The organism is Collinsella sp. An268 (genome assembly GCF_002159765.1).
Lineage (GTDB): Bacteria > Actinomycetota > Coriobacteriia > Coriobacteriales > Coriobacteriaceae > Coprousia.
Map to the genome: position 1 here is coordinate 55,266 of NZ_NFJH01000005.1, position 112,062 is coordinate 167,327.

A 112,062-nucleotide genomic window follows, 5' to 3' on the forward strand; every position below is an offset into this window, starting at 1 on the left:
GAGCGCGTCCGCGACGTTCGTGGTACCGGCCGCGTTGGCGTAGTCGGTGACGTCGATGAAGGTGTTGCCCGCGAGCAGGTTGGCCGCGATGTAGCGCACGAGGTCGGAGGAGGCGTTGACCTCGTAGGGCACGTCGGGCATCGTAGTGGAGGGCTGCTGGCTCGCCTGGACGGCGTCCCAATCGATGCCATCCTCGGCGTCGATGCGCGTGGGGATGCCCGACGGCGAGTTCTCGCGCTGGAGCTCGTCGAGCGCCTGCGTGGCCGCCTGCTTGACCGACTCGATACCGCCCGGCCAGTACGGCGCGAGCACGCCCAGCTCACCGGAGAGCGCGGTGCCCGGCACCGTGTAGGGGATCACGTACATGTCGACGTTGCCCGTGGTGAGGTGCTGCTCGTCCGGGCCGTACGTGAGGTACTCGTTGTCGGTCCGCGCGTTGTCGTAGTCGAGCTGGAGGCGCTGGATGCCCACCGTGCCGTCGGCCATGGAGACGTACTCGAACAGGCGCCACTTCATGTAGCCCACCGGGTCGGTGGCCTGGTCGGGCTCGGTGTCCGATCCCTGGTATATGAGCGCGGTGTAGGTCGCCGAGTCAATCGGCATCTTGCCCAGGAGGTCGTTTATGTTCCGGAAGTCGAAGGGCGACTGCTCGTCGTCGGGGCCGACCGCGATGACCGAGACGGACGCGTCCTTGACGTGCTCGGCGTTGGGGACGTAGTCGGCGACCTCGAGGCCCTGCTGCCCGGCGGCGGCGTCCTGGCGGTTCTCGAGGATCTCGTCCTCGGATTCGCTGACGAGCAGTTCGTCGAAGCGGCTGTTCTGCTGGAAGGTCCCGGCGACGCCGTCGTCCTGCATCATTTGGTTGAACTCGGCGGAATCGGCGTCGTAGTCGGCCGTGTCGATCGAGGTGTCCTGCGTCGAGGCGAGCAGGTCGTAGGTGTAGCGGTCGAGGGAGCTCGTCGACGTCTCGTCGACGGCCGACAGGTAGACCTCGTAGTGGTCGGCCCCCTCGACCGGGTCCCACGAGACCGAGAGCGTGCCGGTCCCGGTCACGCTGATCTGCACGTTATCCGGCTCGGCGAGCGCGTCCTCGTCCTTGTCGACGTCGTTGGCGACCGTGAAGTAGGTGACCTCGGGCTTGTCGAGCTTCTCGCCGTCCGAGCCTATGTAGCGGACCAGGTAGTAGCCGCCGAAGCCGTACCAGCGCCCGAGCGGGACGAACTCGTCGGACTCGGCGTCGTCGAGGTGGAAGATGTCGATCGCGTCGGTGTCGTTGCCGTTCTCGTCGCGCACGCGGGGGTCGGCGGGCGACACGTATAGGGCGTTCTCCCCGTCGTCGCTCTCGAACATCGAGACCGTCGTCGGGAACTCGTGCGAGAACGAGCTGTCGGTGTAGACGCGCACGGCGTCGTAGGGGTTCGTGTTGCCGATCTGGTCGAAGCTGTCGAAGGTCATGTCGATGCCGTCGTCGACCGGGAACTCGAACTCATAGCAGTCGTCGAGGTCGAGCTGGGCCTCCTGCAGGCTGTACTTATCGGGGTCGAGGGCGCTGTAGTACGCCGGCCCGCCCGACGCTCCCGCGCCGCCGCCGGAGCCACCGGAACCGCCCGAGACCATGGGGAGGACGACGAAAATGCCGAGCACGGCGACCAGCACGACCACGACCGCTACCGCCACGGCGATCGGCAACACGCGCCGCTTGGGGCCAGGGGGCGTCGGAGATGCGGGCGCCTTGTCGGAGCTGGGGTCGTCGAGCTTGGCTCCGCACGCCGGGCAAAATCTCGCATCGTCGGAGATGGGCTGGTTGCAGTGAGGGCAGAGCATGTTGCCTCCCTAGGTCGTCTGGCTGTTCCCAGTATATTCCACCGTCGCGAGCTCCCCCGCGTGTCTTGGAAACCTTTACACAGCGCTCCGCATGGGAAGCAGACACCCTACTCGCAGATATGGCGAACGTAATGGCATCGCCACGATATGGGTACCGGGAGAGCCTTACCTCTATACCCGCATCACGATCAGGCACGGATTGCGTCGCGAAGGATACGGGCGCCGAATCGACCCATTAGAGAACAGCGGCAACCTGCGACCAGGGCTTGATCTTCTTAAGCTCAGGCTCTAGCTTACGCCGAGCAGCCTCGATGTCGTATGCCGCCTGAGCGCGAAGCCAGTATCCATCAGAGAGCCCGAAGAAGCGGCACAGCCGAAGATCGGTGTCCGCGGTAACAGAGCGCCGTCCTAGCACGATCTGTCCGATGCGCTGCGCAGGGATGCCCTTCTCCTTCGCTAGGCGATACTGGGGCAGTCCTACCCCGACTTCCAGCGGCTCGTCCTGCTGTCCGACTACTACGAGATGAGCCTCGACGAGCTCGTGAGGGGCGTCGACGTGGGCGACGTGCGCGCCCTCAACGAGTCCGACAAGCAGATCTCGTCGATCTACTCGGACGTCGAGCGGGGCAAGGAGGCGGCGCTCAGGGCTTGGCGGGCGTTCCTCGTCGTCGGCTGCGTCGTCCTGGCGCTCTTTGCCCTGGTGGTGGCCTACGGGGTTCTCGGCGGCGGTCTCTTCGTGAGGTAGGAACCCTCGGCGGGAGGCACGCGGGCGCGATGCCGGGCCGATCGGGGGGTGCGGGCCGCGGCGGCGACCCGCACCCCCATCCTCAGATTGCCCGCCTTCTCCCCATGGGCGACGCACTCGATGCGCATGGCCCCGTAGGCGGCGGCGCAGGCGTAGCGCGCGGGGTCGTAGCCGATGCGGTCGATCTCGGCGACGTCGTGCGCATCCTTCTCGCGCCCGCTCGCGACCTTGGCCGCGCGGACGGACTCGAGCGTGGCGCAGCCGATGACGGTGCCGCCCGGCAGCGCGCGCTCCTCGAAGAGGTCTCCCTCCGCGACGCCGGGGACGACCGCCTCGAGCAGGGCGTCGAAGCCGTCGGTCACCGCGAGCGCGGCGTTGCGCTGGCGCAGATCGCGGCCCTCGAAGTGGAACGGGCAGAAGCTCACGAGCACGCCGTCGACGAGCGCGTGGGCGCCGAAGTCGTTCTGGCTCTCGTTGCATCCCAGGTCGAGTGAGTCGAGCGCGGGGTCGTACAGGCCCTCCGCGGCGAGCCAGGCGCGCACGGCGGGCATGTCGCCCAGGCGCACCGAGACGTCCACGTCGCCGTGGGGCCTCCCGGAGTCGCGCCCGGAGGCGACCCAGGGCACGAGGCCTCCCTGGAGGTATGCCCTCCCGGCGAGGCCGGGGGCGGTCAGCACCCGCAGGGCGCCCGCGCGCCTGCGGGAACGGGACGGGGCTGATCGATGGGAAGGTGTTGGCGTTCTTTGCCATGGCTGTCTTCTCTCTATCCGGTCGCGGGCTGCAGGGACCCGCCCCGGCGACGCCGGGGTCGCGGCCCGCGCTGCTGTCAGGCTCATCGGCTAGAGGGAAGTCGTCATGCGCGCCTCCTCGCGAGGGGACATCTGGAGTGATTCTACCCACGACGAGACCCATGGACGCGCGGAGACGAGAGGCGCCCCGCGGGAGGTTCCCGCGGGGCGCCCAGCGGCACGGTCGCGGAGCTCGCGCGGCGCGTCATCGCGGGCGAGTTCGGCAACGGGGACGCGCGGCGCGCGGCTCTGGTGAGCCGCTACTCGGAGGTGCAGGCTGAGGTGAGCCGCATCCTGGCGGGCGGCTCCGGCGGGGACGCGTCCCAGGTGCCGGCGGCCGACGACGTGGACGACCTCGCGCGTCGGGTGATCGCGGGCGAGTTCGGAAACGGCGCGGCGCGCAAGGCCGCGCTGGGCGACCGCTACGCGGAGGTCCAGGCTCGAGTGAACGAGATGCTGGGCGCCGGGGGCTTCTCGGGAGGCTCGTCTGATGGCGCGGACGTCGACGCCCTGGCGCGCGCCGTCATCCGCGGCGACTACGGCAACGGGGCCGAAAGAAAGCGCCGTCTGGGGTCGCTCTACGGCGCCGTGCAGGCGCGCGTAAACGAGATCCTGTCGTGACGCGCGAGGACGCCCGCTGGGGCGCGGCCACGGCGCTCGCCGTTCTGCTGTGCCTGGGCGCGCTGCCCCTCGTGCCGCTGCTCTGGCTCGCGGGCAGGCTCGATCCGTAGCGTTCCGTCGCTTCACGAAGGTCTACACAAGGAGAGGCCCTCGCCCCTGGGATGGGGCGAGGGCCTCCGTCGCTACCGCCTCCGTCGCTACCGCCTCCGGCGCGGGCCGTCGCTGAGCGTCGGGAAGTCGCGGTGCCTGGGGCCGTCCACGAGCACCTCGTACCACCACTCCCGGCTCCTCGGGCCGTCCGCCGCGAGGTCGTCTATCAGGCGGGTCTGGGCGACCTCGTCGAGCTCCGCGAACTCGTCGCGCATCGCGTTCTCGATGGCGGTGGAGCTCTCGATCATGTCGTGCAGGATATGCTTCTTCTCCTCGAGGGTGAAGCTCTCGGGCGAGATGTCCACGAGCTCCGCCATGAAGTAGGCGTGGTCCTCGGCGTCCTTGAGTGCCTTCCAGTCGGTCATGCTTGCGCTCCTTTTCTCCTCCCCTGGGGCTCCAGGGCCCTCTGTGGCGGTACGAATTCCGGTACGAATAAACCCGAACGGAGCGCTTCCCAGTGTGACGAAGGGTTCTGCCCGACTTGGACAAAACCCTTCGTTGACCTGCTATTTTGTTACTTTTTGCTCAGAAGCATAGCGAACCGTTTTGAGGGGCGAATTACTCCCATTCGATGGTGCCGATGGGCTTGGGCGTCAGATCCATCGCTACGCGGCAGATGCCCGGCACCTCGACGAGAATGCGCTCGGTGATGCGCTTCATAAGGGCCCAATCGAGCTCCGGCACCGTTGCCGTCATCGCGTCGACCGTGTTGACGGCGCGGATGATGGCCGGCCACTCGTAGGCGCGCTTGCCGTCGCGCACGCCGGTGGCGCGCATGTCCGGCACCACCACGAAGTACTGCCAGACCTTGCCGGCAAGACCCGCCTCGGCAAACTCCTCACGCAGGATGGCGTCGGCCTCGCGCAGGGCCTCCAGACGGTCACGCGTGATGGCGCCGAGGCAGCGCACGCCCAGGCCGGGGCCCGGGAACGGCTGGCGCTCGACCATGGACTCGGGGAGCCCCAGCGCGCGGCCAACGACCCGCACCTCGTCCTTAAACAGGAGCTTTACGGGCTCGACGAGCTCGAACGTAAGGTCCTCGGGCAGACCGCCCACATTATGGTGCGCCTTTACGCCGTCGGACTCGAGGATGTCGGGGTAGATGGTGCCCTGAGCCAGGAAGTCCACCTCACCGGCGACCTTGCGGGCCTCCTCCTCAAACACGCGGATGAATTCGGCGCCGATGATCTTGCGCTTGCGCTCCGGCTCGGCCACACCCGCCAGCAGGTCGAGGAAGCGGTCGGTCGCGTCCACGTAGACGAGGTTCGCGTCCATCTGGTTGCGGAACACGTCGATGACCTGCTCGGACTCACCCTTGCGCATGAGGCCGTGGTTCACGTGCACGCAGATGAGCTGACGCCCCACCGCGCGGATGAGCAGCGCCGCCACAACGCTCGAATCCACACCGCCCGAGAGCGCGAGCAGCACGTTCTTGTCACCGATCTGGGCGCGCAGGGCCTCGACCTGCTCGCCGATGAACGCTTGGGCGAGCTCGGGGGTGGTGATGCGGACCATGTCGTCGGGACGCTTGTTGGGATCCATGGGGCCTCCTCGTTGCGGGGGGTTCATACCTGCTGCCAGTATAGACGGCTGGTCGCTGGGGGCGCGACCCCGGCGACCCTTACCGGTAGCGCGCCCTCGGCGAACGTCCCGCTGGCGGGGCGCCCGGTGCATCCCGCCCGGCAGTCGCGGTCGCCGCGGGCGCCCCTATGGCCTACCATGGAAGCACCACCCGGAAAGGATGCCCATGAACGCTCACGACACCGCATGCTCCCCCACCGCCCCCGCGCCCGTCGACGCGGTCCTCGCCCACAACCGCGCGTTTGCCGCTGCCGGCGCCGCGAGCCCGCGCCCCGCCACCGGCAGACCCGCGCGCGGCCTCGCCATCGTCACCTGCATGGACGCGCGCCTGACGCGCCTTCTGCCCGCCGCGCTCGGCCTTGCGGACGGCGACGCCGCCCTCATCCAGGTCGCCGGCGCCACTATCGTCGACCCGTACGGTGAGGCCATGCGCTCGCTGCTCGTCGCGGTGGGCGAGCTCGGCGTCCGACACATCATGGTGATCGGCCATACCGACTGCGGCACCTGCGGCATGCATGCCGACCATCTCGCGCACGCCCTCGTCGAGGCGGGCGTGCCGGCCGAGCAGATCGCTCGCGAGCGAGCCGCCCATCCGGAGCTCGACCGGGTCCTCACCGGTTTTGCCAATCTTGCCGACGAGGTGGCTTCAAGCGTCCGCACCATCCGCACCCATCCGCTCATGCCCGTGGGCGTGCACGTCACCGGCTATACCATCGACATCGAGACAGGCGCGCTCACGCCGGTTGCGGCGTGAGGCTGAGCGAGCTGTAACCTAGGCGCCTGCCGGGGTACCATGGCAGCAGCGCTGTTCCCCACAAGACGAGGCGATTCCGTATGCTCGATGTCAAACGCGCGCTCGCCGCCGCCCGCGCGCCAGAACGCACGCACACCCTCCCCCTCTCCACCCCCTGGGGCGATGCCCTCGCGGCGGCGGGAGATGATGCCGAGGTCCTGCCCGAGCATCCCCGCCCCACGCTCGAGCGCGCCTCCTACACCATGCTCAACGGCTGGTGGGACTATGCATTCGTCCCCACCGGACGGGCGGACGCCTCGCCCCTCGACCTCGCCGGCGCCCTCGCCCTCGTGAGCACGGCGGCGCCGCCGGCGACGTTTGCCGGGCGCATCCGCGTGCCCTTCTCGCCCGAGGCGCCGCTCTCGGGCGTGCGCCGCACCCTCACCCCCGGCGAGCTCCTCTGGTACCGCCGCCGCGTCAGCGCGCCGGCGCGCGGCGCCCACGACCGCATCATCCTGCACGTCGACGCCGTCGACTGGGTGGCGGCAATCCGCGTGAACGGCCGGCTCGCCGCCACGCACGCAGGCGGCTATCTGCCCTTTGAGCTCGACGTGACCCCCTATCTCAACGACGGCACCGGCGCAGATGCCGACGGGACCTTCCTCATCGAGGTCTGCGTCTACGACCCCTCGGACGCCGGCATGCAGCCGCGCGGCAAGCAGCGGCTCCACCCCGGCGGCATCTGGTACACGGCGCAGAGCGGCATCTGGCAGAGCGTCTGGCTCGAGGTGGTGCCCGCCGCGCATCTGACGGCGCTCTCCTGCCGGGGCGCGGCCGACGGCACGCTCGCCGTCGAGGCGCTGGCGCGCGTGGCGGAGCCCCTCGGTGCTGACGCCGCCCTCGCGCTCGACCTCGCCGTGTTTGATGCGGAGGGGACCCGCGTGCTCGACGCGCGCCTCCCCTTTGATGCGCGCCCCGCCACGGCACCGGCGCCCTCGCTCGCCCAACTTGCCGCCGCCATGGGTGCACCCGCCCTCGGCACGGCGCCCGCACGACGCCTGCGCGCCACCCTCGCCCTCGATACACCCCGGCTCTGGTCGCCTGCCGAGCCGTATCTCTACCGCGTGGAGGCTGCGCTTATCGCCGGCGCCGCGCCCTGCACCGCCGACGGGGCCGCTAGCGCGCATGCCGCCGCCGAGCCCGACCGCGTGCGCAGCTACGCCGCCTTCCGCACCGTTCACGTGGAGCGCGACGGCGCGGGCACGCCGCGCTTCTTCCTCAACGGGAAGCCCCTTCTGCTCAAGGGGGTGCTCGACCAGGGCTACTGGCCGGACGGTCTCATGACGGCGCCTGCAGATGCCGCCCTCGTCCACGATATCGAGGCCGCGCGCGCATCCGGCTTCAACCTGCTGCGCAAGCACCTCAAGGTCGAGCGTGCGCGCTGGTATTACCACTGCGACCGCATGGGCATGCTCGTCTGTCAGGACGCCGTGCAGGGCGGCAGCGCCTACAACCTCTGGCACACGAGCCGCAAGCCCACCGTCTTCAGCGCGACGTGGAGGCGCTATCGCGACGATATCCCCCACCACCGCGTGGCCCTCTCGTCAGACGATGCGCGCTACCAGCTCGAATGGACGGCAACGTGCGCCGACATGGTGCGCCATCTCGCCGGGCACCCCTCGATCGTCGCCTGGTCGCTCTTTAACGAGGGCATGGGCCAGTTCGACGCCTGCGCCGCGGCGGAGCTCGTCCACACGATCGACCCCACGCGCCCCCTCGATGCGGCGAGCGGCTGGTACGACCAGCACTGCGGCGACGTTTACTCGCATCACAACTACTTCCGCCCGCTCACCGCGCCGCGCGACCGGGGCCGCCTCAAGGGTTATGCGCGCGAGCGCGGCTTCCGCGCGTTTCTCCTCTCGGAGTTTGGCGGCTGGGCACAGCCCGTGGATGGCCACCGCTTCTCGGACGCGGTCTACGGCTACGGCGACTTTGCGTCCCCCGCCGCCTGGCGCGCCGCCGTCCGCGCATCGCTCGCCGAGGCCGAGGCGCTGGCGCCGCACGGGCTTGCCGGCTATGTCTACACGCAGCTCTCCGACGTGGAGGACGAGGCCAACGGCATCCTCACCTACGACCGCCGCGTCAACAAGCTCGCCACCCCAGACGACGCCGAGGGCGCGGGCGCCTGAGACCGTAGCACGCGCCGTGCGAACAGTGGCCATCGAGGTGCGCCTGCCGGGCGGTACGGAAGGTCGCAGGAACTGCGGTACAAAACGGAGCACATAACGGTGGCGCAAAGCGGTGGTGCAGAACCTGTGGATTCGGCCCCCCGAAGCTTTCCTTCAATATGCCACCCGGGGTATACCAGTTCTGCACCTAGACAGACACTGCCTCCGCGCTCAAATGATTCCCCAGCGCGGCCACGCCTTCCCAGGCGCGAGATGCGAAAGGATTTGGACATCATGCCCTACAACCGAATAGCCCCCACAACCTTGCGCGCTGTTTTAGCCGCAAGCTTGGTATTTTCCGGCCCGGGGGCGACGGCGGCCCTCGCCGCACCCGCAAGCGCCCATGCGGACGAAGAGACGCCGCAGGCAGACGCCGAAACCGAGGTGCGCGACCCCTCCCTCGATACCAGCGACGCCGCGGCTGCCTCGCCCGTGGACGAGGGCTATGCAGCCGCCACCTCCGCAGACGAAGAACCGGCGTCCGCCACCCCGGCGCCAGAAAGCGCGGTGGAGGCCACAGCCGAGCCCTTCACCCCTGCCGAGAGCGCATCCGCCGGCACGGTCACCCTCATCCACAACGGCGGGCAAACGGTATACGGCTCGCTCGTCGAGGCAGCCCGGGCCGCGCAGGACGGTGACGTCATCGAGGTCTCGGGCGCGCTCAGCGTGAGCGAACCCGTGGTGATCGACGCGGGCCGCTCGATCACGCTGCGCGCCACCGCAAGCGCCACCATCACGCGCGCAGGAGCGTTCCCGCAGGAGGGCGGCAAGGCCGCGGGCATGTTCCGCCTCTTGGACGGCGCCGCGCTCACGTTGGAGGCCGCCGACCCCGCCGCCGGCGAGCTCGTTATCGACAACGAGCGGACCGATTCGAACGAGGCCGTCGTCACCCTGCACGGGCAATCGACCTTCACCATGCGCGCGGGCACGGCCATCGAGGGCGCCCAATGCTCTTGGAAGCCCTGGGGCGCCGTCTACGTGCGCGAGGGCACCTTTGTGCTGGACGGCGGCGAGATTCGCAACGGCTTTTCCATGCGCAACGCCGCCGTGGCGGTGGAGCACGGGAGCACCTTCGAGATGCGGGCGGGCACCATCACCGGCAACCGCACGAGCTACTCCGAGTCCATCGTGTGGACCAAGGGCACCGTGCGCATGAGCGGCGGCACCATCGCGGGCAACTCGTCCAACGTGTCGAGCGACGGCGTGGTCCACGTGCTCGAGGGCGGCCGGCTCAGCTTTACGGGCGGCACCATCGGCAACAACAACCCCAATAACACCTTTGGCGTGCGCGTGGACGCCCGCGGCGCGCTCGAGTTGGGCGGGCAGGCGCGCTTCGAGGGCGTCGACCGCGTGAGCCTGGCACAGGGCGCCGCGCTCTCGTTTGCAAGCGCGCCCGGGGCGCACACCACAGACGACCCGATCGAGGTCGTGCTCGCGGACGAATGGCCGGCGGGCGGCGTGGTGGCCACCGCCACCTCGCCCGAGGTGGCGCGCGCCGCACTCGAGCGCCTCGCGGTGCGCCGTGCCGGAGCGCCCGAGCGCACGGCCTCGGTGGGCATCGACGCTACCGACCAGAGCCGCATTACCTTGGCCTCGGCCGACGTAGCGGCGCTCTTCGACCTGCTCGACCACCCCTTCGCCGGCAACCTCGGCCTCGAGCTGCGCAGCGAGCTCACCGGGTCGGACGCCCTCGAGGGTCTGCGCGCAACGGTGGAGGAGCACTTCGCCGGCGTGGACACGCCCGAGAAGCGCGTGAGACTGCAGCAGCTGGATGACATCGAGCGCTATGCGGCCTACCTTACCGCCCACGGCGACGAGCTCGCGGACACGGTGCGCACGCTCTCGCAGCTGGGCGACCCGTGGGCCGAGGCGCAGCGCACCAAGCAGGGCTACCAGTTCGACAACCTCGACGCCACCGGCCTCTACCTCAAGCCCGGCCAGGTGAACGAGATCGTGGTCTACGTCGATGCCGACGACCCGTCGAAGCTCTCGGTCGCCTGGCGCCAGGTGGGCGTGACCGACACAAGTAACTACCCCTCGCTCAACCTCGGCCAGCAAAACGGCCTCGTCAACGGCGCCAACCGCATCACCGTGGACCTTACCGACAAAACCTACGGCTCCATGCTCTACCTGCGTAACGACTCCACCGATAACGCAGCCCAGGTGCGCATCGAGGCGGCCGATGCCGCCGAGGTCGCCCTGGGCGCAACCGGGGGCGACGCCGCGGGCGCCGGCACCTCGGCAGACGGCGCCAACCCCGGCACCTCGGCAGACGGCGCCAGCCCCGCCCTCGGCACGAGCCTGGGCGCGCACCCCTTCTACGAGCACGACCCCGCCCATCCCGAGCGCTTCTGGACCTATGTGCAGGACATCCGCACCTACGCCGCGCGGGCGCAGGCGGGTGAGGCGGCCGACATGACGCTCATCCAGATGGGCGACGAGGGCAGCGCGCAGTTCGCCGTGAGCGCCACCGCTATGGCGAGGGCGTACGCCGGCATCGCGTCTCAGGAGGATGCCGTTGCCTACATCGAGAAATCGAATAAGGCGATCCAGGACCGGCTCGAGTTCTACTGGGCCTTCGACGGCTTCGACCCGGCCGAGGCAAGCGGCCCCAACGCCATCACCACCGCGCGCGTGCACACGGCCTTCACCCGCACGGTCAAGAGCCCCTCGACCATGTACGCCTACGGGCGCTACTTCCACATGCCCGAAAGCTCGGCCGCGTCGTTCCTATCGGGCGAGAGCATGTACGGCTGGGGCATGTCGCACGAATACGGGCACATGCTCGATAACAACGTGATCGCGGTTGCCGAGGAGACGAACAACCTCTACTCCATCGCCGGCTCGCGCCACGGCGGCATCGAGGCATCGCGCGCAGCGGGAACGGCGTTCGACCCCTCGGCGTACTACCACGTGAACGCCATGAACGCCACCAAGCGCCGCGATGCCGAGCTCGCGCAGATGGCCGCCGACCCGAACTATGTGCCCGACTGGATGAACGGCGACGTATGGGGCACCTACATCTGGACGCACGTAACCACATGGTGGAACGGCCTGCACTTCTTTGACGACTGGGATTACGCGGGCTACGATTTCTCCGCGAGCCCCTATACTGCAGAGATCGCCGCTGACGTGGAGACATACGGCGCCTACGGGGCGACCGTGCGCATCCTGCGCAGCGACGCCGATGCCGTAAAGACCATCGAGGACCTGGCGAGCAACGCCACCACGGGCGTCAAATACAACCGCATGGCCGTGGCCTTCACCATGGGGACGGGCTACAACTTTGCCGAATACCTGTACGAGCTCGGCGAGCGCGACCTCGCGCCCGAGGTGCGGGAGTGGTGCGCGCAGTACCCCTCGATGCCGCGCAAGGTGAAGTACTTCTCGCTGAACACCGATGCGCAGATCATCAACGGGGCGAAGACGTACGAGGAGATCGTGGGCGAGAACGGTACGGTGGAACCCGAGCTTACGGTCGAGATCGTGGGCGACGCGCTGCGCGTGATGGCCTCGATGCCGAGCGACGAGCTCGCGCGCGCCACGACGGCGTGGGAGCTCTACCGCGACGGGCAGCTCGTGGGCTTCTCGCGCGACGGGGTGTTCGAGCTCATCGGCGACGCAGGCGACAGCGACCCGGCATCCTTCAGCGTGGTGGCCTACGACGTGCGCCTGAATCCGCATACCGCGCTAACCGGCGGCGATTCCGGCGAGGAACCCGGCGGCGGCGAAGAGGGCGGCGGCTCCGGTGAGACCACCCCGCCCGAGGGCGGCGACGGCTCCGGCGGCGAAGGCGAGGTGACCCCGCCCGAGGGCGGCGATCAAGAGCCGGGCGACGGCTCGGGCGACCCCGATGGGGGAACCGGCGGCACGCAACAGCCGGACGGTCAGGAGCCTAACGCGCCGGATGGCGGCACAGATCCCGCAGACGGCGCCGGAACGTCTGGAACCAACCCGTCGCAGCAGACCGGCGCAGCAACGGGCGGGCGGACGGCACTCGCCGCAACGGGTGACCATACGCTTTGGGCGACGCTCATCACCGCGCTTGGCAGCGGCATCGCCATCGCCGGCGGAGCGCTCGCGACCCGGTTCAAGCGGGAATCGTAATGTAGGCGCACGCGCTACCCAAACCGCACGGCAAGACCGGCGTCTCAGGGAGTCTCCCTGGGGCGCCGGCCTTCTTGATCGCTGCCTGGTCCCGCCTTGCGCGCAAGGGCTACGTCACGCGCGTGCAGTGTGCGGCCGCTCTTTGATGGCAGGGGTCGACGCCAGCCCGGCAAGCACGATGACCGCGCCCACGGCGTAGGCGATCCGCACCGCGTCTACCCGAGCCCCGGCCTCGATCTTCACGAGCTCCGTCCGCTCGGCATCGGACATGGTGATACCGGCTATCTCGTCCTCAAAGGTCCGGTCGCTCCCCAAGTCGATGCTCACCGCGTCGAGCTGGCTTGCCACCTCAGGGGTGATTGACGCATCCGCCGCGGCCTGCGACCGCACCGTGCCGGTGATCCCAAAGAGCAGGACGGCGCCGAGCAGCGCCACGCCAAAGGCCTGGCCCACGTTGCGCATCGTGCTCTGGATGCCGCCGGACTGCGACGCCTCGCGCTCGGGCAGGGCGGCCGCCACCACATTGCTCGCATGGGAGGAAACCGTGCCGGCGCCCACACCGGCCATAAAGGCCCCGAGGAACACGAACGGCGCCGAGGCGCCCTCCGTCGTCACCGACAACGCCATGAGCCCCAAGGCCGCCGCCATGGCAACGTAGCCGAGCTGAATCACGCGGCGGGGGCTGGCATGGGGCAGGAACTTGGGGATGCCGAGTGCGAACGCAAAGGTGGGAAGCCCCGTGACAAGTGAGATGGATCCCACGGCAACCGGCGACCAGCCCGCAACGAGCTGCAGGTAGGGAGCCATAAGGATGGACTGCGCTCCCATAAAGAAGAAGGTGAGGGCGCACGCGATGAGGCCGGCGCGGACCTGCGGGGTCGCCAGAAACACGCTCGGCAGCACCGCGATGCCGCCACGCGCCTCGACGCGCCGCTCGTACACGACGAGAAGGCCGAGAACCACAAGACCGATCGCTGCAAGGGGAAGCGCCGGCGAGATACCGAGAACCGTGAAGGGCGCTCCTGCCAGCGGAGTCACCAAACCCCAAGAGGAGACGCTCGAGACGCCGATGAGCAACAGGAAGAGACCCAGCGCCGCAAGCACCACGCCACCGCTGTCGAACGCGGTGCGCTCATGCGGCTGCTCGATGGCCGGCAAGGTGAAGGACGCAGCGAAGACGAGGGCGAAGTAGCCTGCGAGCGCGAGGAACGTGGCGTGCATGCCCGCGGTCTCCATCACCACGCCGAGGACGAGCGGCAGAAGCGCCGAGAGGCCCGACGCCGCGCCGATGGCGCCGAAGGCGACGGTCCGGTTACCACCTTGGTACATAAGCGGGATGAGACCCAGGACCGCGGGGATCATAAAGCTCGCACCGAGCCCCACGAGCACGCGGCCGCCCCAGATGAAGACCGCCATGCTCGGCGCCGCCGCGAGAACGACCTCGCCTACCGCGCAGAGCAGGATGCCGCCGCGAAAGGTCCGCTTCCACCCGACGATGGTGCCGGCAAGGCCGCCGGCGATCATAAAGGCGCCTCCTACGAGCGGATAGATCATGTTTGCCAGCTGTATCTGCGCCGTCGTGGCGCCGAGCTCGCTCGTGAGGGCGGATGTGGCAAGCGAAAGGGCGCCGTTATCGCCCGTGGCACCCATCTGGGCGAGAATCAGAACGAGAATGGGAAGTACGAGGAACCGCCCCGCATTTGCGGGCCGGGCGGTCCCTGCAGGCTGAGCCGCCTGCACGGAGGTTGAGGTATGCACGTTGTGTCCAATCTGGTGCGCGAAGAAGTACTTGGGAGCCGCCTGCGCCGCAGCGAGCGCGATGCCCACCACGGCGCAAGGGAGCGCTGACGGGCCTATGCCGTCAGCGGAGCCTCGGAGGCGTTGAGCGGCGCGTTCCCGCTAAGGTCGCACGACGCGAGGCGGTAGGCGCGAATGCGCGGATCGTCATAGGTGGCGTGGTAATACGTGAGCGCCTCAGCGGAGAAGCAGCTGGTATAGAGCGTCTTCTCGCAGGAGCCGTCGGCCATGCGCGCCGCACCGTCCGGCACGGCAACCGCGCCGAGGGTGCGGAAGAGCCGCGTCACGTTCTCGCCTTCGGAGTCCTTTGCGGGGTAATGGCTGTTCACAAACGCAGCCTTCACGAACCGCGCCGGTCCGCTGTAATCGCCGGGAATCCCCTGTAGGCCCGCTCCTGACCCAAAGGGCGCGAGCTGGGCGCGGCCCCATAAGGGCGATGCCGGCTCAGCGTCCGTCAGCGTGAGGTAGTTGCGGAGGTTTGTGCGCTGCCAGCCGAAATCCGGCTCGTTGGTGAGCACATCGACGTCGTCCTCCCACACATGCATGCCGTCGCGCATGTACTCGACCACGATGCTGCCCGTGGCGTCGGCGATGATCCAGTGCAGGTTTGCGACGGGGAGATCGGACGAGACGGGCTTGGCGACGATGGTTGTCTTCGCGAGGGCCTGGCGGACCTCGTCGAGCGTACTGAAGTTGCGCGCGACCCAGAAGGGAAACTCGTAAGCGGCGACGTTGATGGCGTCGGGGTCCGTTGAGGCCTCCGGCGCATAGCAGGCGCTCTGCGGAAAATTGAGACCCGCGACCGCGAGGCCGGCGTCGTTGCCGCAATCAAAGTAGAGCGGCGTCTCGTTAAACACAATGGCCATGCCGATGACGGCATGGGCGTGGCCTGCGTCCACGTCACCAGGGCGATCGAAGGCGGCGGGCACCTGCGCCGCAGGAGGCGTCACCACCACGCGCTCACCATAGCCCTGAGTCCAATCGAGATTGCGACCGAAGTACATCGATCCGGTCGTGCTGGTAAAGCGGATGCCCGTGCACATGGGCCCGCCCCCTTCCCTTACCGCGCGGCGAAACCGGCGGAGCAGTTGGTGTAGTACTTCTCTTCTGCCCGAATACGAAGGGATGTTGCCGGGAACATGCTTAGGAATGCCTGAAGGTCGCTTCAGGCCCTTTGATCTGCAGCCATGAGCATGTGCTTGTTACGCGCACATCGTACGAGCCCATGCTAAAACGGTTATACGTAGGATAAAACTGCATATTAGGATACTTGAGGACGGGCTCATGTCATCCCATTCACTCTGCTAGGGCGATCTCCTGCCTCGACATTATGCACCCCACGGGACAGATGCGTAGACGCCGGAGCGCTATCATTGCCAAGACGCCCCCTGCCAGTGTCCCAACACCCTGGCTGCGCGCCCCGGCGACACGCCACCGCATAAGGCAGTACCCTACCGTGAAGAGAGAATCGCCACGAACGCGCCGGACATCCACCCAGCATCCGCATCTGCATTGCTACCGCCATGGCCTGCAACCGGGCGTTTTTGGAGCGCACGCACGGTGACACGCGAGCTCCCCAGAGCACCTGCCCGGCACCTCACCGTGATAAGCTGCACGGACACGCGACGGACGCGCCTTTCGCCCAAGGCGCTGGGTCTTGTGGACGGCGATGCGGTCGCCATCAAGGCGGCGTGAGCGACGATTACCGGCCCCTACAGCGAGATAATGCGATCGCTGCTTGTCGCGATCGGCAAGCTGGACGTAGGGGAGATCCTCGCGGTTGGGCATACCTTGTGCTGAACCTGCGGTATGCATTCCGAGCACCTGCTCGAAGCGCTTGAGCAGACAGGTACGGCACCCGAGCAGATTGCAGCGGCGCGACACGACGAGCGCGTCGTGCATGTGCTTGCCGGCTTCGAACGCCTTGAGGACGAAGTCGCTGCCAGCTTGTGTGCGATCCGGGAACACGCGCTTATGACCGCGCACGTACGCGTCACCGACTGCACCATCGACGTGCGCACAGGCGCGCTCACCACCCGTAAGGTGAAATTACCACTGTCCTGATTTCACACATAGCGCCAGGCCGTGTAATGCTGCGGGTAGTCGTAGACGGTAACGCGCGTGCCCTGCAACGTGCGATACGCCTGAATCAAGCCTTCGCGGAGGCACTCCCAGCCGCTGCGCCCCAGATAGAGGAAGGATTCCCCGTCGTCCAACATATGGATACGCATGCGGGTCGCACAGCATCGAGCTCCAGCTTGTAGAGGAAACTGCTGGGGAAAGGCGTATCGAAGTGATTGAACAGATAGCAGTGCGAGTGGGATGTCGAGCATGCTAGCAGAGCGCATTTCAGCCGGTCGAAGCGTGCAGTCCATGCTGAGACGATGCTCGTGAGCGCTAGGCCGAGCTCGATTCCGGTCGCGCGGCGCGGCGGCTTCGCCGCCGCATAGGCCGGCACACGACCCGTCCCGCGCCCGCCGTCGAGCAGGTAATCGGTAAACTTTTAGGTCGAGCGGGTCGAGCAACTCATTGAGCACGTAGTACGACTCGGCATCAGGTCAAGCGCGCTCGCAGCAGCGAGACCCACCCGCGCCGCGTCCGCCGTCGCCAGCGAGCGCCCGTAGATGACCTCATCCCATATTGCGCTCGCGGCGAAGAAGGAGGACCTAGCTGTGATGGGACCCGTCATCATTGGCGCCTTCGTTTCAGTTTTCTGCCAGCGCGCTCCGTCCGCGCTAACGGTCCTATATCTCGTTTGAGCTTCCCGTACATATTGCTTACTGGCTTCGAGATAGGATCATCCGGAAAAGTTTTCTGCGCACGCCTCACATAAGAGAGAAAGTTCATCTGCGAATATCCCCCGCGGGCGTTGTCCCCTTTCTTGCTAAACGACTTGTATATTGCCGCCTTCTGTTTATTAGAAAGGTGACGTCCCCTTTTCTGGCACTTCCTCACTCTACGGTAGTAACGATTGAAGAACCTTCCAACTGTTCTTTGACGCAGTCTTACATAACGCCCGTCAAAATCAAAGCCGAGGTATGTGATTTTCTTTGCCCCGCTTTTGCACACCTTCTCAAAACAAGGCCCATTAAACTGCTCAACAATACTGTCATGCACATGAAAGAACTTTGTTTTCCCAGCCTGGAGGGATACTCCTGGTACCCCCTTCACATAATCCAGAACCGCTGCGAGCACGTTCCTTTTATCCCAAGGAACGATGACGATGAAATCGTCACAGTATCGGAGGTATAGACCGTTGAGTGTAGAAATCGACCCGGCCATGGAAGTGTCGAAATCAAGCATGTAAACGTTTGATAGAGCGCCGCTTGCAGCAAGTCCCTGCGGAATCCCGACCCCAGCCCCCTCTTTCCAGGGAGCCTTTATACAGCTGTCTTTATTCGCTTTGAACTGCTCTTTTGTCAGCGCATGCGCCTCGTTCCGATTGAAGCTGCGAATACTTCCCTTGCGCCTCTTCTTTGAGCTCGTGTCATATCCACGAATCCCCAGAATCGAGTCAAGCTCCCAAATGGAATAATGAATAATGCTCTTTAAGACTCGATAATGGTCTTTAGGAAGCTTCCCGTCTGAGAAAAGCTTCCGCATCATACCAAGAAGATAATCGTGTTGAATGCTTGGAAAGAAGCTTGAGAAATCCCCTGTCATTACCGCGACGTTCTGAAGCTCGCGGATTTTCGAGAAAGCTTTTGCCGCTCCATCAATGTTGCTTAGATGTTTTTGCGGCCGATATGCTAGAACGCTTCCATCAGCCCCCGACTTTTCCAGCAGCACCTCATATCGATCAGACCATTGCAAAGAGTAATACTGATAAATCCTGTGGTCGAGATGGGCTGCATACGCAACCTCCCTCGCTTTTACCGAAAACTCTTTCCCTAGATAGTCGCTATCCTCAACACGAAAGCTCTCAATCGTGTTTGAAATAAGCGGGTAAAACGCATGGCTCACGACATAATCCGGATCCTCAACAAGACGCTTTACTTGAACATATGTAACAGGACTATCGAAATGCGTATAGCCTTTCTTCCGATGAGCATCGGCGATACGGACGGAATAGTCCATTCTCCTCCCATCTTGGGTCAACCCGCTTGGATCAACAACGGGGCGGCTTCGTCTCCCCAAGCGGGCTTCACCGGCCGACAAACGACCATGTACGTCGGCTCTCGCCAACGACCGCCGCGAACAAAGTGCTCGCCTGTGCCACAATAGAATCGGAGGTCGCAATGCCCGCTCTCGCGTTCAAAGCAACACTCGACCTGAATGCAGGCGAGTGCGCCGGAAATGCCGGAAACGTGATAATTATCTCGTTTGCGGTATTGACGGCAGTACCACACCCCCACGCCTGGTGCATAGGGCGTAGATACTATACCCCATCGAGATTATTCACAAACGGAAAAAGTAGCCACTGAGCCTGTCAACGACGATGACATGACGCTTAAACGCATGTACTTCGAGCTGGATGTGAAAAGACTACGCCCCTAGAGCTACAATCCCAAATGCCGAGACCGAGCTTTTAGGGAGAATGACCCCAACACCCCGGAGGTTAATATTATGGCAAAGCGGTTACGTACTCGTCACCGCTTAGCTGGAGAACGTGATTGAAGATATGAACAAGGTTTACGATTGCGACCGATCAACAAAACTCACGGACGACAATTCCCCTATTAATAACTATCTAGACTACGAATTCTATTGCAACTCATGGTACTACCGTGGAAAGCCTAAGGTGAACGAGCGGGACTATGTGCGCTTGCAGCCCGAACCAAACAACAAGCATGATCCATTCGCTGTCGCCATCTACAAGGGCAGCAGAAAGGTTGGATATGTTCCGAAACACTACTCACGGGAAACTTCCAAGGCGATTAATGATGGAAGGGATATTCGTGTTGAAGTGAGCTGTGGAAGCGACAATTACGCACCGTTTTTCAGGGTATATGATGCAGCGAAGCCAGCTCCCAAAAAGTCCGATATACCAGAACGTAACCCGATTGGATGTTTCTTTTGGCTTCTACTGGCTCTAATTATACTTGGCTCTGCTAAAGCGCTTCTGACATCCGCCGGATGAGTTCATGCTCGCGCGCCCCATCATCATAGTCGCCAACCAATCGAGACAAGGGGCGGCGCATGAGAGGCGTGCATCCATCCATATCGATGGATGCAATCGTCGAGGAGCTCACCGCCGTCCCAAGGGAAATCGAACGCATCGCAGCGGAGCTCATCGCCGCGAGGTCCATGGAGTCGATGTCCCTCCCGAGATGTGGGTGTCGCCGCTTCATCCGCAAAGACGGCGGCTCAGACAGTACCCGACGCTACCGGTACTCGGATATTCGGGTACACGCTTCCCGCCCGCACCGACAACCCTCTCACCAAAGATTATTCGATTGCCGGCATCGTTTCTGCAGAACACCAGTGCCGTTTACATAGAACGGCGGTACAATTTGCGTACGGTACTCATCGCCTTCAGCGAACAGCGCTCTCCCACTCCGAACCATTCCACTTGCCTAGCCCCTAGACACAGTTCAAGCAGCAAGGAACCGTTCGCAAGAAAACATGTGAATCAAGAAGAGTCGATGGTGCGCTATGCAAGCCATGAAGCTGGTACTAGAGCCTCGCCATCTCTCCAGCTATCTACGACACTATCAGCGCATCCGTATGCTTCGCTGCCCGTATGGTCAACAACAATCACCTGCAGCCCCCCATTTAACTCCGCAACTCTATCATGAATAAACCGGTAGATGCGCTCAATTTGCTCACGATCGAGTTTGTCGGTTCCCCCAGAATTAACCTGCGAGGGTTGGTCAAGAAATATGTCCAGCGCCGACGCGGCCATTTTGGCCGTGTCCACGACCATCGTGCCGGTATTATCGACCTGCTGCCGGAGGTTTTTCGCTAGGCCCTTGGCGGTGGTCATCACCATATAACGCGACACGGCAGGATCACCAAGCGCACGTGCGAAGAACGAGTCGCAGACGCCCTTTGGCAGTTGCTTATCCGAGTCATGACACTTGCACTGGATGGCCCACCAGGAGCCGTCTTCACGAGACTTCGCCACAAGATCGATGCCGGTGTCCTGCGTATCGTGGATGGGGCAGCCATCCCACGCGAGCGCCTGTTCCAAGGTCCCCACACATTCGAAGTTGGATGCCCAGTACGGATCGTTTGCAAGGTATCAGACGCAGGCAGCCTCGTACTTGGTACCCTTCTCCTTCTCGGATATCGATGCGTTTACGATAGGATCGAGCGCGTCGTAGACCGTCTGCATCGCAACTTCCTTCGTTCGCAGCCTCTTCTCCCATTTCAATAATATCAGCGCCAAGAAAGCTACCGCCTAGAGCATACCTGCGAATGAACTGGGGGAACCTTCTACAGCGCTTTGCCAAGTGTAGAGCGCTTGCTATAATCTTCTCAAATCCGGAATCAATTCCGGATTTGAGAAGATTTGAGGTTGCCATGTACATTACTCGTGCGCTCGAACCTTTGGTTCGTAGATACTCCGAACACTTCAAAGTCGTCGTCGTAACCGGCCCTCGCCAAGTCGGCAAGACAACTATGCTCAAGCACCTCATGGAAGAAGATGCATCGGAGGGCATCGAGCGCGCTTATGTGACCCTCGACAACACCGCCATCTTGCAAACTGCGAAGGAAGATCCCGCGCTGTTCCTCCAGCGCTACCGCCCGCCCGTTCTCATCGACGAGATTCAGAAGGCACCGGAGCTTCTCCCCTACATCAAGGAAATCGTCGACGCGTCCAACCAGACCGGGACCGTCTGGCTTACCGGTTCCCAGCCATTCCACCTCATGAAGGAGGTCTCCGAATCGCTTGCGGGACGCGTCGGCGTAATAGAAATGCTCGGCCTCTCTGGTGCCGAGGTTTCCGGCGTTCCTTCTGAACCGTTCTCCCCTGGACAGGATTACTTCGTTCGTCGCGTAACCGCATCCAAGTCATATAACGTGATAGAAGCATACGACCGCATCTGTGCTGGCTCGCTTCCGGGCATCCGCTCCCTGCCGGATGACCTGCGCGCAGGGGCATACGAGTCATACCTCGACACATACATCATGCGCGACATCCGCGACCTCTCGCAGATTGGCGACGAGCTGAAGTTTCGCCGCTTCATGACAGCCTGCGCTGCGCTCACCTCGAAACCCGTGGTCTATGCGGAACTCGCGCGCATAGCGGACATCGACGAGAAGACAGCCAAGACGTGGCTGTCCCTGCTCGTGAGCTCGTACATCGTCAAGATTGTCGAACCTTACGCGAACAACTTGCTGAAGCGCCTTTCCAAGCAGCCGGTCATGCATTTTCTTGACACTGGCCTGGCAGCGTATCTCACGGGTTGGACCAGCCCGCAAGCTCTTGAAGCCGGTGCCATGAGCGGGCAGATCTTTGAGACCCATGTTTTTGGGGAGATTTACAAGAGCTTCCTCAACGCTGGGCAACGAGCACCGCTCTACTTCTTCCGTAACAACGACAAGAAGGAAATCGACCTACTGATGGAGCGAGATGGCGCGCTCTTCCCCATCGAGGTGAAGAAAACGGCGTCGCCCTCGCGCAAAGACACGCGCAACCTAAACGCCTTGGACCCAGTCAATGCGTCTGACGTGGCGCCCGAGCTCTCGATGTACAAACGTGAAATTGGAACAGGTACTATCGTCTGCATGGTTCAGGACACGTTCCCCGTGAGCGAACGGGCGTGGGCCTTCCCGGTTTGGGCAGTGTAATTGCGGGCAAAGAAAGCGGCTCCGCATCGTATGCCACTGGTACCATCACTCAACTCCCGTTGACTCAGTTTTACTTGAGTCAACGGGAGTTGAGTGATATGGAACTCATCGGATGCACAGCTCGGCTCCAATTACCGAAAAGATGGTTGCAGAAGAGGATTCCCAAGTCGAGCGAACGGGCCTGCATTGTTATCGGTACGGGCTTTTCTCACGCTCGGGCTTAATGTGCACACCAAACAGCTCAACTCTGTTCATCGAGTTGGATGAGATGTATTAGGGGATCGTTTCCATCTCATCGTCAGCCCTCACTACCACTCATCCCCCGCGCGGCCGCGCTGCTGCTTCAGCTGCGAGCGGCGGCGCTTGTCGGCCAGCCGGCGCTCGCGCGCGGCCTTGGGCACCTTGGTCTTCTTGCGCACGCGGGGAGGTTGGGCGCGCCGCTCGATAATCTGCGCGATCTTCTGCAGGCAGAGACGGCGGTTCTGGAGCTGGCTGCGCGTCTCGCGCGCGGTCACGGTGATGCCCGTGGGCACGTGTTTCATGCGCACCGCAGAATCCGTGGTGTTCACCCCTTGGCCGCCCGGCCCCTTTGCCCGGAACACCTGCACCTCGCAATCACGCGCGAGTTCGTCGGCACTCTGCCGAGCGTAGTTCGCATAGTCTCGCCAGTTCATGCCACACCCCTCACGTTGCATTCGACACGGGAACAATCCTACATGGATACGGGGACAATCCTACCTGCAAATGCAACCGGGCGCATGCGCGCGCTACGGGCCGTAGCACTCCACGATATCGATGGAATCTATGCGGCGACATCGAGCGGATCTGAGACGACGGGGCTCTCCTTGTACATCTTCCAAGGATCAAGATCGATGCAAGTTGCCGCGTCGTGCGAGCCCGAAATGTCCCATGCAACCGCATCATTCAAGACGGTTAGACACCCTCGAAACACATCGACATCAGTTGTCCGAAGCAGCAAGCTCCCAATTCTGCATCAGCTCATCCCCGTGCAGCCTCCAAGCGTAATCCGGAGCCGCCTGCACCCGTTGTACCCAGTGCCCCGCATCGTTGCCAAACTCTCCTACTTCCCCTGCACCATGGTGAGCGAGATCTTGCCGCGCTCGCGGTCGACCTTCTCTACCCACACCTTTACCGTATCACCCACGGCAACCACATCGCTCGGGTGCTTTACGAAGCGTTTGGCCAGTTTGGAGATGTGCACGAGGCCGTCCTGGTGCACGCCCACGTCCACAAACGCGCCGAAGTCGACCACGTTGCGCACGGTACCGGTGAGCTCCATCCCGGGCTGCAGATCCTCGATGGAGAGCGCCGCCTTGCTAAAGACCACCTCGGGCGCGTCGTCGCGCGGGTCGCGGCCGGGCTTCTCTAACTCGGAGACGATGTCGATCAGCGTGAGCACGCCGCAGCCCAGCTCGCCGGCGAGCGAGGCCACGCTGCCCACCCGGCGCGCGATGTCCGGGATGCCGCCGCGCGTGAGCTCCGCGGGCGCCACGCCGGCGCGCTTCAGCACCTCGCGGGCGATGGCGTAGCTCTCGGGGTGCACGCTCGTCGCGTCGAGCGGGTTCGCCCCGCCCGCAATGCGCAGGAATCCCGCGGCGTTTTGGAACGCCTTGGGCCCCAGCTTGGGGACGTCCTTCAGCTGGCGCCGGTCGGTAAAGGCGCCGTGCTCCTCGCGGTAGGCGACGATATTCTTGGCCACCGTCGGCGTGATGCCCGACACATAGCCCAGAAGGCTCGCGCTCGCCGTGTTGACGTCCACGCCCACGCGGTTCACCACGTCCTCCACCACGTGCCCGAGGGTGCGCGCGAGCCCCGTCTGGTCGAGGTCGTGCTGGTACTGGCCCACGCCGATGGACTGCGGCGGAATCTTGACGAGCTCCGCGAGCGGGTCCTGCAAACGGCGTCCCAGACTCATGGCACCGCGCGTGGTGACGTCGAGGTCGGGGTACTCCTCACTCGCGAGCTGGCTCGCGGAGTAGACCGACGCGCCCGCCTCGTTGACGATGGTGTAGCGGAGCTCCGGCGCCTCGGCGGCGATGAAGTCGGAGACGACCTCCTCCGTCTCGCGGCTCGCCGTGCCGTTGCCGATGACGATGGTGTTGATGCGGTAGCGCGCGATCAGGCGCGCCAGCTCCCGGCGCGTGCCCGCCACATCACGGCGCGGGGGCGTGGGGTAGACGACGCCGTGGTCGAGAAGCTTGCCCGTCTCGTCGAGCACGGCGACCTTGCAGCCCGTGCGGTAGCCCGGGTCGAGCGCGATGATGCGCGCGCCGCGCACGGGGCGTGCCGAGAGCAGGCCCTCGAGGTTCTTGGCGAACACCTTGATGGCATCGGTCTGCGCGCGCACGGTGAGCTTCGCCCTGAGCTCGCGCTCGAGCGAGGGCGCCATCAGGCGCTTATAGCCGTCGGCGATGGCGGCGTCGAGCACCGGTGCGAACACGCCCTGGCGGCGCGGCCAACGCGCCCCCAAGCGGGCGATGGCCGCCTCGGTATCCACCTCGACGCGCACCCGGAGCTTCCCCTCGCGCTCGCCGCGGTCGATGGCGAGGACGCGATGGTTGGGAATCTTGCGCGCGGGCTCCTCGTACGCGTAGTACGGCTCGTAGGGCGTCTTCTCGTCCGCATCGGTCGCCACCGAGACGACCTCGCCCATCCCCTCGGTAAACGAGCGCAGGTCGGCCACGTTCTCGGCGTCCTCCGCAACCACCTCGGCCACGATGTCCGATGCGCCGGCGAGCGCCTTCTCGGCCGAGTCGAAGCCCGCCTGCGCCGCCTCGGGCGTGACGAAGCGCGCCGCCTCGTCGAGCGCCGAGCCCTTGGTCTTCACCTGCATGATGATCATGTTCGCCAAGGGCTCGAGCCCCGCCTCGCGGGCCTTCTGCGCGCGCGTCTGGCGCTTCTTGCGGTAGGGCTTGTAGAGGTCCTCGACGCGCTGGAGCTGCGTGGCGGCGCGAATCTCGGCCTCGAGCTCGGGCGTGAGCTTGCCCTGGACGCTAATGAGGGTGATGACATCCTCCTTGCGCTGCTCGAGGTTGCGCAGGTAGGTAAGGCGGTCGTCGAGCGTGCGCAGGGCGACGTCGTCCATACCGCCCGTAGCTTCCTTGCGGTAGCGCGCGATAAAGGGGATGGTGTTCCCTTCGTCGATAAGGCTGACGGCCGCCTCGACCGCAGCGGGTTTGAGCCCAAGCTCCTCAGCGAGCGCAGAGATGATATCCATGTAACTCCCTAGGTCGGGTATGGGAGTGACTAGGATACCCGCCCGTGCGGACACGGGCAAATGGGGCAGATAAACGTGGACCCAAAGCGCCGGCCTCGCATGCGCTCCCGTCCCCACCGAGTAAACTGAAGGCTACGGTTACGCCCGCGCTTATCGAGAGCCACCAGATGGCAATAGCGCAACGGAGGTACCCCATGGACATCGGAACGCTCACCGTGCTGTTCTTTGTCGCAGCCTTCTTTGATGCGGTGACCGTTATGGTCATCAGGCAGGGCAACCAGCAAAGCTCGCCGGTGATCTTCCGAGCGCTCGTGGCCATTTCGATCGGCTTCACGCTTGCCTTCGTGTTCGCAGCGTTCGTCCCGGGCGGGGACGCCCTCGCGGCCGTCGCGATAACGCTGTCGCTCGCCGTGCTGTTTGCGAGCGTCGCCGCCAACGACATCCGGGCGCTCCTCACGTGCACCGTCGCCGTGGAGGCCGTATGGCGCGGCAGCCTCGACCAGCCGACCGGCGAGGCCGTAACGCTCCGCTACCCCGCCTTCTCGTACAGCTACCAGGGGAGGACGTATTGCGTGAGATCGGTCCAGAGCGTCTCCAAACGTCACGCCCGTAGGATGGCCGAGGCCGGAACCTGCACCATCTACCTTAACCCCAACCACCCCGCAACCTTCATCACCCGAAAGACCGTGGGCCTCATCACGCTTACGGAGCTCGCTTTGGCAGTAGCCGCGCTCGCTAACGAAAAGGCGGCGATGGCGAGCCCGCCTCCACAAACTGGGACGGGCGGGCCACCGGAGCCCCTCACGCTCACCGATTCGCTCCCCCGGCGGGTTTCTGCGGCAGGGCTCCTTGGGCTAGGCTATACCCATGACGGCATCCATGTGCCCCGCACGGCAACCGCGCCGCCCGGGCCTCAGAGGGGAGGCTGCCCCATGTCCCTAGCCATCGCATCCGCCGGCCGCCGCCGCGCCGCCCGACCGGGTACCGCGCCGCGGCATCGCCTCGTTGCGCCCCTCGCCCTCAGCATCGCCCTCGTCATGGCGCTCGTGCTCGGCACTACCGGCTGCTCGGACCTCGGTGCCTTTGACGAAGACGCCGTCGCACGCCAAGCGGAAGACTATTACGCAGCAAAGTACGGCGAGCACGCTGCCGTGACCGACGTCTGGGAGGACCGCAGCTATTCGCTCTTCGCCTACTATTCGCTAAAGCGCGCCTTCTGCACCATGGCTGACGGCTCCTGCGTGCTCGTCGATTTTGAGAAGGGCCCGCTCGGCGACACCCGGCAGGAGGCAGAGATCACCGCGGCGTACGAGAAGCGCTTCCGCTCCGCCGTCGTCGAGGGCAAACGGCTGCTGCAAGACGCCGGCTACACCGTCTCCCTCGTCCTGATCAACGGCTACGACCTGACCGAGAAGGGTTTCTTTACCGGCTGCATCTCGCCCTATGACTGGGATAACAGCGAAGGGAGCGGCAATCGATCCGGGTCGTTTTTCTACACGCGCTACACGGGGGACGAGCGCTTTTTTGAGGAGGAGGCCGCCCGCATCACCATCCGAACACCCCAGATCACGTTCGAGATCGCCGGCGCAGACGCCGCGTACGCGAACGGGTTTCCCACCGGCGTGCCCGACGTTCCCGGCTGGACTCATCCCATCGACGCGATGTGCCGCGAGCTCCTCCCCCTCACTGCGGGAAACCCCCAAACAAAGGTGCGCGTCTATCAGGAGGGCTTCTACGAGATCGCCACGGACGATAACGGCGAGAGCGGCCTCCTAGGCGAGCTCTCCCCCTTCGACCACACACGCGACGTGGGCGATTGGCTCATCGTCGACTGGATCGGGCTCGGCCACGGCGTCTACCTGACCCCCGACGAGCATGGGGTGCGCCTGCATCCCGACGACGTAACGCTTGAGGAGACGGCGGCCACCTATACGTTTGACGACCTCGTAGAGAAGAGCAACCTCACCAACAACGACGTGCGCGCCCATGACCCCGCGGTCTTCGAGACCTATGAGCTCGCACCCGCCGAGGGCATGTTTGCCGCGTTGCCGGCAAGCGTGCAGGACAAGGGCTGGTTCAGCATCCGCATCGCGTACGACAATACCGATCCGGAAGCGGGGCTCGCCGACCTCGGCGTCACGCCCGGTGCCCTCACGCCCTCCCTCTACTCGGTGGAGGAAAACCCTGCCGTCGAGGATTTTCCCGACGAGCCCGAGCTCGTCATCGGCTGGATGCGCGAGACGACGCTTGCCAACGGCTATCAGCATCGGAGAGGCACGCTCTATCGCGACGAGCCGATACGCTTGGTGCGCCTCTGAGGTAGCGCCGTCAAGCGGGTCCCCGGCGCCCTCGTCTCACCGTGCGATCCGGACGGCCGCGCATGACGGCGCCGGCAACGCGTCCTGCCTACACGCACTCCGCCACCGCCTTGACGAGCTTCTTCTTGGATCCGCGGGCAACGATGGCGCCGTCGTACTTCACGTACGCCTTGCCCTCGAGCTCCTTGTGCTTTTTGGCACAATGGCCAAAGCAGCCGGTGCGGATATCGCCCTTGGCGACAACGCCCTTGAAATCCTTGGGCGAGACGCCGGAGCATTTCTTGCAGAGCTTGAGGCAGGCACCCATCGTGGTTACTCCCAATAACGGCATGCGGGCGGCGACGCCCGTCGGTAATATGCTACCTAGTTTATACCATATCTTTCCGCTCCGGGTATCGCACGGTGGCGCGTCCTGCAAAACGAGCCGGAAAGCCGCCCGGCGGCGCCGCCTTACGCCCGTGCGACGCGCCGCGGCGTGCGGACGCTCACGAGCCCATGGCGGTTGCAATAGGCAACAATGATGCCCGATTGACCGCACCGGAACCGTGCGGCGGCCTCTTGCTCGGGATAGAGCTTCTTGATCGTTACGCCATCGGTGGTGACATAGGCGATAAAGCTGATGTAGTGGTCCTTGCGCATGGGATGGTCGAGCGTCACGTACCATTCGTCCTCGATGCTCTCGACCACGAGCGCATGGCCCTCATCGGGCTCCTCCGCCTCGGCGGGCGCAAGCGCGACGCCGCAGCACGAGTACGAGCCCTCCCCCAGCGCATACAGCACGTTGCCGCACACCGGGCACACGTAGAAGCGCGACCGCAGCAGGTTGCCCGCGCGATTGGCGTTTTGGCGGACGTCGCCGGTCAGAAGCTCCGCCACCGATACGCCGAGCGCGGCGGCAAGTGGCTCCACCAGCGAGATATCGGGCAGCCCGCGCCCCGATTCCCACTTGGAAACAGCCTTGTCGGTCACGCCCACCGCCTCGGCGAGGGCGCGTTGGGTAAGCTTGCGCCCCTCACGGAGCGTCTTGATGGTATCGGCAGTCAGGTATCCGGCCATGAGGGTCCTCTCTCAAAAGCGCCGTCGCGGGCGCATGTCACAACGGGACCAGTATCTCCCGCGCGACCGTGCAAGACTACCTACGGACCGTAGAGCGCGCGGGACGCGCCCTATGACCAGCCCTTCCACGTATCGGGCGCGTACCCCACCGTCGCCTGGCGCCCATTGCGCACGATGGGCTCGCGCAGGACCTGCTGGTTCTCGAGCAGCATCTCAAAGCGCTGCACCTCGGCGATGTGCATGACGAGCGCGGCGGCATCTTGGTCGCGTGCGTCGGGGTTGATAAGCGCGTCTAGTCCTCCCACCGCGCGTGCCACGCTCTGCAACTCGCCTTTGCTCATGGGCTTCTCGGCGAGGTTGATGAACTGGAACGGAATGCGACGCTCCTTAAAGTAGCGCTGCGCCTTTTTGGTATCGAAGCTCTTCTTGGTACCAAAGATCTGGATGTTCACGGCGTACCTTTCTTGCCCGGCAACCCATCGGCTCCTATAGGATTATGCCATCGTGCCCCCGCGCTACTTGGTATCAAACCGGGCGATTGCGGCAAATGCCTCGGATGCAAAAATGCCTTCGACCGCCGCACGGTATTCCGCAACCTTGCGCACCTTGCGCACCCGACGGTGCACCGCAAGCGGGTTGGCAAAGGCGTGCTGGGCGTAGAACCACCACTCCTTCATGCGAAAGACCGCGTTGCCGCCTATTTCTGCGAGATAGGCGTCGAAGAGATCGTCGTGGAAACGCTCGAGCTCTTCGCGCGAGAGCGCCGCCCCGCCGCGCAGCACACGCGCCAAAGCGGGATTGGCGAGCACGCCGCGGCCGAGCATCACGTGGCGCGTCTGGGGATATGCCGCAAGGAGCGCATCTCTATCGTCCTCCCCAAAGATGTCGCCGTTGTACGCCACCGGAAACGGGGCTGCGGCGAGTGCCTCGGCGTATATGCTCCGCCGAGGGACGCCATCATAGCGGTCTTTTTGGACGCGCGGGTGCACGATGAGTTCCGCCAAGGGGTGGCGGCAATACATTGCGAGGATCTTCTCGAACTCCCCGTCATCCACCACACCGATTCTCGTTTTAACCGATACCGCAAGGGGCGAGCGCGCGCATACATCTTGCAGGAACGCATCGAGCGCCTCCACATCGCGCAGAAGCCCCGCGCCCCTCCCCTTGGCAACGACCGTCCCCGAAGGGCAGCCTGCGTTGAGGTTGACCTCGGTGTAGCCCATCTCGGCCAGCACCTCGGCAGCCCAGACAAACTGGCCCGCGTCCTTGGTCAGAAGCTGCGGCACCACGGTCAGCCCCCGGTTGTTGGCCGGGTCTAGCTCCGCCGCGGCACGTTTGCCAAAGGAGCTGCCTGGATGCGGCGGCGTCAGAAACGGCGTGTAATATCGATCGAGCGCGCCAAAATGCTCCGCGTGCACTCTACGGAACACATGACCCGTAAGCCCCTCCATGGGCGCAAGCGACAACAGCATGCATCGACTCCTTCAATCGCGACGGCGCACACCATCCTACACGTGCGAGCGCAAGAACATACCGCAGCTGGCGCCCTACAGCAACCGAACGCATAACGTACCTGACCGTCTCAAAAAGATGTCTTCACCGCACGGTAAGCTCGTTCGCAAGCCGGGCATCGGGCTCGGGCAGCCACTCAATCTTGTCGCCAAAGATCGCCATATCCTCATCATAGATGTGCATGAAGTCGAGAACCATCCCGAGACGTTTGGGAAACATGCCCTCACAGTAGACGGGAATGACCCCATGAGGAACTATGCTTTCGACTCCATTTGGAAACTCGTTGACATCTGGGTGCCGATACAGGGAGAATCTATAGAGATGTAAAATCTCTTCGGAGTTTTGTAAGGGCGGTGCTGCGCAAGCGGAACCGCCCTAGTTTTCAAACAGACATATGCAGAAGAGTGAGCTCGCATAGAAGGCCCCCATTAGTGCTTCTATCACAACACGGCGGGTGTCAAGCCAATTCATCGGGACCGACTGCATCCCGCTGCACCGTACGGGTCAAGGTACGCATGCGCAGAGCCCCAACACGAGCTACAACTGGGCAAAACTGTGGATAGATGTCCAGCGCGCCAGACGGCAACGGGGAGGCACCACCATGATCTACATGCCACTCACAAACCGCGCCCTACGCATCTCCTACGATGCGCACGCCGGCCAAGTGGACAAGTGCGGCGCACCTTACATCTTCCACCCCTACCACATTGCCGAGCAAATGGAGGACGAGGTAACTGCATGCGTCGCGCTCCTGCACGATGTCGTAGAGGACACCGACGTCACCTTAAGCGACCTAGCTCGGGAGTTCCCCGCAGAGGTGATTGAGGCGCTCCGCCTGCTCACGCACCAGCCGGGCGTACCCTACCTCGACTACGTGCGCTCCCTCGCGACCAATCCCGTCGCACGCGCGGTCAAACGGGCAGACCTTCGGCACAACATGGACGAGACACGCTGCATGGGTGGGACGCAGCCGCCCGCAGACGTACTCGAGCGGCGGCGCGTGACGTACCGCGCCGCACTCGCCATTCTTGAGGAGGCAGAGGCCTCGGAAACCGTTGGCTAGCACTCGCTGCCTACAATCCCCGCCTACAGGCAAGGGGCTCTTCGTCCCAAAAAGCCTGGCAGCGGATGCGGTTCCTTCCTCCTGACTTACGGGCGCGTCACACCCATGGCGCGATAAAGGTCCTCGAAGCCAAGCCCTTTGCGGTCCCGACGGCGATACCACGTCGCGTAGCTATTCCAATCGGGCGCGAGCACATGATTGCAGAGCAGAATCCATAGGGGAATGAACGGGATGAAAAGCAGCCCGGCGATCGAGAGCCACAGGATAACCCTAAGCTCCACATCCATAGAAAGCGGAAGCACCAGCATGATCACAAGGGCCACCACCGCAACCGCCGCATAAGCGATCATGCCACGAAGCTGCAGCTTCTTTGCCTTTTCATAGCCGGAGACAATGCGGTCGAGCAGTTGGCCATGGCCACGGCTGAAGGTGCGGAGCGCGAATGCCATCATCTCATTCCGTTCCGCAACCGAAGCGGCAACTCCAGCCGCAGTCGCCGCCTCTGAGAAGCCATCGGGTGTGCGCAACGGGGCGTCGAACGCCCACTCGTAGAAATCGTGGTCCATGTGCATCGCCTCCAAACATGATGCAACCGGTGTTCACCGGCGCAAATCAAGCGGCTTCAGTGTAGCAAGCGCCCGGCGCGGTCCTCGGGCGAAATCGACGAGGGGCTCGCCTGGACGGTCAACTTCCTCGCGCGGGGGTTCGCCACCATGCGCGGCGAGGCGGAGCCCTCGGACGTCGAGCGCGAGGACGCCCTCACCTTCGACATGTCGCGGAGGCGAGGGGCGAGCCTACCCCCGCCCCGACGGCGCCAGCGCGATCATCATGCGCGCTGGCCCCTCTGCGTCGAGGGTGTGGAACTCCTCTGCTGGATGGCCCACACCTCCCAAGCGCTCCCCCGCCCGCCTCAATCGGGTATACTTCAGTCATTGTGAAAAGCCCTAGGGCTTTTAGCGGCTGCGGGTACCTGTACCTTCAGCCGCATTTTTCTTATATGGCTTCCTTCTTCGAATCCAAGTACGAAAGAAAGATAAAGGTACCGTGCAGGACGTCCCCTCAATCGACGCTCATACGCTCAAGTCGCGCCGCGCAAAAGCGATGGTTCCGAGCGCAAAGAGCACCGCGCCTGAAACGCCAAGCACAGTCGCGCCCGCCAAGGCGCCCATTCCCCCAGACGCAACCCCGAGCGGATCGAATAGAGCAAGCGGCGTGGCGTCGGCAAGCCAAGAGAGCTCGTCCCCAACCCCCGAAAGCATCTGCACCAGCACGAAGAGGGCACACAGGGCGACACCCGCCCACCGCGCCGCCGAGACGTTCGACAGCGCACAGGCGCCTGCCCAGCACACACCGGAGAGAAATAGCCAGAGACAGAAGGTCGCCGCGTTGGCGACAATAAGGTCGGAGGCATCGAGCTCGCCAGGAAACATGGCATGGGCGCAAGCCAGCTCGAACACAGTGAGCACCGCCGCAAGGAGAACGAGGCAGAAGACGAGAACGCCCGTCTGCGAGAGCATGAGTCTCGTACGGCTCACAGGCTGCGCGAGCAGATAGGAGATGCTGCCGCGCTCGATATGACGCACCACAAGCCGACTGGTGAGCACCGCCACGAGAACGAGGGGAAGCGCCACGAGCAAAAAGCCGTACAGGTAGTTGACCATAAACTCAAGAAGCGTCGTCCCCTGGTCCGCCATACCGAAGGCGGCGAAGAGCTCGGGCATAGCGTCGCGCATGAGGGCGAGCGACTCGCCGAGCGCCGGATCGTACATACCGATGATCACACCAGCATAAAGAGCGACCACCGCTGCGATGATGGCGGTCGGGAACAGGCAGGAGCGCAGCTCGCGCTTGAAGAGGGGAAGGGTCATGGGAATCTCCTAGCTTTGCCGCGAGGACTCGAAGCCCTCGTACAGATGGAGGAACAGCTCCTCGATCGTCTGCTCGCGAGACGTGACCGCGGCAACGTCGTAGGAGGAGAGCTCGCGGATGAGGGCGTTCACATCTCGCACGTCGCGGAGCTCCACACCACGGGCATCCCCCTCAGCGGGATCGACCCCGTGGGCGAGCTCCCAGCGCGAGCGTTCCCGCGCGCTCGAGAACTCGACCGAGTAGCCGCGGCCGCGCATCGAGCGCACCTCGTCCATGCTGCAGGCCATGACGACGCGCCCCGCGCGGATGAACGCCACGCGGTCGCACGCCCGCCCGACCTCTTCGAAGATGTGCGAGGAGAGCAGGATGGCAGCGCCGCGCGCCCGCTCCTCGGCAACCACATCGAGAAAGCGCTCCTGCATGAGCGGGTCGAGACCGCTCGTTGGCTCATCGAGGAGAAGCACGTCCGGGCGGGCCATGAAAGCCGCGACGATCGCAACCTTCTGCCGGTTGCCTTTGGACATCCCGCCGATACGTGCGCCGAGGTCCAGTTCGAAGGCGTCGGCAAGCTCCCGCATCCGGGAGCGGTCGTGCAGGCCCCGCATCCCCGCCATGAGGTCGAGGAAGGCCCGCGCGGTCATCTCCTGCATGCAGGCGTTCTCGCCGGGCAGGTAACCCAGACGCGCCTGGACACGCGGCCGCTCCCGGAAACAGTCGTGCCCGAGGATCTCGGCCGTCCCCCTCTGCGACCTGACAAACCCCATGAGGTGGCGCATCGTGACCGTCTTTCCCGCCCCGTTGGGACCCAGAAAACCGAGCACCTCGCCAGCACCGACCTTGAGGCTAACGTCGAAGATGCCGCGACCGCGCCCGTAATCCTTCGTGAGCCCGCGCACACAAATCGCAGGGCCCGCTCCGTTTGCCGTCATAGGTATTCCTCCTTGTACGTGGCCCGTTTGAGCCAGTCGAGCCAGACGAGAAACTCTGAGAGCATTGTCTCCATGTCGAGCTCCCCTCCGCCGCGCAACTGCTCGTGCAGGTAGCCGTCCCCGCACCACACGAGCATGCGCACCACGCGCATGGGATCGACGTCCTCCCGGAATCGCTCCCAACGCACGTGTCCCAAATACGTCTGCACCATCGCGGGCACGGCATCCGTCATGAATGCGTCGAGCACCCCCGAGACGTCCCGATGGCCGAGGTAGAACGCCCGGACGAAAAAATCCATGATGCGCGGGCTCGACCCCACGAGTCCGGCCTTCTGCGTCGCGGCGTAACGCATGATCTCGAAGAAGTCGTCGATCTTATACCAGCGCTCGTCGACCACCGCGTCTGCGACGCGGCGTGTGAGGGCCGTGAGGACGTATAGGTAGAGCTCTCTTTTGTTCCTGAAGTAGAAGAAGAGCTGGCTCTTCGACACACCGGCGCGCCTGGCTATGTCCGCCGTGGACGCGCGGGCGTAATCCTCGTCACCGAACACTTCGGCGGCTGCGTCCACAACGGCTCGCCTGCGGTCCTCGGGGAGGTTCTCGAAGCGCTCGAACCTGTCTGACATGGGGCCTCGCTTTCCCTCGTCTTTCGAGAACAAGGCTACCCCGTTGACCAAAATATGGAAGGGGCTTTGAGCTCGCGAAACGATTCCTCGAGCGTGCTCTGACGCCCAGCATGCGATCCGGAACCCAGCGGGCGGCCCCAGCGAGCCGACCCATCAGAAAGTACAGTGCCCCGCAGGGATTCTGCGGGGCACGCTTTAGCTGATGCCGATACATCCTCAGGGCCAAACGTCTCACCCAGCCCCAGCGCCTTCGCCCGATCGCCCAAAACGCGAGGAGAATCACCGCGCCGCTCGCAACGGCGAACCAGTCCCGGGGAGAGCCGACGCCACCCGTCGCCGCACCGACGGCAAGGGCGCCCACAGCCCAGAGCGAAGACAGGGTGGCAGCCGTCCACGCCGGGCGCGCGAGGAGCCCCAGGGCGAAGGAGCCGACGAGCACGGCGGCAACGACGAGCACTATCGCCAGTTTTTGGAACGACGTGGGGTCGAGAAGAATGTCACCAGCCACGAGCACGCCAATACCGACCGTAAGACCAGCAAAAGCCTGCAGAACGATCTGCGCCCCCCAGAGCGGCGCCGCTCGCTCGCGTCGCCTCCACGGGCTCGCCCGTGGAGGCTCCGAGGAGCTCGGCTGCGCTCCTCGCCTCGTCAGAGCCCTCGGGGCAGCGCGCCGCGAGCATCGCGACCGAAAAGGCCAGCGCCAGCACCGAGAGCAGGAGACGCAGCACCGGCTCCAGGTGATCGCGCCCGCGACCGCCGTCACGGCGAGCGCCGTGTCCACGACCACCTCGACCGCGGCCAACGCCACCGCAATCGTTTTCGTCCTTCGCTCGTTCTTCTCGACCATCTCGCGCATCTCGTCCACGCCCCCTCTCACCAGCTCGTCGATCATGGTACCGAAGAGATTCGCGAGGAGCAGCATGCTCTGGATGTCCGGCAGGGTCCTCCCGACGCGCAAAGACTTGTTGCGGCGTTGAGCGTGTGCACAGAAAAAGCCCTGAACGGAGCGAGTGGTTCCGACCGGTGCGAGGTGATTTCAAGCGAGAGCGAAACGGGTATGCGTCCGAAATCGCGGGCGGCTAGAAAAAACTTATGATGCAGCGCATCTGGACGAAGTCGGCGCCTGCAAGAGCAGGGAACCCCACGCTCTTCCCGTCCACATCAGATTGTTCGGTATGGACGTTATGAACCCGCCGCCCTTGTCCCTCTTCGAGGGGCTATCACAGCAGCGCAATCTCGTACGTTATTCTGTATCCATTCTGCGGACTACCGACAATTACCCCTTCTGTTGGACGGTGCGCAATGTCGCCACGAACAACTTGGACAAGTTTCCCTCAACCGCAGCCACACAGCCTAGAGCGGCACGAAGAAGTTGTAGAAACATCCGCGCGGTTTTCGAGGCAATGCCCCTTGGTGGGAGGGGAGTGCCCGGTAGACACCGAACAGAGCCAGATTTGAGCAAGTCCTCAATACGCTTGACTGCCACACGGCCAAGCGAGAATTCCACCTGCCCACCAAGCTTGAAACGACTGCCACGCGAAGAATCAGTTGAACTTCTCAAATGGCGCCCTCACTATCGAGCACACCGTACCAAGAAGCGCCAGAACTGTCGGATATGGCACGACGGTCGGTCGCGACTGTAGATACGCCCTTGAAGAGCATGTCAACACACGGTGAAATCACGTTCATCATAAGCGGGCGCAACAATAATCTGTTTAGGAAAAGTCCGCTAAACAGATAGAAAAAGAACTCATAATCCCAACTATGCAATTTGGCATTTTGCAACACAAAGCCGTTCGATTTATACGTAAGGAGCAAACGTGAGCGAAACCTGGGAAACATTCCTTCTAAACGAGTTTGACTTCTTTTCTCTCCAGCCATTAGACGTTGTCATCTGCGCAGCCATTGGATTTATGTGTGTGCCTTTAATTCGCTTCTCAGGCCCTCGCGTGCTTGGACTGGATTACCACACGCGTATTGTCCAGTATAAACCTGATGACACGGGAACAACCAACATCATTTATAGGATCATATCGCCCGTCGTCGTCTCGTACATCATGGTAATTGCGCTGTCCTCGTGCAGCCTCGTTCTCGGTCGACACTGGTCGCTGGCAGTTCGATGGATGCCAGTCTTTGTATATTGGATTGCACAAATCCTCATAGTTAGTATCCGTGTTGGTGAGATTTATCCTATCTGGACGGTGCTCATTCAAGCACTCGTATCGCTTATGACTGCAATATATTTTGACTGGGCCGTCATATGCAAACTTCCCGTTTCCGGAATAACTGCTTTCGATCAGTCAAATATTGGCTGGCAGGTACTTACTGGAGTCTTTTTGACGGCAAGTCAATTCATACTTCTCGGAATCGTACGAGGGGTTGGTCGTTATAACAATCGTCTGCAGCGCAAATATTTTCAGCGAGTCTATTCAAATAAACTTGCTGGGGATTCTATTGACCAGCAAACAGAGCGAAAGCTTTATAATTATATTCGAGAGTACGGAGACATGCTTCCAGAGAGGCTTTCTTCAGACCTGCTACTCCGAGCCTTTTTCTTTACGGTTATGCTCATTGAGGATTCAAATCGACCAAATTGGTTTCGAATGGTTGAACGGGCCGGATTTCGCTTTGGCATTATAAAGACCACGGGCATCATGCAGGTTAAGTCTCAGAAGGCCCTCACGGATAAGGAAAGTGTTGCCGCTTCCCTTCCCATTATTGAGAGAATTTGGAATGATTTTTTGGTCGACGCCGCTCGCCAACATTACGATGTATCCCCGACCATCTCTTTCTCTTCTAACTGGTATCGCTATCGATATAAAGAACTGCAGGAGATGGCGATTCAAAAAGGCGGATTGCTGTATGGAAGGTACTGCGGAACTGTTTTAATTGATATACGGGAGATTTTCGACGAGGTGCTTCGCTTTTTCGATTGCGCCGAGCGATTCTTCTCTCCAGAATACGTAGTAGTGAGGTCAACGCTTTTCTCGTCTTTCGCAAGCGTAATGCCCGGACGCGAGTTATGCTTTCAGGCCGATTCCTTGTCCATTGTGCCTGAGGCTGTTCCCACGTCGGAAACTAAAGCGATTGTGAGCGCTCGTGAGAATGTCTCTCTGGAAACAATTAAGAGCTGCTTAACAGTTATTGAAAACTACGGACTTGTCATATCAGTAAGTAACCCGCATAGCATCGCGCGCTGTGTTATTACCGCCCTTGTGGATGAAGCGAGAATCAAAGAGCTTTCGGAAAAGCTTCCACACTGGAAAATTGCTTTTATGGGTGACGCAAAGGAATAAGCTGAAAGGTAAATTGAGTCGCGAGATTCACCGTGCCCCGAGTGTATCATTTTGCAGAGAGCATGAATTGATTCCGCTGGTAGATGAGTAGAAAGCGCGTACCGATCCTCTTTCCTTGGAATAGTCTTTGTCTAGCATTCCATGTTTGAACGGAGACTCACGGCATCGAGCCAGAGAAACAAGGAGAATGACAGGTTTCGATAACGCTGCTCCATCGTGGGAACCTTACTGCGATGAACCTGCAGTCCCCATCAAGACCGTGGGCACCACTCAGTCAACGCCCTCTTTTCGAAACAGGATTTGAGAAGGAGCTTATGATGAGCGAGGGGTTGATCTCGACCGTGCGCAAAATGCCCAATTTGCATCTAGAGTTATGAAGGCGAGGCTGTTAGGGTCCCTTGTATCGCAAGCCGGTTCTTCGCTGCTGGAATCATGGGGCTCAACAACGAATTTGTTCTGACTTGGGGCCATGCGGAATCCATAAGTGTTCTTGCTAGCAATCTACCGCGAGCTCAGGCGCATCCTTTCCGCCGGCGAGGTCGGCGAGGGGCTCGCTTGGACGGTCGACTTCCTGGCACGGGAGTTTTCCGCCATGCGCGGTGAGGCGGAGCCCTCGGGCGTCGAGCGGGAGAACGCCCTCATCTTCGGCATGTCGCGGAGGTGAGAGACGAACCTCATCGGTCAGCCTGCCGCAACCGTACGATAAAATATCGCCCAAGGACAGGAGGGCCCGATGCAGCACCCCATCGAACAAAACGATCCGAAACGGTTCTCCTCGGAGAAGGAGAACCAGTACTTCGACCGCAAGAGCGCCCGGAAGGACGCTAACGACATCTCCAGGCACATCAGCGCCTTTGCGAACGCATCCGGCGGCAAGCTCGTCATCGGCATCGAGGACGACGGCGAGATCACCGGCTTCAGGCGCAGGGGCGCCCACGACATCGAGGACTTCCTCCAGGCCCCCATCACGTGCTGCGACCCCGTCCCCGCCGTCAGGGCCAAGGAGGTCAACGTCACCAACTCGAGCGGGGAGAGCGATCGCATCCTCGTCCTCGACGTCCAGGCCTCAACAGACCGGGTTATCGCGAGAAAGCGCGACGGCGAGGTCTTCCTCAGGCAGAAGGACGAGAGCGTCCGGCTGGACCGCGAACAGGTCCGCGCGCTCGAGTACGACAAGAACCAGAGGCGCTTCGAGGACGAGCTGGCAGACAGGTCCGGCATCGACGACATCGACCGCGAGGTGATGGACCGCTACCGGGAGGAGCTCGGGACCGACGCCCCCTACGAGCAGATACTCAGGAGCAGGGGGATGCTCGTCGACGGGCACCTCACCAACGCGGGGGTTCTCCTGTTTGCAAGGAACCCCGCGCAGTTCATCCCGTGCGCCCGCGTGAGGGTCATGCGCTTCGACGGCAGCAGGATGGAGACCGGGCGGCGCCTGAACATCGTGAAGGACAGGACCTTCGACGGGCCCCTCCCCAAGGTGATCGAGGGTGCCAAGCAGATGATCTCCAGCCAGCTCCGGGAGTTCCAGTTCCTGGGGGACGACGGGAAGTTCAAGATCATCCCCGAGTACCCGGAGTTCGCGTGGTTCGAGGGCCTCGTCAACGCGGTCACGCACAGGAACTACGCCTACTCTGGCGACTACATCCGCGTCATGATGTACGACGACCGCCTTGAGATCCTCAGCCCCGGAAAGCTCCCCAACATCGTCACCCTCGAGAACATGCGCCACACCCGCTGGTCGCGCAACCCCATCATCGCCCGCACCCTCGTCGAGTTCGGCTGGGTGAGGGAGCTCAACGAGGGGGTGCAGAGAATCTACGACGAGATGGCCAGCTTCTTCCTCAACGACCCCGTCTTCTCGGAGCCGAACGACTCCTCGGTGCTGCTCACGCTCGAGAACAGCATAACGTCGCGCGTCCTCAGGCAGAGCGACACCGTCTCCGGCATCGTCGGCGAGGACGCGTACAGGACCCTCACCGAGCCCGAGCTGTCAGCGGTCCAGATCGTGTATGCAAGGAGCAAGGTCACCGTCAAGCAGCTGTCCGAGCACCTCGGAAGGAGCGCCAAGTTCGCCAGGTCGACCCTGAGGGGCCTCGTCGGCAAAGGCATCCTCTCATGGCACGGCTCCGGCCCCAAGGACCCGTCCCAGTACTACTCCTTCCCCCGCCCCCGTTAAGACTGATAAGATGGCCCCGCAGGCCCGGTGAGATTCCCGGGCCTGCGGGGCCGAGCGGGTAAGAGTAAGTCCGAGTAGTTCCGAGTAGGTAAGGGCGACGATTGGCCCATCTTGCGCCGTAATCTGATAAAAGCGCAGATAAACACCTCGACAGTCATTTCGACAAGCCGTTTTACTGGGTTCGAGTAAGTCCGAGTAGTTCCGAGTAAGTCCGAGTAGTTCCGAGTAAGTCCGAGTAGTTCCGAGTAGCCCAGCAGCAACCCGGCTACCCGCTGCATGAAAACAGCAGCTCAGACGCATGACATGCCGCCACATGAAGCGGCTAACTCGGGTAAGAGTAAGTCCGAGTGGTCAGAGCAGGGCCCGACTCCCCCCTTGCTCAGCCGAGTGCTGAGCCCATCGGACAAAACCAAGGCGACAACCCGATGGCGACGAGCCGAAGCCGGCGGATGCCGGTTATTCCTCGTGCGCGCAGCCTGTCGCGGGCCCCGCTTTCCCCGCAAGGGCCGCGATGCTTCCCCGGCTTCTTTCGGGCCCGGCCGCCCCCGCTCAGAGCGGTGCCGGCGAAGCTCGCCCGAAACAACCGGTCGGCGGCGCCTCCCTGCCGGAAAACCAGCGGCTCCGCCTTCGTTTCCCCCCTTGCGGCGCGCGGGATCCCGCGCGCCCTCCGCTCCCGCTCCGGGCGGTCGGCAGCTAACGAGGCATAGCCGGTTACGGAAGGAGCGTGAGGACGGTGAGGGAGAGCCTAGAGGTCGGCCGTGTTCTCCACGAGGCCGAAGCGCCCGCCGAGCGTCACGAGCGCGTCCCCGTCGAGGTACCGCAGGGGCCCGCCGGAGGGAACGCCCCTCGCCTCGTCCACGTCGGTTGACCGAAGCGTTCCAGTCGCACCCCGGGCAGTAGAGCGCAATCTCCCCCGGGCGGCGGGAGTACCGGAACATGCGCGCTCTTTCCTCATACAAGACAACACGATTGAAGAGAACGGCCCCACAGCCTTGGAATCCGTACCGCAATTAAGCAGCTACACCACAAAACCTTGGTGCTTCTTATACTCCATGAGTGCGACATCAAGAACGTCTATTGCCGCCTCAAAATAACCAAATGAGCGCTCTGCCTCTTTTCGCTTGTACTCATCCTCAGGAAAATAGCTTCCGATGCAAAGCCCCTCCGATAATAGCTCTCGAACAATTTCAACACGTCTCATGCACGAATCGTATTTGTTAACGATTTCCAACTTATCCTTGTCCACACTCGTCTCCATCGCTTTTTCCCTTCAGATAACCGAACAATAGCTCCGAGGATCCTCGACTTCGAGAGCATATCGTCACGTGCGGACAAAAAACGATGACACTTCATGGCTCCGTGCATTGAGTTCAAATTGCGTTCCAACCGGGCGCCACGCTCGCGATTATGCACGTTAGCCCTTCCGTCATCAGCTCCCTCAGGGACGTCCACACAGTGCCGGCGAGTTACGCCGAATGCCGTCATGTATCGCGAAGCCTCTTCATGATTTAGCTATTTTCCGGCACTTATTCACAGCAAAAGACCTCCCATCGAATGCGATGGGAGGTCTTTTCTGTCATCCAGTTGAGTTCCGATGTGCCGGCGGCTTGCTCGTTACCGGTGGACGGGATGGTACAGAATGGTACGAGTTTTAATCATACGTACAGTCCAAAAATACGAACGTATGTACGATGATTTACTCCCACTCGATTGTCGCGGGAGGCTTCGACGTGATGTCGTACGCCACGCGGTTCACGCCCGGCACCTCGGCCACGATGCGTCCGCTGATACGCGCGAGCACCTCGTAGGGCAGCTTCGCCCAGTCGGCGGTCATGGCGTCGCTCGACTCCACCGCGCGCAGGATCACGGGGCGCGCATAGGTGCGCTCGTCGCCCATCACGCCCACGCTCTTGATGTCGGGCAGCACCGCGAAGTATTGCCAGCAGCTGTGCTCGGAGTTGCGCTCCCCCGTCGCCTCGAACAGGCGCTGGTTGTACGCATCGAGCTCCTCGCGCACGATGGCGTCGGCGTTCTTCAGAATCTCAAGCTTCTCGGGGCTCACCGCGCCGATGATGCGAATGGCGAGGCCCGGACCCGGGAAGGGCTGGCGGTACACGATGTGCTCGGGCAGCCCCAGCGCCAGACCGAGCTCGCGCACCTCATCCTTAAAGAAATGGTCGAGCGGCTCGATAAGGTCGAAATGCACGCCCTCGGGGAACGGGATCAGGTTGTGATGGCTCTTGATCGTAGCCGTCTTGCCGCCCGTCTTGCGCGCGCCGCTCTCGATGATATCGGGGTAGATGGTGCCCTGTGCGAGGTACGTTACCGGGCGACCATCCTGCTCGAGCTGCTGCGCGACCGCGAAGAACTCGTTCCAGAACTGCGTGCCGATAATGCGGCGCTTCTCCTCAGGCTCCGTCACGCCGTCGAGCAGAGCAGCATAACGGTCCTCGGCGTGCACGTGGATGAAATCGACGTCGAACTGCTTGGTGAAGATCTCCTCCACCTGCTCGGGCTCGCCCTTACGCAAGAGGCCGTGGTTGATGAACACGCAGGTCATCTGACGGCCGATAGCGCGCGCACCCAGCGCTGCGACCACGCTCGAGTCCACGCCGCCGGAGAGCGCGAGGATAACGCGGTCGTCACCCACCTGGGCGCGAATGGTCTCGGTCATGCTCTCGACGAGGTTGTCCATCGTCCACGTGGGCTCGAGCCCGCAGATGTCAAACAGGAAGTTCGAGAGGAGCTGCTGACCGTACTCGGTGTGACGCACCTCGGGATGGAACTGGGTGCTGTAGAGCTTCCGCTCCGGGCACTCCATGGAGGCCACCGGGCACACGCTCGTCTCGCTCGTCACCACAAAGCCCTCGGGCACGCGGCTCACGGCGTCGCGATGGCTCATCCACACCGTCTGCTCGAGCGGCGTGGCGTTGAAGAGCGCGGAGTCCGCCTCGCGCGTGATGGTCGCCGGGCCGTACTCGCCCACCTCGGAGTGACCCACCTCGCCACCGAGCGTGACGGCCATGATCTGGTGCCCGTAGCAGAAGCCGAGAACCGGTAGCCCCAGGTCGAAGATGGCGGGGTCGATGGAGGGAGCATCCTCGGCGTACACGCTTGCGGGACCGCCCGAAAGGATGAGCGCCGAGGGGTTCAGGGCGCGCACCTCGTCGGCGGTGATATCGCACGGTACGATCTCTGAGTACACATGAAGATCGCGCACACGGCGGGCGATGAGCTGGCCGTACTGTGCGCCAAAGTCGAATACGAGCACCTTCTGGTTCGTGGCAGATGCGTTCTGGGGCATGGATCTCCTCTCCCTCGCGCCGGGTGTACCAGCGCGTATTTCGAACTTACCTATCATACACGCTCGCCTTTTTTACACAGCCACGGGCACCCTATCTGCACGTCTTCGCCAACTCGGCGCACCTCTCGAGCTCGGATGTCTGCTCGACATCCGTCAGAGGATCGCCGACGGCTGCGCGCCGGGGAGGACTCCGCGGTGCGCGCCAGACGGATGCATCGCCTACAATACGGTACATCGAACACATCCGCGTCGGTCCCATCTCGACCATCGGCAGAAAGCGACACGCATGAAGAAGATCCTCCTCATCGCAACCGGCGGCACCATCGCCTCAACCGAAGACGGCAACGGGCTCTCACCCGCCCTCTCCGGCGCCGAGCTTGCCGCCTGCGTGCCCGAGATCGAGGGTCTTTGCGAGCTCGACGTCGTCCAGCCGATGAACATCGACAGCACAAACATGCGCCCCGCCGACTGGCTGCGCATCCGCGACGTGGTGATGGACGGCTACGATGCCTACGACGGATTCCTTATCCTCCACGGCACCGACACCATGGCATACACCGCCGCGGCGCTCTCCTATCTGATTCAGGCGAGCCCCAAGCCCATCGTGCTCACCGGCTCGCAACGCCCCATGATGAGCCCGTTTACCGATGCCAAGCTCAACCTCTACCAGAGCCTGCTCTGGGCGGTGGACGATGCCGCCCGCGACGTCGCCATCGTCTTTGGCGGCCTGGTGATCGCCGGCACGCGCGCCCGCAAGCAGCGCACCCTGAGCGCCAATGCGTTCTCGAGCGTCAACTTTCCGCCGCTCGCCTACATCCGCCACGACCGCATCGTGCGGGGCGGGGCGGCCCTCCCGGGTTGGACCATCGACGACCGCGCCCTCGAGGCCATGGTAAGTGCCACCGAGACCGACGCCGGCATGGCGGCGCTCGCCCATGCCTTCCGCACCGCCCGCGATGCGCGCGACAGCGCCCCCACCACGTTTGCGACGCTCGATGAGCGCGTCGGCGTGCTCAAGCTCACCCCCGGCATGAGCCCGCGCGTCTTTGAGGTAATGCGACCCGCTTATGACGCCCTGATTTTGGAGACGTTCGGGCTGGGCGGCATTCCCGAGTACGGCCCCGATACGTCCGCGACGGGCGACACCGCGTGCGACCATACCTGCGTCGAGCCCTCGTTCAGGCAGGCCATTTTTGACTGGGTTGATTCGGGGCGCATCGTCGTCATGACGACGCAGGTGCCCGAAGAGGGGCTCGACCTCGGCGTGTATGAAGTCGGGCGCGCCTACGCCGATCATCCGGGTATCCTGCACGGCGACGACATGACCACCGAGGCGCTCGTCGCCAAGACGATGTGGGCGCTGGGGCAGACGCACGACCCCCGCGAGGTCGCCCGCCTGTTCTATCAGGTCGTAAACCACGATCGCACGGCGGCGCGGTAGCCGCGCCCGCCTGGGGCATCCCCCGGTCGGTTTTCTCCGCACCGGGCACCGGGTACCAGGCGTCCTATGAGCCTACTTGAGCAACTCGACCATCGGAACGTCGAGGCCTCTCGCCACCCGCTCCAGCATCTTGATCGTCACATTGGCGCTTCCGTTCTCGATTTGTGAGAGATAGGGGCGGCTGATACCGACCATCAGGGCAAAGTCGGTCTTGCTCAGACCTTGCCGCTTACGCAGCTCCTGCACGCGCACGCCGATTTTCTGTAACGTCGATTCACTCATGCCATGAGTGTGCAGAACCGAGCGTGCCCAAACGTAAACTATAGTTTCCCTTTTGGCCAAAGAGCACGGAAGCCGCGCGCAGCGGCGCCGGCATCGCGGACGGTCGTGTCAGCATGCCGAGAGCATATGCTCATACGGCAAAAGCCCCCGGCACAGCGCCGGGGGCTCGCAAGCTTTGAGGTTGGAGATGAGGGCGGTCTCAGCCCAGCCAGGGCGCGCTCTGACCGGTGAGCGCCATGGCCATAAGGTAGATATTTGCCACGTTGAAGATGACTGCGGCAACCAACCCGCTCCGCACGTAGCGCCTAAAGGTGAGCTGCGCGATGGCGGGCGATGCGCCGTCAGCCCCCGAGCGGCGGTAGGCGCTCAGAAGCGACGCCGCGCCGAGCGCGAGGCAGATAAGGGGAAGCAGCACCAAATGCCACCGCGTGCCCGTGCGCGCCGTATCGGCGGCCGCATTGAAGCCGATCACGACTGTCTCGGGTATCTGGGGCAACAGCACCACCAGCTCGATAAGGGGGATGAACGAGAGCACCGTGAGCGCGATCGCCATAATCCCGTTGGTTCGTCCGTACTTGAACATCTGCATCCCTTTCGCAGGCGGCGTCCGCATTCCACCGGCGTCGCCTTCCACCTTCGGTGCCGCGTTACACGTTGAAGCGGAAATGCACCACGTCGCCGTCGGCCATCACGTAGTCCTTGCCCTCCATACGGAGCTTGCCCGCTGCACGGGCGCCGGCCTCGCCGCCCAGTTCGATGTAATCATCGTAGCTGATGACTTCGGCCTTGATGAACCCGCGCTCGAAGTCGGAGTGGATGACACCCGCCGCCTGCGGCGCCGTAGCGCCCTGGCGCACCGTCCATGCCTTGACCTCCATTTCGCCCGCCGTGAAGAACGACTGCAGGCCGAGCAGCCTGTAGGCCGCCTGAGCGAGCACCTCCAGGCCGGGGCGCTCGAGACCCAGGCTCTCCAGGTACTCCGCCGCCTCCTCGGGCTCGAGCTCAGAGAGCTCCGCCTCGACCTTGGCGCAAATGGGAATGGGCGCCACGCCGTCGATGGGCTCGAGTTCGCGACCGAGCATGTCCTCGTCAACGTTGGCGACATAGAGGATCGGCTTCATCGTGAGGAGGAAGAGCCCCTTGGCGGCGGCGCGCTCCTCGGGCGTCATCTCGAGCGTGGCGGCGCGGTTGCCTTCATTCAGCCACTCCGTCAGGCGACGGGCGATCTCCAGCTTGGGGGCGAGCTCGCGGTCGCGCTTGGCCTCCTTCTCGAGCTTGGGGAGCTGCTTCTCGAGCGTCTGCAAATCCGCCAAGATGAGCTCGGTCATGATGGTGTCGGCATCTGCCGCCGGGTCGACAAACGCGCCCGTGCGCCCCACCTCGCGCATCACGTTGGGGTCGTTGAAGTAGCGCACGACCTCGCAGATGGCATCCGTCTCGCGGATGTTGGCGAGAAACTGGTTGCCGAGCCCCTCACCCTCGTTAGCGCCCTTGACAAGGCCCGCGATGTCGACGAACTCGACGGTGGCGGGCACGATGCGCCCCGGGTGCACGATGTCGGCGAGCTTTTGCAGGCGATCATCCGGCACGTTGACGATGCCGACGTTAGGGTCGATCGTCGCAAAGGGGTAGTTGGCGGCAAGCCCGCCCTTCTTGGTGAGCGCGGTAAAGAGCGTCGACTTGCCCACATTGGGCAGGCCCACGATACCGATGGAAAGCGACACGGTCTCAGATCCTCTCTGACAGCGGGGCGGCGGTGCAGCGCCCCCTCCATTCCTAGCTATGGTACACGATAGTCGCGCGACGAGTTAGCGGTCGAGCTTCTCCACCTGGTCGAGCATGCGCGTGAGCTTCTGCTTGGCCTCGGCCTTGAGCTTCTCGGCGTCCTTCTTTGCCTGCGCTGCCTCAAGGGCCTTCTTCTCAGCCTCGGGATCGGGCACCACGAGCTCGGCGCCATCGTGCACCGTCAGCGTGAGGGCGTGCTCGGGACAGACCTCGGTGCAGAGGCCGCAGCCCACGCAGTACGCCGTCTCGACGGCAAAGCGCCCCGCGCCCACCAGATCGCACGCGTGCAGAGGGCACACGCGCACGCACTCGCCGCACATCGTGCAGGCAGAAAAGTCGCATTCGGGGACGTGGACCTGGATGTTGTCCGCAAGATTAGGATGCGCCTGCAGGGTCGAGAGCATGAGCTGGCGAGACTGGGTGAGGATGCGCCGGCGTTTCTGCGTGGTGGTACCCGTCGCCTGCGAGAGCGTGCGCTCGAGCGCCGTAATCTTCTTGTTGTGCTCCCTGAGCCGCTGCGTGACGCTCGCGACGGCCGCGGCTGCGGGGTTGAGCTTCGACACGGTGAGGCCGGTCGTGCGCATGATGTTGTCCATGAACTCCTTGCGCTCGTACTCGCGGCGCTTCTCGCACACAAGCGCGCGGCTCTCCACCTCGAGCCCCATGCCGGCGCCGGCCCACTCCTCCGCTGTGGCGATGGCGTCGCCCAGCAGCTCCTCGCCGCGCGCGTTCTTGCACTTGTCGCAGATGCCGAGGGGCAGGTACACGCTCATCTGCGGAAAATCCGTCATGATGGCGAACCAGGTCTCGGGCGTGATGTCGCCCACGCAGGCGATGACGACCTCGTTCTCGCGCGGGACGCGACGGAGCGCGCGCGTGCAGGTCACATACGCTGTGGTATGCGCCGCCGCAGCGGCCGCAACCGCGTCGTACAGCTTTTTGGGCTGCACTTTGGGCGAGAGCATCGCTTCGGTGGGGCACACGGGCACGCAGAGACCGCACTTACGGCACGCATCGGAGATATCGACCTCACCGTCATCGATATCGATGGCGTTGACGGGGCAGACCTCGGCGCACTTGCGGCACGTGCTCTTCTCGGACTTGCATGCGAGGCACGGGATGGCGTTGAAGCGCGGGCGCTCCTTGTAGTCGGCCGGGTTCCACTCCTGCTGCGGCTCACCGACGCCCGCCGTACCCAGAAGCGCGTCGGTCACGCCGCCGAGCGGGTCCCTGAGCACGTCAATGCCCTTGCTGATATCGATGATGTCATCGAAGAGGTCATGCTGCTGCGCCATGAAACCGTCCTCCCTAGCGTCTCATAAGCGGTAACTTCGATATGGTACCGCAAGTGTGTGCGCGCACCCGCGCCGGAGGTACCCTGCGCGCAACGACCACGACGGCCAGACGACCTCATGCCGGCCGCCCGGCCTCTAGCCCCTAACACAGGGAGGCCCCGGACGAAAACCTCGTCCGGGGCCTCCCGTAACGGTTACGCTTTCGCGCAGCCCTTAGTACATACCACCCTGCTGCGCGTTGGCGGTAGCGGCAGCGATGGCATCCTCAAGCTGGGTGTTCTTCGGCACATCGGTGACGGTGGCCTCGGTGATGAGGATGAGCGACGCCACGGAGGCGGCGTTCTGGAGCGTGGTGCGGGTGACCTTGACCGGGTCGAGCACGCCCATCTCGATCATGTCGCCCCACTCGCCGTTGGCGGAGTTGAGACCCTGGCCCGCCGGCAGGCTGGCGACCTTGTCGACCACGACAGCGCCCTCATAGCCGGCGTTCTTGGCGATGGTGGCGACCGGGGCGGTCAGCGCCTTCTTGACGATGTCGATACCGATCTGCTCCTCGGCGTCGGAAATCTCGATGTTGTCGAGCGCGGGCAGCGCGTCCATGAAGGCCACGCCGCCGCCGGCGACGATGCCCTCCTCGACCGCGGCGCGGGTCGCCTGCAGGGCGTCCTCGACGCGGTGCTTGATCTCCTTGAGCTCGGTCTCGGTCGCGGCACCGACCTTGATGACGGCGACGCCACCGGAGAGCTTGGCGAGGCGCTCCTGGAGCTTCTCGCGGTCGAACTCGGAGTCGGTGTGCTCGAGCTCAGCGTGGATCTGAGCAACGCGGGCCTCGATGGCCTCCTTGGAGCCGGCGCCGTCGACGATGGTGGTGTTGTCCTTCGTCACGGTGACGGTCTTGGCGGTGCCGAGCATATCAGCGGTGATGTCGGCGATCTTGATGCCGAGCTCGTCGAGCGCGGCCTGGCCGCCGGTAAGGGCGGCGATGTCCTCGAGCATGCGCTTGCGGCGGTCGCCGTAGCCCGGGGCCTTGACGGCGCAGACGTTGAGAGCGCCGCGGATCTTGTTCAGGACGAGCGTGGGCAGCGCCTCACCGTCGATGTCCTCGGCGATGATGAGCAGGGACTTGCCGGCGCGCGAAACAGCCTCGAGCACGGGCATGATGTCCTGGACGTTGGAGATCTTCTGGTCGGTGATGAGGATGTAGGGATCCTTCAGCACGGCCTCCATGCGGTCGTTATCCGTCACGAAGTACGCGGAGACGTAGCCCTTGTCGAACTGCATGCCCTCGACGGTGTCGATGGTGATGTCGAAGGTCTGGCCGTCCTCGACGGTGATGACGCCGTCCTTGCCCACGACGTCCATGGCGTCGGAGATCTTGGCGCCGACCTCGGGGTCGCCAGCAGAGATGGTGCCGACCGAAGCGATCTGCTCCTTGGTCTCGACCGGCTGCGCCTGCTCCTTCATGGCCTCGACGGCGGCGCGGACGGCCTTGTCGATACCACGGCGGATGGCGAGCGGGTTGGCGCCGGCGGCCACGTTGCGCAGGCCGTCGTTGACGATGACCTGGGCGAGCAGGGTCGCGGTGGTGGTGCCGTCACCCACGGTGTCGTTGGTCTTGGTGGCGACCTCCTTCACCAGCTGGGCGCCCATGTTCTCGATGTTGTCCTCGAGCTCGATCTCCTTGGCGACGGAGACGCCGTCGTTGGTGATGGTCGGGGCGCCGTAGGAGCGCTGCAGCGCAACGTAACGGCCCTTGGGGCCCATGGTGACGGTAACCGCGTCGGCGAGCTTGTTCACGCCCTGGGCGAGCTTGGTGCGCGCCGCGGTGTCAAACGTGATGTTCTTAGCCATCGTATCTGTCCTCCAACTAGAGTATTAGTACCTAATGTGCAGAGCGCGGTCTACTCGACGATCGCGTAGATGTCGTCGACGCGCATGAGGAGGTAATCCTCACCGTCGACCTTGACCTCGTTGCCACCGTACTTGCCGTAGATGACGACGTCGCCCTCATGGACGTCCATGGGCATGCGCTCGCCCTTGTCGTTCAGCTTGCCGGCGCCCACGGCGACGATGGTGCCGCGCTGCGGCTTCTCCTGGGCGTTGCTGGCGATGTAGAGACCCGAAGCGGTCTTCTGCTCGGCGGCATCGGGCTTGACGAGAACGCGATCTCCAAGCGGCTTGAGACTCATGTGAGATTCCTCCTTCGCTGGTGCTGCGGCAGTGCGCCGCGCATCCATGCTTTTACGTACGCAGTGAATAGTACCCACGTTTCAAGACTTATACAACTGAGAAGCAAAAAATCTTATGAATCGGCACTTAGATTTCTTCAGTGCGTTTAGCAGGGCTCTTTGATGGAAAGATGCCTACGCCGCGCTCGCCTGCCGCTCGATGCGGTGCAGGAGCTGGACGCGCATCGTCTCATAGCGGGGGACCAGTCGCTCCTCGCCGAGCGCACGCAGATCGCGCAGCGCCTCCTCGACGCGGCCGTGCGCCGCCTCATAGGCATCCAAGCGCAGGCGCGCGCCGGCGCGATTCACCCGCTTGTCCGCAAGGACCATCTGTTCGCGAAAGAACCGTGCATCTCCTTCAGTCCACTGCGCAGGAGGCGTGAAGCCGAGCTCGAGGCTGCGCACGATATCGCGCGCCGCCGTGGCGACCTTGGTGCCAGGCCGATACTGCGCCGCCATCTCGCGGATGCGGCCGAGCGCCTCATCGCGCCGCGCAACGTCTCCGCATGCGTCGAAGAGGAGCGCCTCGAGGTCGAAGCACCGCAGGCGCTGGGTGTTTTTGCGTCCCCGAAACGTCAGGCCCTGGATGCGCTCGAGCGCCGCGCCGTCGAGCCCATCGAAGTAATCGCAGAAGGCGAGCTCGAGCTCGAGCGCGGCGCGCGTCTGGCGACGGCGCGTGCGCGCAAGACCCATCTCAAGCACCGCACGGTATTTGGCGACGTCCGCATCCTGCCAGAGGATGCCCTGCAGCTGCTCCATCTCTCGCGCCACGCGGCGCAGGAAGAGAAAAACCGTCACGAGGATGCCCGCGAGTCCGGCGACGTACAGCCACATCCATCCGCGCTCGATACCCCAGATCCCCGCCGCACCGAGCACAACCGTTATGAGGATGCCCCGTATCCTGAGGCGGCGCAGGGTCGCCTTATGGCTGTTGAACGTTTCCTCTGCGGTCATACCCTCGAATGGCGAATGCATCGCAACTCCTTGTCGCCGTCGATCTTCCGCCCATCTTAACCCATGGCGCGCCCCTTTGTTGGCACCGTGTTTCCGACGTGTTCAAAACACGTTTCCGCGTCGTTTCCCCCACGTTTCGAAACCAGCGGGTAACATGCCCCGCTCGGCCCCCCGCTACCATGCCGGCCAGACACATCTCGGCGCGCCGTCTGATCGTCTGATGCGCGCAGCTGCACCCATCCGATCACCCCACTAGAGAGGGGACACCATGCCCTACCTCGCATCGAGCGAATCCACGCACGATTCCCGCGGGAAGCGCAGCCTCTACCGCCCCGAATTCGAGCACGACGCCTGCGGCATCGGCGCGCTCGCCAACATCAACGGCGAGAAGTCCCATCAGATACTCGATGACGCGCTCTCGGTCCTCGTCAATCTCGAGCATCGCGGCGGAACGGGCCTCGAGAAGAATACCGGGGACGGTGCGGGCGTGCTCTTTCAGATACCGCACCACTTCTTCCGCAAGGAGGCGCAGAAGTGCGGGCAGATCCTTCCCGCGGTAGGCGACTACGGCACAGCCATGGTGTTCTTTCCCCAAAGCGAGCAGGGCGTCGCGTGCGCCCGCAGCGTATTTGAAGAAGGCTGTGCCGAGGCAGGCGTGCCCGTGCTCTTCTGGCGCGAGGTCCCCGTCGACCCGCACGATATCGGCGAGACGGCGCGCGCCTGCATGCCCACCATCCTACAGGCGTTTCTGGGGCGGCCCGAGGGGGTGTCTCGGGGAGACGCCTTCGAGCGCAAGCTCTACGTGTGCCGCCGCATCATAGAGAAGCGGGCCGAGGGCGCGCACGCGCTCAAGGGGCAGATCTTCTACATCTGCAGCATGTCGAGCCGCACCATCGTCTACAAGGGCATGCTCGTGGCAACCCAGATGCGGCGCTTCTTCTCCGACCTCAACGACGCCGCCGTCAAAACCGCCGTGGCGCTCGTGCACTCGCGCTACTCCACCAACACGACCCCCAGCTGGGAGCGCGCCCACCCCAACCGCCTCATCATCCATAACGGCGAGATCAACACGCTCAAGGGCAACGTCAACTGGATTCGCGCCCGCGAACCGAACCTCTACTCGCCGGTGCTCGGCCCTGACCTCTCCCGCGTGCTTCCCATCATCAACCGCGAGGGATCGGACTCCGCCGTCCTCGACAACGTGCTCGAGTTCCTCGTCATGAACGGCCGCCCCCTCTCACGCGCGGTCACGATGCTTCTGCCCGAGCCGTGGGACAACAACGGGGCCCTGAGCCCGGAGCGCCGTGCATACGACGCCTACCAGTCCATGCTGATGGAGCCCTGGGACGGGCCCGCCGCCATCGCCTTTACCGATGGGCGCACGCTCGGCGCCGCCCTCGACCGCAACGGCCTGCGCCCCGCCCGCTACTACGTGACGCGCGATGACCGCTTCCTGCTCTCGAGCGAGGTGGGCACCATCGACGTCGACCCCGAGGACATTCTCGCCACCGGCTGCCTCGGCCCCGGCGAGATGCTCGAGGTGGACTTCGCCCGCGGGCGCATCATCTATAACGACGAGCTTCGCCGGCGCTACGCCAAGGAGAAGCCCTACCGCGACTGGATCGCCGAGGAGACGCTCGAACTTGCCGACCTTGCCGACGGCAGCCCGCTGCCCCACGAGGACGCCGAAGTGCCCGCCGCGCTCTCCGCAGCGAAACTCGGCCACCATTTTGACGACGTCGAGGAGATCGTGCGCCCCATGGCGACAACGGGCAAGACTCCGCTTGCCTCCATGGGCATCGACGCGCCGCTCGCCTGCCTCTCCACCAAGACGCGCTCGTTTTTCGATTACTTCTACGAGCTCTTCGCCCAGGTCACCAACCCGCCTATCGACGCCCTGCGCGAGAGCTTCGTCACCTCCACCATCCTCTACCTCGGCAACCACGGCAACCTGCTCGAGGACGCGCGCGCGGCGTGCCGTCTCGTCCGGCTGCCCCAACCGCTCCTGACCGAGGACGACCTCTCCCGCATCGCCTCCATCGACAGCGAGAGCTTCCACGTGGCGCGCCTTCGCGCCGTGTTTGAGCGCCAAGCAGGCCCGGGCGCACTCGCGCGGGCGCTGGACGCCCTGACCGGCGCGGCAGAGGAGGCGGTCCGCGCGGGGGCCAACATCATCATCCTCTCCGATCGCGCCGCCGCGCACGAGGTCCCCATCCCCTCGCTTCTCGCGGTGGGAGCGGTGCACCATCATCTGATGCGGGCCGGCATGCGCACCTTTGCCGACATCGTCGTCGAGAGCGGCGATGCCCTCTCGGCACACGACCTCGCCGCGCTTATCGGCTACTCGGCGAGCGGCATCTTGCCGTACGGGGCGCACGCCCAGATCGAGCGGCTCGCCACGCAGGGGGACCTGACCGATGCCGCCGGCCGCGCGCTCACCGCGGCGGAGGCCATCGAGAACTACAACCGCGCCGCGTGCGCGGGCATCGTGGCCATCATGTCCAAGATGGGCATCTCCACCGCGCAAAGCTACCATTCCGCGCAGATATTCGAGGCGGTGGGGCTTGCCGACGAGCTCGTGGAGCGCTACTTCACCGGTACGGTGAGCCGTGTGGGCGGCCTCACCCTCGCCGACCTGCAGTGCGAGCTCGAGCAGCGCTTCGATGCGGCGCAGGCCCTGCTCGAGAGCCCGGCGCCCGAGCAGCTCCCCACCCTCGGACTAACCACGTGGCGGCCCCAGGGCGGAGAGGACCACCTCATCGACCCCGCGGTCATCTACACGCTGCAGCGCGCCTGCCGCGAGGGGAACTTTGAGCTCTTCTGCACCTACAGCGACCTCGTGCACCGTCCCGGTCGCGCCGTGAGGCTGCGTGACCTCATCGATTTCGATGCGAGCGGCCGGACGCCCGTCCCCCTCGAGGAGGTCGAGAGCGCCCGGAGCATCGTCAGGCGCTTCAACACGGGCGCCATGTCGTTTGGCTCGATCAGCCCCGAGGCCCACGAATGCATGGCGATCGCCATGAACCGCCTGCACGGCCGCTCCAACTCGGGTGAGGGCGGCGAGGACCCCCGACGCGAGACGCCGCTCGCCAACGGCGACTCAAAGAACTCCGCCATCAAGCAGGTCGCCTCGGGGCGCTTTGGCGTGACGAGCCGTTACCTCGTCTCCGCAACCGAGATCCAGATCAAGATGGCTCAGGGCGCCAAACCGGGTGAGGGCGGCCACCTCCCCGGCAAGAAGGTGTATCCCTGGGTCGCCGAGGTGCGCCGCTCGACACCGGGCATCGGCCTCATCTCTCCCCCGCCGCACCACGATATCTACTCCATCGAGGACTTGGCCGAGCTCATCTTCGACCTCAAGTGCGCCAACCCGCGGGCGCGCGTCAGTGTGAAGCTCGTCTCCGAGGCGGGCGTGGGCACGATTGCCACCGGCGTCGCCAAGGGCGGGGCGAACAAGATCCTCATCTCGGGACATAACGGCGGCTCTGGCGCCGCGCCGCGCGACTCCATCTGGCATGCGGGGCTCCCCCTCGAGCTCGGTCTGGCCGAGACGCAGCAGACGCTGGTCATGAACGGTCTGCGGTCGCGCGTGGTGCTCGAGGCCGACGGCAAGCTCATGGACGGCACCGACGTCGCCGTCGCCTGCCTGCTGGGCGCCGAGGAGTTCGGCTTCGCCACCATGCCGCTTATCGCACTCGGCTGCCTCATGCAGCGCGACTGCCATCAGGACACCTGCCCGGCGGGCATCGCCACGCAGAACTGCCGCCTGCGCCGGGGCTTTGCCGGCAAGCCCGAGCACGTGGAGCACTTCATGCTCTTTGTGGCCGAGCAGCTGCGCGGCATCATGGCGCAGCTCGGGTTCCGCACCGTCGAGGACATGGTCGGCCACACCGAGTGCCTGCGCCAGGTCAGCGTCCCTAAGAACCGCAAGGCCAACCTCGTGGACCTGTCCTGCGTGCTCGCACCCGCCCGCTGCGCGTTCGGGGCGCACATCCCCGGGGCCGATGGCACCCACTACCTGCCCGAGATGGCCGCCGACGCCGGGCTTGACACCACACTCGACAGCACGCTTCTCATCCCCCTGACGGCAAGCGCGCGCGAGCACCTGCGCCCCGTGCGCTTTGCGGTCGATATCGACAACGTCAACCGCTGCGTGGGCACCATGCTCGGCAGCACCGTGACACGGGCGCATCCCGAGGGGCTCCCCGAGGGATCGGTGACCGTGGATGCCACGGGATCGGCCGGTCAGAGCTTTGGCGCCTTCCTGCCCGCGGGCATCACCCTAAACGTCACGGGGGATGCCAACGACTACGTGGGAAAGGGTCTTTCCGGCGGCATCGTCACGGTGCGCCCGCACGAGGCGGCCACCTATAAGTTTGACGAGAACGTCATCGTGGGCAACGTCGCCTTCTTTGGCGCCACGAGCGGCAAGGGATTTGTGAACGGCCTCGCCGGCCAGCGCTTCGCCGTGCGCAACTCCGGCGCGACGCTGGTGGTCGAGGGCACAGGCGCCCACGGCTGCGAGTACATGACCGGCGGACGCGTGCTGGTGCTCGGCGAGGTGGGCCAGAACTTTGCCGCCGGCATGACGGGCGGCATCGCCTATGTGTACGACGAGCGCGGGACCTTGGCCGAGCGCCTGAACGCCGAGCTCGTGCGCCTGCGCCCGCCCACCGATGCGGAGCTCGACGAGATCCGCTCCCTCATTGAGGAGCATGTCGAGCGAACGGCGAGCCCTCGCGGCATCAAACTCCTGTACCGCTTTGCCGCGGAGGCGAAGCGCTTCCGCGTGGTCGCCCCCGTGGAATACGAGCGCGTGCAGAAGATCGTCACTGCCGCCGAGCGCGCCGGTGCCACGCGCGAGCAAGCGCTCGAAGAGGCCTTTGCCGCCGTCACCGCCTAGACCGTCCGGCAAGCGCGAGGCCCGGCCGCACCGGCTCGTGCCGCCCTCCCCCGAAAGGAACCTACCATGGGAAAACCGGGAGCATTCCTCACCATCGATCGAGTCGCGCACCGCGCGCGCCCCGTCAGCGAACGAACGCAAGACTACCGCGAGCTCTACGTGGAGCCGGACGAGGCCGTGCGCCGCGCCCAGGCGAGCCGCTGCATGATGTGCGGCGTCGCCTTCTGCCAGACGGGCGCGCCCTTTGGGCATGCGCGCCCGAGCGGCTGCCCGCTCCACAACCTCATCCCCGAGTGGAACGACCTCATCTGGCGCGGACGCTGGAGCGACGCCGCCCAGCGTCTGGCGCTCACCAACCCCCTGCCCGAGTTCACCAGCCGCGTGTGTCCGGCGCTCTGCGAGGCAGCCTGCAATCTGGGCAGCGTTAACGACGAGCCCACCACGATCCATGACAACGAGCGCGCCATCTCCGACTGGGAGTGGGCGCACGGCGGGCCGCGTCGCTTCGCGCCACCCGCCGAGGACGCCCCGCGCGTCGCCGTCGTAGGGTCGGGCCCGGCGGGCCTCGCCTGCGCCTGGGAGCTCGCGCGGCGGGGATTCAGGGTGACCGTGGTGGAGCGCGCGGATCGCGCCGGCGGCCTGCTCATGTACGGCATCCCCGCTATGAAGCTCGAGAAGGACGTCGTCGCGCGACGCACGGCGCTGATGGAGGAGCTCGGCATCCGCTTCGTGCTCGGCGTCGATGCCGCCGAGCACGAGGTCGCGCAACAGCTTCTCGCCGACAACGACGCCGTCATCCTCACCGTGGGCGCCAGACGTGCACGCCCCCTCAACGCGCCCGGCGCCGACGGTCCGGGGGTCGTCTTCGCACTGGACTACCTCACCGCCGCCACCCGGGCGGTACTCGAAGGAGATGCCGCTCCCGCCGCCCTCTCCGCCCGCGACCGCAATGTGGTGGTCATTGGCGGCGGCGACACCGGCAACGACTGCATCGCCACCGCGGTGCGGCAGGGCGCGCGCAGCGTACGCCAGCTCGAGCTCACGCCCCGGCCCGCCGACCGGCGCGCGCCCAATAACCCTTGGCCCGAATGGCCCCAGGTGCTTAAGACCGATTACGGTCAAGAGGAGGCCATCGCCCTCAGCGGAGACGAGATACGCGCCTGGTCGGTCGACACCCGCGAGGTCGTGCGCGGCGCCGACGGGTCGGTGCAGGCGCTGCGCGTCGTGGACCTTGATTGGACGACGGGCTCGCCCGAGGCGGTTCCCGGCACCGAGCGCACCATCCCCTGTGACCTCGTGCTCATCGCCTGCGGCTTCACCGGAGCGGAGCCGGATGTCTTCGACGCCTTCAACGTCGCCTTCGCCGAGACGGGCCGACCGCTACCCCTCACGACGGCACCAACGAGTCATCGCTGCGCCCTCACCGATGCGGCATCGCTCTCAAACGACAGCGAGCCAGAAAGGATCGGGACGGCTCCCCTGTTTGTCGCAGGCGACGCCCGCAACGGCTCTACGCTCGTCGTTTCCGCCATCGCCGACGCCCTCGCCTGCGTCGATGAGGTCGTCGAGGCCCTTCGCGGACGCGCTTGACGCTGAGAAAACACCGGTCATTCGGAGGATGACGGCCCGGTGCCGGCGTGCGGGAGCCTGCCGCGCGGGAGCCGTGGCCCCGCCCCGCACAGGAAATCGCGCTAAGGCCCCCTCAGCAGACGGAAAACGGGCCTTAACGCGATTTCTTGACAGGTGGGGCGGCAACGGGGCGTGCTCCGAGTGGTTGTTCCCGTTGGAGGCCCCTTGAGACGTGTCGGATGGCAGAAAACCACTTCCCGGAAGATCCCGGAAACCCGGGGCAAACAATCAGGACCACCCGCAAAGCGGGTGGTCTGCTCTTAGGGTATAACCCTAGGGTCCCAGGCCAGGGGCTCAAGCCCCTGGCCTGAACTTCCGTTCAGGCCCGATAGCCCCTTGACTCGTGGCGGGCCGGCCGAACCGGCGGCGCGCCCACCTACCCTGCGGCCCCCTCGCGAAGGGGTCCCCGTGCTCTTTGACGCTCAGCCCGTCCTGGGCGATGTCGGCGCGCTCCTGCTCCCTTATGCACTTCGCGGCCGTCGCCCCGTTGAGCCCGACGGTGGAGACGCAGCGGCCCTCCGCCCAGAACTTCCTGCTCCCGAACTCGTGCTTGAGGTTCGCGTGCCGGTCGAACATGAGGAGCGAGCTCTTCCCCCTCAGGTACCCCATGAAGCTCGACACGCTGATCTTGGGCGGGATGCCGGCCGGCATGTCACGTGGTCCGGCATCAGGTGCCCCTCTATTATCTCGACCCCCTTCCAGCGGCACAGGTCCCGAAAGATCTGCGCCGGGTCCCTGCGGTACTCGTTGTAGATGGCCTTTCGCCTATACTTTGGCGAGAACACGATGTGGTACCTGCAGAGCCACTTCGTGTGAGCGAGGCTGTTGGCCTTCTGGGCCACGGCAGCCACCTTCCCCTCGGGGCCGGCGACCCGAGCAATCACCATGCTAGAGGGGGGTTTCCTGTTGCGTAGCAAAGGTGGGGTCCACCCGCTGAGCGGGTGGATTTCCATGCCGCGCGAAGGGCGCGCGGCACAGGGTTGAGGACCCTTACAAAAACGGCGTGCGGCCTCATCGCCGCACGCCGTTTCGCTCACACTCACGCAACGTAGGGGAGCCCAGGCACCTTACACGTAGAACAGCATGTCGTCGTAGGTCGGCACCGGCCAGTAGTCGTGCGCGACCACGTCCTCCATGGCGTCCACCGCAGCCCGCAGCGCCTCCATGGCGGGAGCGACCTCGTGGGCGTAGACGTTCGCCTTCTCCTGCCAGCCCTCGGTCTCGAGCGCACGCGCATGGACGTCGCGCAGGGCGAGGATGGCCTCGTTGATGGTGGTGACGCCCTCGAGCAGCTTCTCCAGGAGGTCGCGCTCGAAGTTCAGCGTGCTCACCCCACCTGCACCCATAACCGTATCGATGCCCTTGGCGATCTTGGTCGCGTAGGCGCTGATGCGCGGCAGATAGGTGCGGCGCGCCATGCGCTCCATGGTGCGCGCCTCGATGTTCATGCGCTTGGCGTACTTCTCGAGTTTGACCTCGTAGCGGCTCTCCACCTCGGCCTTATCGAGCACGCCCATCTCCGCAAAGAGAGAGCGCGCCTTCTCGCTCACCAGCGCGGGCAGCGCATCGGCCGTCGTCGGCAGGTTGGCAAGGCCGCGGCGCGCCGCCTCCTCGTGCCACTCCTCCGCATAGCCATTGCCGCCAAAGAGGATGCGCTGATGCTCGGTGAGCGTCGTGCGCACGAAGGCAAGCGCGCGCTCGGCGAAGTCCGATGCGGCGACGCCCTCCATCGCATCGGCAAAGCGCTTGAGCTCATGGGCGACGGCAGCGTCGAGCACCATGTTGGCGTCCGATACGTTGACCGCAGAGCCCGGCATGCGGAACTCGAACTTGTTGCCGGTAAAGGCGAACGGGCTCGTGCGGTTGCGGTCGGAGTTGTCCTGCTGGAGCTTGGGCAGCACATCCGTACCCAGGTCGAGCACGCCGTGCGCGGCATGCACGCTCGCCTTGCCGTCGACGATCTTCTGCACGCACTCGGTAAGCAGGTCGCCCAAGAAGATGGAGATGATGGCGGGCGGCGCCTCGTTGGCACCCAAGCGATGGTCGTTGCCGCACGTGGCGACGCTTGCGCGCAAGAGGTCCTGATACTCGTCCACCGCCGCGATCACCGAGGCGAGAAAGACGAGGAACTGCAGGTTCTCCTCGGGCGTCTCGCCCGGGTCGAGCAGATTGGCATCCTCCGTGGCAATCGACCAGTTGTTGTGCTTGCCCGAGCCGTTGATGCCCTCGAAGGGCTTCTCGTGCTGCAGGCACACGAGCCCGTGCCGGCTCGCGATGATGCGCATCTCCTCCATGGTGATGAGGTTCTCGTCCACGGCGCGATTCGCGTTGGTAAAGACGGGGGCGAGCTCGTGCTGGCAGGGAGCGACCTCGTTGTGCTTGGTCTTGGCGGCGATGCCGAGTGCCCAGAGCTCGTCATCGAGCTCCTTCATGAAGTTGTTGACGGTGGGGCGAATGGCGCCGAAGTAATGCTCCTCGAGCTCCTGGCCCTTGCAGGGTGCCGCGCCAAACAGCGTGCGCCCCGTGATAATAAGGTCCGGGCGGCGCGCGTAGTCCTCCTCTTTGATGAGGAAGTACTCCTGCTCGTTACCGACGGACGGCACCACGCGCTTGGGGTGCTTGCCAAAGAGGGCGAGCACGCGCTTGGCCTCGCGGTCGATTGCCGCCATGGAGCGCAAAAGCGGCGTCTTCTTATCGAGCGCCTCACCGGTATAGGAGCAAAACGCCGTGGGGATGCAGAGCACCTCGTCCTTGATGAAGGCGGGCGACGTGGGATCCCAGGCGGTGTAGCCGCGCGCCTCGAACGTGGCGCGCAGCCCGCCGTTGGGGAAGCTCGACGCATCCGGCTCGCCCTGGACGAGCTCCTTGCCCTTGAACTGGGAGATGGCGGTACCGTCTCCCATGGGCTCCAAGAACGCCTCGTGCTTCTCTGAGGTGATGCAGCTGAGCGGCTGGAACCAGTGCGCGTAATGCGTCGCGCCGCGCTCGATGGCCCAGGCCTTCATGGCGTGGGCGACCGCGTTCGCCAGATCAAGGTCGAGCGGCTTTCCCTCGTTTACGGTCGCATGCAGCTTCTTATATACATCTTTGGGCAAATAGCGCTTCTGCGCCGCATCGCCAAACACCATCGTGCCAAACCGTTCCTCCAACGCAGGCATAGGCGGTTCCTCCTCCCACGGCATTCGCCGTGCCATCGGGACTGCGATGGCGGCCACGTCCTCTGGCCTCCATCCGGACGCGATTTAAGATACGAGGACGGTGTTACAGGGCGGTTGCCCCTTCGTAACCGGCGCGCTTCCAGGTGGTGAACACTTACGGTCGAAACGGTTTCCTGCCGATGGCGACCTCGTTGCCATTCCGTAGCAGGTCTGTTTCCACGAGATGACGCGGCGCCAGGACACCGCCGCGGGTGCGGTGCCGGCGCCTGACGTACTATAGAGCCGATACGCAACCGAGAGGAGACGCCATGGCGGACACGCACGAGACGGCGCGCATCCAAAGCGCGGTACACGACATCGAGCCCCACATTATCGAGCTGCGCCGCCACTTCCACGCGCACCCCGAGCTCAGTCTCGAGGAGGTCGAGACCACGCGGGCCATCGCCGCCGAGCTCGACCGCATGGGCATCCCCTATGAGCGCCCCACCGCGACGGGGCTCATCGCCACGCTCCGCGGGACGGCCCCCGACGCCTACGACGCGTCCGGGGCTCCCCGGCGGCGCCTCCTCATGCGGGCCGACATAGACGCCCTGCCCGTCACCGAGAAGACGGGAGAGCCTTTTGCCAGCCGGAACCCCGGCGTCATGCACGCCTGCGGGCACGACTGCCACACCGCGATGCTTCTGGGCGCCCTCCGCGTGCTCGCGCAGATGACCGACGCGCTCCACGGCGAGATCCGCGCCGTCTTCCAACCCTCGGAGGAAAACGGCCGGGGCGCGGCGTCGATGATCGACGCCGGCGCGGCAGACGGTGTCGACGGCGCCTTTGCCATGCACGTATGGAGCGAGATCGACGCCGGCCTCATCTCGTGCGAGCCAGGCCCGCGCATGGCCAACGTCGATTGGTTCCGCGTCGACGTGCGCGGCACCTCCTGCCACGGCGCCATGCCGCAGCGCGGCGCCGACGCCGTGGTGGTCGCCGCCGAGATAGCCAACGCGCTCCAGACCATCGTGAGCCGCGACGTCTCCCCCTTCGAGCCCGCCGTCGTCACCATCGGGGAGCTCCACGCGGGAACCGCGCGCAACGTCATCGCCGGCGAGGCCTATCTCGCAGGCACGGTGCGCACCTACGGCAAGCGCACGCACGACGCCATGCCCGAGCTCATCAAGCGCATCTGCGTGCACACGGCCGCGGCGCTCGGCGCCGAGGCGGAGCTTACCGAGTACACCGTCGCCCACCCCGCCGTGGTAAACGACGAGCGCGCCGCCGCCCGCTGCCGCCGCGCCGTCAAGCGCGTGCTCGGCCCTGAGGCCGTCGGCAGCTACCGGGGCACGCTCTCCGGCGAGGATTTCTCGCTCTTTCTCGAGCGCGTGCCCGGCGTGCTCGCGTTTGTGGGCGTGCGCAACCCCGCCGTCGGCGCCACGTTTGCCCAGCACTCGTGCTTCTATCGCGTCGACGAGTCGGTGCTCGCCCGAGGCACGGCGCTCGCCTGCCAATATGCCGTGGACTTCCTTACCGCGAGATGACGCCCGCTGACCGAACGATAACGCATGCCGCAAAACCCTTAACAAGCAGCATCCATCGTTGACGAAACGATGGCGCACGCGCGCCTGCCCCTTGACGTCCGTCTCGCACAATCTGGATGGCCGTGTAAACGGATCAACCAGACAAGGAGTGGTATATGGAACAGCACCTCGCTCATGAGGGCGTGTCGCGGCGCGGTCTCCTCAAGCTCGTGATGACGGCGGGCCTGGGGCTTGCGGCAGCGGGCACCGTCGACCCCGTCTTTGCCTACGCGGACGGACAGGGCCTGTCGCGCGACGGCGTGAAGGCGCGCTTCTTCATCGGCAGCGACCTGCATATCAACAACAACACGGGCGCCGAGCCGCGCGATGCGGACAAGAAGCTGCAGTTTGCCTTCGATACGGCTTACGCACTCGACCCCGAGCTCGACGCGTTCTGCCTGGTGGGCGACCTTACCGACAACGGCAACAAAGGCCAGTACACGCGCCTCATGTCGCTCATCAACGACGGCGCGCACAACACAGGCTATGCCAACGGAACGGGCCGCACCCAGATGATCCTCTGCCAGGGCAACCACGAGACGTACGACCCCGGCGTGGCGGCCGCCCCCGAGCGCTTCAAGCTGTACACCGGGCAGGAGGCTACCAGGGTGGTCGACGTCAACGGCGTCACGGTGATTACCATGGGGCCTGCGGAAAACGGCTCCGGCGACGGCGACTACCGCCCGCACTTCGATTGGTTTGCCGAGCAGCTCGCAACGCAGGTGGACAACACCACCGAGCCCTTCCTCGTTCTCACGCATCACCAGATGCGCGGCTCCAGCTACACCTCGCCCGAATGGCACGGCAACTTTGGCCAGGGTGAGGAGAGCGACTTCCAGGAGCTCATGGCCAGGTACCCCAACCTCATCCAGGTCTCGGGCCACAGCCACGCCACGCTTGAGGACGAGCGCTCCATCAGCCAGGACCTCGGCTTTACCGCCATCCAGGACGCCACCATCGGCGCGTATTACGAGAACGAGACGGGTAAGGTCGACCCCGAGAGCGGCAACGGCGCCTCGGTTCCGCCGCAGTCGGCGGAGATCTACACGCCGGGCAGCTTCCGCCCGGAGGCTTCGCAGGCCGTGATCCTCGACTTCATGGAGAACGACACCGTCAAGGCCTACCGCATCTCGCTCGTGCGCGCCAAGGCCGAGACCGAGGGCAAGGGCGTCGTCTACCTGTACGAGCCGTGGATCATCGACCCCACCGACATGCAGGCGTACACCTCCGCCCGCACCTCGACCGCCGCGCCCGTATGGCCCGCCGACGCGGCCGTGACGGTGGACGAGGTCGCCCACACCTCTGCCAAGGTGCACTTCCCCACTGCACAGCCCGGCTCCGACCGGGGCGACGACATGGTGCACGAATACAAACTCGTCGCCACCGCCGATGACGGCTCGAGCGTGACGAAGCGCATCTTTAACGACTACTACCGTCCGGCCACCTACATCCGCAACACGTGGGACGTGCTCATAAACGGCCTTTCCGCCGAGACGACCTACACGCTCTCCGTGTACGCGCAGACCTCCTGGAACAAGGAGGTGGGCTCCGAGGGCGCCGGCACCTGGGCCGACAGCGCGGGCCCCGCAGCGAACTCCACCTCGGTCGCACTCGTTTCCGCGCCCTTTACCACCGCCGCCCAGCCTGCGAGCCCGCGCGCGATCCTCGATATCGACTACCGTACCGGCTCGAACGAGGACACCATGGGTCATACCGCCACCTTTGAGGCCGGCCCCGCCGTCGTCTCGGACGAGGAGCTCGGCTATACGGTGCTGGAGGCAGACGGGCATGCCGGTTGGGGCTACCAGCTTGAGGGCACCGATTACGAGGCTTTTGTGGGCGCCTCGACGCACGAGTGCCTCTTCAAGCTCGTCGACAACCAGACCGACCAGTGCCTCTTCTCAAACCAGCAATCCGCAGGCGCGGGCTTTGAGGTGGAGAACGGCCAGATTGAGTTCTGGTACAACGACCAGGCGCGCCACATCATCGGCGCCCCCGTCGAGACCGGCACGTGGGTGCACGCCATCGCCACCTACGACGGCACCAACGTCACGCTCTACGTCAACGGCGAGCAGGTCGCCCAAGAGAGCGCCGGCACCATGACCGTGCCGAGCCCCAACCGCTATTACGTCTGCTCTGACGTGAGCACGTCCAACACGCCCGAGATCTGCGCCGCAGCGGGCACGCGCGTCGCCTTTGCCCGTCTCTTCCCCTATGCCATGACGGCGGGGCAGGTATCAACCGCCTTCGCCGCGAGCAAGCTCGCCCCGGCACCGGCGAAACTCCTCGACGTCGATTTTGCCGCATGCGAGACCGGCGCCGATGTGGAGGACGCCGCCGGCCACGCCGCTGTGCACCCCGAGCTCGCCGCCACCGCGTCCCTCGTCTTTGACGAGAAGCTCGGCCAGAACGTCTTTGCCTGCGACGGCGTGAGCGCCTTTGGCTTTGCGTTTACCGAGGACGACTACACCTACCTGGGCAACGAGCACGCCCTCGAGTGCGTGTTCATGGCTCACGACCTCGATACCGACCAGTGCTTCATCTCCAATCAGCAGAACTCGGGCGACGGTCTGGAGATCGCTGGGGACGGCGACACCCACGGCAAGATGGCCTTCTGGTTCAATTCCAACGGCTCAGGCACACCCAAGCCCGCCGGCGCCGTGAGCGCCGACGTCTGGCACCACGCCATCGGCGTCTATGCCTGCGGCAAGGTGCGCCTGTATATCGACGGCAAGCTGTGCGAGGAGCTCGAGGCCCAGGGCGGTCTTGAGGTGCCGCCCGCGAACTGCCGCAACTACTATGTGGGCGCAGACGTCTACACCGGCGGCGGGGCGCAGATCTTCACCCAGCCCGGTTCCAAGATCGCCCGTGCGGCCATTCTCGCCAAAGCCCCCTCGCGCGAGGAGATCGCCCAGCTGGCAGCGGGCTTCCCGCTCGACCCCAACGCACCCGAGCCCGTCGACAAGACGGCACTTGCCGAGGCCGTGGACGCGTCGGCCCAGCTTGTCGAGAGCGATTGGACGGCCGCCTCGTGGCAGGCGTTTGCAACCGCGCTCGCTGAGGCCAAGGCGGTGCTCGACGATACGGCATCCTCGCAGGAGGAGGTCGACGCCGCACTGAACGCACTCGAGAGCGCCAAGGCCAACCTCGTAAAGGCCTCCAGCGGCGGCACGGGCACAGGCGACGGAGGCAACACCGGCGCGGGTGACGGCGGCAACACCGGCGGCGGCAACACCGGCAGCGCCAACGGCGGCAACACCGGCACCGGCGGTCAGACCGGCGGCAACGGCGGCAGCGCCAACGGCGGCAACACCGGCTCGAAGAAGCCCTCGTCCAAGCTTCCCTCCACCGGTGACGCCTCGCTTCTGGCCGGCGGTATCGCGAGCCTTTTGGGCGCAACGACCCTCAGCGCCGGCCTGCTCGCCCTACGGCACCGCACCCCGCAGGCAACCGCGGGAGACGACCTCGCCCAAGCCCTGGCTGAGGACGATGACATCGACGCATAGCGTCCGTTTTACATCCGGCCGCGCAGGGCACCAGCGCGCATAGCAGCGGGGCGGCGACGGGATCGAACCCGTCGCCGCCCCGTTTGGCACGCTAAGCGCCCTTGACGATGCGGATGGTGTCCAGCCGGTCGCGCGCCACCTTAGAACGCCGCCTGCACGGAGTCGCCAAACGTCTCCTCGAGGTAGGCCTTGAAGTCCTCGGTCTGGAGCACCTGGACGAGCGCCGCGATGCACTCGTCGTCCTCGAGCTCGGGACGGGTGCAGATGACGTTCGCGTACTCCTCGGCGATGACCGCGGAATCAGCGCTCTCCTGCGCCACGGCATCGGCAAGCGAAAGGCCCGCGTCGATGGCGTAGTTGCCGTTGATGACGGCAAAGTCGACGTCGGCGAGCGTGGAGGGGAGCATGGCCGCCTCCTGCTCGGAGAACTGGATGTTGTGCGGGTTGTCCACGATATCGTTGGGGGTCGCCTCGAGCCCGGCGTCATCGGAGAGCGTGATCACACCCTGCTCCTGCAGAAGCAGCAACGCGCGGCCCTCGTTGGTGGGGTCGTTGGGGATGGAGATGGTGGCGCCGTCGGCAATCGCGGCGAGGTCCGTCGAGCGCCCCGCGAAGACGCCCATCGGCTCGAAGTGGATCTTGCCGGCGTTGACGAGGTCGGTGCCGTTCTCGGCGTTGTAGTTGTTGAGGTAGTTGATGTGCTGGAAGTAGTTGGCATCCAGGTCGCCGGACGTAACGTCCTGGTTGGGCTTGATGTAGTCGGTGTACTCCGTCACCTCGAGCGTGATGCCCTGCTCCTCAAGACGCGGCGCGACGAAGTCGGTCAGGATCTCGGCGTGCGGGCTCGGCGAGGCACCGATCTTGATGGTGCCGTGCTCGTGCGCGGCCTGGCCGCCGCAACCGGCGAGCGTCGAGGCGGCGAGCACCGCCGCGGAGGCGAAGAGGGAGCGGCGGGAAAGCGAGAAGTTCTGCATGATGATTCCTTTCAAGAAAAGCGATGGCTCTACGTTGTGGCAGACCGGACGGTACGACCGGTCGGGGATGCTCAGGAGCGCGCGGAGCGATGGTCCACCTTGCGCGCGAGGATATCGCACGCGCTCTGGATGATCTGGACGAGCACCACCAGGATGATGACGGCGGCGAGCATGACATCGGACTGGTAGCGATAGTACCCGTAGCGGATGGCGATATCGCCCAGACCGCCCGCGCCGACGGCACCGGCGATGGCCGTGTAGCCGAGGACGGAGATGAGGACGACGGCCACGCCGCGGACGATGGAGGGCAGCGCCTCGGGCAACAGCGCCGAGAACACGATGCGCGGTACGGAGGCACCGCAGGCCTCGACGGCCTCCACGCTCTCGCGCGGGACCTCTGCGAGCGACTGCTCGATCATGCGGGCGATGAAGGGCGAAGCCGAGAGCACGAGCGGCGGGATGGTGCCGAGAATACCCGAACCCGTCCCCATGATGAGGCGCGTGAACGGGATGATGAACACCATGAGCACGATGAACGGGAACGAGCGGAGGATGTTGACCACCCAACCGAGCACCGCGTTAAGCACCGGCAGCGGACGCAGCGACCCCGGGGCGGTGAGATAGAGCACCACGCCCAAGGCGAGGCCGATGATATAGGAGATGGCCGTCGGGACGAGCACCATGACGATGGTCGAGCCCGTGCCCTCGAGCAGAAGCTCGCCGTACTCGGCGATAAAGGCACCTACGGTATCAAGCATCCCAATCAACCCTTTCGAGCAGCACCTGCGCCGCATGCGAACGGGGGTTGGCGAAGACATCCGCCACGCTCCCCTGCTCCACCACGCGACCGTGCTCGACAACAGCAACGTTGCGGCAGATCTTCTCGACCACGCCCATGGAGTGGGTGATGACGATGATCGTGACGCCCGTCTGCCGGTTGATGTCGCGCAGGAGCTTTAAGATGGTATTCGTGCTCGCCGGGTCGAGGGCGCTCGTCGCCTCGTCGCAGAGGATGTACTCGGGATCGCACGCGAGCGCGCGGGCGATGGCGACGCGCTGCTGCTGCCCGCCGGAGAGCTGAGACGGATAGGACGATGCCTTGTCTTTGAGACCGACCATGTCGAGCAGCTCGAGAGCGCGCTCACGGTTGGCGGCCGTCACCTTGCCCGTCGCCGCCTTATACGGGAAGCACACGTTGGCGAGCACGGTCTTTTGCGAGAGCAGGCCGAAGTTCTGGAAGATCATGGCCACGCGGCGGCGATACGTGCGCAGCGCCGCCCCGGTAAGACCGGTGACATCCTGCCCATCGACGACGATGCTGCCCGACGTGGGCTGCTCGAGCAGGTTGATGCAGCGCACGAGCGTCGACTTGCCGGCACCGCTCATGCCGATGATGCCCATGATGTCGCCGTCGGCGATGGTCAGCGAGACGTCATCGAGCGCATGGGCCGTACCGGCAGCGCTCTCATACGTCTTGGTCAGGTGTTTGATTTCAATCACGGGGAAACTCCGCTCGATGAGGTGGTCTCAAACAGGCGAACAGCCTCCCGCCGGAGACTGTTTAACGAAGGCGCCCGGTCTTTCCCTGCACGCGGCTATCGCGCGGCATGACAAAGTGCCCGGGCGAGGGCATCTGCATGACCATCATCATCGTGATATGTGCGGAAGTCGTAATCATGGTGTTTAGGGTAACAGTGAGACAAGCCGAGTGCAACCCGCAAATGTTATCGGTTGGTTACGCCGCAGCGCACCGCAGCACCCCTCCCGCGACGCAAAACGGGCGCCCACCGCATCTAGGTGGGCGCCCGTCGCATGCCTTCGGCAGACGTGCCGTCAGAATAGGTTAGGCCGCGTTCTCGCGCGCCGCCTCCGCCTGCTTCTTGCTCGCGTTGTAGGCCTCGAGCGTCACAACGTCCTCGATGCGCAGGTTGATACCCGCCACCTCGAGGCCCGTCATGGCTGCCAAGCGCTCGGTCACGCGCTCCTTCACGTCCTCGAAAATCGCCGGCGCGTAGCAGCCGTACTCGATGATGACGGAGATGTTGACGATAACGCGGTTGTCATCGGTCACCTCGACGGTGACGCCCTTGGTAAGGTCCTTGGCGCCGAGCGTCTCCTGCACAAAGTGAATGAGATTCCCCTTCATGCCGAGTACGTGCGGCACCTCGCGCGTCGCCATGGCGACGATCTTCTCGATCACACCGTTTGAGTAGGTGAGGGAGTCCTCGGTGTCCTCGTACTCCTCATCCTCGGCGTCGTCGGCGGCATCATCTGCGGCAACGTCCTCTGGAGCCGCATCGTCGCCCGCCGGCTCCTCGCCGGCTACATCCGGCGCCGCCTCCGCGAGGACGTCCTTATCCTCTGCCGCGGCCTCGCCCGTCGTCTCAATGCTTGCCTGAAGCTCTTTCTCCTGCGCCATGAGGTACCCCTCTCGCGTTACCGGCCACAGGGCCGCATGAACCTACCTTACCGCCGCACCGCGCGGCGCGCGCTACCTCCCCCGGCCAAACAGGCGCGAAAAGAAGTTGACGATGCCATTATCCCCATCACGAATCTGGCCAATCACCGCACCGACAATCACAAAGACCGCGATGACGATGGTGTCCCACAAACCGATGGTCAGGATGAGGATGGCGAGCACAAGGCCCGCGAAGCCATATGCCACGGTGAAGGGATGCCGCTTGGCGTACACCCAGGCAGCCTCGCCGAACCCCTTCACAAAGCCGACGGCATCGCGAAAATCCTCGGAGGCCACCGCATCGCGCACCGCGTCGCCGGCTGCCTCCCAGCGGGATGCCGCCGCAGCCTCATCGGTATGTTCGTCGCCGGGAGCGTCGGTCTCGATAGAGAGCCGGGGTATGCGCGCCTGGCGCGCGTCATCCTTATCGCTCACGAGAAACCTCCTTGGTCACAACCGTGGTTTTAGCGGGAAGAAAGCGCACGAGCGCCGTCACGCCCGGGGTGCCGAGCGTCTTCTCGCACGCCCGCTCGATAGCGTCCTGCACGCGCTTGGCAAGAGGGGCGAGCTCCTCGTCCGTCAACGCGATGGCCTCAACGGTGAAACGCACCTGATCGTGGTCGCGCCCGAAGATGCGGCCGGTCACCGACTCGACCAGCACGCCCTCGCGCTCCGCCGCCGTCGTCGCCGTCGCCTTGAGGGCGGCGATGCTCACCTCGATATCTGGGTTACCGCCGGGATGGAGACAGACGGGCTCGCGCCGCGCCAAGAAGATGGCGAGCACCGTGATGAGGGCACCGAGGGCGAGGGCGACCAAGCAGACGGCCAGCACGACCTGCACGGCTGCGTTGTCGAGAAGCCGCTCGAAGCGCGCAGTGAACGGCCCGTAGGTGAGCCCCGTCACCAGACCCAGCACCACGATGGCGGCGAGCAGATACAGCAGGGCGCCTATCTTTTTGATGACGCGCACGGGCACACCTCCTCATCTGTTGCAGGTCTTGTGCTCGCCCTGCCGGGCGATACGGTCTGATTATACGCGAGCCGGGCCCGCGGCAGTGCGCCACAGGCCCGGCTCCATGCAGTTTGCCCTATGCGGTGCGCGGGAGCGCCTACTCCTCCTCGAGGGCGGCGATGACCTCGTCGGTCATATCCATCGTGCTGTAGACGTCCTGGACGTCGTCGAGCTCCTCGAGACGGTCAATCAGACGCTGCACCTTCTTGGCGTCGGCGGCGGAAACGGCGGTCGGGGTCGTCGGCACCATGGTGAGCTCGGAGCCCTTGACCTCGACGCCCTGCTCCTCAAGGCCCTTGGAGACGGCCATGAGGTCGCCGGGATTGGTCCAGACGATCCACTCCTCGCCGGCATCCTCGTAATCCTCGCCGCCCGCCTCGGCGACCGCCATCATGAACTCCTCCTCATCGCCGGCAGCGCCGTTGGCCATGAGGTTCTCCTTCTTGTCGTTGGGGTCGACGATCTGCTTGGCGACGACGACCTGGCCCTTGCGCTCGAACTGGAACGCCACGGAGCCGGTGGTGCCGAGGTTGCCGCCCGAGTGGCTGAAGGCGGAGCGCACGTCAGCCGCGGTGCGGTTGCGGTTGTCGGTCAGGCACTCGACGTAGACCGCCACGCCCGCGGGGCCGTAGCCCTCGTAGACGATGTTCTCGTACACGGCCGCGTCGGCACCGGCGCCAAACGCCTTGTCGATGGCAGACTTGATCTTGTCCTTGGGCATCGACTGGGCCTTCGCCTTGGCGACGGCGGCGGCGAGCGACGCGTTGTTATCGGGATTGGGGTCGTTGCCCAGGCGGGCCGCAACGGTGATGTTACGGGAGAGCTTGGAGAAGAGGGCCGAGCGCTTGGCGTCCTGAGCGCCCTTGCGATGCTTGGTGGTTGCCCATTTAGAATGTCCGGACATGCAAGACTCCTTCTATGTATTTGCGGCCACGGGGCGCTGAGGTGCCGAGCTGGCCCATTTGAGCATGAACTTTAGCATGATATACCGTTTGCGCGCACCGGTACAGTCCCGGCGCGCGCTGCCACGCAATATGCAAAGAGATCCGAGGCGGACGTGCGAGGCCGCCCGCCGGCGGCGGGGCCGCGTTGCCACCCGCTTCGCGCGGAGCGCGAGATCGCGCCGTTCACCGAAAAAAATTTGGGTGCCATCTCCCGTTATATACATTAGTGCTTTTTGTCAAAACCGCAGTTATATAGCATCAAACATCATTGTGATTGACACTTGCATGCGGGTTGACCATCGCCTAGGATACCGCGTCATCGCGACCCAACGCATCCGGAGGCGAGGTCGCGGCCGTGTAGTTTCTTTTTTTCTCGCCGTGCGGAGAGACCGCCGGCATGGGGAGAGGAGAGGTTTCATGGGAAGCCGCTTCGGCGCATCGCAGCCCGTGTATCGCGATGCGTCCACCGCGCCAAGGGAGGGCGCGGCAGAGCGGGATAGCAGGCGCGAGGACGCCGACCCGCTCGATTCCATCCGCAAACAGACAATCGACCAGGTACTATCGGAACTCGGTTCAAGCCGTGAAGGCCTCGCGTCCGAAGAGGCCGGCTCGCGCCAGCAAACGGCGGGCAAGAACCTCATCGAGAGCGCGAAGAAGCGATCGCCTCTTTTAGCGTTCCTCTCAAACTTTACGCACCTTATGGCCGTCCTGCTTTGGGTCGCCGGCTCCATCGCCTTTTTGGCCGGCATGCCCGAGCTCGGTGTCGCCGTATGGCTGGTAAACATCATCAACGGCGTCTTCAGCTTCTGGCAGGAGCATCGCGCGAGCCAAGCGACCGAGGCCTTAAAGAAGATGCTCCCCGCCTACGCCACCGTCATCCGCGATGGGCAGGAGCAAAAAATCCTCGCTGAGGATCTTGTCCCCGGCGATGTGATGCTTCTCGCCGAGGGAGACAAGATCTCGGCTGACGCGCGCGTCATTCAGAGCTCTGACCTGCAGGTAAACCAGTCGACGCTAAACGGCGAGTCCACCCCGTCGCGCAAGACGGCCGATGCCGTGCTCGAAGAGGGGCTCTCCGCAGCCGAGATCCCCAACCTCGTCTTCGCCGGTACGAGCGTGTCGGAGGGCAACGGGCGCGCCGTGGTCTTTCGCATCGGCATGGCGACCGAGTTTGGCAAGATCGCCAGCCTGACGCAGAACATGGAGGCCGCCGAGAGCCCGCTCACGCGCGAGCTGAATCGCCTGACCAAACAGGTCACCGTCTTCGCCATGTGCATGGGCATCGCGTTTTTCCTGCTGAGCATGCTGGTGGTGAAAGAGCCGTTTGCGAGCTCGTTCATCTTTGCGCTCGGCATGGTCGTCGCCTTTATTCCTGAGGGGCTCCTGCCCACGGTGACGCTATCGCTCGCTATGGCAGTGCAACGCATGAGTACGAGAAACGCCCTCGTCAAGAAGCTCGACTCCGTCGAGGCGCTCGGCTCCACCAGCGTTATCTGCACCGACAAGACGGGCACGCTCACGCAAAACGAGATGACCGTGAACCACTTGTGGACCGCAACGCGCGAATACGAGATCAGCGGCGTCGGCTACGAGCCGCAAGGCACCATCGAGGCTGAGGGGCGCAGCTGGCGCGCCGTTGACGACGCCGACCTCGAGCTTCTGCTAGAAGGGGGACTTCTCTGCGGTAACGCGCGCCTCGCCGCACCCGAGACCGAGGGCGGCCGCTGGGAGGTCTACGGCGACCCGACGGAGGCGTGCCTCATCGTCTCCGCAGCGAAAGGCGGTATCGACCGCGCCGAGCTCGAAAAACGCATGCCGCGCATCAAGGAGCTCCCCTTTGAGAGCCGGCGCAAGCGCATGACGACGGTGCATGCCCTCGAACACCCCGTCGACGGGGCCCGACGCCTGGCGTTTGTGAAAGGCGCCCCCAATGAGGTCGTCCGGCTTTCCACCAAGGTGCGCCGAAACGGCAAAACCGTCGAGCTCGACGAGGCGACGCGCACGCGCATCATGGCGGCAAACGACACCTATGCGGCCGACGGCCTGCGCGTGCTTGCCGTAGCGTACCGCCCGCTCGATGGCATCGACGCCGATGCCGACATCCCGGCGAGCTTGAGCGACTACGATCCCGACACCATCGAGCGCAACCTCACCTTCGTGGGACTCGAGGTCATGATGGACCCTCCGCGCCCGGAGGTGGCGGCAGCCGTGGCAGAGTGCCGCCGCGCGGGCATCCGCATCGTCATGATTACCGGCGACTACGGCCTCACCGCCGCAAGTATCGCCCGGCGACTCAAGATTGTAGAGGGAGACGACGTCTCGGTCATCTCGGGCTTTGAGCTCGCGCATATGGACGACGAAGAACTCAAGCGCCGTCTTGCCGGGCAGGTGGTATTCGCCCGCATGGCGCCCGAGCAAAAGCTCCGTGTGGTGACGGCCCTTCAGGAAATGGGCGAGATCGTGGCCGTGACCGGCGACGGCGTGAACGACGCGCCGGCACTCAAGAAAGCCGACATCGGCGTCGCCATGGGCATCACGGGCACCGACGTGGCGAAGGAGGCGGCGGACATGATCCTCACCGACGACAACTTCGCCTCCATCGTCGCCGCCATCGAGGAGGGGCGCGCCGTCTACAGCAACATCCGCAAGTTCCTTCTCTACATCCTGAACTCCAATGCACCTGAGGCCGTGCCGTCAGCCGTGTACCTGCTCTCCGGCGGCGCCGTGCCGCTGCCGCTCACCACGATGCAGATTCTTACGATCGACCTCGGCACCGATATGCTGCCCGCCCTCGGCCTCGGCACCGAGCCTCCCGAGGACGCCATCATGGACCAGCCCCCGCGCGATCCCCACGAGCGCCTGCTCAACCGCCATGTGCTGGTAAAGGCATTCCTCTGGTACGGCCTTATGGCATCGATCGCTGCGATGGCGGGCTACCTCGTGGTGAACCTGCTGAACGGCTGGGTGCCCGGCATGCCCCTCTTCGGTGTGGGCGATGACACCGACCCCGTCTACATCCAAGCGACGACCATGACGCTTGCGGGCATCGTCTTCGCACAGATCGGGCAGGTCATGAATTGCCGCACGGAGCGCACGTCCGTCCTCAAGATCGGCCTGTTCTCCAACCGCCGCATCTTGGTCGGCATCGTGTTCGAGGTGGCGCTCATCGTATTCCTCACGATGTTCCCGCCGCTTCAGGCCGTGTTCCACACCGCGCCGCTCGGTTGGCAGGATTACGCGTTCCTCTGCTGCATCCCGCCCGTCGTCTTTGTCATCGAGGAGGCGCGCAAGGCATGGCTTCGCCGGCGCGCCCGCCGTTAAGCCCCGTCTATAGGGAGGAGACCCTTATGAACGTCATCATCGTAGGCATCGGCTTTATGGGCACGGGCCTTGCCCAGCGCCTCATCCATCAGGGATTCGCCGTAACCGCCGTCGACCAAAACCAGGCCTCGCTCGACGCCCTCGGCACCGATTTTCCCGGCAGGCGCGTATGCGGTGTGGGCTTTGACCGCACCGTGCTCGAGCGCGCCGGCATCGAGCGCACGGACGCCGTCGTCTCGTGCATGGGGTCCGACGAAGCCAACATCGTGGTCGCCCATGTTGCCCGCTCGACCTTCCGCGTGCCCCGCGTCATCGCGCGCCTGCACGACCTTTCCAAGGCGGACACCTACCGCCGCCTCAACATCCAGACGATATCCCCCAACGCCTGGGGCATCGCCCGCACCGCCGAGCTTCTCACCTACCACCACCTCGACAACGTGTACGAGGTGGGCTCTGGCGACGTGGTCTTGGTGCGCGCCGACGTACCGGCGCTGCTCGACGGCACCACGGTGCGCGAGCTCACCGCACTCGGCGAGGTGCAGATCGTGAGCGTTTCCCGTGACAACGAGACGTTTATCCCCACGCAGGGCACCGTGCTCTCCGACGGCGACATCGTCTACGCCGCCGTCGCCACGAGCGCCGCGCGCAAGTTCAAGCAGATGTTCGGCATCGCCGCATAAGGAGGACGCATCATGCAGATCATCATCGTGGGCGGCGGCAAGACCGGTTCGCACCTGGCCGCACGCCTTACCGACGACGGCGCCGCCGTCACCGTTATCGAGAACCGCCCCGAGGCAGCGCAGCGCGTGCGCACCGCCTGCCCCGCCGCCACCGTCATCGAAGGCTCCGGCGCCGACCCGCGCGTCCTCGAGCGCGCCGGCGTCCATATGGTGGACGCCGTCGCCGCCGTCACGGGCGAAGACGAGGTCAATCTCGTGGTCTCACTGCTCGCCAAGATGGAATTCTCTGTCCCGCGCGTCGTCGCCCGTGTCAACAGCCCCGCCAACGCCTGGATGTTCACCCCGGCAAACGGCGTGGATGTGGGCGTGAACCAGGCAGAGATCACCGCGCGCTTCATCATGGAGGGCATGAACGCCCGCGATGTCTACACGCTCATGCGCCTCGGGCGTGACGACCACCGCATCGTGCAGGTGACGGTTGCCTCCGGCGCGCGCGTGGCAGGGCGCGCCCTGCGCGACATCGCCTTCCCCGCGGAGACCATCGTGGTGGGTATCGACCACGAGGGCACGCTTGCCGTCCCCAACGGCGACACGGCGCTCGCCCCGGGCGACGAGGCCGTGCTCTTCACCACCGACGGCAGCACCGACGAGCTGCGCCGCCTGTTCTCGTAAGGATGCTCGGAACATACGGCGCGCACGCCCGCCTGCCGCGCGCGCCGTATAGGGGACGGGGCACGGAGGCTGCCGCGCATTCCGCACAAGACAGCCAGCGTGCCCCGTCCCCGTATCTATTCGTATATCCAGCCCCTGTTCCCAAGGGGACCGGTGCCGCAGGTATCGGTACGTCACCCCACGTAATCGCGCTGCTGGCGTTTGAGGCGCAGCGCGACGATCAGCACGGCGACGCCCGCGACCACGAGCGGCAAGCTCAAAAGCTGCCCCATGGTGATGACACCGCCCAACAGGTACCCGAGCTGCGCATCGGGTACGCGCACAAATTCGACCAAGATGCGCGCGGCACCGTACCCTATGAGAAAGATGCCGAGGAACGTCCCCTGCGGCAGCGTCGGCTTCTTGCGGCTCAAGAGATAGAGCACCAAAAAGAGGACCACGCCCTCGAGGGCCGCCTCGTAGAGCTGGCTCGGGTGACGGGGCACCTCGCCCGCCGCTCCGCCAAACACCACGCCCCACGGCAGGTCCGTGGGCTTGCCCCACAGCTCGCCGTTGACAAAGTTGGCGCAGCGTCCCAGTGCGAGCGCGATGGGCGCACCGATGACGGCGAGGTCGGCGATGGTCCAGGCGGAAAGCTTCATCGCACGGCAGGCGATGACGCCGCCCAAGATACCGCCCACCAGCCCCCCGTGGAAGCTCATGCCGCCGTGGTTGGTCATGATGATCTCGAGCGGGTGCGTCCAATAATAGCCGTCGCCGTAGAAGATGACGTAAAAGAGACGCGCACCCACAACGAGGCCGAAGAACACGCCGAAGACGACCATCGACAGGTCATCCGCCGAGATTGACAGCCCCCAACGGCGCTGCGTGCGCCACATGACCACCGCGGTGAGAAACGTCCCCACCACGTAGGCGAGGCCGTACCAGTAAATGGTGATGGGCCCCGCCGAGAACGCGACGGGGTCCAGCATCTGATAGAGATCATTGAGCACGGGAGGACCTTAGAACGGCGCGTACTCGTCGTAGAGGTCGGCCATGCCGTTCGCGCCGCCCGCAAGGTCGTTCACTGCGACGACGCGCGTCACGCCGGGCACGTTCTCCTTGAGCACGCGCTCGATACCCATCGAGAGGGTGAGCTGGCTCATGGGGCAGCCGGCGCAGTGGCCGGTGAGCTCGAGCGAGACCACACCGTCGTCATCCACGCCGTGGTACACCATGTCGCCGCCATCGGCCTGCAGGTTAGGACGAATCTGGTCGAGAACCTTGACCAGGAGTTCTTCGTTAACAGCCACGTAAGGGCTCCTTTCAAACGGAGGGGCGAGGGGCAAAATGCTGCCCCGCGAGTAACTGATGATACTACAAGGTGGTACCCAGGCGGGCGCGCACCATACGCGCGCCCGCACGATATGCAGAGCGCATGGAGGGGACGGCGCTTGAGGTTCGCGTAAGGTAGCGCCCGCACGATAGCGGTGTCGGCGCGGCGCACTTCTTCCTTCCCCGCCCCCGCGCCGATACGGCACCGGCGCCCGCCCAGACCAACTCTTCCCCAAAACGTGCGGCGGGCGCCTTGATCCGCCGTCCCTCGCGCATCTCCGTGCGACGCACCGGCGCCACAGGCAGAACCGGCCTCAGGCTCACCGCGTGTATTTCCACCCGGTATCGCGATGGGACCTCGCGCTCATCGGGCCAGAATGAGGGTAGGCATCCAGAATCCCCACCACGCTTGAGGCAGGCAGCGACCGGCGCGTATCCTCCATAACCTCCGGCTTCCAGGCGAAGGAGTCCGCCCTTGTCTGCCAGATGCTCGCGGCGGCACCTTTATAGGTAAGGCGCAGCACAAACCGACGGGCCACGGTGTAGCGCCGCCACTTCATAACCGAGAGCCCGTTCATAAAGGTCGTGAAATCAAAGGTGCCGCTGCCGTTGAGCGCCCACGCCTCGGGCATGACGCCCTCGTGCGTCTTGACTGGGACTACGGGCGCGGTGGCATGCACATAGAGCGAAGGGGCCTCGTAGGCGCGCGGCTCGTCTTCGAGCACGAGCGAGGCGATCTTGATCGCAACCGTTTCTGTAGGCATAGGGCCCCTTTCGTACGACAACGAAAGGGAGCATAGGAAGCGCGCCTTACCGGGACCTCAAGACGGCAGCGCACGCGCGGACCCGCAAGAAGTGTGCATACGGCGCGCAAGAAATCCTCACGCGAGAAGCCCCGTCGCAACCGAGGCGAACGCGATGATGACGCCGACGATGGACTCGCCGCCGAGCACGCCCGATGCCACGACGACGCCCGCCTCCTCGGCAGCATCCGCATCTGCCCCGCGCGCCGCCGCGACGCGGTCGTACACCCAGCGCATGACGGCACCCACCACGGTGGAGAAGGACATGTAGAACGGCAGGTACACGCCGAGCCCGACCATCATGGCCGGAATGCCCGCAAGATAGAGCGCGCAACCCGCCGCAAGCCCCGCCGCGAAGGCGGGCGCGCTGGGGACCCCGGCGACCATCGTGGCGACGACATTGGCCTGCGCCGCGACGAAGAGCGCGTCGGTGCCGAAGGCATCGGTGCCATATGCCGCCACAAGCGCCACCATGGCGGCGACCGCGACCACCGTGCCCAGAAGCGCACCGATAGCCTGGCCCACCCACAGGACGCGCGGATCGGCACCGATGATCTGGCCGGTCTTGAAGTCACTCATCACATCGCCCGCAAGACCGCACGCCACGGCGATAACGCCCGCCACAAAGAAGAGCTGCACCTGCGTGCTCGCCGAGAACGCGGCGACGAACAGCAGCACGATGAGACCGAAGATCTCCATGGGATCGATGCCCGACTGGCCGACGGACTGCGCGCTCATGGCGGCGGTCACGAACGAAAGGGCCACGATGACGACGCACACCGCCGGTTCCAACCTAAGGACGATACCGAGAACGAGGGCCGCGGCAGCGACCATCAAGGCGAGCAGGCCGCGGGGCGCAGTGGGTGCGGGGGACGCGGGGTCCGCCTCCCCGCAGGTTCCGCACGAGCCGGAGGCGCCGGTGGCGCCTCCGTGCGAGCTCAGGACTGTCCGCAGCGGGGAGACGGACCCCGCGTCCCCCGCACCGTCATGAGCGCGCGCGAAAACATGCCGGCGCGCAAGGGGCAGCACGACGTCCTTCACCACCACGCCTGCACCGGAGCCCATCATGAGCCCCATGCCGAGGCTCGACACGATACCCTGCGCCGTCGGCACGTCGGCAAGCCCCAGCGCAGTGCCGCCCGCCACGATGCCGAGCCAGCCCACCGCCGCACCGATCGCCCACCAGATGATGGAGCGCCTGCCCGCGAGAAAGCCCACCGCCCAGCGCATGGGCGACAACTGGAGCCCCATCGCCACGCCGGGCACGCCGAGCTGTCCCACAAGTGACGGAATGAACCCCAAGACATCGCGTGCCACGCACCAGATGCCCGCAACAGCCATCGACCCAAAGAGCCTCTTGCCCGTCGCTCCCCCATCGCGGCTCGCCAGAAGCGTCTCCGCCGCCGCCGTGCCGATGGGGTACTCGAGATCCGACTCCTCTACAAAGCGACGCCGGATAACCGCCGTGCACACCAGGCCGAGCAGCGTTCCCGCGAGCGCTACGCCGAGCATCTCGCCCACGCTCACCTCATCTGCCGCGCCCAAGATCCACACCCCGGGTATGGTAAAGGCAAGGCCTCCCGCCACCATGGAGCCGGCGGACATGATGACCTGCGTGATATTCGCTTCGTTAAGACTCGTCCGACCGACCGCGCGCAACAGCACGAGGGCCGTGATGGACGTGAAGATCGTCGGCCAGGGGAGCGATCCCATCTTAAGTGCGGTGTAGACCGACGAGGCCGTGATGATGACGCAGCCCACGCAGCCGATGAGAATACCGGCGACCGAGAGCTGCCCGCGCAGAACCCTGCGCACGGGCTGATCTTGCATACGTTGTCCCTTCGTATATCCGCTCCCCCTCAAACGGGGAGTCGGGTTACGGCAGTCTCGTCAGTATACAATGGGTTCGCACCGCCCGAAACCCCTATGTGCCCCGGAGGCCCGATGTCCGAGACGCCATGCCACATCCTCACCGTCGATGTGGGCAACACCACCACCCGCCTAGGGCTCTTCGCCCTCGCCGACAGCGCCGATAAGACACCTCGCCCGCTTCGCACCTGCGACCTCACCACGCCGCCGCGCATCACGACCGACGAGGTGCGCATCCAGCTCATCCAGGCGCGCGCTGTGCTGGGCGACGCCCCGCTCGCCGGCGCGATCCTCTCCTGCGTGGTGCCCGCCCTGACCGACACCTGGCGCCGTGCCCTGACCGATATCGCCCCCGCGCGCCCCCTCGTGGTGGGGCCGGGCCTTAAAAGCGGCATGCGGCTCAGCTACGACAACCCTTCCGAGGTAGGACCCGACCGCATCGCCGACGCCGTCGCCGCGCGCGCCATCTGGGGCGCCCCCGCCATCATCGTCGACCTTGGCACCACCACCAATGTGGAGGTCATCGACCAGACCGGCGCCTTTGCGGGCGGCATCATCGCACCCGGCATCGCACTCGGGGCCCGCGCGCTCGCCGAGGCCGCCGCGCGCCTGCCGCAAATCGAACTCCGGGCACCCCGGCGCCTCATCGGTACGAGCACCCGCTCCGCCATGCAGTCGGGCGTCGTTTTTGGCGAGGTCGCCCGCATCGACGGGTTGCTCGACGGCATCGTCGCCGAGCTCGGCTGCCCGGCGCCCGTCATCCTCACGGGAGGGGACGCCGCGCGCATCGCACCGCTCCTGCGCCACGAGGCCACTGTCGACACCGACCTCACCCTGCGCGGGCTCACCCTCCTCTGGCAGCGCAACCAGCGCGCCTAGGCGCCGTCCGGGCAAGTATCGCGTATACGCAGACGGGGCCCCGCACATGAGGTGCGGGGCCCCGTCGCCTATGCAGCGCGCCGTGTCCTAACAGCGGGCGCTGCCTACACGTAGAACAGGATGTCGTCGTAGGTCGGCACGGGCCAGTAGTCCTCAGCGACAATCTCCTCCATGGCGTCCACGGTCATGCGCAGTGCCTCCATAGCGGGCGCGACCTCGTGCGCGTAGCAGTTGGCCTGCTCCTGCGCATCCACGATGGCCTCGGCCTTGGTGTGCACCGAGACGAGCGCCGCTATGGCCTCGTTGATGTGCGTGATGCCGTCGCAAAGCGCGTTCAGCGTCTTCTGCTCCCACTCCATGGCGGCGTCGGCGCCCGCGGCGCGGATGGTCTCCAGACCCTTGGCAACCTTGGTGGCGTACGCGGTGATGACGGGGCGATACGTGCGGCGCGCCTCGCGTACCATGGTCGTCGCCTCGATGTTCATGAGCTTGTTGTACTTCTCGAGCTTCGCCTCGTAGCGGCTGAACGCCTCGGTCTCGCTGAGCACGCCCATCGACTCCCACAGGGCGACGTTTTTGGGCGCCACCATCGCGGGCAGGGCGTCGGCCGTCGTCCGCAGGTTCGCAAGGCCTCGGCGCGCCGCCTCGGCCTGCCACTCCTCCGAGTAGCCGTCACCCGAGAACAGGATGCGGCGGTGCTCGATAAGGCTCTTCTTGCAGTAGTCGAGCGCGGCGTCAACAAAGGCATCGGAGGGCGTCCCCTCGAGCGCGTCGGCGAAGTGCTTGAGTGCCTCGGCCACCGCCGTGTCGAGCACGAGGTTGCAGTCCGACGGGTTGGCCTCGGAGCCCACCGCGCGGAACTCGAACTTGTTGCCGGTGAAGGCGAAGGGGCTCGTGCGGTTGCGGTCCGTGTTGTCCTGCTGGAGCTTGGGCAGCACGTCGGCACCCAGGTCGAGCACGCCCTGTGTGGCGTGGACGCTCGCCTTGCCGTCCATGATCTTCTGCACGACCTCGGTCAGCTGGTCGCCCAAGAAGATGGAGACGATAGCGGGCGGCGCCTCGTCCGCACCCAAACGGTGATCGTTGCCGCAGGAGGCGACGGACATGCGCAGCAGATCCTGGTATTTGTCGACGGCCTCGATCACCGCCGTCAGAAAGACGACGAACTGCAGGTTCTCGAGCGGGGTGTCACCGGGATCGAGCAGGTTCTCGTCCTCCGTGGCAAGCGACCAGTTGTTGTGCTTGCCCGAGCCGTTGATGCCCTCAAACGGCTTCTCGTGCAGCAGGCAGACCAGGTCGTGGCGGCTCGCGATGAGCTTCATCTTCTCCATGATGAGGAGGTTGTTGTCGATGGCCTGGTTGAGGTCGGAGTACACCGGCGCAAGCTCGTGCTGGCAGGGGGCGACCTCGTTGTGCTTCGTCTTCGAGGGGATGCCGAGCGCCCAGAGCTCGTTGTCGAGGTCCTTCATGTACTTCGAGACCGAGGGGCGGATGGCGCCGAAGTAGTGCTCCTCGAGCTCCTGCCCCTTGCAGGGCGGCGCCCCGAAGAGCGTGCGCCCGCAGATCACGAGGTCGCGGCGGCGGCGATAGGCATCCTTTTTGATGAGGAAGTACTCCTGCTCGTCTCCCACGGAGGGCACGACGCGCTTCGGCGCCTTGCCAAAGAGGGCGAGCACGCGCTTCGCCTCGCGGTCGAGCACCGTCATCGAACGCAGGAGCGGCGTCTTCTTGTCGAGCGCCTCGCCGTTGTACGAGCAGAACGCCGTGGGGATGCACAGCACGTCGTCCTTGATGAAGGCCGGGCTCGTGGGGTCCCAGGCGGTGTAGCCGCGCGCCTCAAAGGTCGCGCGGAGGCCGCCGTTGGGGAAGGAGCTCGCGTCGGGCTCGCCCTTGATGAGCGCCTTGCCCGTAAACTTGGTGATGGCTGTGCCATCGCCCACCGGCTCCAAGAAGCTGTCGTGCTTCTCGCTCGTGATGCCCGACAGCGGCTGGAACCAGTGCGCGTAGTGCGTCGCACCGTGCTCGAGCGCCCACGTCTTCATGGCGTGCGCCACCGCGTTCGCCACGTCGAGGTCGAGCGGCTGGCCCTCCTCGATGGTGGCGAACAAGCGCTTCCATACATCCTTGGGGAGGTATTCCCTCATCACGCTCTCAGAGAAGACCAGCGTTCCGTAGCGCTCGGTCAAATTGGCCATCCCGGCCTCCCTTCGGTGGGTGCGCCCCGCAAGCAGGCGCCCTCGATCATGCAGCTCCCAACAGGGTAGCGCACCTGCGCGGCAGCGGGCAGAGCGTAAGGGAGGTTCATGCGCAAAATGCAATAAATCCGCCCATACGAGCCGCCCCTAGATTCCCAAACGGTTTCAGCGCTTCAGAACCGACGGCGCGTCGGCGCGCATGCGCTACCATGCATACGACCGATGAACGTCACGCAGCACCCTCAACCGAAAGGCACGCCATGCGCATCGACTCTCTTTTCGCCGCTGCCCGCGCGGCGGGGACCATCCCCGTCTCCTTTGAGATGTTTCCCCCCAAAGGCGAACTCACGCTCGAGCGGGCCCGCGCGGCGGCCGAGAAGCTCTGCGCGCTCAAGCCCGATTTTGTAAGCGTCACGTGCTCGGCGGGCGGCTCGGGCAACTCGAGCGCCACCGCCGACATCGCCCAGATGATCTCACGCGACTTTGGCACGAGCTCCGTCGCCCATCTCACCGGTATCGGCCTCACGCACGCGGGCCTCGCTGAGCGCATCGCCGCCTACCGGGCCGCCGGTGTGGAGAACGTGCTCGCGCTCCGCGGCGACCTCCCGCAGACGGGAGATGCGCCCTCGGGCGACTTCTCCTATGCCGCCGACATCATCCCCGCGCTCGTTGATGCCGGGTTCTGCGTGGGCGCCGCCGCCTACCCGGAGGGCCATATCGCTTGCGACAGCCTTGCCGAGAGCGTGCGTCACCTCAAGCTCAAGCAGGATGCCGGCGCCTCCTTTTTGGTCACCCAGCTCTTCTTTGACAACGACCTGTTCTACCGCTTCCGCGAGCTCGCCGACGCGGCGGGCATCACCGTCCCCATCACGTGCGGCATCATGCCCTTTATGAGCAAGCAGCAGGTGACGCGCATGGTCTTCATGTGCGGGGCGTCGCTGCCCTCGCCCGTCATCAAGCTCCTCGCCCGCTTCGAGGACGACCCGGACGGCCTTATGCGCGCGGGCATCGACTATGCCTGCGACCAGCTCGTCGACCTTGCCGAGCACGGCGTGGACGGCCTGCACGTCTACGCCATGAACCGCCCCTCGGTGGCGCGCGCCGCCATGCAGGCCTTAAGGGCGATAGGGCCGCTCTGATGACGGCGCCCTCTTCTACCGCTACCCCTTGGCGCGCGCTGGCGGGGCCCCTGCGCTATCGGCTTGGCCAGACGCTTCGCGTCGACCGTGCCGAGATGCTGCGCTATCTCGGCTACGCCGGCCAGGACATGGACGATGGCCTCGCCGCCCGCATCGAGCGCGTCACCCGCACCGTCGAGGACGAGAGCCAGGCGCGGGGCATCTGCCAGGTGTTCGGTGTCGAGAAGCGCCCGCATGCGCAGACGGGCGCCCCCTCCGTGCACCTCACGGGCACGGTCGTCGAGCTTACGGGCGGCTCCGTTCGCCGCCATCTGGACTGCGCCTGCGCCGCTGCGGTGCTCGCCGTCACCCTTGGGGCGGAAAACGAGCGGCGCCTCGGCACCCTCGCGCGCACCGACCCCCTCGAGGCGGCGCTCTACGACGCCGCCTCGTCCGCCCTCGTCGAAGCCGCGGCGGACGCCATCGACGCAGCGCTGGGGGCGGACGCTGGCGCGCTGGGCCTCACCCGCAACGGCCGCTTCTCCCCCGGCTACGGGGACTGCCCGCTCACCGCGCAGCGCCCCCTCGTCGACGCCCTCGACGCCACGCGCGCGATCGGTCTCACGGTTACCCCCACGGGCCTGCTCGTTCCGCAAAAAAGCATCACGGCGTTTATCGGCCTTTTCGACTGCGGGGGCGCGCCCCGGGACGCCGCGCGCACCTGCGCCCGGTGCGCCCTCATCAAAGATTGCTCCTTCCGCAAGCGCGGCGCGCGCTGCTATCGTAGAGCCGACGTGTAACGGCAGGCAGAAAGGACCCCCTTATGGAACGCACCTTGACCGACGCCCTCGCAGGGGACGCGCATCTCCTGTTTGACGGCGGCATGGGAACGATGCTGCAGGCTGCGGGCCTTGTTGCAGGAGAGGTGCCCGAGCTCTGGTGCCTCACGCACGCCGACGCCGTCACCGCCGTGCATCGCGCGTACGTGGAGGCGGGCAGCGACGTGGTGACCACCAACACCTTCGGCGCGAACCGCTTGAAGCTCGCCGGGGCCGCCGCCGTAGACGATGTCTTTGCCGCCGCCGTCGCCTGCGCACGCGCCGCGGGCGCCCGCTACGTCGCCGCGGACATAGGGCCCACCGGGGCGCTCCTTCGCCCGCTCGGCACGCTCTCGTTCGACGAGGCATACGATCTTTTTGCCGAGGAGGCGCGCGCCGCCGCGCGAGCGGGCGCCGACCTCTTCATCGTCGAGACCATGACCGACCTCGCCGAGGCAAAGGCGGCCTACCTCGCCTGCCGCGAGAACACCGACCTGCCCGTCATCGTGACCATGACGTTTGGGGAGGATGGGCGCACGTTTTTGGGCACGAGCCCCGAGATCGCCGCGGTGACCTTCGATGCCCTCGGCGCCGATGCCGTCGGCATCAACTGCTCGCTCGGCCCCTCCGAGCTGCTCCCGCTTGCGAAGCGCATGCGCGCCGTGACCGCCGAACCGCTCCTCGTTCAGGCGAACGCCGGGCTCCCCCATGTCGAGGGGGACGCCACTGTCTACGATATCGGACCCGAGGCCTATGCGGACGCTGTGCGCGCACTCGTGGACGCAGGGGTGGACCTTGTCGGCGGGTGCTGCGGGACCACCCCCGCCTACATCCGCCTTCTCGACCGCATTATCTCGAACAGGCGGCCGGCGACGCACACGGTCGAGCCCGCGCTCACGGTCACCAGCGCGCAGAACCTCGTCGCACTCCCCCAGGGGGCGGGGCGCATCGCCGTCATCGGGGAGCGCATCAACCCCACCGGCAAGAAACGCTTGCAAGAGGCGCTCGGCGCCGGGGAGATCGACTACGTGGTCTCGCTCGGCATCTCCCAGCAGGAGGAGGGGGCGGACATCCTCGACGTCAACATCGGCCTCCCGGGAATCGATGAGGCCGAGCTTCTGCCCCGTGTCGTCGAGGCGCTCTGCGGCAGCGTGTCGCTCCCCCTCATGCTCGATTCCTCCGATCCCCTCGCGCTCGAGGCTGCCTGCCGGCGCTATCCCGGCATCCCCATCATCAACTCCGTCAACGGAAGCCCCGAGAGCCTCGAGGCGATCCTGCCCATCGCCGCGCGCTACGGCGCCTGCCTCGTCGGCCTCACGCTCGATGAGCACGGCCTCCCCGCAACGGCGGAGGAGCGCCTCGCCATCGCCCGCCGCATCGTAGCGGCAGCCAAGGACGCCGGCATCGCCCCCGAGCGCCTCCTCATCGACTGCCTTGCCCTCACCGTCTCGACCGATCAGACGCAAGCGGGAGAGACGCTTGCCGCCATCGGCCGCGTCAAGCGCGAGCTCGGCACCTACACCACCCTCGGCGTCTCCAACGTGAGCTTCGGCCTGCCCGAGCGCCCGCTGCTCAACGCAACGTTTCTCGCGGCCGCCCTGGGCGCCGGGCTCGATGCCCCCATCCTCAACCCCGGCTCCGCGCGCTACCGCGACACCGTCAACGCCTATCGCGTGCTCAACGCCCAGGACGCAGGCTCCCGGCGCTTCATCGAGCGCTATGCGGACTGGACCGATCCCTATCGCGCCCATACTGCCCCCGCGCCCGCGAGCTCCGGCGAGGGTGCGCCCGCGCGGCGGGACACGGGAGCGCAGGTGCCCGCACCAGATGGATCCGCCCTGCAGCGTCTCGTCATCAGCGGCCGCAAAGGCGAGGTTGCCGCTTGCGTGCGGGAGCTCCTTGCCGCAACCGACCCCCTTGCCGTCATAAACGATGAGCTCATACCCGCCCTCGACGAGGTGGGCGCGCGCTTTGAGGCGGGGACGTACTTCTTGCCCCAGCTCATGGCCTCCGCCGAGGCGGCGGGCGCGGGTTTCGACGTCATCCGGGCCGCCCTGCCCGCCGACGCCGCTGCGAGCAAGGGCGCGCTCTGCCTTGCCACCGTTAAGGGCGACATCCACGATATCGGTAAGAACATCGTACGCATGCTGCTCGAGAACTACGGCTACCGCGTGTACGACCTGGGCCGCGACGTGGCGCCCGAGGACGTGCTCGCCTGCGTGCGCGCCCACGACCTCAAGCTCGTGGGCCTCTCCGCACTCATGACCACCACGGTCAAGAGCATGCAGGAGACCATCGAGCTCATCCATCGCGAGGAGCCCGAGGTGCGGGTCTTCGTCGGGGGAGCCGTGCTCACCGCTGCCTATGCGCGCGCAATCGGCGCGGATTTCTACGCCAAAGATGCCGCCGCCTCGGCCCGCATCGCCGAGCAGGTCCTGGGTTAGGAACGGCCCTCAGCAGCGCATCACCTCCTTTGCCGTGCGTGCTCGGCGCGCATCGATGCGTCGGCGCCCTCGCCCGCAACGATCCGGTCGTACAGAAGCCTCGTCTTGAGCTCGGGCGCGGCGCCCGAGCGCTTAAGACCCTCTTGGTGCCTATGGAAGAGCTCCACGATCTCACGGCGCCTGCCGCCCCGCTCGTACACCCGCATCGCCTGGCGCACCACGTCCTCGCGCATCGGCGCCTGCGAGAGCGCCGCCTCGACCATCCATGAGGCCGTGGGAAGGTCTTCCTCCTCGAGTGCCGCATCGATGCCGCGCAGCATGCAGTCGACGAACTTCGTCTGGTACGCCTCGCGCATCTGCGAGAAAAACGCTGCGCTCCCGGCATCGGGCATGTAGAGCGGGCCGCGGTACAGCTGCTCGATCTTGAGACAGCTGTCGATAATCTGCGGCACCGATATGCCCTTGCGCTTGAGGAGCACCTCGCGCGCAATCATGTCGAACCGCATGACGTCGGTTGTCACGTACTCCATATTGAAGGAGATGCCCTCACCTTGGACCAGCAGGTACTGCGGACCGTCTTTGGTCTGTCCCAGCGCGCGGCGCAGCACCGAGAGCGTCGAATACAGGCTGTTCCGCGCATGGTCGTAATCGGTTTTCGGCCAGAATTCCTTCTGCAACGACGCACGCGAGACGAAGGCGCCCGGAGAGAGCGCGAGACGCGCCGCAAGCGCACTGGTCTTGCGCCGCCGCCACAGAGAGCTTGTCAGCACATGGCCGTTCCGCTCGATTTTGATACCGCCGAACAGCCGGATGCTAATCTGCCCCACGACCACGCGCTCCGTCTCGCCCACTACCTCGAAGAGCCCTTGGGCGGCCTCCGTGCGGATGGGGCTGTTCTGGTAGCGCGGCTGCAGGTCCGGCGGAAGCAGGCGCACGATGGCGCCCGCGCGCTCGCCCAGCGCGTGCAGGGCAAGACGGGCGGCGGGGCGTATGCCCGCATCCATCAGCTCGCGTTTGTGCAGCGATGCCCATGCGGACAGCTCGGCATCGAAGCGCACCGCCGCCAGCGCGAGCGCCGTCGCCCACGCCTCGGACGGCTTGACCGTGCTCCTACCGAGGTCAATCACCTCCGCCTCCTCGCTCAAGGCCACCCGCGAGGTGTTGCAGATATGCGAGATCTTCTCTAACACGATAGCCTGGTTGCGGATGAAGGGCGTGCGCTGATCGGTGAGCTTGATGACCTGCTGCGCACGGAAGTGGGCGTTCACCATCTGCTCCATCCCGAGATACTGCCAACCCTCGAGCACGAGGCAGAGCAACTGCAGGGGCTGGTCGGATGTGCGGATTGCCATCGTGCCCGCATCGGCAAAGGCGCGCTCGTCCACCACGGGCTTCCCCGCATAGACACGCCTGAGCGAAACCACCAGGCGCACGAGCATGAGCACCGGGGCAAGACGGTCGGCGCGCAGCGCATCGAGCGCCTTCTCGAGCCTGGCGTCTCGCTCGTCGAGCTTCTCCGACCTGCCGGCCGCCACCTCCCCGATGAGCTCGGCGCACAGTGCGAACAGGTCGGCCACGGTGAGCGGCAGCTCTCGTCCGGCGTCGTCCTCGCTTGCTCCCCGCGCATCCCGCTCCTTGGTGTGCACCGGCTTTTCCTCCATGAAGGCGCGCAGCGCGACCGTGAAGGACCGGATCTTGCGCGCCGCATCGCTCGCGACGTTCTTGCCTCCCTTGAAGCGCATCGACGGCAAACCGATGCCCGGACAGGAAGCCCAGACGCCGCGAAGTGCGCAGGCGATACTCCAATCAGCCGCGGGTATCTCCTGCTCGACATCGTGCGCCCGCACCGCGAGCTCGGTTGCCAAGGCGCGCGCGGTCTTGAAATCACCCATGGTGAGCGCCGCTGCATAGCGCGCCAGCTGACAGCCGACTGAAGGAAGCTCCCCCGGACTGTGCAGCATCACCTCCTGGGCGATGCGCTCGACATAGGCCCCCTTGCCGGCAAGGGCGCACGCCGTGGGATGCCGCCCGATCTCCCTGAGGGCGTCTTCCGGTGAGAGCAGCTCCTCGGACAGCGCCATCGCCGCAGCCACCCGACCGGAGCGCATGAGCGCGCGCACCGCCTTACCGGGCAGTTCGGCAAACCGCTCGGCAATGAGCCGGTGCAGCGCCCCCTGCGATGCCGGTCGCCCCAAACACGCGAACGACCCTGTCGTCACGTCGATGCCGAACAGCGGGTAATCATGGAGGAAGCGCACGCGAGCCGCCTGCGAGACCTTGACACCGGACGCCTCGACCTCCGGGAGGGCACCGTCCCCCATGAGCAGAAGCATGCCCGCCGCCCGGAGGATATCAACCGGCCCCTCCTCGAGCTCGCGCCACATCGCGCGATACAGGTGCTCGGTATAGCGCTCGAGCGCCGAGGACGCCCCTGTACCTTCCACCACCGCCGACAGCGCCGCAACCAAGACCGGAACGCCCTGCGTCAGACGATAGACGTCCAAGTCTCCCGCTATCGAGAACGTCCTCATCCAGACGGCGTACTCGCGCGGTCGCACCTTGAGCGATTGGGCGCCGATCTTCTCCGCATCGCCGAGCGTCACCATGAGGTCCCGGTTGGCGGGCGTCGCCGTCATCACCACCTCGCAGCCCGCCCCGTGCAGAGCTCGCACGCCGCGCGCGAAGCGATCGAGCTCCTCGCGCGACCAAGCCGGAACGTTGTCGATGGCGACGAGGGGGTCGAGGCTCACCGGGAGCTCCTCGCGGCTCGCCTGCATCTGCGCAAGCACCTCGGCGCATGACAGCCCCGCCGCGTCGATCACGCGGGCCATCCCGCGCGAGGGATCGCTGCGCACTTCTTCGACATACTGAAGCAGCAGAGCCGTCTTACCGAAGCCTTCGGGCGCAACAAGGACCACTATGCCTGCAGACAGGACCTTCTTCGTGAGCTCTCGTAGAAGATCGGTTCGCTGCACCGTGAAGCTCTCGCCCATGGGTAGCCGCGGCGTCTTCGCCGGTGCCACGACCTCGGGGGCGCGTACGGGGGCCTCTTCGTCCTCACCTTGGGCGGGGGCACCATGTTCTTCCGTCGGCTTTTGTGCGAGAAGGGCCTCTCGACTTGTGTCAGCATCATGCGTTTTCATACGCTCCCATCCTTCCTTTTTCACACCGTAACCATGACGGCGGGAACGCTCGATGCGCATTTTTCGACTCAGGGAAATCCGGTCAGGTTTCCGTCAGATTGACTTCAGGTTTTTGTCAGACGCATTGCAACGGGCGTTCGTCATATCGTGCGCGCAATTCCCGACATGGCAGCGATGGGCGTCATTATCTGTGGGGGTGGAACATCTTTTTGGCAGCTATAGTTATCGTTTCGCCGAATATGCCAGTACGTTTACCGAACCTTTGTTGATTATTTACGCGACATCGGTATAAAAAACGCCGCATGTGGCAGAGCCCTCGTAAGACCACGGTCAGAGAAGCGTAAGTGAGCAGACGCTCCGGGCGTATCGCCTACGGGGTGGGGGCAATCTGGTAGACTAGGGCAACGTGGGGGCGTGGCGGAATTGGCATACGCAGGAGACTTAAAATCTTCGGCCGCAAGGATTGTGGGTTCGAGTCCCACCGCCCCTACCATCGTCTCCACGTCATGGGGACGTCAGATCATCTCTCTCCAAAGGGGGGCGTTTGTGATGAAGAAAATCGTGCTTGCCTGCGGCGCGGGCGTAGCGACATCGGCTGTGGTGGCCCAGAAGGTCTCCGCCCTGCTCGATGCCAACGGTATGGAGGGCGCCTACGAAATCGTGCAGTGCGCGCTCAACGAGGCAAAGGACGCGTGCGCCGACGCCGACCTTCTCATCGCCACCACCGTGGCGCCGGAAGGCCTTACCTGCCCGTATGTCAACGGCGTGCCGTTCCTGACCGGCATCGGCCGCCCTGCTGCCGAGCAGGAGGTTCTCGAGGCGCTCGGCTGCTAACGGCTGCTACCGTTGTCGACCCCTCGCGGGATGCAACTTTGTACTTGCATCCCGCGAGGGGCTAGGGTATGATGGTCCCTGCTTTTGGCGCAAGCTGAAAGACGCGGGCGTGGCGGAATTGGCAGACGCGTATGGTTCAGGTCCATATGGGGGCAACCCCGTGAAGGTTCAAGTCCTTTCGCCCGCACCATAAGATTTGGAAAGGCCCCAGGTATGGGGCCTTTTTACATTGCTTCGACCTCAGGGCTATCCGTGTGCGCGGTATAGGTAAAGAGGTATCGACGCGAGTCGATACCTCTTATTTCATCCTATGTGAATCGCTGCGACGAAACCCGACCGCTAAAACAGCTCGTCTACGATGAGCTTGAAGCAGATCTTGCGCACCGGCGCCGGACCGTCCGCGCCGTACAGCAGCGTGGGCTTATGCGGTTCGCCCGCCATAAAGAGAACGAAGGCACCGTGGTCTAGGTCGCCGCTGAGTGCATCTGCGCAATCCACGAGCTCGAAATCATCCGCCTCGTCATAGGCGGCGACCGGCGTCGTCTGCCCCGCTGCGACCTGAAACGCCTCCCTGCCCTCGACATCTACCTGCACGTCCATATAGCGGTAATGCGTCTCAAACGACGCATCCGCCGCGTCGCGCGTGGTAGCCTCCATCACGTTGGCGTACACGCGCTCGCCATCGATGGGGTGAGACCCGACCGGAAGCGTGCGGAAATCGTGGTCGCGGCTCCAATCGATGAGAACATCGAGGCTCCGGTAGAGCCCGCGATACCGCTCAAGATCTTTCCAAGTGCCGTAAATCATCGGGCGCCCCCTTCTTACTGAAACACGCCGAGCAGCGTCAGGTCGCACTGCGCGTAGAGGTTGTTGGCATAGGTGGTCCATGCCTGCTGCGCGGTGCTCGCCGTCTCGTAATACGCCTGATACGCAACGTAGAACGCCGCGGTCGCCTGGGCATAGGTAGCCGTCTGGCCGTCGAAGTCCGCCCCACCGATAGCCGCGTACATCGCCCCGTCGGTGCGCGCCCACGTGCCCGTGGAGCTATCCCACTCGTCCCCGAGCAGGTTGATGATATAGGTGGCGTACTCCGGCGAGCTCGTGCTCTCGTCACCGTTCTCGGGCGCGGTGGGCTGCGCGGGCATCGAGGCCGTATCGGTAGGTGCGATCTGCTCGTACAGCTTAGAGATCAGCACGTTCTCGCGCACGATCTCGCGCGCCTGCTCCTCGCTGATCTGATACTGCTCGGCGATCTCCGCAAAGTCGGACGTGCCGAGGGTCTCCTCGGCATGGCTCGCCAACTCGTCGTCGCTGGCCTCGATACCGCGGGCCTCCGCATCTGCGGTCAGGATACGGTTGCGCACCTCGGTCAGGATCACCTCGGCAGAGGGCACCGTATAGGAGCCGTCGTCGGTCTGGGCGGCATCGAGGCTGTACTGGCTCTCGATGGCCTCGCGCACGCTGATTGTGTGCTCGGCGCCGTTATAGGTGTACCGAGCCAGCGGGGTGTCGAGCTCGGCCTCGGTAACGGTCGCGCCCTCGACGGAGTGCGGCGCCAGACCACCGGACCCCACGACGTAGCCGAGAATCGCCGCCACGATGACCGCGATTACGGCACCGGCGACGAAAAGCGGCATGCGCGAGCGGCGGCGCGGGGCATCCGCACCCTCCTTCGGCTCGTCAGCGGAGGTGGCGCCGTCTGCATCGGGGTCCTCGTCCACAGAGGGTACCGGCGCTTGAGACGCCGCATCCTCCGCAGGCGCTTTGTCTTGCGATGCGTCAGCAGACCCTGCCTCCTCCTCTTGCGAGGCGTTCTCGCCGCTAAAGTGACGGCCGCGCGCGATGCTCTCGGCAGAAGGGCCCTCCACAAGGTCGACGTCGTTTTGAGGCAGGTCATCGGGCACGTCGGAACGCTCGATGATCTGGATGCCCTCGATCTCCTCGCGGTCCTCTTCGTTTCGCTTCTGAATGAAACCCATAGGGTGTTCTCCCTTCGCTTGCTAACCCAGATGCGCGATCACGGCATCGGCGAACGCGGCCGTGCCGACCGCACCCGCGGCCGCACCCGTCTGAGCGCGCCGCACATCAGCCGTCACCTGCGCACCCTCGCTGAGGACCGACACTACCGCCGCGCGCACACGGCCCGCAGCCTCGGTCTCGCCCAAGTGCTCGAGCATCAACGCGGCAGAAAGTATCTCCGCCGTGGGGTTGGCGATATCCTTTCCGGCGATATCGGGCGCCGAGCCGTGCGTCGCCTCGAACACCGCCAGCTCATCGCCGATGTTGGCGCCGGGCGCCATGCCCAACCCGCCCGTGAGGCCGGCGCAGAGGTCGGAGACGATATCGCCGTACAGGTTGGGCAGCACAAGCACATCGAACTGCCGCGGATCCTGCACGAGACCCATGCAGCAAGCGTCGACGATCTTGTCCTCGAAGGCGATGTCGGGATACGCGGCGGCAACCTCGCGCGCGACGCGCAAGAAGAGCCCGTCGGTAGCCTTCATGATGTTCGCCTTATGCACCGCCGTCACCTTGCGGCGCCCGGCACGGCGCGCGTACTCGAAGGCGTAGGTCACGATACGGCGCGAGCCCTCGGCAGAAATCGGTTTGATGGAGATGGCCGACCCGGGGCGAATCGCCCGCTGGCCCGAGCGCTCGACGATGCCCGCGAGCTCATCTACCTCGGGCGCCCCCGCCTCGAACTCGATACCCGCGTAGAGGTCCTCGGTGTTCTCGCGCACGATCACCAAGTCGACGTCACGGTAGCGCGAGCCGTCGCCCGGCAGCGACCGACACGGGCGCACGCAGGCATAGAGGTCGAACGCTTGGCGCAGCGCGACGTTGACGCTGCGAAACCCCGTTCCCACCGGCGTGGTGACCGGGCCCTTGATGGCGACGCCGTACGTCCGCACCGCCTCGAGCGTCTCGGGCGGCAGGGGCGTTGCGGCCCTCTCGATCTGAGCCGCGCCGGCCTCGGCAACATGCCAGGAGATGGAGACACCGGTAGCATCCACCACGCGGCGCATGGCCCGCGTGATCTCGGGACCGATGCCGTCACCGGGGATAAGGACCACGTCGTGACTCATGGGCTACTCCTCTTCGTCCTCTTCCTCGTCGTCCTTGGGCGTCACGCGGGCGCGCTTCTTAGGATCCTTGAGCTTGAAACGCTTGACGAGCATGTCGTAGATCTCGGCCGAGCGCGACTTGATGAAAGCGCCCTTGCCGTTCTGCGCGTCGAACTGCAGACGGCCGGCCAGCTCGTCGGCGACCTCGCCCGCGATCTTGCCCTCGGCAAACACCAGAAGGCATGCGAGCATGTCGCGGTACTCTAGGTCGCCGTGGTAGCACTGGATTGCCTCGTCCAGAATGGGCCAGACCTTCTTGGAGCGGCCGCGCTCCGAGGCCCCCCAGGTCACCAAAAAGTTGAAGGCGGAGAAGCGCAGCGTCGAGGACAGCTCGTCGAAGAGCGCGGCCTCCGCGCCCTCAAAGGCGGCGCCGACCTCCTTGGCATGCGTCGGCACCAAGCAGGTGAGGGCGTCGAGCACCTCCCAACGGGTCTGCGCCTCGGGGCGATAGAGCGCGTCGATGAGGGCATCGATGTGTCCCGCGATGAGCTCGGGCTCCTCTGCCGCCAGGTGCGACACCACGCGGGCGGCGAACTGGCGCTTGCGACGGCTTGCGCTCGCCAGGTCCTCCACCAGCGCGCCGAGCGCGTTCGCATCCTTCTCGACGCGCTCGAGCTCGGCGCGCTCCTCGTCGTTCATCTCTTCCATAATGGGCTGAGCCATGCTATCTACCTCTTGTTTCTCGAATGATTGTCTGTACGACGCGCCGTCTTGGGTGCGCGCCCGGCCGAAGGTTGGGCCCTGTCGCCCGAAACCGAGATGAGATCGGGCGCCTTCTCTCCGGTCTTGCGCCGCTTACGCGCCGCACGCGCCGCCGCCCCCGCCGCGCCTCGCTGACGCCGGTTGACGTCAAAGAAACGGTCGAGTAGCTTCCAAGGGCCCACCGACTCGCCAAAACCCATTTTGAGACCGGCGATGGCGCCCATCAGCAGCCCGAGCGGCGTGGCGTACAGGAGCGGGAAGAGCGTGAGCACCGCCGCCAGCACCACGCAGGCGATGATGGCGACGGCGTTGTAGAGCCAGTACGCCCCTGCGGAGAGGGCGCGCTCGCCCCAGTGGTTACCCACGATAAAGCCGAGGTACACACTGAAGACGAACAGCAGCGCGAAGCAGATGACGAAGGCGACGTCCCCCATCCGCTACTCCCCGTCGGCCCCGTGGCAGCAGCCCTCACCATGCTCATGGTGGTGGCCCGCCCCGTGGCAGCACTCATGGTCGTCGCCATGGTCGTGGCCGCACGTGCACTCGTGGCCGTCGCCGTGGTCGTGGCCGCAGCCGCACCCGTCCTCGTGCTCATGCTCCGCCGTGTAGAGCGACCAGTCCAGACCGGCGGCAACCGCCTCGGCCTCCTCCTGGTAGAGCAGGGTGATGGCCTGCGTGCCCAGCTCGGCGCCACCGATGGCGTCGAGCATGTCGTACAGGGTGAAGGCGACGTCGCACCCCGGCAGGGCGATGTCGCGCTCCTCGGCCTCTGCGAGGGCGAGCCCCAGATCCTTCATGAAATGGCGCACCTTGAAACCGGGCTTCCAATCGCCGTCGAGCGCCTTGGGGGCAAGCGAGGCGAGGACGCCCGTGGCACCGGTGCCGGAGAGAATCATCTCGCGCGTCTGGGCGAGGTCGAGCCCCTCCTGCTGCGCGAAGGAGAGGGCGTCCGCCATACCCACCATCGATGCCGCGAGCGACACCTGGTTGGCGAGCTTCGCGCTCTGGCCCTTACCCGCGCCGCCGAAGCAGAAGATCTTGCTCGTAAACGTCTCGAGGAGCGCGCGCACCGGCTCGATATCGCGCTCGGTGGCGCCCGCGATGGCCGTGAGCGTACCTGCGATGGCACCGGCCTCGCCGCCCGTTACGGGGCAGTCGAACGCCGTGCGCTCGCTCACCGCGGCGGCGCCCGCGATATCGCGCGCCAGCGACGGGGAGCTCGTGGTGAGATCGATCAGGATCGCGCCCGGCTTCGAGGAGGCCAGCAGGCCGTCGCCGGCAAGGTAGAGCTCCTCGACGTCCTCGGGGTATCCCACCATGGTAAAGACCACGTCCGCCCCGCGCACGGCGTCGGCGGCGGTCTCCGCCCACACGGCACCGCGCTCCAGCAGCGGCTGCGCCTTGGCGGCCGTGCGGTTGTACACGGTCACGGGATACCCGGCGTCCAAGATGTGCCCGGCGATGGGCGCACCCATGATGCCGGTACCGATGAACGCGACGGACTGCTTCTTATCTGCCATGACTGCTCCTTTGCAGGTTGGAATCGAGCGACTTACTTGCGAACGCGGCGGGCGATGCGGTCGGAGAGCGACACCTTCTCGGCGCGGTTCTTGCCCCAGAAGATGAGGGCGACCATACCCGGGCCCACATGCGCGCCGATGGTCGGTCCCACCGAGCCGCGGATGATGGTGAGGTCGGCGCAGCCCGGCTCCTTGCGGACCGCCGCCTCGACCCAATCGCCGTCTTTCTCGGCGTCTGCCGTCACGATGGTGAGCGGCAGCGCCGGATCGAGCACATAGTTTTCCTGGAACGCCTTGACGAGCGCCTTCAGGGCCTTCTTGCGGCCCCGGTTGACGCCCGTGAGCGAGAGCGAGCCCGCCAGGTCGAACGAGAGCGACGCCTTGACGTCGAGCTTGCTGGAGAGCTGCGCGGCAGCCGGCGGGATGCGCCCGCCCGCCGCGAGCGAATCGAGGCTGTCGAGCGTGAAGTAGCCGTGCACGTAGTGCTTCGCCTCGTTTGCCCAGTCCACAAGCTCGCGGGCAGAAAGACCCGCCGAGCGCTGGCGCACCGCCTCGAGCGCGAGCAGCTCGCCGCAGGCACACGGCAGGCAGTTGTCGACGATGTAGAGCTCGAAATCAGGATAGCTCGCGCGCACCTGCTCGGCAGCCTGGCACGCAAAATCGTAGCTGCCCGAGAGCGCGCTCGTGAAGCACAGGTAGACCGTCGGCGTGCCCTCTTTGGCGCACTCGGTGAAGAACTCGAGGTAGCGCCCGAGCGAGATGGCCGACGTGGACATCTTCACGCCCCCGCGGATCTCGTCGTAGAACTCCTTGGGCGTGATGGACGTCCAGATGTCGTCGGTCTTCTCTTCGCCGTCCACGATGTAGGGGAACCCGAGAATGTCGACGTCAAGCGTCGCGGCGATCTCGGGCGTGAGATCGGCGCACGTGTCGACCACGATGCGATAGCGGTTTGCATGGCCCGAAGAGGAAGGCTCAGCCATCTCCATACCCTTTCCTACATGAAAGGGCGGCCACCCGTACGGATGGCCGCCCATCACTTTACGCGTAACAGGCATCAATTTTACTCGCTTTTACGCCTCAAGCTCCTCAATCTTGGGCTTGATGATGCCATATCCACCGTTTTTGCGGTGATATACCACATTGATGAGACCGGTCGCGGCGTTCTCGAAGACGTAGAAGTCGTGACCGATGAGATCGGTCTGGACGAGGGCCTGCTCTTCGGTCATCGGGGTGATCTCGATGATCTTCTCGCGGACGAGCTGGTCGTCTTGATCGGCGGGGATGAGCAGGTCGGCAAGGTCCTCCACGCGCGCCTCCGGCGCCACCTCGGCCGCCGAGGGCCCCTGCTGCCGGTTGTCGATAACCTTGGTCTTGAACTTACGGAGCTGGCGGGTGACCTTGTCGGCCGCGAGATCGATGGCGGAGTACATATCGACCCCGTGCTCGGCGACGCGGATCACCGAGCCGCGGGCGCGGACCGTGACCTCGACGATCGCGGGCTCGGGGTTGGCGGGGTTCTTCTCGTACCTGAGCACGACATCGGCCGTCATGGGCTCGATATCGAAGACCTTGAGGGCTCCGCCGATCTTCTCATCAACATGTGCGCGCAGGGCATCGGTTACCGTGGTCTTGCGTCCCGATACGGTGATATCCATGAATGCTCCTGTTCTCCTCGGGGATAGGACTGGGTACTCACGTTGTACCCAAACCCGCGCGAGTTGAGCACCGCGCCACATGGATGCCCGTTGGCGAGAACATGCGCCCCGTCCGCCGATGCGGGCTGGACAAGACGAGGGGCTAGCGCAAGAAGACGCGCTAGTCGAGACTGTTCATGCTGTCGGGATCAGACGGAGCGTCGCTCGTCGTCGCGGCATCGGCATCCGAATCGTCATCCGTGCCGGTATCCGCCACCGTAACCCCTGAGACGGCCGTATCGGCAAGGCTCACGGGCAGATGCCCGTACCACGCGGTGTGCACCGCGCCGATAGATCCGTCCGACGTGATGTCGCCGAGAGCCTGGGTGAGCGCATCGGTCAGGTCGCTCGCATCCGCGCTCGTGGCAAGACCGAAGGTCGTCGTGGTGCTGAGCGTTCCCAAAAACGTCACGCCGGGATAGGCGCGGGCAAGATAGGCGCCCGCCGTGGCATCGCAGACCACATAGTCCACCTGGCCCTGGCCCAGCGCCTCGAAGCACGCGTTCACGTTGCTGAACGTCTGCTGGGTAGACGCGATGCCTGCGCGCACGAGCACCTCCTGCGAGGCCGAGCTCTCCTGCACGCCCACGACCGCCTGGGCGAGCACATCAGAGGTGAGCCCGGTGCCGGCGCCCTCGGTACGGCCGAAAACCGCGGTCGCGTTCTCGAGATAGACGCCGGAGACGGTGATGGACGAGGAGCCGTCGCTCGTCTCGGCGCCGAGATACACATCGGCGAGCCCCTCGCCCACCGTCGACTCGGCGGAGGTTCCCTCGATGACATTCAGATCGAGCCCCATGCGCGCAGCGAGCAGGCGGGCTAAATCGACGTCGTAGCCCTCGATGCCGCCGTTTTGCGCGATGGCCTGCGGAGCGTCCGCCGTGTCCACGGCGACGGTAAGCGTGCCCGGCGCGACCAGCAGGCTGTCATCAATGGTCTGCGCGTACGTCTGGGGCGCCTCGGCCTCCGAGAGCGGCGGTACCGTGAGCGAGCAGCCGCTCGCACCGAGCGCAATCACCCCGGCGCAGACCAGCGCCGCCGCCTTTGCCACAACCGTTCTCGTCGTCCCCACCATGGTACCGTCCGTCCTTTACCCGCCGCCCGAGCGACCTCGATCCGCCCTCGCGAAAAGAGCGGCATACTGTCCCAAGCCCCTCAGCTGACCTGGTCTTTGACCCCACACCTGCGCACTGGGGCGTTTGCTCGGGGTGCCGTGGCACCCTTCACGACTAGCCCGCTCGCCCGCGGGGCGGTATTGCCCCAAAAGGTAGAAACGGGCGGTGCGGCTTACCTCTAGGACGCGCCATGATCGCGCCGCGCGCACGCGGACGCTTACGTGGATCCTTTCGACCGCGTCTGTCTTGGACTAGGGCGCCGGGCGCCCGCAACCACAGCCTGAGGGACGATGGGCATTATAGCAGGTCGCGGGCATCACGGCATCTACCATACGCGCGCGGCGGCCAAGGCGTCCACGCGCGCCGCGCCGGATGCGGACAGGGAGCTCGCGGCGGCGGCGATGGTCGCCCCGGTGGTGATGACATCGTCGAGAAGGAGCAGGCGCTCGCCGCCCACGTCGGCAACCACCTCGTAGGCACCCCGGGCGCTCGCTTGCCTCCCCGTGCGGCCGAGGGCGCGTTGGTCGGCGCTGCCACGCTTGACGAGCGCGTCGACGACCGGAAGACCCGTCTCCGCCGCGAAGGCGCGCGCGATATCCTCCATATGATCGAAGCCGCGCCGCCGCCAGGCGCGCGCCGTCACGGGCACGAACGTCACCGCATCCGCGGCGGTGAGGATGCCCCCGTACCGCTCGGACGCCACCTCCTCGGCATGCTCGGCGCAATCGACGAGCATCTGCGCGATCAGCGGGGCGAGGCGCCTCTCGCCCCCATCCTTGTAGGCGCGGATGATGCGCGGCAGCGGGTCGGCGAAAACCGCCATGGCGAGCACGCGGTCGGGCCCGTCGCGCACCCGTGGCGGCACCTCCCCGGCGCGCGGTGCGCCGGCGCACTCGGTGCAGATGAGCGACCCGAACGGTGCCCCGCAGGCAAGGCAGGACGTTTTCGGGTCGATCAGGGCAAGGCGCGCGAGGCACGCGTCGCAGATGAGCACGTCCCTTCGCTCGCAGCCGGCGCACCGGGTGGGCGAGAGCGCCTCGAGCAGCGCGGCCTGCAGGCGCTCGCGCACGGCACCGGCCCGCGCCCCAATCCACCCCCGTGCATCCATATACGCAAAACCCTCCCCCGGTAAGGTCAAGGGAGGGTGGCGATGGTTACACGGTACCCATTAGGGGAGCTCGCTACTCAGCAGAAGGGGACGTGGGCGCGGAGGCGTCTCCTCCCTCGCTCCGAGGCTTGCGCGAACGGCGGCGGCGCCGGCGCTTGGGGGCCGCCTCATCGGGCGCGCCCGCATCGTCGCGCGGAGCCTGCGGACGCGTGCCACCGCCGTCCCCCGGACGACGACGCGTAACCTTGACCTCGCCATCTGCCACCTGATCGGCGACCGAGGGCATCGACGGCTTGACCGAGCGCGAGCGCCCCTCGCCCGCCGCAGCGCCAGACGCTGCGGTGTGGCGGCGACGGCGCGAGCGCTGGGGGGTCGCCGCATCCGCGGGCGCGGGGGCGGCGTCGCGCGCGGCGGCATTGCGGAACGCCTCGTCGCGCTCCTCGGCCGAAAGGTGCCGGCGGCGACGGCGCGCCGTGGTGCCCTTGCCGCCCTCGGAGCGGCTCTCGGGCGCGGTCTCCGTCGCGCGGTCCGCCTCGGGTGCCGCCGAGCGCTTGCGGCGCCGGCGGCGCTCGCCGCTCTCCCCTGCCGTGCGCTCCTCGGCCCCGGCGGCCTGTCCCGCCTTGCCGCGCGTGCGCTTGCGCCCCGGTGTACCTGTCTCGCCCGAACCGTCCTGGCCGCGGCGCTTCGTGCGCGTGGGGCCGGAGGTCACGATGCGGTCCGCCTGAGAGAGGCCGCCTCCCACATCGACGCCGTTCTGACGGTCGAGCTCCAGCAGGGCGAGCGAGATGTCGGCCGACTCGATCTTCTCGAGCACGTCGCGCGTCACGCAGTCGGGGCGGCAGGCGCAATGCTGCTCCTCCGCACGCTTCTTACAGGCATCGGAGCATGTCATGTCGGACAGGCTCACCCGGAAGACCTTCCCGCTCTCCAAACGCAGCACCAGCTGCTCGCGCGGGGTGTCGTACTCCTGGATCTTCGCCTTACCGAGCGGCGTGTCGATCAGCGTCTTCTTTTTGGGCGCGCGGCTCTTGAAGTCCTTGTACGCCTCGAACTCGTAGCGCAAACAGCACATGAGGCGTCCGCACACGCCCGAGATCTTAGAAGAGTTGAGCGGCAGGTCCTGCTCTTTGGCCATACGGATGGACACGGGCTCGAACTGCCCGCCAAAACGCGTGCAGCAGAGCTCCTGCCCGCACTGGGCGTACCCGCCGGCGAGGCGCGTCTCGTCGCGCACCCCAATCTGGCGCATATCCACGCGCACATGGAGACTCGACGCCAAGTCCTTCACCAGCTGGCGGAAGTCCACGCGGTCCTCGGCGGCGAAGTAGAAGACGGCCTTCTCGCCCCCAAAGAGAAACTCGACGCCCACAGGCTTCATGTCGAGCCCGTTCTGCTTGACGAGGCGCCTGAACTCCGTCATCGCGGCATCCCCGCGGTCGGCGAGCTCATCGGCGCGGTCGAGGTCGGCATCCGTGGCGATACGCAGCACCGGCTTCAGCGGCGCGGCAAGATCGGCCTCCTCCACCTCATACGGGTCTTCGGTCACCAACCCCAACTCGGTGCCGCGCTCCGTGGAGCAGACGGCGTAATCGCCCTCCACGATATCGAGCCCCTGCGGGTCGAACCACAGCTCGCGCGCGGCAAAGGGAAACTTAACGGGAACAACTAGCGGCATAGAAGCGCCTTCCTGATAGCAAAGAGCATGACCTCCAGGGTCAGCTGAGGGGTACTGTTGCGGGCGATGGCGCGTTCGGCGCGCGCGACGGCATCGAGGGCGCCCACCGCTCCTGGTGTATCGGTCTTCGCCGCGAGGCGACTGGAGACTTCGGCGACATCGGTATTGGTGATGCCGTCGGCGATGCCCTCGCGCACGACCAGCACGTCGCGCAGAAGCGAACGTGCGCTCGCCAGCACTTCCATGATACCCGAACGCTCCCGCGCGTTAAGCTCGCGCTTCTGGCGGTCCTCAAGCTGCTTCAAGGCTCCACGCGAAAGGTAATCGGCGTTTTGGCTGAGCACGGCCTCCTGCGTCGACTTCACCTCGGCAAGCGGTGCCTTCACCGCCACGATGAGCTCCTTGGCGGCATTCAGGATATCGAGATCGTCAGCATGGGGCAGGGCGTCGAGCGCGCGCACCATGACGCGGCGCGCCTCCTGGCGCTCGGCGCTCTTGAGAAACGCGACGGCGCGCTGGGGGCTCCCCGCCACCGCGACGGCCATCCGGCAGCGCTCGGGCGCCGCCCCCGTGGCGCGGGCGACAGCGGCGGCAGCATCGGCGGGCGACACCAAGCGAAACGGCACGCACTGACAGCGCGAGACGATGGTGGGGAGAATGGTCTCGGATGAGGTTCCCAGCAGGATGAAGGTCACCCCGCGAGGCGGCTCCTCAAGGGTTTTCAACAGCGCGTTTGCGGAATCTGCCCGCAGCTGCTCCGCCCGGTCGATGATATAGACCTTCGCGTGCGCCCGGATAGGGGCCAGGGCCACGTCCTCGATGAGGTCGCGCGTTTGGCCGATGAGGTAGCCCGTCACGCTCTCCGGTGCGAGATAGTGCACGTCCGGATGTGTGCGCCTGGCCACGCGCACGCAGGCCTCGCAGGTGCCGCATCCGTGGCTCTCGCAGATGATGGCCTGCGCCAGCGCCCAGGCCGCATCGAGCTTGCCGGAGCCGGGCGCGCCCAAAAAGAGGTAGGCATGGCTCGTGCGGTCGCTCTCGACAGCACGCGTCAGAAACGCCCGCACACGGGGCTGGGTATCGAGCGCCGCGAGAAGGCTCGCGGTTTCGGGAGCATGAGATGACATGGCGCCCCCTTACGCCTCTGCCAGGGCGAAGCCCGCCCCGCGCAGGCAGGTGCAGACATCGGCAAAGACCACCTCGACGGGGCGCGCCGCGTCGATGAGCTTGACGCGATCGGGCTCCTCGGCAGCGAGGGCGCGAAACCCCGCGGCGACCCGCTCCTGGTACGCAAGCCCTTTGGCCTCCATACGGTCCGGCGAACCGTCGCGCGCCGCCGCGCGCGCCGCCGCATCCACCGGATCGATGTCGAAGACCAGGGTGAGCCGTGGGCGGCAGGCGCCGACCGCGAGCTCGTTGGCACGGCCGACGACCGCACGGTCGAGCCCGCCGCCAAAGGCCTGATAGCACGTCGTCGAGTCGAAGAAGCGGTCGCAGACGACCACCGTCCCCGCCGCGAGGGCGGGGGCGATGCGCTCGTGCACGAGCTGAGCGCGCGCCGCCTCGTAGAGCAGCAGCTCGCAGGTGTCGCTCATCTCGGTATACGCCGGATCGAGCAGAAGGGCGCGAATCTTCTCGGACAGCGCCACGCCGCCCGGCTCGCGCAGGGCAAGCACCGCATAGCCCGCTCGTTTGAGCGCATCGACCATAAGGGCCGCCTGCGTCGTTTTGCCGCAGCCGTCGATGCCCTCTACGGTGATGAAGGGCGGCTCGGGCACGGTGGGCGCCACATCAAGCATGACAAGCGCCCCCTATACCGCGCGATCCATATAGTACTTGACGTTCTCCCGGTACTCCGGCCACTCATCGGGGCGGAAATCCTGCACCCAGTACCCGAGGGCGCGCGCCGTCACCATGGAGGCGACCGTGCCCACAAAGAAGATGGCGAACGCCACGACGAGCAGCAGCGGAATGCAGGACACGAAAAGCGCCACGAGCTGCGCGAAGATATACCAGTCCGAGTGATACGCGGTGCCCATGCCGTAGGCGACCGAAATGCTCGAGCCCAGCACGACGAGCGCGAGCAGCACGTAGAGCACCGCCGAGCACAGCATCACGATGGCGAGCGGCGCCCACGTCGCGGCAAAGACCTGCCCGGTCTTGCCGGGGGCGGCGAAGAGCGACCAAGCGCGCTTGAGATTGATGCCGGAGCGCACGCGGCCGCAGAGCGCGGTGCGCATATTGACGACCGCCATGAACGGAGCGCAGCACACGACGAACGCGATGACGAGCAGCACGTAGATGAGGGGGAGCCCCAGCGCGCCGAACACCGTTGCCGAGAAAAGACCGAGGACGATGAGGCAGACGGACATGATGACCGAGACGCCGTAGATATAGAGTCCGTTGTCGAGCACGCCGGGACGCACGATCTTGTGCGGCAGCGGCAGATGCCGACCGAGCGCCTGCTCGCGCGCCCAGGTGTAGACGTAGCCGTTGAGGACGAGGCTCCCCACCCCGGGAACGAACTGGAAGAGCGCGAGCTTGAGAATGATCCAGAGCTTGCCGGGCGATGCCTTGAAGTCCTCCCAGGCGCGCGCGAGCGGGCTCGGGCGGTACGGATCGGCTATCACGGGGTGCACCTCAGTGCCGGGGGCGCCGGCGGCAGCGGGCTCGGGAGACGGCGCCTCTGGCGCCGCGTCGGCGCTGACAACCGGCCCCTCGGCGCTATCGCCGGAGGCCGGCTCTGCACCCTCGGGAGCAGCAGGTGCCGCCTCTGCCGCGGACGCGTCTTCCGCATCGGGCGTCTTTTCACCGGCGAGCGGCGCGCCGCAGGCAGGGCAGCGGACGTTCTCGGCACTGGCGGGCTCGAATTCGTACCCGCACACAGGACAGGTGGCCATACGCGCCTCCTAAATGAGCGAAACAGGTGACCGCGCCATGCGCGGTATCGTCTCATGGTAAACGAACGCCCGGACACCGTACAGAACGCGAACCGTTACTTCTTCGTACGCGCGCCCGTCGCTTTTCCGGCCGTCGCCTTCTTGGACGACGATTTCTTAGCGGCAGCGCCCTTCTTGGCCGAGGCCCTGCCCGTCGCCGCGCGCCCGCGCCCACGGGCCGGTTTCTGCTCTTTAGCCGGGCAGTCCATGTTGACGCAGATGCGCCAGGGGCCGCGCGCCGTCTCGACCACCACGACGGGCGCGCCGCAATGCTCGCACACCTCGCCGGTCGCCTCGAGCTTGCCGCGGGCGGGCAGCGGGTAGGAGACGCCGCATTCGTCGTAGTTGGTGCAACGGATGAAGCGCTTTCCGCTTCTCTCCGACTTGTGGGCGATGAGGTCGCCGTGCCTGCCGGCGGCCGCACAGGTGGGGCATTCGCCCACCTTGAGGTCGGGCTCGAAGTTGGTGGGGCACTGGGGGTTCACGCAGATCTCGTACGCCTTGCTCCGGAACGGCTGGCACTTGATGCGCGGGGCGCCGCACTCCGGGCACACGGCCGCCTCGCCCTCAAGCGGGCTCACCTTGACGCCGGAGGGCACGGGATAGGTGACGTCGCAATCCGGCCAGCCCATGCAGCCGATGAAGCTGCCGCGGGTCTTGGCAGAGGTCTTCATGACCAGGTCCTTGCCGCACTTGGGACAGGTTCCCACCTTGGCATCGGCCGTCACGGCGTCGGCGATGCGGTCGCCCAGATCGTCCTTATGGTCGATTAAAGCATCGAGCATACCGGCGAGCAGCGTCCGCGAGTGCTCGACCACGTGCTCCTGCGTGTCCTGCCCCTCGGCCACGCGCGTCATGTCCTGATCGAGCTCCGCCGTCATCTCGGGCGTGGTGATGCGCGGCGCGAACTCATGCAGGGCGTCGACGATGGCCATGCCGAGCTGACTCGGCTCGATGGGGTCGTTTTTGAGGTAGCGCACCTGGTAGAGACGCTCGATGATCGAGGCGCGCGTCGATTTGGTGCCAAGCCCGCGCTTCTCCATCTCCTGCACGAGGCGGCCCTGGCTGTAGCGCGCCGGGGGCTCGGTCTGCTTCGCCTCGAGCTTGAGGGCGCGCACGTCAACGACGTCCCCCTCGGCAAGCGCCGGCAGCTGCTCGTCGCGCTTGAGACCGTACGGGTAGGCCTCGCGGAAGCCCTGCTCCACCAGCACGTCGCCCGAAGCGGTGAAGGGCTCGCCCGCCACGTCGATGGCGAGCTTGGTGTTCTCGATGGTCGCGGGACCCATGAGCGTCGCCAAAAAACGGCGCGCGATAAGCTGGTAGAGCTTCTTCTGGCCGCCGTCGAGCGAGGAGGGGTCGCCCTGGCCGGTGGGATGGATGGGCGGATGGTCCGTCGTCTCAACCTTGCCGCGCGTCGGCTTCATCGGCCCGGCGAGGACCTTGGCGGCAACGGGGCGGAGCGCCGGGTTGGTGTCCGCCAGGCCCCGAACCACGCCCGCGAAGTCGAGCGTGCGCGGATAGACCGTGTTGTCCACACGCGGGTAGGAGATGAGGCCCGCCATGTAGAGGCTCTCGGCGATGCGCATGGTGCGCGCCGGGGATATGCCCTCCGCTGCCGCCGCGGCCTGCAGGCTCGTCGTGTTGAAGGGAATGGGCGGCTGCTGCTTGCGAGCGCGCTTGGTCACTTGGGTGACGGTGCCCGTTTGGGCATGCTCGACGTGCGCAAACGCGGTCTCGGCCGCAGTCTTGTCGGTAAAGCGGGCCGTTGCGTGCGCGATCTTGAACTCATCGCCCTCCTTGGCGGCGAGCCCGCGGATCTGCCAGTAGTCCTCGGGCACAAACGCCATGCGCTCGCGCTCGCGCTCGACCACCAGCGCCAGCGTAGGGGTCTGCACGCGGCCGGCAGAGCGCACGTTGCCAAACCCGCCGAAGCGCGCGAGCGTAAGGTAGCGCGTGAGCACCGCGCCCCAGATGAGGTCGATATACTGACGGCTCTCGCCCGCATCGGCCAGATTCTGGTCGAGCGTGACGAGATTCTCGAAGGCGGCCGTCACCTCGCCCTTGATGAGGGCGGAGTAGCGCGCGCGGAAGGCGGGCAGCTCCGGCGCGACCTCGCGCACCATGTCGAGCGCGTCCGAGCCGATGAGCTCGCCCTCGCGGTCGAAGTCCGTCGCGATGATGACGGCATCGGCCTTCTTGGCAAGGTTCTTGAGAACGCGGATAATCTCCTTCTCGGCGGGCTTCTTGAGAACGGGCGCCCACGTGAGGTAGGGCAGGCTCTCCACCTTCCATCCCTTGAGCGAGATGCCGTTGGCGAGATAGGGCTTGCGCTTGGTATCGTAGGGCGGGCGCGCCAGGCCGTCGGGGATGTCCGCGGGCAGCACCTCGCCGTCCTCCGTCACGCTGTACCAGCCCTGCTTCTTGTCGAAGAGCACGTCATCGGGAAAATCGGGCGCGAGGATGTGCCCCGCAAGACCCATGGAGACCCATTCCTCGCCATCCACCTCGAAACGATAGACCTGCGTGTTGTACACCTTGTCGTTTTTCGGTTTGGTGGTGGAGAGCAGCTGCGCGATCTTCTGCGCGGCGATGTTTTTCTCTGCGACGACGAGCTTCACGTGGGGACCCCTTGCCGGCCGGTTGATACATCAAATCAAACACCGCGAAGCGTGCCCCGCGGCGGTGGTTTCTTGCCGGACAGTATAACCAAGTTGCGCGAGCGCGAAAAATCAACACATGTTGCAGCGCGGCGAGCCAGTCTACACCGTGAGGAACACCATCGCGATGATGAGGGCAAAACCGGCGATATCGGTCGGCGCAAAGACCGTCCCCAAAAAGACTGCGCTCGTGATGGTCGCCGACACCGGCTCGACCGTGCCGATGAGGCTTGCACGCATAGAGCCGATGTCTTTCACGCCCTGCATATATAAGAAGTACGCGAGGAACGATCCCACAAAGACAAGCACGGCGAAGGCGCCCCAGCCCATAGCGTCAAATACGGGCACCTGCTCCCATGGGCGGATGATGACCGAGGATGCCAGCCCTGACACAAGCATGCCCATGCCCGTCACGATCGAGGAGCCGTACCGAGCAAGAAGCCCTGTGGGGATGATGGACATGCAGGCGGCGCCCACCGCGGCAATAAGGCCGATGGCGAGCCCGTCGGGAGGGATAACGAGCGTGGAGGGGTTACCCGCCGTCGCAAGCAGATAGGTGCCGGCGAGCGCCAGCACCACGCCCGCGAGCTCGCGCTTGCGGGGACCGCGCCGCGCACGTAGGCAGGCGTAGACCATAATAATGATGAGCTGCAGGCACTGGAGCACCGTCGCGGTGCCGGCGTTCATGGCGCGCACAGCAAGCAGATAGAAATACTGGTTGAGGAAAACACCGCTCGCCGCAAAGACCGCAAGCAAGGCAAGGTCGCGCGGGGTGGTAAGCAGCTGCTTGAGGCGCGCGCGATCGGTCGCGAGGATGAAAACGAGAAAAAGTGCGCCCGAGCAGAGCTGGCGCACGACCATAAGCCACGCGGTATCGACCGCGTAGTTCTCAAAAAGGTAGCTCGCGCACGTTCCCGAGAAGCCCCAGAAGATACCGCCCGCAAGCGTAGCCAGAAAGCCCGCGATAAGTTTGCGGCTTGCCGAGGCGTTAAGACGCTCGCGGATGCCGCGGCGACGGGCACGAGAGGCGGCATCGGTGCCGAAATCTTCCGCTGTAATATCCTCTTGTTCTGCCATGCCTGCCCCCTTTGGTCCGCGACACACCATAGCGTATGATTGCGCAGGTTAAAAGGGGTATCGGACAAAAAGAACGTCAGAGGGCAAAGTCGCTTTGGCAGGCTAAAGCATGTGCTGGAGGGCTGTCGCTCCAACCGCTCGACTACACAACCTCATTTATTCCCTCTCCTCATCATCAGGAACATAATCCAAGATGTCTCCAGGCTTGCAATTGAGCTCGCGACAGAGACCGTTTAGCGTGGAGAAGCGGATTGCTTTGATGTGACGCGCCTTGATACGGGACAGATTGTTCTCCGAAAGGCCGATGCGCTCTGCCAGCTCCTTGGATGAGATTCTGCGATCAACAAGTACGCGGTCGAGGTTGATAACGATCATAGTGTCACCTAGACCGTATCGTCGGATACGGCTTGAAGCATCTGCCCGTATCTGAAGACAAACGCGAGACAGGCAAAAGCGATGCAAGCACCAATCGATCCGAGATCCACGAAACCTTCTGTTGGGCTGAACGAATACCCAAACACCCAACCAGATGCTTTTACGAGGACATCGAGACCATCGGCAGACGCAATGCCCCACACGGCGTATGTAGCGAGGATTACCACAGCTGCCACATCGACTACACGGCAGAGGAGATTCCAGCCTTTCACAGCACGCCTTCCCCTCGAAGCTCGCATTGTAAACGGTCGGGTGCTGTTCAACGCGAAGGACCGGTCCGTCGCTGGATAAGACCGGCCCTTCATTCATCTACCGTTTCCGAACGTGCTTTTGAATGAAGGCAACACATCCAACAAACAGAACGGAAACAGCCGTCAGGGTGAACCAGATAACTACTAGAACCTCAGGCGGGCTAGGCATCTCGTCAAGCCTGCTCGAAAGAAGATCCCAAGGGACAAGCACCAGCCCAATGAAGAATAGGGGCAGAACCGTCAGCTTAATCAACAGCGGTTTTTCCCTCAAACTCAAGCAAATTCGTGATAGAGCCGTTTTGCGCTTCTTTTCATTCCCCAGGCTCTCCATGACCTTCACACCCAACCGATAAGTATTGGCACGTAATCCACTAGTGATACAGATTAAATGGCCCAACTTCTGTCGTGGAGTCAAGCTTACCGTTCTTATAGCATTTGTACACGTTGAAGCACTGATTGGTGTTCCAATTGACGTATTGGTATAAATCCATGGTAAAGTCTGACGCATATCCTGCAAGTGCGCCTAGTCCACCGACTGCCGCCGCCGCAATCCTCGTTGCATCAATCAGCGATAATCCTGCTCCAACAATCGCGAGGACTAAGGCCGCTTCGGATAACCCTGAAAAATCGTAATGTACTGTGGAGAGATAGGTAAATCCAGCTGGGACAGACATTGGGCTAATGTGTGGCTCGGGCTCGCCAATTACTACACCGTTCTGGGTGACCGTCCCGTCGTTGTTCCAGCGGGTGACGATAATCTCGCCACCGGGCATTGTTGCGACGGAGTCCCTGCCGTTACCAAGGAACACAACCGTGCCGACCTCACCGGTTGAGGTATCGCGAACCCGCCAGCCATTCTCGATGGGCTCGACAACGATATTGGACAAGTCTCCGGAAACCCCACCGGCAGGAACACCATCCAGAGCAAACGCCCCATGCGGCGTGACGAGCGCCACAGCCCCCACAGCGCCTAGAGTCAGGAACCCTCGCCTCGTAATCTCAGTAGCATTGCTCTCCCGCTTCATGATTGCACCTCCAACAAAAGACTTGAGCAAGCAATCCGGATTGCAATTCTTACGATAGCGATTCTGCATGGAAAGAAACGCGAACGAATGGTTTGTTACGGTAACGGGTTATTGCCTATCCCCATCGGTTGGGTTTGCCGCGCCGGAGGCACCCGGCGTGACCGACAAACTCGATCCATCGCTCAGTTGTGGACCAGGAGAAAGATAGCGCTCACAGCAGCGCGGCACGGCATAAACCGCGATGCCGATCCAGACGATGCCCGTGATGATGCTCGTCACATCGGGATCGATGGGCGGTATGAGCTCCACCAGAAGCGACACGATGTTGGGGATAAACGCCACCAAGCCCACCAGTCCGCCGTACAGCATAAAGGCGTCCTTCTTGCTCCAATGGTTTTGCTCCACAAAGGTCTCCCCTGCGAAGTTCCGGGCAAAGTAGTCACGCTTGATCGCCTTGTAGGCACCGGCAATAAAGATAGCCGTGACGATCAAAAAGATGAAGAGGAACAGATAGAGGCCGATTATTAGATTGAAGGCCTGCAGTACGTCAAGCTGCCCAAACGGATTGACGCCTAGGGCATCCATCACATTCAGCACGATAAGCGCAACAGAAGCGATGGCGTCCGTCACCAAGGTAAACACCAGATACCGAAGGAACTTGCGCCGCGCCTGCTCACCCATCACCTGCCACGACGTCTTGAGCATGTCGACGATACCGTTCATGGTGCCTCCTCGCTAGCAAGAAACACATACGGGCTATATACCCACAATAGTTCTGCATCGAGGGCAACGGAGGACTGCCCCCCCC

At 65.0% G+C, this 112,062-nt stretch carries 87 protein-coding genes, 2 tRNA genes and 4 pseudogenes (1 of these 93 cut by a window edge); 29 read left to right on the forward strand and 64 right to left on the reverse strand.

Going from position 1 to position 112,062, the window contains the following annotated elements; all coding sequences use genetic code 11:
* Positions 1-1,824: the 5' portion of a transglutaminase domain-containing protein gene (locus tag B5F70_RS05450; protein ID WP_087204554.1), read on the reverse strand. 678 nt of this gene lie to the left of the window's left edge; 1,824 of the gene's 2,502 nt are visible here — the first part of the coding sequence; its start codon is at positions 1,822-1,824; its stop codon lies beyond the left edge, outside the window.
* Positions 1,825-2,059: 235 nt separating this feature from the next.
* Positions 2,060-2,419 carry a HigA family addiction module antitoxin gene (locus B5F70_RS05455; protein ID WP_087204641.1) on the reverse strand — a complete coding sequence of 120 codons (360 nt, stop codon included), beginning with the start codon at positions 2,417-2,419 and terminating at the stop codon, positions 2,060-2,062.
* On the opposite strand from B5F70_RS05455, the gene B5F70_RS10670 reads away from it, so the two are divergent.
* Positions 2,348-2,569: a hypothetical protein gene (locus tag B5F70_RS10670; RefSeq protein ID WP_162607516.1), complete on the forward strand. Its 222-nt coding sequence runs from the start codon at positions 2,348-2,350 to the stop codon at positions 2,567-2,569. The two genes, B5F70_RS05455 and B5F70_RS10670, sit on opposite strands and share 72 nt — an antisense overlap.
* Here the strand turns inward: B5F70_RS10670 and B5F70_RS05460 are convergent.
* Entirely contained in the window at positions 2,533-3,195 is a 663-nt protein-coding gene (locus tag B5F70_RS05460) for a hypothetical protein (protein ID WP_087204555.1), read from the reverse strand. The genes B5F70_RS10670 and B5F70_RS05460 overlap by 37 nt on opposite strands.
* 363 nt (positions 3,196-3,558) lie before the next feature.
* On the opposite strand from B5F70_RS05460, the pseudogene B5F70_RS11000 reads away from it, so the two are divergent.
* Both B5F70_RS11000 and B5F70_RS11005 read left to right on the forward strand, forming a co-directional pair.
* Positions 3,559-3,642 (forward strand): annotated as a pseudogene (locus tag B5F70_RS11000) (hypothetical protein); the annotation flags it as partial.
* A 42-nt stretch (positions 3,643-3,684) separates the two neighbouring features.
* A complete protein-coding gene (locus B5F70_RS11005) occupies positions 3,685-3,978 on the forward strand; it encodes a hypothetical protein (RefSeq protein ID WP_343283724.1) in 294 nt (97 codons plus the stop codon).
* Positions 3,979-4,175: 197 nt separating this feature from the next.
* On the opposite strand, the gene B5F70_RS05470 is transcribed toward B5F70_RS11005, so the two are convergent.
* Both B5F70_RS05470 and guaA (B5F70_RS05475) read right to left on the reverse strand, forming a co-directional pair.
* Positions 4,176-4,493, reverse strand: a complete 318-nt coding sequence (locus tag B5F70_RS05470) for a hypothetical protein (protein ID WP_087204557.1) — start codon at positions 4,491-4,493, stop codon at positions 4,176-4,178.
* Positions 4,494-4,686: 193 nt separating this feature from the next.
* On the reverse strand, positions 4,687-5,670 hold the full coding sequence (guaA, locus tag B5F70_RS05475) for a glutamine-hydrolyzing GMP synthase (RefSeq protein WP_087204558.1): 984 nt from the start codon (positions 5,668-5,670) through the stop codon (positions 4,687-4,689).
* Between the two features lie 205 nt (positions 5,671-5,875).
* Here guaA (B5F70_RS05475) and B5F70_RS05480 point away from each other — a divergent pair, with 205 nt between their 5' ends.
* From B5F70_RS05480 to B5F70_RS05490, 3 genes are all read left to right on the forward strand, one after another.
* The gene (locus B5F70_RS05480) at positions 5,876-6,463 is read left to right on the forward strand and encodes a carbonic anhydrase (RefSeq protein WP_158094942.1); all 588 of its coding nucleotides are present in this window, start codon (positions 5,876-5,878) and stop codon (positions 6,461-6,463) included.
* A gap of 80 nt (positions 6,464-6,543) precedes the next feature.
* Positions 6,544-8,631: a glycoside hydrolase family 2 TIM barrel-domain containing protein gene (locus B5F70_RS05485; RefSeq protein WP_087204560.1), complete on the forward strand. Its 2,088-nt coding sequence runs from the start codon at positions 6,544-6,546 to the stop codon at positions 8,629-8,631.
* Between the two features lie 273 nt (positions 8,632-8,904).
* Complete coding sequence (locus tag B5F70_RS05490) at positions 8,905-12,777, forward strand: M60 family metallopeptidase (RefSeq protein ID WP_087204561.1); 3,873 nt, start codon at positions 8,905-8,907, stop codon at positions 12,775-12,777.
* Between the two features lie 114 nt (positions 12,778-12,891).
* Here B5F70_RS05490 and B5F70_RS05495 read toward each other — a convergent pair whose 3' ends face one another.
* Together B5F70_RS05495 and bsh are read right to left on the reverse strand one after the other, a co-directional pair.
* Positions 12,892-14,535, reverse strand: coding sequence for an MFS transporter (locus B5F70_RS05495; RefSeq protein WP_241145912.1), 1,644 nt, complete (start codon positions 14,533-14,535; stop codon positions 12,892-12,894).
* Between the two features lie 95 nt (positions 14,536-14,630).
* The gene (gene bsh, locus B5F70_RS05500) at positions 14,631-15,617 is read right to left on the reverse strand and encodes a choloylglycine hydrolase (protein ID WP_087204562.1); all 987 of its coding nucleotides are present in this window, start codon (positions 15,615-15,617) and stop codon (positions 14,631-14,633) included.
* Positions 15,618-16,383: 766 nt separating this feature from the next.
* Here bsh and B5F70_RS05505 point away from each other — a divergent pair.
* Positions 16,384-16,638 (forward strand): hypothetical protein, encoded by a 255-nt coding sequence (locus tag B5F70_RS05505; protein WP_087204563.1) that lies wholly within the window; start codon positions 16,384-16,386, stop codon positions 16,636-16,638.
* A 624-nt stretch (positions 16,639-17,262) separates the two neighbouring features.
* Here B5F70_RS05505 and B5F70_RS10505 read toward each other — a convergent pair.
* Positions 17,263-18,651: a reverse transcriptase domain-containing protein gene (locus tag B5F70_RS10505; RefSeq protein WP_143753925.1), complete on the reverse strand. Its 1,389-nt coding sequence runs from the start codon at positions 18,649-18,651 to the stop codon at positions 17,263-17,265.
* Positions 18,652-19,183: 532 nt separating this feature from the next.
* On the opposite strand from B5F70_RS10505, the gene B5F70_RS05515 reads away from it, so the two are divergent.
* Positions 19,184-19,654 carry an HIRAN domain-containing protein gene (locus B5F70_RS05515; protein ID WP_143753926.1) on the forward strand — a complete coding sequence of 157 codons (471 nt, stop codon included), beginning with the start codon at positions 19,184-19,186 and terminating at the stop codon, positions 19,652-19,654.
* A gap of 513 nt (positions 19,655-20,167) precedes the next feature.
* Here B5F70_RS05515 and B5F70_RS10950 read toward each other — a convergent pair.
* Both B5F70_RS10950 and B5F70_RS10955 read right to left on the reverse strand, forming a co-directional pair.
* Positions 20,168-20,419: a DUF3732 domain-containing protein gene (locus tag B5F70_RS10950; protein WP_256363452.1), complete on the reverse strand. Its 252-nt coding sequence runs from the start codon at positions 20,417-20,419 to the stop codon at positions 20,168-20,170.
* Positions 20,411-20,737, reverse strand: a pseudogene (locus B5F70_RS10955) (restriction endonuclease); the annotation flags it as partial. The gene B5F70_RS10950 and the pseudogene B5F70_RS10955, both read right to left, overlap by 9 nt.
* A 302-nt stretch (positions 20,738-21,039) precedes the next feature.
* Here B5F70_RS10955 and B5F70_RS05525 point away from each other — a divergent pair.
* Positions 21,040-22,311, forward strand: a complete 1,272-nt coding sequence (locus tag B5F70_RS05525; protein WP_087204567.1) for an ATP-binding protein — start codon at positions 21,040-21,042, stop codon at positions 22,309-22,311.
* 308 nt (positions 22,312-22,619) lie between these two features.
* Here B5F70_RS05525 and B5F70_RS05530 read toward each other — a convergent pair.
* Both B5F70_RS05530 and B5F70_RS05535 read right to left on the reverse strand, forming a co-directional pair.
* Positions 22,620-22,919 (reverse strand): annotated as a pseudogene (locus B5F70_RS05530) (peptide chain release factor-like protein); the annotation flags it as partial.
* A 473-nt stretch (positions 22,920-23,392) separates the two neighbouring features.
* Complete coding sequence (locus tag B5F70_RS05535) at positions 23,393-25,549, reverse strand: Tex family protein (RefSeq protein WP_087204569.1); 2,157 nt, start codon at positions 25,547-25,549, stop codon at positions 23,393-23,395.
* A gap of 194 nt (positions 25,550-25,743) precedes the next feature.
* Between B5F70_RS05535 and B5F70_RS10840 the strand changes: the two genes are divergently transcribed.
* Complete coding sequence (locus tag B5F70_RS10840) at positions 25,744-27,867, forward strand: hypothetical protein (RefSeq protein ID WP_241145914.1); 2,124 nt, start codon at positions 25,744-25,746, stop codon at positions 27,865-27,867.
* A gap of 88 nt (positions 27,868-27,955) precedes the next feature.
* On the opposite strand, the gene B5F70_RS05545 is transcribed toward B5F70_RS10840, so the two are convergent.
* The 5 genes from B5F70_RS05545 to B5F70_RS10960 all read right to left on the reverse strand — a co-directional run bounded on the left by B5F70_RS05545 (position 27,956) and on the right by B5F70_RS10960 (position 30,654).
* Positions 27,956-28,174, reverse strand: a complete 219-nt coding sequence (locus B5F70_RS05545) for a hypothetical protein (RefSeq protein ID WP_087204570.1) — start codon at positions 28,172-28,174, stop codon at positions 27,956-27,958.
* A 143-nt stretch (positions 28,175-28,317) separates the two neighbouring features.
* Positions 28,318-28,923 carry a helix-turn-helix domain-containing protein gene (locus B5F70_RS05550; RefSeq protein WP_087204571.1) on the reverse strand — a complete coding sequence of 202 codons (606 nt, stop codon included), beginning with the start codon at positions 28,921-28,923 and terminating at the stop codon, positions 28,318-28,320.
* A gap of 110 nt (positions 28,924-29,033) precedes the next feature.
* Entirely contained in the window at positions 29,034-29,375 is a 342-nt protein-coding gene (locus tag B5F70_RS05555) for an ArsC/Spx/MgsR family protein (RefSeq protein WP_087204572.1), read from the reverse strand.
* A 63-nt stretch (positions 29,376-29,438) separates the two neighbouring features.
* Positions 29,439-30,395 carry a tRNA-dihydrouridine synthase family protein gene (locus tag B5F70_RS05560; RefSeq protein ID WP_087204573.1) on the reverse strand — a complete coding sequence of 319 codons (957 nt, stop codon included), beginning with the start codon at positions 30,393-30,395 and terminating at the stop codon, positions 29,439-29,441.
* Between the two features lie 124 nt (positions 30,396-30,519).
* Complete coding sequence (locus B5F70_RS10960) at positions 30,520-30,654, reverse strand: hypothetical protein (RefSeq protein ID WP_256363450.1); 135 nt, start codon at positions 30,652-30,654, stop codon at positions 30,520-30,522.
* A 382-nt stretch (positions 30,655-31,036) separates the two neighbouring features.
* Between B5F70_RS10960 and B5F70_RS05565 the strand changes: the two genes are divergently transcribed.
* Entirely contained in the window at positions 31,037-31,498 is a 462-nt protein-coding gene (locus B5F70_RS05565; RefSeq protein WP_087204574.1) for an HD domain-containing protein, read from the forward strand.
* 86 nt (positions 31,499-31,584) lie between these two features.
* On the opposite strand, the gene B5F70_RS05570 is transcribed toward B5F70_RS05565, so the two are convergent.
* The 4 genes from B5F70_RS05570 to B5F70_RS05585 all read right to left on the reverse strand — a co-directional run bounded on the left by B5F70_RS05570 (position 31,585) and on the right by B5F70_RS05585 (position 34,922).
* Positions 31,585-32,064, reverse strand: a complete 480-nt coding sequence (locus B5F70_RS05570; protein WP_087204575.1) for a hypothetical protein — start codon at positions 32,062-32,064, stop codon at positions 31,585-31,587.
* A gap of 504 nt (positions 32,065-32,568) precedes the next feature.
* On the reverse strand, positions 32,569-33,366 hold the full coding sequence (locus B5F70_RS05575) for an ABC transporter permease subunit (RefSeq protein ID WP_087204576.1): 798 nt from the start codon (positions 33,364-33,366) through the stop codon (positions 32,569-32,571).
* Between the two features lie 9 nt (positions 33,367-33,375).
* Positions 33,376-34,296: an ABC transporter ATP-binding protein gene (locus tag B5F70_RS05580; RefSeq protein WP_087204577.1), complete on the reverse strand. Its 921-nt coding sequence runs from the start codon at positions 34,294-34,296 to the stop codon at positions 33,376-33,378.
* Positions 34,293-34,922: a TetR/AcrR family transcriptional regulator gene (locus B5F70_RS05585; protein WP_206383509.1), complete on the reverse strand. Its 630-nt coding sequence runs from the start codon at positions 34,920-34,922 to the stop codon at positions 34,293-34,295. Before B5F70_RS05585 ends, B5F70_RS05580 begins: the two co-directional genes overlap by 4 nt.
* Positions 34,923-36,742: 1,820 nt before the next feature.
* Between B5F70_RS05585 and B5F70_RS10510 the strand changes: the two genes are divergently transcribed.
* The 3 genes from B5F70_RS10510 (at position 36,743) to B5F70_RS05605 (ending at position 40,400) form a co-directional block, all read left to right on the forward strand.
* Positions 36,743-38,218: a hypothetical protein gene (locus B5F70_RS10510; protein ID WP_143753927.1), complete on the forward strand. Its 1,476-nt coding sequence runs from the start codon at positions 36,743-36,745 to the stop codon at positions 38,216-38,218.
* Positions 38,219-38,702: 484 nt separating this feature from the next.
* Positions 38,703-38,882, forward strand: coding sequence for a hypothetical protein (locus B5F70_RS05600; RefSeq protein ID WP_087204580.1), 180 nt, complete (start codon positions 38,703-38,705; stop codon positions 38,880-38,882).
* A gap of 69 nt (positions 38,883-38,951) precedes the next feature.
* Positions 38,952-40,400 (forward strand): ATP-binding protein, encoded by a 1,449-nt coding sequence (locus tag B5F70_RS05605; protein WP_087204581.1) that lies wholly within the window; start codon positions 38,952-38,954, stop codon positions 40,398-40,400.
* Between the two features lie 1,018 nt (positions 40,401-41,418).
* Here B5F70_RS05605 and B5F70_RS05610 read toward each other — a convergent pair.
* Together B5F70_RS05610 and guaA (B5F70_RS05615) are read right to left on the reverse strand one after the other, a co-directional pair.
* Positions 41,419-41,646 carry a hypothetical protein gene (locus B5F70_RS05610; protein ID WP_143753928.1) on the reverse strand — a complete coding sequence of 76 codons (228 nt, stop codon included), beginning with the start codon at positions 41,644-41,646 and terminating at the stop codon, positions 41,419-41,421.
* Between the two features lie 450 nt (positions 41,647-42,096).
* Entirely contained in the window at positions 42,097-43,704 is a 1,608-nt protein-coding gene (guaA, locus tag B5F70_RS05615) for a glutamine-hydrolyzing GMP synthase (RefSeq protein WP_087204583.1), read from the reverse strand.
* A gap of 286 nt (positions 43,705-43,990) precedes the next feature.
* Between guaA (B5F70_RS05615) and B5F70_RS05620 the strand changes: the two genes are divergently transcribed.
* A complete protein-coding gene (locus tag B5F70_RS05620; RefSeq protein ID WP_087204584.1) occupies positions 43,991-45,145 on the forward strand; it encodes an asparaginase in 1,155 nt (384 codons plus the stop codon).
* A 72-nt stretch (positions 45,146-45,217) separates the two neighbouring features.
* Here the strand turns inward: B5F70_RS05620 and B5F70_RS05625 are convergent, their stop codons facing one another.
* The 7 genes from B5F70_RS05625 to B5F70_RS05655 form a co-directional block, all read right to left on the reverse strand.
* Complete coding sequence (locus B5F70_RS05625; protein WP_087204585.1) at positions 45,218-45,427, reverse strand: helix-turn-helix transcriptional regulator; 210 nt, start codon at positions 45,425-45,427, stop codon at positions 45,218-45,220.
* A gap of 199 nt (positions 45,428-45,626) precedes the next feature.
* Positions 45,627-46,010, reverse strand: coding sequence for a DUF1648 domain-containing protein (locus B5F70_RS05630; RefSeq protein WP_087204586.1), 384 nt, complete (start codon positions 46,008-46,010; stop codon positions 45,627-45,629).
* 64 nt (positions 46,011-46,074) lie between these two features.
* The gene (gene ychF, locus B5F70_RS05635; RefSeq protein WP_087204587.1) at positions 46,075-47,151 is read right to left on the reverse strand and encodes a redox-regulated ATPase YchF; all 1,077 of its coding nucleotides are present in this window, start codon (positions 47,149-47,151) and stop codon (positions 46,075-46,077) included.
* Between the two features lie 84 nt (positions 47,152-47,235).
* Entirely contained in the window at positions 47,236-48,507 is a 1,272-nt protein-coding gene (locus B5F70_RS05640; RefSeq protein ID WP_087204588.1) for a 4Fe-4S binding protein, read from the reverse strand.
* Positions 48,508-48,720: 213 nt separating this feature from the next.
* Positions 48,721-50,358 carry a chaperonin GroEL gene (gene groL / locus B5F70_RS05645; RefSeq protein WP_087204589.1) on the reverse strand — a complete coding sequence of 546 codons (1,638 nt, stop codon included), beginning with the start codon at positions 50,356-50,358 and terminating at the stop codon, positions 48,721-48,723.
* A gap of 50 nt (positions 50,359-50,408) precedes the next feature.
* Positions 50,409-50,696, reverse strand: a complete 288-nt coding sequence (groES, locus tag B5F70_RS05650) for a co-chaperone GroES (RefSeq protein ID WP_087204590.1) — start codon at positions 50,694-50,696, stop codon at positions 50,409-50,411.
* A 174-nt stretch (positions 50,697-50,870) separates the two neighbouring features.
* On the reverse strand, positions 50,871-51,710 hold the full coding sequence (locus B5F70_RS05655; RefSeq protein ID WP_087204591.1) for a hypothetical protein: 840 nt from the start codon (positions 51,708-51,710) through the stop codon (positions 50,871-50,873).
* Positions 51,711-51,957: 247 nt separating this feature from the next.
* Between B5F70_RS05655 and gltB the strand changes: the two genes are divergently transcribed.
* Both gltB and B5F70_RS05665 read left to right on the forward strand, forming a co-directional pair.
* A complete protein-coding gene (gltB, locus tag B5F70_RS05660) occupies positions 51,958-56,592 on the forward strand; it encodes a glutamate synthase large subunit (RefSeq protein WP_087204592.1) in 4,635 nt (1,544 codons plus the stop codon).
* Between the two features lie 66 nt (positions 56,593-56,658).
* On the forward strand, positions 56,659-58,182 hold the full coding sequence (locus tag B5F70_RS05665) for a glutamate synthase subunit beta (RefSeq protein WP_087204593.1): 1,524 nt from the start codon (positions 56,659-56,661) through the stop codon (positions 58,180-58,182).
* Positions 58,183-58,608: 426 nt separating this feature from the next.
* Here the strand turns inward: B5F70_RS05665 and tnpA are convergent.
* Both tnpA and B5F70_RS05675 read right to left on the reverse strand, forming a co-directional pair.
* Positions 58,609-59,063, reverse strand: a pseudogene (tnpA, locus tag B5F70_RS05670) (IS200/IS605 family transposase); the annotation flags it as partial.
* A 225-nt stretch (positions 59,064-59,288) separates the two neighbouring features.
* Positions 59,289-61,379 (reverse strand): glutamine synthetase III, encoded by a 2,091-nt coding sequence (locus tag B5F70_RS05675; protein ID WP_087204594.1) that lies wholly within the window; start codon positions 61,377-61,379, stop codon positions 59,289-59,291.
* 308 nt (positions 61,380-61,687) lie between these two features.
* Here B5F70_RS05675 and B5F70_RS05680 point away from each other — a divergent pair, with 308 nt between their 5' ends.
* Together B5F70_RS05680 and B5F70_RS05685 are read left to right on the forward strand one after the other, a co-directional pair.
* A complete protein-coding gene (locus B5F70_RS05680; protein ID WP_087204595.1) occupies positions 61,688-62,905 on the forward strand; it encodes an amidohydrolase in 1,218 nt (405 codons plus the stop codon).
* A 155-nt stretch (positions 62,906-63,060) separates the two neighbouring features.
* Complete coding sequence (locus B5F70_RS05685) at positions 63,061-66,450, forward strand: LamG-like jellyroll fold domain-containing protein (RefSeq protein WP_087204596.1); 3,390 nt, start codon at positions 63,061-63,063, stop codon at positions 66,448-66,450.
* A gap of 140 nt (positions 66,451-66,590) precedes the next feature.
* On the opposite strand, the gene B5F70_RS05690 is transcribed toward B5F70_RS05685, so the two are convergent.
* From B5F70_RS05690 to B5F70_RS05720, 7 genes are all read right to left on the reverse strand, one after another.
* The gene (locus B5F70_RS05690; protein WP_087204597.1) at positions 66,591-67,424 is read right to left on the reverse strand and encodes a MetQ/NlpA family ABC transporter substrate-binding protein; all 834 of its coding nucleotides are present in this window, start codon (positions 67,422-67,424) and stop codon (positions 66,591-66,593) included.
* Between the two features lie 71 nt (positions 67,425-67,495).
* On the reverse strand, positions 67,496-68,182 hold the full coding sequence (locus tag B5F70_RS05695) for a methionine ABC transporter permease (RefSeq protein ID WP_087204598.1): 687 nt from the start codon (positions 68,180-68,182) through the stop codon (positions 67,496-67,498).
* Positions 68,175-68,924, reverse strand: coding sequence for a methionine ABC transporter ATP-binding protein (locus tag B5F70_RS05700; RefSeq protein ID WP_087204599.1), 750 nt, complete (start codon positions 68,922-68,924; stop codon positions 68,175-68,177). Before B5F70_RS05700 ends, B5F70_RS05695 begins: the two co-directional genes overlap by 8 nt.
* A gap of 343 nt (positions 68,925-69,267) precedes the next feature.
* On the reverse strand, positions 69,268-69,843 hold the full coding sequence (locus B5F70_RS05705; protein WP_087204600.1) for an Asp23/Gls24 family envelope stress response protein: 576 nt from the start codon (positions 69,841-69,843) through the stop codon (positions 69,268-69,270).
* A 72-nt stretch (positions 69,844-69,915) separates the two neighbouring features.
* Entirely contained in the window at positions 69,916-70,317 is a 402-nt protein-coding gene (locus tag B5F70_RS05710) for a DUF2273 domain-containing protein (RefSeq protein WP_241145915.1), read from the reverse strand.
* Positions 70,307-70,852 carry an alkaline shock response membrane anchor protein AmaP gene (gene amaP, locus B5F70_RS05715; protein WP_143753929.1) on the reverse strand — a complete coding sequence of 182 codons (546 nt, stop codon included), beginning with the start codon at positions 70,850-70,852 and terminating at the stop codon, positions 70,307-70,309. Before amaP ends, B5F70_RS05710 begins: the two co-directional genes overlap by 11 nt.
* A gap of 139 nt (positions 70,853-70,991) precedes the next feature.
* Entirely contained in the window at positions 70,992-71,798 is an 807-nt protein-coding gene (locus B5F70_RS05720; RefSeq protein WP_087204602.1) for a YebC/PmpR family DNA-binding transcriptional regulator, read from the reverse strand.
* Between the two features lie 457 nt (positions 71,799-72,255).
* On the opposite strand from B5F70_RS05720, the gene B5F70_RS05725 reads away from it, so the two are divergent.
* The 3 genes from B5F70_RS05725 to B5F70_RS05735 are packed head-to-tail and all read left to right on the forward strand — an operon-like array spanning position 72,256 to position 76,511.
* Positions 72,256-75,159 (forward strand): cation-transporting P-type ATPase, encoded by a 2,904-nt coding sequence (locus B5F70_RS05725; RefSeq protein ID WP_087204603.1) that lies wholly within the window; start codon positions 72,256-72,258, stop codon positions 75,157-75,159.
* A gap of 26 nt (positions 75,160-75,185) precedes the next feature.
* Positions 75,186-75,839, forward strand: coding sequence for a TrkA family potassium uptake protein (locus B5F70_RS05730; protein WP_087204604.1), 654 nt, complete (start codon positions 75,186-75,188; stop codon positions 75,837-75,839).
* Between the two features lie 12 nt (positions 75,840-75,851).
* On the forward strand, positions 75,852-76,511 hold the full coding sequence (locus tag B5F70_RS05735; RefSeq protein ID WP_087204605.1) for a TrkA family potassium uptake protein: 660 nt from the start codon (positions 75,852-75,854) through the stop codon (positions 76,509-76,511).
* A 173-nt stretch (positions 76,512-76,684) separates the two neighbouring features.
* Here the strand turns inward: B5F70_RS05735 and lgt are convergent, their stop codons facing one another.
* The 4 genes from lgt to B5F70_RS05755 all read right to left on the reverse strand — a co-directional run bounded on the left by lgt (position 76,685) and on the right by B5F70_RS05755 (position 80,458).
* Entirely contained in the window at positions 76,685-77,503 is an 819-nt protein-coding gene (gene lgt, locus B5F70_RS05740) for a prolipoprotein diacylglyceryl transferase (RefSeq protein ID WP_087204606.1), read from the reverse strand.
* A gap of 9 nt (positions 77,504-77,512) precedes the next feature.
* A complete protein-coding gene (locus B5F70_RS05745) occupies positions 77,513-77,803 on the reverse strand; it encodes a NifU family protein (protein WP_087204607.1) in 291 nt (96 codons plus the stop codon).
* A 342-nt stretch (positions 77,804-78,145) separates the two neighbouring features.
* On the reverse strand, positions 78,146-78,589 hold the full coding sequence (locus tag B5F70_RS05750; RefSeq protein ID WP_087204608.1) for a hypothetical protein: 444 nt from the start codon (positions 78,587-78,589) through the stop codon (positions 78,146-78,148).
* Between the two features lie 117 nt (positions 78,590-78,706).
* Positions 78,707-80,458, reverse strand: coding sequence for an OPT/YSL family transporter (locus B5F70_RS05755; RefSeq protein ID WP_087204609.1), 1,752 nt, complete (start codon positions 80,456-80,458; stop codon positions 78,707-78,709).
* Between the two features lie 114 nt (positions 80,459-80,572).
* On the opposite strand from B5F70_RS05755, the gene B5F70_RS05760 reads away from it, so the two are divergent.
* Positions 80,573-81,376, forward strand: coding sequence for a type III pantothenate kinase (locus B5F70_RS05760; protein ID WP_087204610.1), 804 nt, complete (start codon positions 80,573-80,575; stop codon positions 81,374-81,376).
* A 104-nt stretch (positions 81,377-81,480) separates the two neighbouring features.
* On the opposite strand, the gene B5F70_RS05765 is transcribed toward B5F70_RS05760, so the two are convergent.
* Positions 81,481-83,571, reverse strand: coding sequence for a glutamine synthetase III (locus B5F70_RS05765; protein ID WP_087204611.1), 2,091 nt, complete (start codon positions 83,569-83,571; stop codon positions 81,481-81,483).
* A gap of 260 nt (positions 83,572-83,831) precedes the next feature.
* On the opposite strand from B5F70_RS05765, the gene B5F70_RS05770 reads away from it, so the two are divergent.
* From B5F70_RS05770 to B5F70_RS05780, 3 genes are read left to right on the forward strand one after another with little or no spacing between them, the layout of a single operon-like run.
* On the forward strand, positions 83,832-84,710 hold the full coding sequence (locus B5F70_RS05770) for a methylenetetrahydrofolate reductase (protein WP_087204612.1): 879 nt from the start codon (positions 83,832-83,834) through the stop codon (positions 84,708-84,710).
* On the forward strand, positions 84,710-85,489 hold the full coding sequence (locus tag B5F70_RS05775) for a hypothetical protein (RefSeq protein ID WP_087204613.1): 780 nt from the start codon (positions 84,710-84,712) through the stop codon (positions 85,487-85,489). The genes B5F70_RS05770 and B5F70_RS05775 overlap by 1 nt, the downstream gene beginning before the upstream one ends.
* 23 nt (positions 85,490-85,512) lie before the next feature.
* Positions 85,513-87,951, forward strand: coding sequence for a homocysteine S-methyltransferase family protein (locus B5F70_RS05780; protein WP_087204614.1), 2,439 nt, complete (start codon positions 85,513-85,515; stop codon positions 87,949-87,951).
* 20 nt (positions 87,952-87,971) lie between these two features.
* Here the strand turns inward: B5F70_RS05780 and B5F70_RS05785 are convergent, their stop codons facing one another.
* On the reverse strand, positions 87,972-91,094 hold the full coding sequence (locus B5F70_RS05785; RefSeq protein WP_158094943.1) for a BTAD domain-containing putative transcriptional regulator: 3,123 nt from the start codon (positions 91,092-91,094) through the stop codon (positions 87,972-87,974).
* Positions 91,095-91,502: 408 nt separating this feature from the next.
* Here B5F70_RS05785 and B5F70_RS05790 point away from each other — a divergent pair.
* From B5F70_RS05790 to B5F70_RS05800, 3 genes are all read left to right on the forward strand, one after another.
* A tRNA-Leu gene (locus B5F70_RS05790) sits at positions 91,503-91,587 on the forward strand.
* A gap of 56 nt (positions 91,588-91,643) precedes the next feature.
* Positions 91,644-91,928 carry a PTS sugar transporter subunit IIB gene (locus B5F70_RS05795; RefSeq protein WP_087204616.1) on the forward strand — a complete coding sequence of 95 codons (285 nt, stop codon included), beginning with the start codon at positions 91,644-91,646 and terminating at the stop codon, positions 91,926-91,928.
* 103 nt (positions 91,929-92,031) lie between these two features.
* Positions 92,032-92,118 (forward strand) — tRNA-Leu (locus tag B5F70_RS05800).
* Between the two features lie 149 nt (positions 92,119-92,267).
* On the opposite strand, the gene B5F70_RS05805 is transcribed toward B5F70_RS05800, so the two are convergent.
* The 19 genes from B5F70_RS05805 to B5F70_RS05900 all read right to left on the reverse strand — a co-directional run bounded on the left by B5F70_RS05805 (position 92,268) and on the right by B5F70_RS05900 (position 111,977).
* Positions 92,268-92,735: a YhcH/YjgK/YiaL family protein gene (locus B5F70_RS05805; RefSeq protein WP_087204617.1), complete on the reverse strand. Its 468-nt coding sequence runs from the start codon at positions 92,733-92,735 to the stop codon at positions 92,268-92,270.
* A 14-nt stretch (positions 92,736-92,749) separates the two neighbouring features.
* On the reverse strand, positions 92,750-93,907 hold the full coding sequence (locus B5F70_RS05810; protein WP_087204618.1) for a hypothetical protein: 1,158 nt from the start codon (positions 93,905-93,907) through the stop codon (positions 92,750-92,752).
* 21 nt (positions 93,908-93,928) lie between these two features.
* Positions 93,929-95,014 carry an isocitrate/isopropylmalate dehydrogenase family protein gene (locus tag B5F70_RS05815; RefSeq protein WP_087204619.1) on the reverse strand — a complete coding sequence of 362 codons (1,086 nt, stop codon included), beginning with the start codon at positions 95,012-95,014 and terminating at the stop codon, positions 93,929-93,931.
* Between the two features lie 3 nt (positions 95,015-95,017).
* Complete coding sequence (locus B5F70_RS05820; RefSeq protein WP_087204620.1) at positions 95,018-95,716, reverse strand: hypothetical protein; 699 nt, start codon at positions 95,714-95,716, stop codon at positions 95,018-95,020.
* 5 nt (positions 95,717-95,721) lie between these two features.
* The gene (locus B5F70_RS05825) at positions 95,722-96,189 is read right to left on the reverse strand and encodes a hypothetical protein (RefSeq protein ID WP_087204621.1); all 468 of its coding nucleotides are present in this window, start codon (positions 96,187-96,189) and stop codon (positions 95,722-95,724) included.
* A gap of 3 nt (positions 96,190-96,192) precedes the next feature.
* Positions 96,193-97,275, reverse strand: a complete 1,083-nt coding sequence (locus B5F70_RS05830; protein WP_087204622.1) for an NAD(P)-dependent oxidoreductase — start codon at positions 97,273-97,275, stop codon at positions 96,193-96,195.
* A gap of 32 nt (positions 97,276-97,307) precedes the next feature.
* A complete protein-coding gene (locus tag B5F70_RS05835) occupies positions 97,308-98,258 on the reverse strand; it encodes a DegV family protein (protein ID WP_087204646.1) in 951 nt (316 codons plus the stop codon).
* Between the two features lie 90 nt (positions 98,259-98,348).
* A complete protein-coding gene (gene raiA / locus B5F70_RS05840; protein ID WP_087204623.1) occupies positions 98,349-98,933 on the reverse strand; it encodes a ribosome-associated translation inhibitor RaiA in 585 nt (194 codons plus the stop codon).
* Positions 98,934-99,093: 160 nt separating this feature from the next.
* Positions 99,094-100,047: a transporter substrate-binding domain-containing protein gene (locus tag B5F70_RS05845; RefSeq protein ID WP_087204624.1), complete on the reverse strand. Its 954-nt coding sequence runs from the start codon at positions 100,045-100,047 to the stop codon at positions 99,094-99,096.
* Between the two features lie 365 nt (positions 100,048-100,412).
* Complete coding sequence (locus B5F70_RS05850) at positions 100,413-101,195, reverse strand: ComF family protein (RefSeq protein WP_241145916.1); 783 nt, start codon at positions 101,193-101,195, stop codon at positions 100,413-100,415.
* Positions 101,196-101,268: 73 nt separating this feature from the next.
* Positions 101,269-102,870, reverse strand: coding sequence for a regulatory iron-sulfur-containing complex subunit RicT (gene ricT, locus B5F70_RS05855; protein WP_087204625.1), 1,602 nt, complete (start codon positions 102,868-102,870; stop codon positions 101,269-101,271).
* Positions 102,861-103,997, reverse strand: a complete 1,137-nt coding sequence (locus B5F70_RS05860) for a DNA polymerase III subunit (protein WP_087204626.1) — start codon at positions 103,995-103,997, stop codon at positions 102,861-102,863. Before B5F70_RS05860 ends, ricT begins: the two co-directional genes overlap by 10 nt.
* Before the next feature lie 9 nt (positions 103,998-104,006).
* Complete coding sequence (tmk, locus tag B5F70_RS05865; protein WP_087204627.1) at positions 104,007-104,669, reverse strand: dTMP kinase; 663 nt, start codon at positions 104,667-104,669, stop codon at positions 104,007-104,009.
* A 12-nt stretch (positions 104,670-104,681) separates the two neighbouring features.
* The gene (locus B5F70_RS05870; protein ID WP_087204628.1) at positions 104,682-105,770 is read right to left on the reverse strand and encodes a DUF4013 domain-containing protein; all 1,089 of its coding nucleotides are present in this window, start codon (positions 105,768-105,770) and stop codon (positions 104,682-104,684) included.
* 95 nt (positions 105,771-105,865) lie between these two features.
* Positions 105,866-108,427: a DNA topoisomerase I gene (locus B5F70_RS05875; RefSeq protein WP_087204629.1), complete on the reverse strand. Its 2,562-nt coding sequence runs from the start codon at positions 108,425-108,427 to the stop codon at positions 105,866-105,868.
* A gap of 141 nt (positions 108,428-108,568) precedes the next feature.
* The gene (locus B5F70_RS05880) at positions 108,569-109,543 is read right to left on the reverse strand and encodes an EamA family transporter (protein ID WP_087204630.1); all 975 of its coding nucleotides are present in this window, start codon (positions 109,541-109,543) and stop codon (positions 108,569-108,571) included.
* A gap of 156 nt (positions 109,544-109,699) precedes the next feature.
* Positions 109,700-109,918 (reverse strand): helix-turn-helix transcriptional regulator, encoded by a 219-nt coding sequence (locus B5F70_RS05885; RefSeq protein ID WP_087204631.1) that lies wholly within the window; start codon positions 109,916-109,918, stop codon positions 109,700-109,702.
* A 682-nt stretch (positions 109,919-110,600) separates the two neighbouring features.
* Positions 110,601-111,254, reverse strand: a complete 654-nt coding sequence (locus tag B5F70_RS05895; protein ID WP_087204633.1) for a twin-arginine translocation signal domain-containing protein — start codon at positions 111,252-111,254, stop codon at positions 110,601-110,603.
* A gap of 108 nt (positions 111,255-111,362) precedes the next feature.
* Positions 111,363-111,977 carry a hypothetical protein gene (locus B5F70_RS05900; protein WP_087204634.1) on the reverse strand — a complete coding sequence of 205 codons (615 nt, stop codon included), beginning with the start codon at positions 111,975-111,977 and terminating at the stop codon, positions 111,363-111,365.
* Positions 111,978-112,062 lie beyond the last annotated feature (85 nt).

Coding starts and splice junctions, on each gene's coding strand:
- B5F70_RS10670 (WP_162607516.1), top strand. CDS start 2,348: ATGAGCCTCGACGAGCTCGTGAGGGGCGTCGACGTGGGCGACGTGCGC.
- B5F70_RS05470 (WP_087204557.1), bottom strand. CDS start 4,493: ATGACCGACTGGAAGGCACTCAAGGACGCCGAGGACCACGCCTACTTC.
- guaA (WP_087204558.1), bottom strand. CDS start 5,670: ATGGATCCCAACAAGCGTCCCGACGACATGGTCCGCATCACCACCCCC.
- B5F70_RS05480 (WP_158094942.1), top strand. CDS start 5,876: ATGAACGCTCACGACACCGCATGCTCCCCCACCGCCCCCGCGCCCGTC.
- B5F70_RS05485 (WP_087204560.1), top strand. CDS start 6,544: ATGCTCGATGTCAAACGCGCGCTCGCCGCCGCCCGCGCGCCAGAACGC.
- B5F70_RS05490 (WP_087204561.1), top strand. CDS start 8,905: ATGCCCTACAACCGAATAGCCCCCACAACCTTGCGCGCTGTTTTAGCC.
- bsh (WP_087204562.1), bottom strand. CDS start 15,617: ATGTGCACGGGCATCCGCTTTACCAGCACGACCGGATCGATGTACTTC.
- B5F70_RS05505 (WP_087204563.1), top strand. CDS start 16,384: ATGCATTCCGAGCACCTGCTCGAAGCGCTTGAGCAGACAGGTACGGCA.
- B5F70_RS10505 (WP_143753925.1), bottom strand. CDS start 18,651: ATGGACTATTCCGTCCGTATCGCCGATGCTCATCGGAAGAAAGGCTAT.
- B5F70_RS10950 (WP_256363452.1), bottom strand. CDS start 20,419: ATGGCCGCGTCGGCGCTGGACATATTTCTTGACCAACCCTCGCAGGTT.
- B5F70_RS05525 (WP_087204567.1), top strand. CDS start 21,040: ATGTACATTACTCGTGCGCTCGAACCTTTGGTTCGTAGATACTCCGAA.
- B5F70_RS05535 (WP_087204569.1), bottom strand. CDS start 25,549: ATGGATATCATCTCTGCGCTCGCTGAGGAGCTTGGGCTCAAACCCGCT.
- B5F70_RS10840 (WP_241145914.1), top strand. CDS start 25,744: ATGGACATCGGAACGCTCACCGTGCTGTTCTTTGTCGCAGCCTTCTTT.
- B5F70_RS05545 (WP_087204570.1), bottom strand. CDS start 28,174: ATGGGTGCCTGCCTCAAGCTCTGCAAGAAATGCTCCGGCGTCTCGCCC.
- B5F70_RS05550 (WP_087204571.1), bottom strand. CDS start 28,923: ATGGCCGGATACCTGACTGCCGATACCATCAAGACGCTCCGTGAGGGG.
- B5F70_RS05560 (WP_087204573.1), bottom strand. CDS start 30,395: ATGCTGTTGTCGCTTGCGCCCATGGAGGGGCTTACGGGTCATGTGTTC.
- B5F70_RS10960 (WP_256363450.1), bottom strand. CDS start 30,654: ATGTTTCCCAAACGTCTCGGGATGGTTCTCGACTTCATGCACATCTAT.
- B5F70_RS05565 (WP_087204574.1), top strand. CDS start 31,037: ATGATCTACATGCCACTCACAAACCGCGCCCTACGCATCTCCTACGAT.
- B5F70_RS05570 (WP_087204575.1), bottom strand. CDS start 32,064: ATGGACCACGATTTCTACGAGTGGGCGTTCGACGCCCCGTTGCGCACA.
- B5F70_RS05575 (WP_087204576.1), bottom strand. CDS start 33,366: ATGACCCTTCCCCTCTTCAAGCGCGAGCTGCGCTCCTGCCTGTTCCCG.
- B5F70_RS05580 (WP_087204577.1), bottom strand. CDS start 34,296: ATGACGGCAAACGGAGCGGGCCCTGCGATTTGTGTGCGCGGGCTCACG.
- B5F70_RS05585 (WP_206383509.1), bottom strand. CDS start 34,922: ATGTCAGACAGGTTCGAGCGCTTCGAGAACCTCCCCGAGGACCGCAGG.
- B5F70_RS05605 (WP_087204581.1), top strand. CDS start 38,952: ATGCAGCACCCCATCGAACAAAACGATCCGAAACGGTTCTCCTCGGAG.
- guaA (WP_087204583.1), bottom strand. CDS start 43,704: ATGCCCCAGAACGCATCTGCCACGAACCAGAAGGTGCTCGTATTCGAC.
- B5F70_RS05620 (WP_087204584.1), top strand. CDS start 43,991: ATGAAGAAGATCCTCCTCATCGCAACCGGCGGCACCATCGCCTCAACC.
- B5F70_RS05625 (WP_087204585.1), bottom strand. CDS start 45,427: ATGAGTGAATCGACGTTACAGAAAATCGGCGTGCGCGTGCAGGAGCTG.
- B5F70_RS05630 (WP_087204586.1), bottom strand. CDS start 46,010: ATGTTCAAGTACGGACGAACCAACGGGATTATGGCGATCGCGCTCACG.
- B5F70_RS05640 (WP_087204588.1), bottom strand. CDS start 48,507: ATGGCGCAGCAGCATGACCTCTTCGATGACATCATCGATATCAGCAAG.
- groL (WP_087204589.1), bottom strand. CDS start 50,358: ATGGCTAAGAACATCACGTTTGACACCGCGGCGCGCACCAAGCTCGCC.
- groES (WP_087204590.1), bottom strand. CDS start 50,696: ATGAGTCTCAAGCCGCTTGGAGATCGCGTTCTCGTCAAGCCCGATGCC.
- B5F70_RS05655 (WP_087204591.1), bottom strand. CDS start 51,710: ATGCATTCGCCATTCGAGGGTATGACCGCAGAGGAAACGTTCAACAGC.
- gltB (WP_087204592.1), top strand. CDS start 51,958: ATGCCCTACCTCGCATCGAGCGAATCCACGCACGATTCCCGCGGGAAG.
- B5F70_RS05665 (WP_087204593.1), top strand. CDS start 56,659: ATGGGAAAACCGGGAGCATTCCTCACCATCGATCGAGTCGCGCACCGC.
- B5F70_RS05675 (WP_087204594.1), bottom strand. CDS start 61,379: ATGCCTGCGTTGGAGGAACGGTTTGGCACGATGGTGTTTGGCGATGCG.
- B5F70_RS05680 (WP_087204595.1), top strand. CDS start 61,688: ATGGCGGACACGCACGAGACGGCGCGCATCCAAAGCGCGGTACACGAC.
- B5F70_RS05685 (WP_087204596.1), top strand. CDS start 63,061: ATGGAACAGCACCTCGCTCATGAGGGCGTGTCGCGGCGCGGTCTCCTC.
- B5F70_RS05690 (WP_087204597.1), bottom strand. CDS start 67,424: ATGCAGAACTTCTCGCTTTCCCGCCGCTCCCTCTTCGCCTCCGCGGCG.
- B5F70_RS05695 (WP_087204598.1), bottom strand. CDS start 68,182: ATGCTTGATACCGTAGGTGCCTTTATCGCCGAGTACGGCGAGCTTCTG.
- B5F70_RS05705 (WP_087204600.1), bottom strand. CDS start 69,843: ATGGCGCAGGAGAAAGAGCTTCAGGCAAGCATTGAGACGACGGGCGAG.
- B5F70_RS05720 (WP_087204602.1), bottom strand. CDS start 71,798: ATGTCCGGACATTCTAAATGGGCAACCACCAAGCATCGCAAGGGCGCT.
- B5F70_RS05725 (WP_087204603.1), top strand. CDS start 72,256: ATGGGAAGCCGCTTCGGCGCATCGCAGCCCGTGTATCGCGATGCGTCC.
- B5F70_RS05730 (WP_087204604.1), top strand. CDS start 75,186: ATGAACGTCATCATCGTAGGCATCGGCTTTATGGGCACGGGCCTTGCC.
- B5F70_RS05735 (WP_087204605.1), top strand. CDS start 75,852: ATGCAGATCATCATCGTGGGCGGCGGCAAGACCGGTTCGCACCTGGCC.
- B5F70_RS05750 (WP_087204608.1), bottom strand. CDS start 78,589: ATGCCTACAGAAACGGTTGCGATCAAGATCGCCTCGCTCGTGCTCGAA.
- B5F70_RS05755 (WP_087204609.1), bottom strand. CDS start 80,458: ATGCAAGATCAGCCCGTGCGCAGGGTTCTGCGCGGGCAGCTCTCGGTC.
- B5F70_RS05760 (WP_087204610.1), top strand. CDS start 80,573: ATGTCCGAGACGCCATGCCACATCCTCACCGTCGATGTGGGCAACACC.
- B5F70_RS05765 (WP_087204611.1), bottom strand. CDS start 83,571: ATGGCCAATTTGACCGAGCGCTACGGAACGCTGGTCTTCTCTGAGAGC.
- B5F70_RS05770 (WP_087204612.1), top strand. CDS start 83,832: ATGCGCATCGACTCTCTTTTCGCCGCTGCCCGCGCGGCGGGGACCATC.
- B5F70_RS05775 (WP_087204613.1), top strand. CDS start 84,710: ATGACGGCGCCCTCTTCTACCGCTACCCCTTGGCGCGCGCTGGCGGGG.
- B5F70_RS05780 (WP_087204614.1), top strand. CDS start 85,513: ATGGAACGCACCTTGACCGACGCCCTCGCAGGGGACGCGCATCTCCTG.
- B5F70_RS05785 (WP_158094943.1), bottom strand. CDS start 91,094: ATGAAAACGCATGATGCTGACACAAGTCGAGAGGCCCTTCTCGCACAA.
- B5F70_RS05795 (WP_087204616.1), top strand. CDS start 91,644: ATGAAGAAAATCGTGCTTGCCTGCGGCGCGGGCGTAGCGACATCGGCT.
- B5F70_RS05805 (WP_087204617.1), bottom strand. CDS start 92,735: ATGATTTACGGCACTTGGAAAGATCTTGAGCGGTATCGCGGGCTCTAC.
- B5F70_RS05810 (WP_087204618.1), bottom strand. CDS start 93,907: ATGGGTTTCATTCAGAAGCGAAACGAAGAGGACCGCGAGGAGATCGAG.
- B5F70_RS05815 (WP_087204619.1), bottom strand. CDS start 95,014: ATGAGTCACGACGTGGTCCTTATCCCCGGTGACGGCATCGGTCCCGAG.
- B5F70_RS05820 (WP_087204620.1), bottom strand. CDS start 95,716: ATGGCTCAGCCCATTATGGAAGAGATGAACGACGAGGAGCGCGCCGAG.
- B5F70_RS05825 (WP_087204621.1), bottom strand. CDS start 96,189: ATGGGGGACGTCGCCTTCGTCATCTGCTTCGCGCTGCTGTTCGTCTTC.
- B5F70_RS05830 (WP_087204622.1), bottom strand. CDS start 97,275: ATGGCAGATAAGAAGCAGTCCGTCGCGTTCATCGGTACCGGCATCATG.
- B5F70_RS05835 (WP_087204646.1), bottom strand. CDS start 98,258: ATGGCTGAGCCTTCCTCTTCGGGCCATGCAAACCGCTATCGCATCGTG.
- raiA (WP_087204623.1), bottom strand. CDS start 98,933: ATGGATATCACCGTATCGGGACGCAAGACCACGGTAACCGATGCCCTG.
- B5F70_RS05845 (WP_087204624.1), bottom strand. CDS start 100,047: ATGGTGGGGACGACGAGAACGGTTGTGGCAAAGGCGGCGGCGCTGGTC.
- B5F70_RS05850 (WP_241145916.1), bottom strand. CDS start 101,195: ATGGATGCACGGGGGTGGATTGGGGCGCGGGCCGGTGCCGTGCGCGAG.
- ricT (WP_087204625.1), bottom strand. CDS start 102,870: ATGCCGCTAGTTGTTCCCGTTAAGTTTCCCTTTGCCGCGCGCGAGCTG.
- B5F70_RS05860 (WP_087204626.1), bottom strand. CDS start 103,997: ATGTCATCTCATGCTCCCGAAACCGCGAGCCTTCTCGCGGCGCTCGAT.
- tmk (WP_087204627.1), bottom strand. CDS start 104,669: ATGCTTGATGTGGCGCCCACCGTGCCCGAGCCGCCCTTCATCACCGTA.
- B5F70_RS05870 (WP_087204628.1), bottom strand. CDS start 105,770: ATGGCCACCTGTCCTGTGTGCGGGTACGAATTCGAGCCCGCCAGTGCC.
- B5F70_RS05880 (WP_087204630.1), bottom strand. CDS start 109,543: ATGGCAGAACAAGAGGATATTACAGCGGAAGATTTCGGCACCGATGCC.
- B5F70_RS05885 (WP_087204631.1), bottom strand. CDS start 109,918: ATGATCGTTATCAACCTCGACCGCGTACTTGTTGATCGCAGAATCTCA.
- B5F70_RS05895 (WP_087204633.1), bottom strand. CDS start 111,254: ATGAAGCGGGAGAGCAATGCTACTGAGATTACGAGGCGAGGGTTCCTG.
- B5F70_RS05900 (WP_087204634.1), bottom strand. CDS start 111,977: ATGAACGGTATCGTCGACATGCTCAAGACGTCGTGGCAGGTGATGGGT.